Genomic DNA, 113,574 nt, shown 5'->3' on the forward strand with positions numbered 1-113,574 from the left:
CCCTCCCGCTTGCGGGAGGGGGACTCTGGCAGCGCCTGATCCATCGGAATAAACCACTGCGGCGTCGCGCGAAAAATGACCTTCGCCTTCGACCGCCACGAATGCGGATAGGAATGCGCGAAATCATCGCTCGCCGCGAGCAACGCACCCACTGCGCGCAGGTCCGAACAGATCGGCCCCTCGGCGGAGACGAACTTCTTGTTGATCACCGAGCCCTGCCCGCCGAGCCACGCCCAATCGTCGCGATACATCCCCGCGCCATCGACCGCGAAGACCGGCTCGATCCCGTATTGCTTGCACAGCAGGAAATCGTCCTCGCCGTGGTCGGGCGCCATATGGACGAGCCCGGTGCCCGCCTCAGTTGTGACGAACTCACCCGGCAGGAACGGCCGCGGCTTGGCAAAGAACCCGCCGAGCGCATGCATCGGATGGCGCGCGGTGGCGCCTTCGAGTTGCGAGCCCTTGAACACCGTGTCGCCGAACAAGTTGAGAATGTCGGGCGTCTCGCCACCAATGTCAGACCAATCGATCCGAGCTGCCATTCGCTTCAGTCGCGTGATGAACTCTTGCAAGAGCGGCTCAGCGACGAGCACCTTGCGGCCGATCGGGATGCCGTGTTCGGCCATCCGGTTATCGGCAATCGTGCTTTCTTCAGCGCCCATGCCCGGCTCGGTGAACAAAGTGACCAAGACATACTCGATCTCCGGCCCATAGCTCAGCGCCTGGTTCACCGGGATCGTCCACGGCGTCGTCGTCCAGATCACCGCATGCGCACCGACCAGCTCGGGCGCGTTCGGTGCGTCCATGATCTCGAACGCCACGTCGATCTGCGTCGACACGACGTCCTCATATTCGACCTCGGCCTCGGCGAGCGCGGTCTTTTCGACCGGCGACCACATCACCGGCTTGGCGCCGCGATAGAGCTGGCCGCTCTCCGCGAACTTCATCAGCTCGGTGACGATCGTCGCCTCGGCGGCGAAGTCCATCGTCAGATAGGGATGGTCCCAGTCGCCATTGATGCCGAGCCGCTTGAGCTGCTCGCGCTGCACGTCGACCCAATGCTGCGCATACGCGCGGCACTCGGCGCGGAATTCGCGCGGCGGGACCTCGTCCTTGTTGCGCTTCTTGGCGCGATACTGCTCTTCGACCTTCCACTCGATCGGCAGGCCGTGGCAGTCCCAGCCGGGCACATAGGGCGCGTCCTTGCCGAGCAGCCCCTGCGTGCGGCACACCGTGTCCTTGAGGATATGGTTGAGCGCATGGCCGATATGCATGTCGCCGTTCGCGTACGGCGGGCCATCATGCAGGATGAACTTCTCGCGGCCGCGGCGGGCTTCGCGGGTCTTCTCGTAGAGGTTCATCGCCTGCCAGCGCGCGAGGATGCCGGGCTCCTTGGCGGGGAGACCGGCTTTCATCGGAAAGTCGGTCTTCGGCAGGAAGACGGTGTCGCGATAATCGCGTTGGGCTTCGCTCGCGGCGGCTGCGGTGTTTGGCGTGTCGGTCATTTGAGTGCGGCCTTAGCCGAGCCGCCCTGCTGTATAAAGCCCTCCCCGCAGGGGAGCTTCCAATCACGATGATCCTGCGTTGCGCGATGGGGGCGTCTTCGTGGCTTCGCGTCTTTGTGTGAAACCAGCTTCTTTCTCACGCGAAGACGCGAAGACGCGAAGACGCGAAGCCACGAAGAAGAGAAGAAGCGTCGCCGCGAACGCATCACCTCCGCGTCCTCTGCGCCTCTGCCCGAACCGAAATCTTCTTTTTGCGCGCAGAGAGGGAAGCCGCTTCGCGGGTGCGCTCAACGAGCGCTCACCAATTCCACACCATCCCGGTCTCGCTGAACGGCTTGGGCTCCATCGGCGGGATCGTCGCGTCGTTGAGGTCGCAGTGCCAGTATCCGACGTCGATCCAGCGCCCGTCCTTGTAGCCCGCCTCGCGGAAGAACCCGGCGCGCTTGAAGCCGACCGATTCGTGCAGCCGGATCGAATGATCGTTGGGCAGCGCGATCACGCCGATCGCATGCGTAAACCCCTGCGCGCGCACCGTGTCGATCAGCGCATCGTACAGCTGCCGCCCGTTGCCGCGCCCCTGCGTGCCCGTCTCGAGATAGACCGTCGTCTCGATCGTGAAGCGATACGCCGGCCGATCGCGGAACGCCGAGGCATAGGCATAGCCGAGCACCGCCCCGCCCTCGCCTTCGGTCGCGACCAGCCACGGATACAGCCCGCCCGAAGACGCCATCCGCTGCGCGATCACCGTGGCATCGGGCGCCTCGGTCTCGAACGAGACCACGCCGCGCTCGACATAGGGGCGGTAGATCGCCGCGATCGCCGCGGCATCGTCGGGCGTCGCGGGGCGGATCGCGACGCGGGTGGGTGCGGGATCCATGCTCACAGCCCGAACCGCGCGAGCACGAAGTCCATCAGCCGCGCGTCCCCGGCGCGCGGCGCATTGCCGCCGACGCCCTCGCATTCGAGGCAACGCGCCTGGATCGCAGCACCCGTGCCGATCCGCGTCACGTCGCCCAGCGCGCGCGCGAACACCGCACGCCGCTCGGCCGCCATCCGCGTGAAGGCGTCGCCCGCCGACGCGTCGTCATCCTTGTTCGAATCGGCGAACTGCTGGATCATCTTGGCGAACGCGCTCGGCTTCTTCTCGAGATATTCGGCGTGATAACCGTCGGCCTTCAGCCCCGCGCGCCGCGCCGCCTCGGCGATCGCATCCTGCAACCCGCCGAACTTGTCGACCAGGTGGAGCTGCAACGCAGTCCCGCCATCCCAGACACGCCCCTGCCCGATCTCGTTGACCTGCTCGGGCGTCATTTTGCGCGCATTGGCGACCCGCGTGATGAACTGGCGATAGCCATTCTCGATCCCCGCCTGGAAGATCGCATCGGTCTCGGGGTTGGTGCCGCCATAGATATCCGGCTGTCCCGACAGCGGCGTGGTGCGCACACCATCGGTTGTCAGGCCGACCTTCTTGAGCGTGTTCTCGAAGGTCGGGATGATCCCGAAGATGCCGATCGACCCGGTGATCGTCGTCGGCTGCGCGAACACCATGTCGCCCGCGGTCGACACCCAATAGCCGCCCGATGCCGCGACCGAGCCCATCGACACGACGATCGGCAGCTTCTGCGCCTTCGCCTCCTGGATCGCACGGCGCATGTCTTCCGATGCGAGCGCCGAGCCGCCGGGCGAATCGACACGCACGACAAGCGCCTTGAGGTCCTTCTTGGCGAGCGCGTCGAGCAGCAGCTTCGACACCGTGTCCGACCCGACATTGCCGCCCTGCGACTTGCCGTCGACGATGTCGCCGGCGATCGTCAGCACGCCGACCTTGTCGCCGCCGGTCGGCAGCGGATTGGCGGCGACATAGGCGTCGTACTTGATCGTCTTGAACAGTCCGGCCGCCTTGCCGGCATCGGCGCCGGCGATCTCCGCCACGCGCTTGCCGAAATCGAGCCGCGTGCCGAGCTTGTCGACGAGGCCAGCATCGAGATTGGCCTTGGCGATGTCGCCCTGCGCCGCGGTGATCACCGCGCCCGGCGTCGCGAGGAACGGTGCGAACTTCGCCTTGGGACGCGCGGCCGCAACCGACTGTTGCCAGTTGGCGAACAGCACCTGGTCCAGCTTGACCACTTCTTCCTTCGCCTCGGGCGAGGCTTCGGTACGCGTGTACGGCTCGACGAACGACTTGTACTTGCCGACGCGGTAGACGTGCGCATTGACGCCGAGCTTGTCGATCAGGCCCTTGTAATAGAGTTGCGATCCGCCCGGTCCCATGAACAGCGTGCCGCCCATCGGGCTTTCCCAGATCTCGCTCGCATTGGCAGCAAGGCGGTACCCGGAATCGGTATAGGCTGTCGCGAACGCCAGCACAGGCTTGCCACCATCGCGCACGCGCTTCAGCGCCGCGCCGACTTCGTTCAGCGCCGCCGGATAGCCGCCGCCGAACGAGTCGAGATCGAGCACGACGACCTTGACGCTGGCGTCCTTGGCCGCCTTGTCGAGGCTGCGGACCACATCGCGCAGGCGATATTCGTGGTTGCCTCCGTCGCCGCTCAGGCTGGCGAAAGCGCCGACGTCCTGCGTCTGCTCGACGATCGGGCCATCGAGCTTGAGCACGAGCGCCCCGTCGCCGACCGCGCGCTTGTTCGGTTTTGCCGCGAGCGCTGCGAACAGCAGGCCGAAGAACAGCAGCATCGCGATGAGGACCAGCGCGTCCTTGATGCCGACGAGTATCTTCCACGCGCCCCGTACGAGTTTCATCTGGCCGATCCCTGCTTGGCGGAAATAGGGCCCTTCGCTACGGCAAGCCACGGCGCGAGTAAATGCGTGTTAGTTCGCCAACACGCGCAATCCCTCGCACCAGAAAATGCGGTGGTGGCGGTTGACGATGCGCGGTGTCGCTATCATATCCCGCCCTGCTGGCACTCACCAACGTCGAGTGCTAACACCTGTTCATCATAAAGGGACTTCGCCCATGACCTTTCGTCCGTTGCACGATCGCGTGCTCGTCCGCCGCGTAGAGGCAGAAGAAAAGACCGCCGGTGGGATCATCATCCCCGAGACCGCCAAGGAAAAGCCGCAGGAAGGCGAAGTCGTCTCCGTCGGCACCGGCGCTCGCAACGAAGCCGGTGAAATCCACCCGCTCGAAGTCAAGGCCGGCGACAAGATCCTGTTCGGCAAATGGTCGGGCACCGAGGTCAAGATCGACGGCGAAGACCTGCTGATCATGAAGGAATCGGACATCCTCGGCATCGTTGGCTGAGCTGCCCCCCGTCTGCGCGCAGGCGCGGATGGTGTGACTTTCGTGTGACTTTCCAGACTCAACAGACATAGAAAGGGTAGCCTCATCATGGCAGCCAAGGACGTAAAATTCGGCCGTGACGCGCGCGAGCGCATCCTCCGCGGCGTCGACATCCTCGCCGACGCGGTCAAGGTCACGCTGGGGCCAAAGGGCCGCAACGTCGTGATCGACAAGAGCTTCGGCGCACCGCGCATCACCAAGGACGGCGTCACCGTCGCCAAGGAAATCGAGCTCAAGGACAAGTTCGAGAACATGGGCGCGCAGATGCTGCGCGAAGTCGCCTCGAAGACCAACGACATCGCCGGCGACGGCACGACCACCGCAACGGTTCTGGCGCAGGCCATCGTTCGCGAGGGCATGAAGTCGGTTGCAGCGGGCATGAACCCGATGGACCTCAAGCGCGGTATCGATCTCGCGGTCATCAAGGTCGTCGAGGACGTCAAGTCGCGTTCGAAGCCGGTTTCGGGTTCGCACGAAGTCGCTCAGGTCGGCATCATCTCGGCCAATGGCGATCGTGAAGTCGGCGAGAAGATCGCCGAAGCGATGGAGAAGGTCGGCAAGGAAGGCGTGATCACCGTCGAGGAAGCCAAGGGTCTCGAGTTCGAGCTCGACGTCGTCGAAGGCATGCAGTTCGACCGTGGCTACCTCTCGCCTTACTTCATCACGAACCCCGAGAAGATGTCGGTCGAGCTTCAGGATCCCTACATCCTGATCCACGAGAAGAAGCTGTCGAACCTGCAGGCGATGCTCCCCATCCTGGAAGCCGTCGTTCAGTCGGGCCGTCCGCTCCTGATCATCGCCGAGGACATCGAGGGTGAGGCTCTGGCCACGCTCGTCGTCAACAAGCTGCGCGGCGGCCTCAAGGTCGCAGCGGTCAAGGCACCGGGCTTCGGCGATCGTCGCAAGGCGATGCTCGAAGACATCGCGATCCTGACCAAGGGCGAGATGATCTCGGAAGACCTCGGCATCAAGCTCGAGTCGGTCACGATCGGCATGCTCGGCACCGCCAAGCGCGTCACGATCGACAAGGACAACACCGTCATCGTCGACGGTGCTGGTGACTCGGACGCGATCAAGGGCCGCACCGATGCGATCCGTCAGCAGATCGAGAACACGACGAGCGACTACGACAAGGAGAAGCTCCAGGAGCGTCTCGCCAAGCTTGCTGGCGGCGTTGCCGTGATCAAGGTCGGCGGTTCTTCGGAAGTCGAAGTCAAGGAGCGCAAGGACCGCGTCGACGACGCGCTGCACGCAACCCGCGCAGCCGTTGAAGAAGGCATCGTCCCCGGCGGCGGCACGGCTCTCCTTTACGCCAGCAAGGTCCTCGACGGCCTGACCGGTGCGAACGAAGACCAGACGCGCGGTATCGACATCGTCCGCAAGTCGCTCACTGCACTGGTGCGTCAGATCGCTACCAATGCCGGCCATGACGGTGCGGTCGTTTCGGGCAAGCTGCTCGACGGCAACGATCCGACGATCGGCTTCAACGCAGCGACCGACACGTACGAGAACCTGGTCGAAGCCGGCGTGATCGATCCGACCAAGGTCGTCCGCACCGCGCTGCAGAACGCAGCATCGGTCGCCGGCCTGCTCATCACGACCGAAGCGGCCGTGAGCGAGCTGCCGGAAGACAAGCCCGCAATGCCGATGGGCGGCGGCGGCATGGGCGGCATGGGCGGTATGGATTTCTGAGCCAACGCGGCCTGAGCTAAGCCACGGCTTAGCTCAGGACTCGCGTGGCTCCGGCCGGCGGGTCGTCGAGTTCACTCGACGATCCCGTCCGACGGGCACCGGCTCTGCCGGTGCCGGAAGCCCGGACCACCCAGCCCCAGGCTGGACAAAACGAAGGGCCGGCGGAGCGATCCGCCGGCCCTTTGTTTGTCTGCCGATACGCGGTATATTTCACGCCATGCCCGCGATCGCTCTCGACCCAGCCTACCGTCGCATCAGCGTCGAGGAATTCCTCGCAATGGATTTCGGCGGCGCGAAGGCCGAACTCGAGGATGGCCTGATCTATATGATGGCCGGCGGCAGCGAGCAGCATGCGCGGATCGCGTTCAATATTTTGATGGCGCTTGGCCCACGTCTGCGCGGCTCAGGCTGTCGTCCCTACGGCTCTGATCTCGCCGCTCAGACTGAAGACCGAACGGTGCGCTTCCCTGACATCAGCGTCTATTGCAACAATCCCGCGGCCCCGGAGAACGCGCGCAAGAAATTGCTCGGCGATCCGCAGGTGATATTCGAGATCCTGTCGCCCTCGACCTTCGCTTACGACCAGAAGGTCAAGCTCGCAGAATATTGCGCGCTCGCCGGTACGCGCGAAGTCATCCTCGTCGATCCCGCCGAACAGCGCATCCACCTCGTACAACGCACCCCTACCGGCGGCTGGACCGCCGACTGGCTCGCGGCGAGCGACGATCTGACCATACCCTCGCTAAACCTCACCATCCCCCGCGCGGAAATCTTCGCGCGCGACTGACGGCTCAGTTCGACGTCGGCAGATCCGCCACCGCTGCGCGCGTCGGCGCTGCGGGCGCCTGGCATTTGCGGGCATAGCCCAGCCCTTTGAGATACGCCCGCCGCGTCTGCCCGGCATAGACCGCCGCCTCGGCGCGGCGCTGCTCCTTGTCGGCCCCCGTCAGCACGCGCACCAGCCCGAGCCCCGGGATCAACGTGCTGACCGCAGTCCGAGCCGCCACCGCGGCAACTTCCGCGCCCTCGCCCTTGGGCTTGCCGGGCACATCGGCATCGGGGCCGAGCGCACCATCGAGCCGACGCACCTCTGCGGCGATCGTCGCGCAGCTTCGCGTGTTTTGCGAGGAATAGGGTGCCGATGCGGCGAGTTGCAGGATCGGCGGGATTTTGGTCTTCGAGATGCGCGTGTCGCGCAACGGCTGCGTGATGACATGACCGAGATCGTCGCGCTGCTGCGCGTCAGCGCCCGACCAGGCCAGCGGTGCCGCCGCCAGCGCGATCATGCCCCATATCAGTGTCGTGCGATGCATCATCGTCCTCCGGGTGCGTGTGTCCGAAGGACGCGAATACCCTAAAGAAGTTCCGATGCCCCGCATCCATTCGAGAGACGTGGCGAAATCGTCACGCTCCCGTCATGGACAGCGCATAAGGACGCCCCAACGCGGCACGCTAGAACATTCCAGGCGGGCGCTGCGACCAAGGGGAATTCTGATGTTCGGACATATCCGGGCGCGTAGCTTCGCGTCCAAGGCAGGCCTGTGCGCGGCGTTGCTCGGCTCCACCGCACTGCCGGCTTACGCTGCCGACGTGTCGGGCCGCGTGCTCGATCCGACGACCGGCGCGGCCCTGCCCGGCGCGACGATCGCCGCCGCCGGCCGCACCGCGATCGCCGACCGCGACGGCGTGTTCGTGATCCGCGATCTTCCGGCGGGACCGATCGAGCTGACCTTCACCTATATCGGCTATCCGAGCGTTACGCGCAGCGCGACGTCGAGCGATAGCGCCGCGATCGTCGACTTCCGGCTCAATCCGCCATCGGGCGACGTCAGCGGCGGCGAGATCGTGGTCACCGGCCAGCGCGCCGCCGAACGCCGCGCGCTCCAGGCGAAGCGGTCGTCCAACTTCATCCAGGACACGCTCAACGCCAATGACGTCGGCAAGCTGCCCGACCAGAACGTTGCCGAGGCGGTCCGCCGCCTGCCGGGCATCTCGGTCGCCAACGATCAGGGCGAAGGGCGCTACGTCATCATCCGCGGCGTCAATCCCAACCTCGCCAATGTGACGATCAACGGCCAGACCGCCCCCGCGCCCGAGCCCGAGAGCCGACAGGTCAAGCTCGACGACATCCCCTCCTCGCTGATCGGTTCGGTCACCGTCGTAAAGTCGCTGACCCCGGACCGCGACGCCAATGCGATCGCCGGTCAGGTCGACATCAACACGCTCACCGCGTTTGACCGCACTAAGGCGTTCGCCAACGCGCGGCTTGTCAGCGGCTACAACACGCTCAACAGCCGCAGCCCGTATGAGGGCGATATCACCGCGGGGACGCGCTTCGGCCCCGACAAGACCTTCGGCGTCGTGCTCTCGGGCAACTATTCCAGCCGCCCGATCGAGTCCGAGAATCTGCAGGGTTCGTCGAACTGGGGCACGCCGACCGGCGCGAGCCGCGCGCTGCCCGACGATTACCGCATCCGCGATTACAATCTCAACCGCACCCGCTACGGCGTCGTCGGCAATTTCGACTGGCGGCCGAGCTCGGACGTCAACGTCTATCTCCGCACGCTCTATTCGACCTTCAAGGACCACGAGACGCGCGACCAATCGCGAATCGAGATCCCGGTCACCTATGCCACGACCAACGCCGCGGGCGTCACCACCCAGCCGACCGCGGCGCAGCAGGCGGTCAATGCCGCGATCTCGAACGGTGGCACGTTCAGCAGCCGCGGCACGCGCTTCCTGCGGCTGCGCAACGAGGATGACTCGACCTTCTCGGGCGAGCTGGGTGGCAAGTTCCGCTTCGGCGGATCCGAGCTGCAGGTCGAGGGCACCTACAGCAAGGCGCTCAAGAAGGATCCGCTGCGCTCGGAGTTCTCGTTCCGCACCGGCAGCACCGCGCTGACCGGCCTGTCGCTCGACCTCGCCGACACGCTGTTCAAGGTCAACACCGCCAACGGTACGCCGTATAACAGCGCGCTCTACAGCGGCTATCGCGTCAGCTACGACCGCCGCCGCGCCGAGGAGAATCTCTACCAGGCGCGCGCCGACCTGACGATCCCGATCGATTTCGGCAGCGACAGCACGATCAAGCTCGGCGGCAAGTTCCAACAGACCGACAAGTCCAACAATCGCGACTTCCAGCAATATTCGCTAAGCGGCACGCTCGCCGCAACGGGGGCGGCCTCGGACGATGGCAGCGCGATCTATGACGGGCGCTATCTCGTCGGTCCGCGGATCAACTACGACCAGGCACAGACCTATTACACCGTCACCAACCCGTCCGCCCGGACGCAGAGCGCGTCGGACTCCGCCACCTCGGTCGCCAACTCGCTCGTCAACGACTACGATTTGAGCGAGAAGGTGTTCGCCGGCTACATCATGGGCACCTTCAAGTTCGCCAAGTTCACCATCGTCCCCGGCGTCCGCGTCGAGCACACCGATGGCACCTATAAGGGCAAGGCCTTCACCGCGACCTCGCTGGTGACGCAGGGCTTCAACGTCTCGAACTCGCGCGCCTATACCGACGCCTTCCCCGACCTCAACGTGCGCTTCGACGTCAACGATCGGCTCGTCCTGCGCGCCGCTGCGACCACCGCGATCGGCCGCCCCGACTACAATCTGCTGGCACCCTATGTGAACGTCAGCGACACCACGCCCAACGCCGGGGTGGTCGCGCTCGGCAATCCCAAACTCAAGCCGTACAAGGCTGTCTCGGGCGATTTCTCGGCCGAATATTATCTCGCGGGCCAGGGCATCATCTCGATCGCCGGCTTCTACAAGCATCTCGACGATCCGATCTTCACCGTCGGCACGACGCAGGGCGGCACCTTCGGCGGCACGACCTTCACCCGCGCGCAGGTGACGCAGCCGGTCAATGGCGACAGCGCGAAGATCTACGGCGTCGAGGCCAACCTCCAGGCGCAGCTGACCTTCCTGCCGGGCGCGCTGTCGGGCTTCGGCGTCTCGGGCAACTTCACCTATACCGACGGGTCGTCGCGCGGCGTGATCGGTCGCGCAGGTTCGGTGCCCAATTTGCTCCAGTCGAAATATATCGGCACGGCGCAGCTCTATTACGAGAAATACGGCCTGACCGGGCGGCTCGCCTACACCTATCGCTCGGCCTATCTCGACACGCTCGGCACGACCGCGGCGACCGATCAATATACCGACGAGAACAATTCGCTCGACGCGCGGATCGGCTATTCGCCGGTCAAGCAGTTCACTGTCTTCGTCGAGGCGAGTAACCTGCTCGACTCACCGTGGCGGCGCTACCAGGCGGTCAAGACGCAGCTGATCGAAAGCGAGCGCTATCGCCAGACCTTCCGGATCGGCGTCCAGCTCGCTTATTGAGCGCGATCGAGCGGGTAGAGCATCGCGATATTGCAGCGTTCGTAACGCGCGCCGAACTCCGCCATGATCCCCGGATCATGGCGGAAGCCGGCTTTCTCATAGAGGCGGATCGCCGTCGCGCTCTTGGCATTGCTGAGCAGGTACAGCCGGCGCGCACCCATCGCCTTGGCACGCGCGATCATCGCATCGAGCAGGAACGCGCCCGCCCCGCGCCCACGCGCGGTGTCGAGCACGCCCATCTTCGTCAGCTCGTATTGATCCGGGCCGGTCCGCTGCAGCGCGCACGCACCAACGATCCCGAGCCCCGCCGCTTCGACGAACAGGATATCGCCGCCGGGCGCGATGATCCGTTCGAACGGATGCTCGAGCACATCGCGATCGGTCTGCTCGAGCCGATACATCGCGCCGATCCACTGCGCGTTGATATCGTGGAACGCCTGCGCCAGGTCGTCACGATACGCGTGGATCGTCAGCCCGGTCATCCGCGCTTCTTCATCGCCTCGATCAGCGCCTTGACCTCCTGGCTGCGGCCACGCGGCAGGATCAGGATATCGGTGCCGCTCGCGACGACGATAAGGTCCTCGACGCCGACCATCGCAATCCGCGCACCGTCGCTGCGCACCAGACAATGCGCGGTATCGATCGCAATCACTTCGCCCTGATGAGAATTTCCGCTCTCGTCGAGCTCGCTGATCTCGTGCAGCGCGTCCCAGCTGCCCAAGTCGCTCCAGCCCATCTTGACCGGCACCACCGCGACGCGCTCGGCCTTTTCCATCACGGCGTAGTCGATCGATTCGGCCGGCGATGCCGCAAAGGCCTCGGCTTCGGGGTAAATGCGCTTGCCCTCGTGGCGCGCGTTGTCCATCGATGCCTTGCACGCAGCGAGCGTCTCGGGATCATGCTGTGCCAGCGCTTCGAGATACGAATCGGCGCGGAACAGGAAAATCCCGCCGTTCCAGGCATGGTCGCCAGCGGCAAGCATCGCTTCGGCCGCGTCGCGCGGGGGCTTTTCGACAAACTTCGCGACGCGGTGGACGCCGGCCGCGATTTCTTCGCCCATGTGAATATAGCCATAGCCCGTTTCGGGCGCGTGCGGATTGATCCCGAAGGTCACCAGCCAGCCCTGCTCGACCATCGGCAGCGCTGCTTCGACCGCGGCATGGAACGCCGGTACGTCGAGAATCACGTGATCCGACGGCATGATCAGCAACGCCGCATCGCCCGACCCCGCCGCGATCGCCGCCAATGCGATCGCCGGTGCGGTATTGCGCCCGATCGGCTCGAGGATCAGCGCATCGGCGGTGGCGGATGCCGCCTCGAGCTGCGCTTCGACCATCGCTGCGTGCTTGGCATTGGCGACGACGATCGGCGCGCTGAACCGCTCGCCTTGCGCGCGGCGTGCGGTGAGCTGAAGCATCGTCTCTTCCGCGGTAAGCGCCAGCATCTGCTTGGGCATTGCGGGGGTGGACATCGGCCACAGTCGTGTGCCCGACCCGCCCGACAGGATTACAGGGACAATCGGCTGTAGCTGTGGCATAAAAATTCCTCCTAGGTCGCGGCGCTGTAGCGGCTCCCGCGCCGGAAGGTAATCCCTTTGCCCGATCCCGATCCGGACCTTTTAGCTTTTCTTTGTCAATTTCTGCGACAGCGGCTTGCCCGTGTCGGAATCGCTTACACCCCCCGTACGAGCACGGACGAGGTTCACCCCTGATGGTCAGGTTGTTCAAGCACTACATCCCCAATGCCGTGCTGCTGCTCGGGCTGATCGACTTCGTCCTGCTGATCGCTGCGGGCGAGGTCGGCTACACGCTGCGGATGGGCCAATTGCTCATGCCGATGACGCCGATGCAGGCGCGGATCCCGCAGCTGCTGACCTTTGCCGCCTCGCTCGAAACGGCGATGCTGGCGGTCGGCGTATATGGCGCCGGCGCATTGCAATCGCTGCGCTACGCGACCGCGCGGCTGCTGGTGGCGATCTCGCTCGGCGTGATCTTCCTGAGCGTCGTGTTCTTCATCCTCCCCTCGGCAAGCTTCTGGCGCTCGAACCTGCTTTACGCGATGGGCGTAGCCGCGGTGCTGCTGATCGCGTTGCGCGTGCTCGTCGGCAAGCTGATCGGTGGGCAGGCGTTCAAACGCCGCGTGGTTGTCCTCGGCGCCGGCGCGCGCGCGGCACGGCTGAAGGCGCTCGCGCAGACGCCGGGCGCCGGGTTCGTCGTCGTCGGCTACATTGCGATGAGCGAAGCCGCACGCGTCATCCCCGAGGCGATCGCGCGCGATGCGATCTACAATCTCGCCGATCACGTCGTACTGCTCAATGCGAGCGAAGTCGTGCTCGCGCTCGAGGAACGCCGCAACGCGCTGCCGCTCAAGGACCTGCTGCGGATCAAGACCACCGGCGTCCACGTCAACGAGATCTCGACCTTCCTCGAACGCGAGACCGGCCGGATCGACCTGCAGAGCGTCAACCCGAGCTGGCTGATCTTTTCCGACGGCTTTTCCTCGGGGCGGATGTTCTCGAGCCTGTTCAAGCGATTGTTCGATATCACCGCGAGTCTGCTCCTCCTCGCCTTGACGCTGCCGCTGATCCTGCTCACCGCGCTCGCGATCAAGCTCGAAAGCCGGGGGCCGGCTTTCTACCGCCAACGCCGCGTCGGGCTCTATAATGTCGGGTTCGATTGCGTGAAACTGCGCTCGATGCGGATCGATGCCGAGGTTGCCGGCCAAGCGGTGTGGGCCGAGAAGAACGACCCGCGCATTACCCGCGTCGGCCGCATCATCCGCAAGCTCCGGATCGACGAGCTGCCGCAGACCTGGTCGGTCCTCAAAGGCGAAATGAGCTTTGTCGGACCGCGCCCCGAGCGGCCGCAATTCGTCGAGGATCTCGAGCAGCAGCTGCCGTATTACGCCGAACGTCACATGGTGAAGCCCGGGATCACAGGCTGGGCGCAGATCAACTATCCCTATGGCGCGTCGATCGAGGACAGCCGGCAAAAGCTCGAATATGATCTCTATTACGCGAAGAACTATTCGCCCTTTCTCGACCTGCTGATCCTGCTCCAGACGGTCCGCGTCGTCTTGTGGCCGGAGGGCGCGCGGTGAACGGCGCCGCCACGCTGATCCTGTGGAGCCACGCGCTCGCCGCCTTCCTGTTCGCGGGGGTCGCCGTGTCGCGACTGCGCGAAAAGGGGAAAGGGCTGCCGCGCCTAACGTTGGTCAGCGCGCTTGGCCTGACGGCTTTGTGGGCGCTCGCGGTCGCGGGAATCGAGGGACTCGATGTCGTAACGCGCGTCGTCGAGGCGCTGCGCAACCTGGCCTGGCTCGGCTTCATGTACGCGCTGATGGCCCGCGACCGTACGGCGCGCGAGCATCGCGCGGTCAGCGTGATCTATGGCGTCGTCGCCCTTGTCCTGGTCGCCGGGATCGGGCTTGCGATCCTCGAGCAGGCGATCGGCACCGCGCTGATCCCGCAACTGACCGCCGTTCGCCTCCTGCTGCGCAGCATGGTCGCGATCGCCGCGCTGCTGCTGCTTCACCAGCTTTATGCCGCCGCGACGCCACGCGCGCGCGCCGGCTTGCGGCTCGTCGTATTCGCGCTGGGTGCGATGTGGGGCATCGATTTGCTGCTCTATCTCTCGGCCTATGTCAGCGGCAGCTGGCCGGTTACGCTGACGATCGGGCGCGGCTTCGTGATGGCACTGGTCGCGCCGGTGCTCGCGGTCGCGGTACAACGCAATGGCGAGTGGACGCTGCAAGTCTCGCGCACCGTTGCGTGGCAGACCGTGTCGTTCGCGGTCACCCTGCTCTACGCCGCGGTGATGCTCGTCGCGACCAGCGCGATCGCCTCGGTCGCCGGCAGCGACGCGCGGCTGTGGCAGACCGCATTCGTGTTCGGCTCGACTGCCGCCGGGGTGACGATCCTGTCTTCGCCCTGGGTGCGCGCCTGGGCCAAGGTCAAGGTGTCGAAGCATTTCTTCCGCCACCGCTACGATTATCGCGCCGAGTGGATCCGCTTCACCGATACGCTCGGCAAGCCCGACGACGCCGCACCGCTCGACGCGCGAATCGTCAAGGCGGTCGCCGATCTCACCGATTCACCCGCCGGTCTATTGCTCGTGCCCGATGGCGCAGGGCTCGGCGTCGGCGCGGGATGGAACTGGGAGGCGCCGAGCGCCGGTGCCGAGGCGTCTCTGGTCACGCACCTCGCCACCACCGGGCGGATCGTCGAACTCGACGCAGTGCGGGCCGATACGACCGACGCGACCGAAAGCGCGAGCGTACCCATCTGGATGCTCGATGCCGACGGCTGGGTCCTGCTCCCGCTCGTCCATCTCGACCGGCTGCAGGGCGCGATCCTGCTCGCCCGCCCGCCGATCGACCGCGCGCTCGACTGGGAGGATTTCGATCTGTTGCGCATCGCCGGGCGCCAGGTCGCGAGCTATCTGGCGGAAGAGCGCGCGCAATCCGCGCTCGCCGAGGCCAAGCGCTTCGACGAATTCAACCGCCGCTTCGCCTTCATCCTGCACGACATCAAGAATCTCGTCAGCCAGTTGAGCCTCGTCGCGCGCAATGCGGAACGCCATGCCGACAATCCCGCCTTCCGCGCCGACATGATCGCAACGCTGCAGGATTCGGCCGGGCGGATGAACGATCTGCTCGCTCGGCTGTCGCAACATCACCACGCTCGCGCCGAGGAACTGCGCCCAGTCGACCTCCTCGCGCTCGCCGAACAGGTTGCGGCGCGGCGGCGCGCGCAGCATCCGGTGGTGGTCAGCGGCATGCAGCAGTTCGCGCAGGCCGATCCGGTCCGGCTCGAGCAGGTGCTCGGCCACCTCCTGCAGAATGCGATCGAGGCGAGCGCCCCCAGCGAACCCGTCACGCTCGCCCTCTCGGGCGACGCCAAGCGCGTCTCGATCGCGATCATCGACCAGGGCTGCGGGATGAGTCCCGCTTTCCTGCGCGAACAGCTCTTCAAACCCTTCGCCTCGTCCAAATCGGGCGGCTTCGGCATCGGCGCGTTCGAGGCGCGGCAGTTGACCGAAGCGATGGGCGGCAGCGTCGCGGTCGAAAGCCGCGAGCGCACAGGCACCACTTTCCACGTCACGCTCGCCGCGGCGCGGACGATCTCGCTGGACGAAGCTGCATGACCGACAAGCCCAAACTGCTGATCATCGAGGACGATCTCGGCCTGCAGCGCCAGCTCCGCTGGGCGTATGAAGGCTATTCGGTCGTTACCGCGGTCGATCGCACCACCGCGCTCGACGCGATCCGCGCCGAGGAACCCGCGGTCGTCACGCTCGATCTCGGCCTGCCGCCAGATCCAGACGGCACCAGCGAGGGGTTCGCCACGCTTGCCGAGATCCTGCGGCTCAAGCCCGACACCAAGGTGATCGTCGCCTCGGGCCACGGCGCGCTCGAAAGCGCCCGCCAGGCGATCGCCGATGGCGCATGGGATTTCTACGCCAAGCCGATCGACATCGATGCGCTCGGCCTCATCGTCGCGCGCGCCTTCCACGTTCATGCGCTCGAAGCCGAGAACCGGCGGCTGGCCGCACGCGGGAGCAGCACTGGCCTCGGCGGGATGATCACCGCGAGCCCCGAAATGCTCAAGGTCACGCGCACGATCGAGCGCGTCGCGGGCGCCGACGTGTCGGTGATGCTGCTCGGCGCGAGCGGGACCGGCAAGGAACTGCTCGCGCGCGGCCTGCACGATGCGAGCCCACGTGCAAAGGGCGCGTTCGTCGCGATCAATTGCGCCGCGATCCCCGAGACCCTGCTCGAAAGCGAATTGTTCGGCCATGAGAAAGGCGCGTTCACCGGCGCGGTGAAGACGACCGAGGGCAAGATCGAACAGGCGCAAGGCGGCACCTTGTTCCTCGACGAGATCGGCGACGTCCCGCTCCCGCTCCAGGTCAAATTGCTCCGCTTCCTGCAGGAGCGCACGATCGAGCGGATCGGCGGTCGCAAGGCGATATCGGTCGATACGCGGATCGTCTGCGCAACGCACCAGGACGTCGATGCGATGGTCGCCGCCGGCTCGTTCCGCGAGGATCTCTATTACCGCCTAGCCGAGATAGTCGTGCGCATTCCATCGCTCGCCGAGCGCAGCGGCGACGCGGCGTTGCTCGCGCAGCATTTTCTCAAAGTCTACGCCGCGTCGATGCGCTCGGGCGTCACCGGTCTTGCGCCCGACGCACGCGCCGCGATCGCGTCCTGGCCGTGGCCGGGCAATGTCCGCGAGCTCGAGAACCGCATGAAGCGCGCGGTGATCATGGCCGAGGGCAAGCTCGTCACCGCGGCCGACCTCGATCTTGCCGAGGGCCATGAGGAGCCACCGCTCAATCTGCGTGCAGCGCGCGAGGGCGCCGACCGCGCGACGATCACCCAGGCGCTCGCGCGGGCCGAGGGCAACATCTCGAACACCGCCAAATTGTTGGGCGTCAGCCGCCCGACGCTGTACGATCTGCTCAAGAGCTATGACCTCCATGCGTAACACCCTATCCAGCCGCTTGGCATCGCTCGCCGCGATCGGTGCCGCGGGTCTGCTCGTGGCCGGCTGCCACGCCCCGGTGCGGGTCGATCCCGCGGCCGCGCGGACCGAGCTCGCGCTCAGCGTCAAGGCGCTCGGCATCGGCAATTACAGCGCGGCACGCAACCATGCGCAGTCCGCGATCAAGGCAGATCCGCGCTCGGGGCTCGCGCACGCGCTGCTCGCGCGCAGCTATTTGTCGCTCGGTGACGGCATCGCTGCCGAAGGCGAACTCGGCCGCGCCAGCGCGGTGGGGTTCGATCCGGCGCGCACGCATCATCTGCTCGCGCAGGCCTGGCTACTGCAGGGGAAAGCCGACCGTGCGCTCGCGGAGGCCGCCAAGGCGTCACCCCGCTACACAGGCTATGCGATCCGCGTCGGCGCGCGCGCGCTGGCGGCACAGGGCGATCCCGCCCGCGCGCAGGCGGTGCTCGCGACGCTGCTCGCCTCGGCGCCGAACGACAGCTTCGCCTGGTCCGATCTCGGCCGCATTCAATATCAGACCGGCAATATCGCTGGCGCGATCACCGCCGCGACGCGTGCGACCGCCGCGAACGCCAACAATGTCGAGGCGCTGACACTGCGCGGCGAGCTCGTCCGTACGCAATACGGCCTCGTCGCAGCGCTCCCGTGGTTCGAGGCGGCGCTCTCGCACGATGCCTATTACGTCCCCGTTTTGATCGAATATGCCGCGACGCTCGGCGAGGTCGGGCGCTATCAGGACATGCTCGCCGCGACGCGCAAGGCGCTCGCCGCGCGGCCGGGCAACGCGCAGGCGCTGTATCTGCAGGCGGTGCTCGCCGCGCGCGCCGGCAAGGACGATCTCGCCCGCCAGTTGATGGCGCGCACAAAGACCCAGCTCGATGCCCTGCCCGGCGCGCTGCTGCTCAACGGCGCGCTCGCCTATCGCGCCGGCGTGTACCAGCAGGCGATCGATGCCTGGTCGCTGCTCGTCGGCCAGCAACCGACCAACATCGAGGCGCGGCGCCTGCTGGGAGCCGCGCTGCTGCGCTCGGGCGACGCGCGCGGCGCGCTCGACATTCTGAAGCCCGTCGCGCTGCGCGCCGATGCCGACAGCTACACGCTCTCGCTCGTCGGGCGCGCCTTCGAGCAAGCGGGCGAGCGCGACTGGGCCGCCAAATATCTCGACCGCTCGGCGATCCCCGTGGTGGCGGGATCGGCACCGCTCGGCACCGACGATGGGCTCGCCGGACTGAGCCTTGCCGCACGCGACGCGCCCAACGAACCCGTCGCGCAACTCGGTCTGGTGCGCGGCCTGCTCGAAGCGGGCGACTCCGCCGCCGCGCTCGCCAGAGCGCAGGGTCTCGTAGCGCTCACCCCCGGCGCGCCCGACGCCTATCTCGCGCTCGGCGATACGCTGATGGCGCTCAATCGCTACGGCGATGCTGCCGCAGCCTATCGCCATGCGATCGACATCCGCTTCGACGAGCCGACGATGTTGCGCACCGTCGATGCGCTCGACCGCGCCCGGCGGGCGGGCGAGGCGGCGAATGTGCTCGCGCTGTTCGTCTCGCAGAATCCGCAGAACATCGCGGGCCAGCGGCTCGCGGCGCATTGGCAGATCGCGGGCGGCGACTGGGAGGCGGCGATCGAGACGCTCGAACACCTGCGACTGCGGATCGGCGATCGCGATGCGGCGCTGCTCGCCGAGCTGTCTTATGCCTATACCGGCGCGGGCGATGCCGATGCCGGTTTTGTGTTCGGCAAGGCGGCCTATGCGCTCGCGCCGATGAACCCGGCGACCACCGACGCCTATGGCTGGGCGCTCTACCAGCAGGGCAAGAGCGCCCCCGCGCTGCAATTGCTCGAAAAGGCTGCGTCGATCGCTCCCGATCGCGCGGCGCTCCGCTGGCATCTCGGCCAGGCCTATGCCGATCTCGACCGCAGCGCCGAAGCGAAGGCGCAGATCCGCGCGGCGCTCGCCGATCCGCGCTTCGACGATCGTGCGGCGGCGCTGGCGGCGCTCAAGGTGCTGGGCTGACCGCTGCACGGTCCGGCCAGGCACGCCTAGCGAAGCGTCCGTCCGGCGTGTAGCAGGCGCGACATGACCGAGCCCAGCACCGATCCCCTCGCCCGCATCGCCGCCGCGCTCGAACGCCTCGCACCGCCGCGGCCGGTTGGCGCCGATCCGCTCGCGCACTCGGCCTATGTCTGGCGCGGCGCGGTGCTCGAGCCCGTGCGCGACTTCCGGCCGCTGCCGCTCGATCGGCTGCACGGCATCGACGCGCAACGCAACGCGATGCTGGCCAACGCGCGGCACCTTGCGGCGAGCGCCGCGGCGCATGACGCGCTGCTGTGGGGCGCGCGCGGGACGGGCAAGTCGGCCTTGGTCAAGGCGGTGACGGGCGCGGTGCAGGCCGAGGGTGGCGCGCTGGCGCTGGTCGAGATCGTGACCGCGCAGCTCGATACGCTGCCGGCGCTGTTCGCGCAGATCGCCGACCTGCCGCGCGCCTTCCTGCTGTTCCTCGACGATCTCGGCTTCGACGCTGCCGCCGATGGGCGCGCTTTGCGCTCGATGCTCGACGGCGGGGCGGAGGCGCGACCGGTCAATGCGCGGCTCGTCGTCACCTCGAACCGCCGCCATCTGGTGCCGCGCGAGATGATCGACCAGCCGCCAATGGGGAGTGGGGGCGCGGTCAATCCGCGCGACGCGGCCGACGATGCGCTCGCGCTCGCCGACCGCTTCGGGCTGAGCCTCGGCTTCCACGTCGTCGATCAGGACGGCTATCTCGCGATCGTCGCGAGCTATGCGAAGGCCTACGACCTGCCGTTCGATGCGATGGATGCCGTCGGCTTCGCAACCCGCCGCGGCGCGCGCTCGGGGCGTGTGGCGTGGCATTATGTCGTCGAGCTGGCCGGGCGGCACGGACGCGCGCTGGGGTGAGCGAGCCCCCGCCCTCTCCCGCATGCGGGAGAGGCTACGAAGACTTGGTCCGCCTTCTTCAGGCGGGCCTAGTCGTAGTCGGTGACGGTGTTCTTCTTCCTCATTTGGCGAAGAAGAAGAAGAAGAAGACCCTCACCCAACCCTCTCCCGCGAAGGCGGGAGAGGGCTAAGAGGCTAGAAAGCCTACAAACTCACGCCTGCCCTTCGACCATCTCGGCCAGTTCGAGCCAGCGCAGTTCGGCCATGGTCTTGTCTTCCTGCGCCTGGCCGATCGCCTCCATCAGCCGCTCGAAGGCATCGGGGTCGCGCGTGTAGAGATCGGGGTCCTCGAGCAGCGTCTGGTCGCGCGCGATCGCCGCGTCGAGTGCCTCGATCCGCTTGGGCAGCAGCTCGTAATCGCGCTGATCCTTGTAGGTCAGCTTGACCTTCGCGCCCGGCGCCGTCGGAGCAGCCGCCGAAACCGCATTCTTGGCGATCGCGCCGCGCTTGGTCGGCGCCTTGGCCTTGCGGCGACGCTCCCAATCCTCGTACCCGCCCGCGACAACATCGACCGTGCCCGAACCGTCGAGCCCGAGCGTGATCGTCACCGTGCGATCGAGGAAGTCGCGGTCGTGGCTGACGATCAGCACGGTGCCTTCGTAATCGCCGATCACGTCCTGCAGCAGGTCTAGCGTCTCGAGGTCGAGATCGTTGGTCGGCTCGTCGAGGATGAGCAGGTTCGACGGCTTGGCGAACTCGCGCGCCAGCAGCAGGCGCGAGCGCTCGCCGCCCGACAGCGTACCGATCTTGGCGTCGAGCACGCCGGGTTCGAACAGGAAGTCCTTAAGGTACCCAACGACGTGCTTGCGCGAGCCCTGGACCTCGACCCAGTCGCCGCCATCGGCGAGCACGTCGCGAATCGTCTTGTCGGGCTCCATCTTCGAGCGCTGCTGGTCGATGACGATGCGCTCCAGCCCCTGCGCCATCCTGATCGTGCCGTGGTCGGGCGCGAGCTCGCCGGTCAGCAGTTTGAGCAGCGTCGACTTGCCAGCGCCGTTCGCGCCGACGATGCCGATGCGATCTTTCCGCGTCACGCGCAGCGTCAGATCGTCGATGATCGTGCGGTCGCCGAACGCCTTGGTGATGTGCTTGGCGTCGATCACCACCTTCGACTTGGCGTCGCCGGTGCCGATCGAGAGGTTGGCGGCGCCCGCGGGGCCGACCATCGACGCGCGTTCGGCGCGCATCTCGACCAGCTTGGTGAGGCGGCCCTGGTTGCGCTTGCGGCGCCCGGTGACGCCCCGCAGCAGCCAATGCTCCTCGAGCTTGAGCTTGGCGTCGAGCTTCTCGGCGTTGCGCGCCTCGTCGGCATAGACCGCCTCGGTCCAGGCGTCGAAGCCGCCGAAGCCGATCTCGGCACGGCGTAAGTTACCGCGGTCCATCCACAGCGTCTGCTTGGTCAGCTTGGTAAGGAAGGTGCGGTCATGGCTGATCACGACGAACGCGCCGCGGAAGCGCTGGAGCCATTCCTCGATCCATTCGATCGCGCCGATGTCGAGATGGTTGGTCGGCTCGTCGAGCAGCAGCACGTCGGGGTTCTGCGCAAAGGCGCGCACGATCGCGGCGCGGCGGCGCTCACCACCCGAGGCCTTGGCGGCCTCGCGCGTGAGATCGATGCCGAGCTGGTCGGCGATCGCCTCGGCCTCGTGCTGCCGCGGCGCGTCGTCGCCGCCCAGCACATAATCGGCAAGCGTCGCACAACCGGTCATCGCCGGTTCCTGTTCGAGCAGGATCACGCGCGTGCCGGGGACGATCGTGCGGCGGCCTTCGTCGCTGTCGATCTTGTTGCCGAGCAGCTTCATCAGCGTGGTCTTGCCAGCGCCGTTGCGGCCGATCAGCGCGAGCCGATCGCGTGGGCCGATGTGGATGTCGAGGTTGCGGAAGAGCCATCCGGACCCCTGGATGACGCCGAGATTTTCGTATGCGAGGATTGGTGCTAATGCCATGGCCGCGCGGCCTAGCGATTTAGCGCGGGTAAATCGAGGCTAAAGCGCGGCGCGGCCGGCCTCGCCTCGAGCGAGGTGCGCTTTCCAACTTAAAAGCCCCTCCCCTTCAGGGGAGGGGTTGGGGTGGGGAAGTACAAGGCGCGGACCTCTCTGCGAGGCCCGCCCCACCCCCAACCCCTCCCCTGAAGGGGAGGGGCTATCCTCTCCTTAGGCCCCGCCGCGGCAAAGCCGCGTCGTCGGACGGGTTCGCTTGCGCGACCCGCCGGCCGGCCTGGCGCGAGTCAGCCGGGCGTAGCCGGCTGCCGCGCTGCGGCTCATTCACAGGCTGTTCAATCCTTCGTCCCTATGCGAAGCCGATGTCGATGCTCGTAACCGTATTGTTGGGACTGGCCACTGCCACCGCCCCGCCCCCACTGGCGGGCGTATGGCTGCAACATGTCGACCAGCGCGAAGCCTGGCGCGCACGCCGCGAAGGCCGCATCCTGCCGATCCGCGAGATCGAGGGGCGCGTCCTGCCGACGATGCGTGGCAGCCAGTATCTCGGCTTCGACTTCGACGCAGAGCGCGGGATTTACACGCTCAAGTTCCTGCGCGATGGAACCGTCATCTGGGTCGAGGTCGACGGCCGTTCGGGCGCGATCATCGGCCGCACCGGCAATTGAGCGCGTCCGCGCTCGTAAAGGGAACACAGACATGCGCGTATTGATCGTCGAGGATGAACCGAGCCTGGGCCAGCAGCTCAAGGCCACGCTGGAAGGTGCCGGCTATGCGATCGACCTCGCCACCGATGGCGAGGAAGGGCATTTCATGGGCTCGACCGAGAATTACGACGCGATCATTCTCGACCTCGGCCTGCCCGAGATCGACGGGCTGACCGTGCTCGACCGCTGGCGCAAGGAAGGCCGCACCGCCCCGGTGCTCGTGCTCACCGCGCGCGACAGCTGGTCGGACAAGGTTGCCGGGCTCGATGCCGGCGCCGACGATTATGTCGCCAAGCCGTTCCAGTCGGAGGAACTGATCGCCCGCCTGCGCGCGCTGATCCGCCGCGCCTCGGGCAATGCCTCGTCCGAACTGACCGCGGGCGGCGTCCGCCTCGACACGCGCAGCGGCAAGGTCACGCTCAACGGCGACCCGGTCAAGATGACCGCGCAGGAGTATAAGCTCCTCAGCTACCTGCTCCACCACAAGGGCAAGGTGGTCAGCCGCACCGAGCTGATCGAGCATATCTACGACCAGGATTTCGATCGCGATTCGAACACGATCGAAGTGTTCGTTACGCGCATCCGCAAGAAGCTCGGCCAGGACGTGATCACCACGATCCGGGGTCTCGGCTACAGCCTTGAAGATCCGGACGCGTAAACGTGGCCGAAGCCGACGCGACCGATTTTGTAGCGCCGCCCCTGCCCCCGCTCGAGGGCGATGCGCATCCGGCGATCCCGGTGCGCACCACGGGGTCGCTGTCGCGCCGCATGATCCTGATTGCGGCGGCGTGGATCCTGCTGCTGCTCACCGGCGGCGGCTATGCGCTTGACCGCGTGCTGACCGACGCGATCACGCGCAATGCCGACGCGCAGCTCGAAGACGTGCTGACCGCTTTGATCGTCTCGGGCGAGATCGGCCCGCAGGGCGAGGTCATTTCGAGCCGCGAGCCCGCCGACCAGCGTTTCCTCGAACCCAATTCGGGGCTGTATTGGCAGATCAGCGCGCCCGGCCAGGACTGGCTCGCGTCGCGCTCGCTCTGGGATCGCCGGCTCGCTTACGGCACCAAGCATAACGACCTCGGCGTCCATTCGTACGACAGCAACCAGTTCTTCGACCCCAAGGCGGAAAATCCCGAACGCCTTCGCATCGTCGAGCGCGACGCGACGCTGCCGGGGTCGAAGGTCCGCTGGCGCTTCCAGGTCGCGCAGACCCGCGACGGGCTCGACGCGCAGATCAAGGTCTTGCGCAAGACGCTGGTGCGCAGCTTCGCGCTGCTCGGCTTCGGGCTGATCGTGATGGCGGCGTTGCAGACCTTCTATGGCCTGTGGCCGCTCCGCAAAGTGCGCGAGGAGATCGCCCGGATGCGCGCCGGCAAGGCGCGGCAGATCGAACGGCCGATGCCGATCGAGGTCGCGCCGATGGTCGAGGAACTCAACGCGCTGATCGCGCATAACGAGCGCCAGGCCGAGGAAGCGCGCCGCCACGCGGGCAACCTCGCGCATGCGCTCAAGACGCCGCTCACCGTCATCATGAACGCCGCCACCGCCGAAGCCGTCGATCTTGGCGAGACGGTGGTGCGCGAGGCGCGGACGATGCGGCGACAGGTCGACCATCACCTTGCGCGGGCGCGCGCGGTCGGGCGGCGCGGGTCGGCGCACAGCCGAGCGGATGTGTGGCCGAGCCTCGAATCGGTCGAGCGCGCGGTCGGCATCCTCTATCGCCATGTGCGGATCGACACCGATGGGCCGAAGGATCTGCAGGTTCACGTCGAACGGCAGGATTTGGACGAGATGCTCGGCAATCTGATCGAGAATGCCGCGAAGTACGGCGGTGGATCGGTGTTCGTCACCGTCTCGAAGCATTCGGGCTTCGTCGAATTCCTGATCGAGGATGACGGCGTCGGCATCCCCGAGGAACAGCGGCTGCGGATCTTCGACCGCGGCGTGCGACTCGATTCGGGCAAGCCGGGCACCGGCCTGGGCATGGCAATCGTGCGCGATGTTGCGGAGATTTACGAAGGCACGGTGTCGCTGGAGGAGAGCGAAGATCTGGGCGGGTTGCTCGTGCGCTTGCGATTGCCGGCGGCGAATTGAGCGGCACGTGGCGGAAGCTCCGCGGCGGTAGCCCGCGGCGGCTTCCGACGACTGTACGCCATTGCCCGGCGTCGACTCGCGTCGGGAAAGCAGTCGCTCGCGTGGGGTTATCATCGATCGGTTGGTTCGCTAGCATGCACCGATGAAGCTTGCGGTTATCTCTGACATCCACGGAAATGTCGCCGCGCTCGATGCCGTCCTGGCCGATGCCGCTACTCGGCAGGTTGAGCAGATCGTCAACCTTGGGGACATCTGTTCCGGCGGATTGTTCCCTCGCGAAACGGCCGAGCGGCTGATGCCGCTCGGTTTTCCGACGATACGCGGCAACCACGAACGCCAGCTTTCGGACCAGACCCTTGAGCAGATGGGCCTGTCGGACCGGCACGCTGCCACGACGATGCTTCCCGAGCAGCTTGCCTGGCTCGCAGCGCTGCCGGCGACACGTCGCGTGTCCGATGATGTGCTTCTTGTTCATGGCACGCCCGACAGCGACCTGACCTATCTCCTTGAAACCGTGACGGAGCGGGGCATCCGCCCGGCCACCGCCGACGAAGTCGAACAGCGCCTCGGGAGCGTCGATGCGTCGGTGATCCTGTGTGGACACACCCACCTGCAACGCGCAATGGCGCTCGATGATGGACGTTTGATCGTCAATCCAGGAAGCGTCGGCCTGCCTGCCTATGAGGATGACCGGCCTTATCCGCATCTGGTGGAGAGTGGATCGCCGCATGCACGATACGCGGTCTTGTCCAACGAGGGCAGCGGCTGGGCGGTGAGCCTGCTTTCCGTTGCGTATGACTGGGAGCAGGCCGCGCGTGACGCCGAAGCCAATGGTCGCGCTGACTGGTCGAGAGCGTTGCGGAGTGGTCGCGTCTAGCACGGCAAGCTATCGACCGGTTGCCGCGATCGCGAAAGCAGACCTGGACCTGTGCGCCAGAAGCAGACCGGCCCGTCGCCCCGGCGGAGGCCGGGGCCGCTCGGTGGCTTGGCGGACGGTTTGTCCCAAACGGAGCGACCCCGGCTTCCGCCGGGGCGACGGTCGGGTTGACGGCAGCTATCCCCTAAACGCGGATATACCCCCGGCCAAAGGGGGGGCGGGTGCGCGGAGACCAGCGTTGGCCATCGGCCGACAGCTGCGACTCCCCCCGCGCAATTAGCGCCAGCTACGGCCGTCCGCCCCGGCGCAGCCATACGGCGGCAATTGCCCTGGGAAACGCTGCTGCAGCTTGTGGCAGCCCCAATTGCGCAGCGGCCCGGGCATATAGCCGTTGAGCGCGATGCCGACCTCGTCATACGGGCTCTGCGCCTGCGCGACGTACATGTACCAGCGTCCGCCGAACATCACCGCGGCCGCGATGAGGACGACACATACGACTTGAAAGATTTTCTGCATTACGGCCCTTTTTGAAACGGGGGCCGCCCTTGGCAGACAAAGCCGATGGCATTCAACCGCTAACGGGCGAAGCGTTCCGACCGTCCGCCCGCCTTCGACCCGCCGCTCATTCGTTCCCGATCAACCCGCCGAGCAGCCCGCCGACCACCGCGCCCGCAGCACCGCCGCCGACTAGGCGGCCGATCCCCGCGCCCGCTGCCGCACCGCGCTCCTCATTCCCCGGCAGATGACGCGCGACCTCTTCCGCAAGATTCATGATCGGCATCGATTGCAGCCAGACCTTGCCCGGCCCGGTGAGCGTAGCGAGGAACAGCCCCTCGCCGCCGAACAATATGTTGCGGAAGCCGCGCACCATCTGGATGTCGGTCGAGACGGTCGGCTCCTGGATGCCGATATGCCCGGCATGGACGCGCAGCCGCTCGCCGGGGGCGAGGTCCTTCTCGATCACCTCGCCCGACAGGTCGAGGAACACCGTGCCCGGCCCGGTGACGCGCTGGAGGATAAAGCCCTCGCCCGCGAACACGCCGGCGCCCAACCGCTGCTGGAAGGCGATGTCGAGCGACACCGAATATTCGGCGCAGAGGAAGGTCTCCTTGCGGCAGAGCAGCGATTCGCCGGCACGCAGCGTGCGCGCGATGATCTTGCCGGGGAAGCGTGGCGCGAAGGCGACGTGCGCGGGATCATCGGCGATATATTCGGTGATGAAGATGCTGCCGCCCGACATCGCGCGCTTGAGGCCGGCGAAGAGGCCGCCGCCGGTGTGCGTGTCCATCCGGATGCCGTCGCTCATCCACGCCATCGCATGCGTCTGGCTGACGATCCGCTCGCCGCGATCGAGATCGATCGAGACGGTCTGCATTACGGTGCCTGCGATGTCGTAGCGCATGGTTGGAGCGCCCCTGGCTGTGGTGCACTGACGTAACACAGCTCGGGCAACGATGGAATATGCGCGCCTCCCCTCGTCACTCCGGGCTTGTCCCGGGGGCCACCGTGCCGCGCGTTCTACGGTACCAGCGTGCGCGCCGCGGTGAGCCCCGGGACAAGGCCGGGGTGACGGCGGGCATTACGCCGCGATGGCGACGTCTTGCATGACCTGCGCGGTGATCGTCAGACTGCGCTTGCGCGCCTCGTGATCGTAGATCGAACTCGCGATCATCAGCTCATCGACGCCGGTGCGCGCGACGAACGCGGCGATCTCGCGCGCGACCTTGGCCGGGCCGCCGACCGCCGAGCACGACAGCACATGGTCGAGGATCGCGGCACCTTGCGCACCGAGGCTGTCGCGATAGCCCGCGACGGGCGGCGGGAGTCGGCGCGGGTTGCCGGTGCGCAAAGCGACGAACGCCTGCTGCTGCGAGCTCGCGAGCAATTCGCCTTCAGCATCGGTATCGGCAGCGAAGACGTTGAAGCCCGCCATCACATGCGGCCGGGCGAGCGCAGCCGAGGGGCGGAACGTCCGGCGATAGATGTCGATCGCCGCCATCAGCGAATCGGGCGCGAAGTGCGAGGCGAAGGCATAGGGCAGCCCGAGCATCGCGGCGAGCTGCGCGCCGAAGGTGCTCGACCCGAGGATCCACAGCGACACGTCGGCGCCCGCGCCGGGCGTCGCGACGATGCCGGTCTGGCCGTCGTTCGCGAAATAGCTCTGCAGCTCGACAACGTCGCGCGGGAAGGCGTTGGCGTCGGTCTCCAAGTTGCGACGCATCGCGCGCGCGACAATCTGGTCAGAACCAGGCGCGCGGCCGAGGCCGAGGTCGATCCGGCCGGGGAAGAGCGCGTCGAGCGTGCCGAACTGCTCGGCGATCGCGAGCGGGGCGTGGTTGGGGAGCATGATCCCACCGGCACCGACGCGGATCGTCGAGGTGGCGGCGGCGATATGGCCGAGCACGACCGAGGTGGCGGCGCTGGCGATGCCGGTCATGCCGTGATGCTCGGCGGTCCAGTAGCGGTTGAAGCCTTGCGCCTCGGCGTGCTGTGCGAGGTCGGCGGCGTTGGCGAGCGCCTGCGCCACGGTGCCGCCTTCGACGACGGGGACGAGATCGAGCAGGGAGTATTGGGTCATGTAAGGGATGTGGGGAGGATTTGTGGTTGCGCTAGGGGTGTGTCCGGCCCTCGCCCCGAATCTCCTCCCCTCCCTGGAAGGGTGGGGGTGGGCGTGGGTTGCTCTCAATGGGAACGTCACGGCCGCCACGGGCCGACCCACCCCCAGCCCCTCCCTTTCAGGGAGGGGAGGAACTTGCCGCAGCGGCGCTCGCCGCTTAGAGCCACCCCATGGACCCACGCCTCGCCCATATCCGCACCTGGATCTTTGATCTCGACAACACGCTCTACCCGTCGAGCGCACGGCTGTTCGACCAGATCGACGCACGGATGACGGGCTATATCGCCGACAAGTTCCAGGTCGATCTGGTCGAAGCGCGCCGTATCCAGAAGGGCTATTTCCACGCCCACGGCACCACGCTCGCCGGCTTGATGGCCGAGCACGACGTCGACCCCCACGCCTTTCTCGACCATGTCCACGACATCGAGATGGACGTGCTCGAGGAAAACGCGCCGCTCGCCGCCGCAATCGCCAAACTGCCGGGGCGGAAACTCGTCTTCACCAATGCCGACGTGCCGTATGCCAGCAAGGTGCTCGCCAAGCTCGGGCTCGGCGAGAGCTTCGAGGCGATCCACGACGTCCATGCGATGGACCTGATCCCCAAGCCGCAGGCGTCTGCGTACGCCGGGCTGTGCGCGGCGTTCGATCTCGACCCTGCGACCTGCCTGTTCGCCGAGGACATGGCGCGCAACCTCGCGCCCGCCAAGGCGATCGGCATGACGACCCTGTGGGTCGACAATGGCTCCGAGCAGACGCCGGGCGGCGACGACCGTTCTTTCATCGACTTCACCTGCGCCGACATCACGGCGTGGCTCCACGACCATACGGGGGATTCATGAGCGACCTGCAACAGACCATCGAAGGCGCGTGGGACGCGCGCGACACGATCAGCTTCGAGACCAAGGGCGATGTCCGCGACGCGGTCGAGCAGGCGCTGCTCCAGCTCGATTCGGGCGCGATGCGCGTCGCCGAGCCGACCGGCGACGGCAGCTGGCAGGTCAACCAGTGGCTCAAGAAAGCAGTGCTGCTGTCGTTCCGGCTGAACGACAACAGCCTGGTCGAGGGCGGCGCAGGCGGCGCGCCCGCATTCGACAAGGTGCCCTCGAAGTTCGCCGGCTGGGGCGAGGCCGAGTTCCGCGCGGGTGGCTTCCGTGTCGTTCCAGGCGCGGTCGCGCGGCGTGGCGCATTCATCGGCAAGGGCGCGATCCTGATGCCGAGCTTCGTCAACATCGGCGCATATGTCGGTGAAAGCACGATGGTCGACACTTGGGCGACGGTCGGCAGCTGCGCGCAGATCGGCAAGGGCGTGCATCTCTCGGGCGGCGCGGGGATCGGCGGCGTACTCGAACCGCTCCAGGCCGACCCGGTGATCATCGGCGACGGCGCGTTCATCGGCGCGCGCGCCGAGGTCGCCGAGGGCGTTCGCGTCGGTGAAGGCGCGGTGCTGTCGATGGGCGTGTATCTCGGCGCGTCGACCAAGATCATCGATCGCGCGACGGGCGAAGTGTTCCGCGGTGAGGTGCCGCCGTATTCGGTGGTCGTGCCAGGCTCGACCGGTGGCGGCGACGGCAAGCCGGCGCTGTATTGCGCGGTGATCGTCAAGCGCGTCGATGCGCAGACGCGCTCGAAGACCAGCATCAACGAACTGCTGCGCGACTGACGGCTCCTCTCCTCCCTGGAGGGGAGGGGATCGAGGGGTGGGTTGCTCTCAATGGGAACGTTACGCCCGCCACGGGCCGACCCACCCCAACCCCTCCCTTCCAGGGAGGGGGAGAAGGTCAGTCTCGACAACGTAACGAACGCCGCCTAGTCCCTCCGCAAACTAAGAGGATGCTTCACCGATGACCGCTACCGCTTCCAAGACGCTCGACCGTGTTCTCGTGCTCGAAATGGTCCGCGTGACCGAGGCGGCGGCGATCGCCGCTTCGACGCTCACCGGGCGCGGCGACGAGAAGGCGGCGGATGCGGCGGCGGTCGATGCGATGCGCACCGCGCTCAACTCGCTCTACATGGACGGCACCGTCGTCATCGGCGAGGGCGAGCGCGACGAGGCGCCGATGCTGTTCATCGGCGAAAAGGTGGGCTCGGCGATCGGCAAGGGCCCGAAGATCGACATCGCGCTCGATCCGCTCGAAGGCACGACGATCTGCGCCACCGCCGGCCCGAACGCGCTCGCGGTGCTCGCAATCGCCGAAGAAGGCGGGCTGCTCAACGCGCCGGACGTGTACATGGACAAGATCGCGGTCGGTCCGGGATATCCCGAGGGGATCATCGATCTCGACAAGTCGCCGACCGAGAACGTCACAGCGCTCGCCGCTGCCAAGGGCGTCAAGCCGTCGGACATCATCGCCTGCGTGCTCGACCGCCCGCGTCATGCCAAGATCATCGCCGAGCTGCGCGCGATCGGCTGCGGGATCATGCTGATCGGCGACGGCGACGTCGCTGGCGTGATCGCGACGACCAACCCCGACACGACGATCGACATCTATATGGGCTCGGGCGGCGCGCCTGAGGGCGTGCTCGCGTGCGCGGCTCTCCGCTGCGTCGGTGGCCAGTTCAAGGGCCGCCTGCTGTTCCGCAACGACGACGAGCGCGCGCGTGCGGCAAAGTGGGGCGTGACCGATCTCGACAAGCAGTACGATCTGACCGAGCTGGCGCGCGGCGACTGCATCTTCGCGGCAACCGGCGTGACCGACGGCTCGCTGCTCGCCGGCGTCAAGCGCAAGGGCACGATCATGACGACCGAGAGCGTCGTGATGCGTGCGAGCTCGGGCACGGTGCGCTGGGTCAAGGGCGAACACCGGATCTGAGGCGATCGAAGCCCCTCCCCTTTAGGGGAGGGGTTTGGGTGGGGAAGTGCCGGGCGCTGGTCTCTGCGAGGCACGCCCCACCCCCAACCCCTCCCCTGAAGGGGAAGGGCTTATAGACAATCGTCACCCCGGGCTTGTCCCGGGGTCCACCGTGCAGCACACTTGCGGTGTGAACGTTCGCGGCACGGTGGACCCCGGCACGAGGCCGGGGTGACGTTTAGGGGTTCGGTATGCGGAAAGTTGTGGCGGCGCTGGCTGCAGGTGTAGCGCTGGCCGGCCCGATCGCCGCGCGACCGCAAGCGGCGCCCGTAGCGGCCCCTGCCCCCGCGCTCTCCCCCTACACCTACGAAGAAGTGATGATCCCGATGCGCGACGGCGCTCGGTTGCAGACGGTCATCCTGCGCCCGCGGAACCAGACCGGGCCGCTGCCGATCCTCTTCTCGCGCACGCCCTACGGCGTCCCCGATTCCGCCCCGAAAAAGACTCCCGGCAACCAGGTCGCGCTCGACCGCGACGGCTATATCTATGTTGATCAATCGATGCGCGGGCGCTTCAAGTCCGATGGCGTCTTCACGCTGTCGACCGCGGTGCATCCCGGCGACCCCAAGCTGGTCGACGAATCGACCGACGCCTATGACAGCATCGACTGGCTGGTGAAGAATGTTGCGCAGAACAATGGCAAGGTCGGGATGTGGGGCGTCTCCTACCCCGGCTTCGCCGCCGCGATCGCGCTGATCGGCCCGCACCCCGCGCTGAAGGCGGTGAGCCCGCAGGCGGCGTGGGTCGATTACTGGCAGTCGGACGATCTCCACCGCAACGGCGCGCTCCGTCTCTCCTATGCGACCGATTGGCTGGCGATGCTCCAGCTCGACAAGACGCAGGACACGACCTTTCAGTACGATCGCTACGATACCTACGACTGGTTCCTCGCCAAGGGCCCGGTCGAGCAGATCGACAAGACCGAATTCAAGGGCAAGGTGCCGATGTTCACCGCCTTGCTCGACCATCCCAATCACGACGCCTTCTACACCGACCAGCGCTGGAGCGATCGGCTCGGCAAGACGACCGTGCCGACGCTCAACGTCGCGGGCTATTGGGATCAGGAAGACCCTTCGGGCTCGTGGCAGATCTATCTCAAGCAGGCGCAGAACGATCCCGACCATCTCGCCACGATGGTCGCGGGCCCCTGGGCGCATGGCTGGTGGCAGCGCCCGACCGATGCGCTCGGGCCGATCCCCTATGGCGTGCCGAGCGGGTCGCAGTTCCAGGAACAGATCCAGGCGCCGTTCTTCGCCTATTGGCTCCATGGCACGGGCGCGAAACCGACGACCGGCGTGAAGAGCTTCCAGAGCGGCAGCTGGACGTGGAAGAGCTACACGGCGTGGCCGGCGGCGGACGCCAAGCCGACCGACCTGTATCTCCATGCCGACGGCTCGCTGTCCTTCACCGCCCCCGCCGCGGGCGAGGTGTGCCGCGACTATGTCTCGGACCCGGCCAACCCCGTGCCGTTCCGCGCGCGGCCGATGTCGGGGACGTATCTCTCGCCCGACTGGTCGTGGTGGGAAGCGGCCGATCAGCGCTTCCTCGGCGGGCGGCCCGACGTGCTGAGCTATACCAGCGCGCCACTGGAAAAGGATCTGACCGTAACCGGGCATGTGCTGGCGCAGCTCGCCGCGTCGACCAGCGGGACCGACAGCGATTTCGTCGTCAAGCTGGTCGACGTCTATCCCGACACCCAGGTGCAGAACGCCGAATCGCCCAAGCCGGGCGATTATGCGAAATCGCTCAACGGCTACCAGCTCCCGATCGCGATGGACGTCCGCCGCGGGCGCTTCCTGGCGAGCGACACCGCGCCGCAGCCGCTGGTGCCGGGCAAGGTGACACGCTGGGAGGTCCCCTTGCGCGAGCACGACCATGTCTTCCTGAAAGGCCACCGGCTGATGGTGCAGGTCCAGTCGAGCTGGTTCCCGGTGATCGACCGCAACCCGCAGCGCTTCGTACCCAATATCGCGCGCGCGAAGCCGGCGGATTTCGTCAAGGCGACGCAGAAGGTGTGTGCCGGCTCGAAGATCGTATTGCCGGTGATGCCATGAAATCCTCCCCCGGGAACCGGGGGAGGTGGCAGCCGAAGGCTGACGGAGGGGGCCGACACGGGCGGTGTCCTTGCGGAGAGGTCGTCCCCCTCCACCCTTCGCTGAAGGCTCAGGGTCCCCCTCCCCCGCTGCGCGGGGAAGGATTTTTGCTTAGTTCTTCATGCGCCAGCCGGTCTTGAAGATCCACGAGATCACCCCGAGGCACGCCACCAGGAACAGCGCCGTTACCCCGAGGCTCAACCCCACCGACACGTCGCCCTTGTCGAAGAACGCCCAGCGGAAGCCGCTCACCAGATAGACCACCGGGTTGAACAGGCTGACCGTCCGCCACGGCTGCGGCAGCATGTCGATCGAATAGAAAGCGCCGCCGAGGAAGGTCAGCGGCGTGATCAGCAGCGCGGGGATGAAGTTCAATTGCTCGAACCCCTTGGCCCAGACGCCGATGATGAAGCCGAACAGGCTGAACGCCACGCTTGTCAGCACGAGGAAGGCGAGCATCGCGAACGGATGGACGATGCTGAGCGGCACGAACAGCGACGCGGTGGCGAGGATGATGAGGCCGAGCACGATCGACTTGGTCGCAGCCGCGCCGACATAACCGACCACCATTTCCATCGCCGAGACGGGCGCCGAGAGCAGTTCGAACACGGTGCCGGTGAATTTGGGGAAATAGATGCCGATCGACGCATTCGAGATGCTCTGCGTCAGCAGCGACAGCATGATGAGGCCCGGCACGATGAAGCTGCCGTAGCCGACCCCGCCGACGGTGCTGATCTTCGACCCGATCGCCCCGCCGAACACGACGAAATAGAGCGAGGTGGTGATGACGGGGGTGACGAGGCTCTGCCACAGCGTGCGCAGCGCGCGCGCCATCTCGAAGCGGTAGATCGCCCAGATGCCGTGATAGTTGACCGCGGGGGCTTTCGTGGCGCTGCTCATGCCGCGTCCTTCTGTTCGACCAGGTCGACGAAAATGTCCTCGAGCGAGCTCTTGTGCGTCTCGAGGTCCTTGTAGCCGATGCCCTGCGCGCCGAGCGCGGCGAGGAGATCGGGGATGCGCTCGTCCTCAGCGTCGAAGGCATAGATCAACCGCCCGTCCTCGGCGATCTTGAGCGGCCACGCGGCAAGCGCCGCGGGAACCGCCGACAACGGCTCGGACAGCGTGATCCGCAACTCGCGCTTGCCGAGCTTGCGCATCAAGGCGGCCTTCTGCTCGACCAGGATGATCCGGCCCTTGTCGATCACACCGACGCGGTCGGCCATTTCCTCGGCCTCCTCGATGTAATGCGTCGTCAGGATGATCGTCGTGCCGCCAGCGCGCAGCTTGTGGACGAGCCGCCACATATCGCGGCGCAAAGCCACGTCGACACCCGCAGTCGGTTCGTCGAGGAAGAGGATCTCGGGTTCGTGGCTCAGCGCCTTGGCGATCAGCACGCGGCGCTTCATCCCGCCCGACAGCTCGCGGATCTTGGCGTCGCGCTTGTCCCATAGCGACAGGTCGCGCAGCACCTGCTCGATATGCGCATCGTCGGGGGCCTTGCCGAACAGGCGGCGGCTGAACTTGACCGTGGCGAGCACCGTCTCGAACATGTCGACCGACAGTTCCTGCGGCACGAGGCCGATCGCGCGGCGCGCACTGCGGAAATCCTTCTGCGCGTCATGCCCGAGCACAGTTACGGTCCCCGTACTTGGCGTCACGATGCCGCAGATGATCGAGATCAGCGTCGTCTTGCCCGCGCCGTTGGGCCCGAGCAACGCGAAGATCTCGCCCCGCGCAATGTCGAGATCGACCGGTTCGAGCGCGCGATGTCCCGAGGCGTATGTCTTCGACACGCCCGCGACCGATAGAATGGTGTCCATGCTGCCCCCGTTTCTGCTGGCGCAGATAGGGCGGCGGCGGAGAGATAACAACCGCTCGGTACACAACGTCGCCCCGGCGTAGGCCGGGGCCGCTGCATTTTGTGCGAACTGGCTGCCACCACCGCAGCGGCCCCGGCCTTCGCCGGGGCGACGGTTACTTTTTCGCGCGCACTTCGGCGATCGCCTTTTGCAACTCCTCGAGCGGGAGCGCCGACGACACGATCTTGTTGCCGATCACCCAGCTCGGCGTGCCCGTCATGCCGAGCGCACGCGCGATCGTCTCGTTCGAGGTGATCTCCTGCTCGGCACGCGGCGCATAGGCCGCGGCGCGCGCAGCATCGACACCGGCGGTCTTGGCCGCCGCCGCGATGCTCTGCGCGGTCACCGGGCCGCCGGCATAGAGCGCATCGTGGAACGCCTGGAACTTGCCCTGCTCGGCCGCCGCCAGACTCATCCGCGCGGCATCGACGCTGCTCTGCGCGAGGATCGGGAAGTCGCGATAGACGATGCGGATCTTCGGGTCGCTCTTCAGCAACGCCGCGATCGTCGGCAGGCTCGCGCGGCAATAGCCGCAATTGTAATCGAAATATTCGACCAGCGTGACGTCGGGGTTGGCGCTCCCCGCCCAGGCGCTGCCGACGGGCGTGTAGATCGCGCTGCGGTTCGCAGCGATCGTCTCGGCATGGCCGCGGTCGCGCAGCGCGTCCATCGCCGCAGGCAGAATCTCGGGATGCGCCATCAGATAATCATGCACCACGCCCTCGACGCGTGTGCGTTCACCCCCGCTCGCCGGGATCAGCCGCTCGAGGCTGGCAAAACCCGCCGCGCCGATCAACCCCGAGACCAGCGCGAGGGTTATGGAAGTCCAGGCCGGGCGCATCAGCGTTTCTTCTTATATTTCTTGGGATTGTCGTCGATCTCGTTCTGCGAGGCGAGCGCGATGTCCTGCGCACGGATCCAGTCGACGCCGTTGGGCGGCAGCCCCTGCATCGCACCCCGCGCGCTGTACGCCGCGAGCCGGACGTTGCCCGTCAGGCTCGCTTGCTCCGCGCTGGCGAGCAAGGCGCGCGGCTGGTCGCCCATCGCCTCGTAAACGGTGCCCAATTGATACCAGGCGAAGGGATTTTCATCGTCGCGCGCCACCGCCTGGCGGAGCACCTTGACCGCCTCGGGGTAGTTCGCCTTGTCCTCGGTCGCGATCAGCGCGTGGCCGAAGGTCGTCGCGATCAGCGGCGCGTTGCGCGACAGGTCGGTCGCCTCGCGCAAGGGGGGAAGCGCCTGGAGCGGCTTGCCCGCCTCGAGCAGGATCTGGCCCTGGATCTCGAGGAAATACGGATCGTGCGGCGCGGCCTTGATCAGCGCGGCGGCCTCGGCATCGGCTTTCTCGGGGTAAGCCGATTTGTGCCAGGCATAAGCGCGCGCATAATGCGCGTAGAGGCTCTGGTCGGAGTCGGGATAGGTGTTGAGCGTGGTCTTGGGGTCGGCGACATAGCCGAGCAGCTTGGCCTTCACGCGCTTGAACTGTTCCTCGAGCCCCTGGTCAGGCGTCTTCCCGTATGCCGGCGATGCGATGACGTCGGCGGTCAGGCTGGCGATGCGCTCGCCCGAGAGCGGGTGGCTCTGCGCGAACGGGTCGATGTTCTTCAGGCCGTAGGCATATTCTTCGTTCTGCAGTTTCTTGAAGAAGGTCAGCATGCCCTTGCCGGTGACGCCGGCCTCGCGCAGGAATTTGGCGCCGGTGGCGTCGGCGGTCGATTCCTGGACGCGGCTGAAAGCGAGGAACTTGCCCTGCGCCGCGGTCGTGCCGGCCGAAAGGATCCCCGCCCCCGCCTCGGGTGCCCCCGCCGCGATCGCCGCGACGCCGAGCACCATGCTGAGGATCGAGATGCCGAGCGCGGGCTTGATCCCGGCATCCATCAGCACGACGTGCCCGTCGGCGACGTGGCCGAGCTCGTGCGCGATCACGCCCTGCACCTGATTGGCATTGTCGGCGGCCTGGATCAGCCCCGAATGGACATAGATCGTCTGCCCGCCGGCGGTGAAGGCGTTGATCGAATCGTCGTTGATCAGGACGACCTTGACGTTATTGGGCGAGAGGCCGGCCGCCAGGATCAGCGGGCGCGACATCTCGTTGAACATCGCCTCGGTCTCGGCATCGCGCAGGATCGACTGCGCCGCCGCCGGTTGCGCCCAGACAAGGAGGGAGGCCGCGCAGACCGCGAAGAACCGCTTCATACAGCCCGTATCGCCGAGATCGGTGATCGGGGCAACGGGATTGCGGCGCTACGCCATGCCGAACGGGACGACGTGATTGCCCGCATCGTGGCCGATCTCGGCGCGCCCGAGATAGCGCACCCCCATCTCGCCGCACCAGCGCGCGATCATCGTCTCGAGGCTTTCGCCCCACGGCGGCGTATTGGGCTGGACGTCGGTGACATGGCCGAGCCGGACGCCGGCGATCCCCTTCAGCTGCGTCGCCTGCGCCATGGTGAAGAGCATCCGGTCGATGCGGTAGAGCGGTTCGGACACTTCCTCGATCAGCAGCACGTGATCGGTGAGATCGGGCAGCCACGGCGTGCCGATCAGCGCGGTCAGGATGGCGAGGTTGAACGCGGCGGCGGGGTGGCCGTCGAGCCCGGGTTCAAGCACCGCGCGGTCCTTGTTGGCGAGCCAACGAAGCCCGCGCGCGAAGGCGAAGCCGCCATCGCTGCGCTGCGCGTCGGATACCATCGGGCCGTGCACCGGCCGCCCGATCTTGGCGGCATAGAGCGCGCCGAGCAGGAACCCCATGTCCGAGAAGCCGAGATAGGTCTTCCGCCGCGCGGCCTCACCGAGCTGCGGCATGACGGTGTGGAGGATGCGGTTCGAGCCATAGCCGCCGCGCGCGAACCAGATCGCATCGAAGGCGGGGTCGTTGGCGAATTCGAGGAACGCGGCCGCACGCGCCGCGTCGGGGCCGGCGAAGTGGCCGTCGGAGAGAAAGCATTGCGGGTGGAAGACGAGATCGACCGCCGGCATCGCCACCGCGGCCAGCCCGAGCGCACGCGCCGCCAGCGCTTCGTCGATCCCCTTGGCGGGTGCCACGATCCCAATTCGCATGCTCAGCTCCGTTGCACTCGGTCGCCGCCCGCGATAGCCCGCTGCGATGAGCAACGGCAAACCCTACTTTTTCGTCGGCATAGGTGGCAGCGGCATGATGCCGCTCGCGATGATCCTCGCGGGGCGCGGGGCGACCGTCGCGGGATCGGACCGCACGCTTGATCGCGGCGCGCTCCCCGCCAAGTTCGCCGACCTCGCCGCCAAGGGCGTGACGCTGTGTCCGCAAGACGGGTCGGGCGTGACGTCGGCCGAGCAGATCGTCGTCGCCTCGGCGGCGGTCGAGGCAACCGTCGCGGACATCGTCGCGGCGGAGCGCGTCGGCGCGCAGCGGCTGAGCCGGCCCGAACTGCTGGCCTCGCTGTTCAATGCGAGCGTGCTGCCGATCGGCGTTGCGGGGACGAGCGGCAAATCGACCGTGACGGGGATGATCGGCTGGATCCTCTACGCCTGTGGCCGAGACCCGACCGTGATGAACGGCGCGGTGATGAAGAATTTCGTCGCGCCCGACGCGCCGTTCGCCAGCGCACTGGTGGGCGCGGGCGAAGCGTTCGTCAGCGAAGTCGATGAGAGCGACGGCTCGATCGCGCTCTATGCGCCGCGGATCGCGGTGCTCAACAATGTCAGCCTCGACCATAAATCCCTCGAGGAACTGCGGGAGCTGTTCAGCGATTTCGCAGCCAAGGCGCAGACGACGGTGCTCAACATCGGCGACGCCGAGACCGCCGCGCTGGCTTCGACGCTCGATCGGGCGAAGCTCGTGACGTTCGCCGTCGATGCGGACGCAGACCTGAGCGCGCGCAATCTCGCGCCCGCGCCGTTCGCGATCGGGTTCGACCTGGTCGCAGATGGCGAAACCCACGCGGTCCGGCTCGCCGTGCCGGGTCGGCACAACGTCTCCAACGCACTCGCTGCGCTCGGTGCGGCACGCGCGGCAGGCGTGCCGCTTCCTGAGGCGATCGCCGCGATCGCTGGCTTCACCGGCCTCAAACGCCGCTTCGAGCTGGTCGGCGAGGCCGCCGGTGTCAGCGTGCTCGACGATTTCGGGCACAATCCCGACAAGATCGCCGCGACGCTCGCCACGCTTCACGCCTTCCCCGGACGATTGCTGCTGCTGTTCCAGCCGCACGGCTATGGGCCCTTGAAGGTGATGCGGTCGGAGCTGGTCGCAATGTTCAACGCGTCGCTCGGCGCCGACGACCAGCTCGTCCTGCCCGACCCGGTCTATCAGGGCGGCACCGTCGCGCGCGAGGTGACCAGCGCCGACATCGTCGCCGAGATCGGCCCGCAAGCCCACCACATCGCCGATCGCGCCGCCGCCGCAGCCTGGATCGTCGAGCAGGCGCGACCCGGCGACCGGATCGTGGTAATGGGGGCGCGAGACGATACGCTGAGCCAGCTTGCTGCCGACATGTTGCCACAGATCGCCGCTAGACTCAGCTGAACTACAAGGAGCCGCCTTATGTTTCGCCGCCTGTTCCTCGATCACCCCGCCTCGGTCGGCGAGACCTTTGGCGAGCATTTCCTCGTTGCCTCGCGCTTCGGCCTGACGATGATCGGCGGCGGGCTCGCCGGCGTGGTGCATGCGTTCCTGCCCTTCGCGTTCAAGACCACCGGCAGCCGCACGGTGATGCGGCTCAACGCGCAGATCGTCGCGAAGCGCGCGGCCGCGAGTGCGGATGAATTGCAGCGGCGCACCGTCGAATATGTGATCTGATCCTAAATCCTCCCCCGGAAACCGGGGGAGGGGGACCGCCAGCCTTCTTCAGGCTGGTGGTGGAGGGGGCCCCCACAAGCGTAACGCCTGCGGAGACGCCCCCTCCACCCTTCGCTGAATGCTCAGGGTCCCCCTCCCCCGCTTCGCGAGGGAGGATTTAGGAGTGCAGTTCCCGAACGCCCCCTTCCCCGCTACAGCACCGCGATGCTCCGCATCACCGAACTCAAGCTCCCGCTCCACCACGCCGACGAGGAACTGACCGCCGCGATCCGCAACCGTCTGCGGATCACGCCACGCGATCTCGTCCGGTTCTCGATCGCCCGCCGCGCGCACGATGCGCGGATCAAGAGCGACATCCAGCTCGTCTATTCGGTCGACGTGACGCTGCGCAACGAAGCCCCCGTGCTCGCGCGCTTCAAGAAGGACCGCCACGTCCAGCCGACGCCGAACACGAGCTACAAGTTCGTCGCCCAGGCCCCCGCCGACTATAAGGGCCCCCGCCCGGTCGTCATCGGCACCGGCCCGTGCGGCCTGTTCGCCGGGCTGATCCTCGCGCAGATGGGCTACAAGCCGATCATCGTCGATCGCGGCAAGGTCGTGCGCGAACGCACCAAGGACACGTGGGGCCTGTGGCGCAAGAGCGTGCTCAACCCCGAATCGAACGTCCAGTTCGGCGAGGGCGGCGCGGGCACCTTCTCCGACGGCAAGCTCTACAGCCGGATCAAGGACGCGCGGCATCTCGACCGCAAGGTACTGATCGAGTTCGTCAAGGCGGGCGCGCCGCCCGAGATCCTGACCGAGGCGCACCCGCACATCGGCACCTTCCGCCTCGTCACGATGGTCGAGAGCATGCGCGCAACGATCGAGGCGCTCGGCGGCGAATATCGCTTCGAGACGCGCGTCGACGGGATCGACGTCGCGACCGCCGCCGACGGCACGCGCAAGGTCCGCGGGCTGCACCTCCACACCGGAGACTATCTCGAGGCCGAACAGGTCGTGCTCGCGGTCGGCCACAGCGCGCGCGATACCTTCGCGATGCTCCACGCCGAGGGCGTGTACCTGGAAGCCAAGCCCTTCTCGATCGGCGTCCGCATCGAGCATCCGCAATCGTGGATCGACGATGCGCGCTTCGGTCCCAACGCCGGCAACCCGATCCTCGGCGCGGCCGATTACGCGCTGTCGCACCACGCCAAGAACGGCCGCACGGCGTACAGCTTCTGCATGTGCCCCGGCGGCACGGTGGTCGCGGCGACCTCGGAGGAAGGCCGCGTCGCGACCAACGGGATGAGCCAATATTCGCGCAACGAGCGCAACGCCAATTCGGGGCTCGTCGTCGGGATCGACCCGGCGCGCGATTATCCCGGCGATCCGCTCGCCGGCATCGCGTTGCAGCGCCATTGGGAATCGCGCGCCTTCGTCGCGGGCGGATCGACCTATGCCGCGCCGGCGCAATTGCTCGGCGATTTCCTCGCCGGGCGCGCATCGACCAAGCTCGCCAGCGTCGTGCCGTCGTACAAGCCCGGCGTGTACATGACCGACCTCGCGGAATGCCTGCCCGAGTTCGCGGTGACCGCGATGCGCGAGGCGCTCGTCCAGTTCGGCCGCGAGATCCCCGGCTACGACCATCCCGACGCGGTGCTGACCGGCGTCGAGACGCGCACCTCCTCGCCGGTCCGCATCACGCGCGGCGACGATTTCCAGAGCCTCAACACAGCGGGGCTGTTCCCGGCGGGCGAAGGTGCGGGATACGCTGGGGGCATTTTGTCGGCGGCGGTCGATGGGATCAAGGTGGCGGAGGCGGTCGCGCGGGCGATGACCGCGTAAGTCGGGCTGGTTCACCCCCCCATTCGTCACCCCGGGCTCGTCCCGGGGTCCACCGTGCCGCGAATACTCCATGGGCAGCATGCGTATCCCGGTGGACCCCGGCACAGGGCCGGGGTGACGGAGAGGCACACGCGCCCCACAAAGCCGATGGAAAGCTCGCTTGACAGACAAGCAACCTTGACTGTAAAGCTTCCTTCACAAACGTGAAAGGGAGCTTTCCATGCAGCGCACCGTTGCCGCCCGCCGCTATCAAGTCCGGACGATCTGGCTGGCGCTGCTGTACGCCGCCGCGTTGCTTGGCGCGGTCTATGCGTTCAAACATCAAATCGTCGCTGGCCCCGCCGCCTGGATCGTCGCGGTGCTGCCCGCGCTGCCGATCATCGGCGTGTTCGTCGCGATCGGGCGCTATCTCGTCGAGGAGCGGGACGAATATCTGCGCATGCTGATGGTCCGCCAGACGCTGTGGGCGAGCGGCTTCGCGCTCAGCGCCGCGACCTTGTGGGGGTTCCTCGAGGCGTTCGATCTCGTCGGCCATGTCGAGCCCTATTATGTCGCGGTGCTGTGGTTCGGCGGATTGGGCCTGGGCAATTGCGCCGATCGCCTGTCGGGCGCGGACGCCGCGCTGTGAGCCGCCGCATCGACCCGGCCGACCGCGCCTATCTGCGCCGCTTCGTCCCCGCGATGGCGCTCTATGTCGTGCTGGTCTGGGTATCGCCCTTCCTGATCCGCGCGCTGCACGCCGACGGGCCGCTGCTGTGGCTGATCGCTTTGCTCCCCGCCTTCCCGCTCAGCGCAGTGTTCTGGATCATCGGCCGCTATCTGATCGATCTGCGCGACGAATATCGGCGGATGCTCGAAGTGCGCAAAGCATTGGTCGCGACGGGCTTTGCGATGACGCTGGCGACCGGCTGGGGGTTCCTCGAAGTCTATGCGCATACCCCGCACATCCCCCTGTTCTTCGTACCGATCGCATGGTTCGCCGGGCTGGGCCTCGGCTCGGCGGTCAACGCCGTGATCGAGCGGCGCGGCGGGGACGCGGCATGATCAACCGCCTGCGCGTGCTGCGTGCCGAGCGCAACTGGAGCCAGGGCGATCTCGCCGAGCGGCTCGACGTATCGCGCCAGAGCGTCAACGCGATCGAGACCGGGCGCTACGATCCCTCGCTGCCGCTCGCCTTCCGCATCGCCGAACTGTTCGAGCTTCCGATCGAAGCGATTTTCGTCAGCCCCTCCAAAGGAGATGCATCGTGAAGCCTGCCTTCAAAGCCTGCCTCGTTGCCGCGCTTGCACTGCTCCCCGCCGGGCCCACGCTCGCTGTGCCGGCCGTGCCGACGCCCGAGGTGCGGTTGCCGCACATCTCGATCGTGACGATCGGTACGGGCAGCCCGGTGATCCTGATCCCTGGCCTCGCCTCCCCGCGCGCGGTGTGGGACGGCGTCGCACCCGCACTTGCGGCGAAGCACCGTGTGATCCTGGTTCAGGTCAATGGCTTTGGCGGCGATGATCCGGGGGCCAATCTGCAGCCCGGCGTGCTCGACGGGATCGTCGCCGATCTCGACGGCTATATCGCGGCGGAGAAGCTGCAGAATGCGCTGGTCGTCGGGCATTCGATGGGCGGGCTGGTCGGCCTGATGCTCGCCAAAGCCCATCCGAGCGACCTGTCGCGGTTGATGATCGTCGATTCGCTGCCATTCTTCGCGGTGATCATGGCCCCGCCCGGGGTCGATCCGACCCCGGCGATGGTCGCGCCCTACGCCGCCAAGATGCGCGACGGGATCGTCGCGACCTACGGCAAGCCGCTGAGCGACGAAATGGTCGCGGCGCAGACGCGCGGACTCGCGCTCAAGCCCAGCAGCGTCGTCACGATGTCAGCCTGGGCGAAGGCCGCCGATCCCCGCGTCACCGGCGAGGCGATGTACGAGGACCTGACGACCGACCTGCGCCCGTCGCTCGCGACGATCGCGACGCCGATCACGATGCTGTATCCGTGGAATGCGGCGTCGTTGCCCAAGGCGAAGGCCGACGCCTTCTATCGCAAGCAATATGCCGCCGCGCCGCATATCGCCTTCGTCGACATCGCCGAGAGCGCGCACATGGTGATGCTCGACCAGCCCGAGGCGTTCAAGGCGGCGGTGGTCGCGTTCGTCGAAGCGAAGTAGCGACCCGCCGAGGCATGCGGGAAGGGAAAGCGCGATTTCCCCTCCCGTAATCTTCCGCTAAGCCTCCGCGCCATGACCGACACGCTCTCCCCCACCCCCGCCCGCCCCGCGCTCGCCTATCATCTGACCGAGGGCACCGGCCCGACGATCGTCTTCCTACCGGGCTATGGCTCCGACATGGAGGGCAGCAAGGCGCTCGCGCTCGAGGCGTGGGCGAAGCGCACCGGCCGCGCCTATCTGCGCTTCGATTATGGCGGCTGCGGCAGCAGCGAGGGCGAGTTCGAGGAGCAGACGCTCGCCGGCTGGCGCGACGACGTCGTCGCGATGCTCGACGCAGCGGCGGGCGGCCCCGCGGTGCTGGTCGGATCGTCGATGGGCGGCTGGCTGATGCTGCTCGTCGCGCGCGATCATCCCGAGAAGGTGGCGGCTTTGGTCGGGATCGCCGCGGCGCCCGATTTCACCGACTGGGGCTTCACCGTCGACCAGAAGCTCGCGATCCTGTCCGAGGGACGGCTCGAGAAAGTCGGACGCTATGCCGACCTGCCGATGGTCTATACCCGCGCCTTCTGGCAGTCGGGCGAGGCCAATCGCGTGCTGTTCGCCGGGCTCGCGATCGACGTGCCGGTGCGATTGCTCCACGGCATGGCCGATACCGAAGTGCCCGCCAACCGCTCGATCCATCTGGTCGAGCAGCTCCGTTCAGCCGATGTGCAGCTTACTTTGGTGAAGGGGGGCGACCACCGCCTGTCGCGCGACGCCGACCTCGCGTTGCTCGAGGCGACGCTCGAAAGTGTGATGGCCGATCTATGACCCTGTTGCTGCTCGCTCCCCTGCTGCTCGCGCAAGCCACCGCACCGATCGGTCCGCCCGCGCCGCCGCCGTCGCAGCGCTACGAAAAGTGCCTCGATCTCGCCAACAACAACCCGACTTTGGCCGAGGCCGAAGCCGGGCAATGGCAGCTCGCCGGCGGCGGGTTCCTCGCGGGGCAATGCCTCGGCATGGCCTATGCCAATGAGCAGCGCTGGCCCGCCGCCGCGACCGCATTCGATGCCGCCGCACGTGCGGCCGAGAAAGCCGGCGATGGCCGCTCGGTCAATTACTGGGCGCAAGCCGGAAACGCCTGGCTCGCCGCAGGCGATGCGCCCAAGGCGCGCGCCGCGCTCGATGCAGCACTCGCGGGCGGGTCGCTGACCGGCCTGCCGCTGGGCGAGGCGCATCTCGACCGCGCGCGCGCGATGGTTGCGGGCGACGATCTCGACGGCGCGCGCGACGATCTCGACCGTGCGCTCGCCGAGGCGCCGGAGGACCCGCTCGCCTGGCTGCTCTCGGCGACGCTCGCGCGGCGCCAGCGCCAGATCGTCCGCGCGCAGCACGATATCGCCGAGGCGTTGCGGCTCGGCAGCGACGATCCCGCGGTGCAGCTCGAGGCGGGCAATATCGCCGCCTTCGCCAAGGACGAGGCGGGAGCCCGCGCCGCCTGGCAGCAAGCGGTGAACCTGCGCCCCGACAGCGCGGCGGGCAAGTCCGCCGCCGCCGCGTTGCTGCAGTTCACCGCCAAGCCCTGACGCTTTTCGGCGCGCGACAGGGTGGCATCGCCCCTCGCGCGCCCCTATCTCGGCGCAAAGCATAACGGAGCGCGTCGATGAAATATCTCCACACCATGATCCGCGTCAGCGATCCCGACGCGACGATCGCGTTCTTCAACCTGCTCGGGCTCGAGGAAGTGCGGCGCATGGACAGCGAGAAGGGCCGCTTCACGCTGATCTTCCTCGCCGCCCCCGGCGACCATGACGCGCAGGTCGAGCTGACGCACAATTGGGATCCCGAACCCTATACCGGCGGTCGCAATTTCGGGCATCTCGCCTACCGCGTCGAGAATATCTACGAGACGTGCCAGCGGCTTCACGACGGCGGCGTGACGATCAACCGCCCGCCGCGCGACGGCCACATGGCGTTCGTCCGCACGCCCGACAACATCTCGATCGAACTGCTCCAGGAAGGCGGCGCGCTCGCCCCGGCCGAGCCGTGGGCGTCGATGTCCAACACTGGCGAATGGTAATGGCGGGCGCGCTCGAGATCGTCCGCATCCCGGCACTCAGCGACAATTATGTCTGGCTGGTGCACGATCCCGTTTCCGACGAGACCGTGGCGATCGATCCGAGCGATGCCGCCCCCGTGCTGGCAGCCGCCAAGGCGCGCGGCTGGACGATCTCGCAGATCTGGAACACCCACTGGCATCCCGATCACACCGGCGGCAATGCCGCGATCAAGGCGCTCGGCGCGGTGGTCAGCGGCCCGGCGGCCGAGGCCGGCAAGATCCCGACGCTCGATTACGGCCTGCGCGAGGGCGATTCGGTGCGGATCGGCGCGCATGTCGCGCGCGTGATCGAGACGCCGGGGCATACCGCCGGGCACATCGTGTTCTACATGGCGGACGACGCTGCGCTGTTCAGCGGCGACACGCTGTTCGCGATGGGCTGCGGTCGCCTGTTCGAAGGCGATGCCGCGCAGATGTACGGCAATATGCAACGCCTCGCCGCGCTGCCGCCCGAGACGGTCGTCTATTGCGCGCACGAATATACGCAGTCGAACGGCCGCTACGCCGCCGCCGCCGAGCCCGACAACCAGGCCGTCACCGCGCGGATGGTCACGGTCGATGCGCAGCGCGCGGCAGGCGAGCCGACCGTCCCGACGACGATCGCGCTCGAGCTGGCGACCAACCCGTTCCTTCGCGCGACATCGGCCGATCAGCTTGCGCAACGGCGTGCAGCCAAGGATGCTTTCTAGCCGTATTTGCGGTATGAAGCGGATGGGGGCGTCGCGTTTTGAAAAGGACCAATGGCATGTTCCGCTTCATTCTTCCGCTTATCGTGCTGGTCGGCGCGAGCGCCGCGCTGTCCGCCGACTCCAAGGAATATCGCGCACGCGAGGCCGCGCGCGATCAGGTCGAGCTCGACAAGCAGCTGACCGGGCTTGTGCCCGGCAAGCCGCAAAGCTGCATCGACACCTTCCGGTACCGCGATTCGACCCGCGTCGGCGACAAGATCCTCTACAAGAACGGCCGTAACGACGTTATGGTCAACGATACCGGCGGCGGCTGCTTCGGGCTGCGGCGTGGCGACGCGATCATCACCAAGACCTTCGGCAGCCAGTTCTGCCGCGGCGATATCGTGCGGACGGCCGATCTCGTGACGAGCATGCCGAGCGGCAGCTGCAGCTTCGGCGATTTCGTCCCCTATCGCAAACCGTGATCCGCGCGCTGCTGCTGGTCGCCGTGCTCGGCGGCGCGACCGCCGCGGACGATGCGAAGGACCTCGCCAAGGCACTGGCCGGACGCGTGCCGGGCAAGGCGGAAACCTGCGTATCGCTCAGCCGCGTCGGCAGCCCGCAGATTTTTGGCGATCGCGTCCTACTGTACCGCGACGGCGCGCGCGTGTGGCGTAACGACTTGCCCGAGTCCTGCCCCGGCCTCGACGCCGACCCCGTCGTCGTCACCGAAGTGTATGGCGGGCAGGTGTGCCGCAACGATCAATTCTACACGCTGCAGCGCGGTGGCGGCAGTATCCCGGGCCCGCGGTGCCGGTTGGGTAATTTCGTGCCGTGGGACAAGGCGCGGTAGCCGACCGCAAACGCGTGTGGAGACTTACCCGTCACCCCGGCCCTGTGCCGGGGTCCACCGGCCCTCAGATACTGCCGTCGTAGCACACGCGGCCCGGTGGACCCCGGGACGAGCCCGGGGTGACGCCGAAGAGGAGCCGAAAGCGTCTCTTCCCTTCCCGCTACAATACGAACCGGCTGAGATCGGTATTGCGCGCAATGCTCGCCAGATGCGTCTCGACATAGGCGGCATCGACCACCACCGTCTCGCCACCGCGATCCTCGGCGTTGAAGCTGACATCCTCGAGCAGCTTTTCCATCACCGTCTGCAAGCGCCGGGCCCCGATATTCTCGATCTCGCCATTCACTTCGGCCGCGATCCGCGCGACCGCACGAATACCGTCCTCGGTGAACTCGACACCGACGCCCTCGGTCGCGATCAGCGCGACATATTGCTGCGTCAGCGACGCCTTGGTGTCGCTCAGGATCGCGACGAAATCGTCCTCGGTCAGCGCCTTCAATTCGACGCGGATCGGCAAGCGGCCCTGCAGCTCGGGCAACAGATCGGACGGCTTGGCGACGTGGAACGCGCCGCTCGCGATGAACAGCACATGGTCGGTCTTCATCGGCCCATATTTGGTCGCGACCGTCGTCCCCTCGATCAGCGGCAGCAGATCGCGCTGGACGCCTTCGCGGCTGACCGAACCGCCACGCCCATCGCTCACCGCGATCTTGTCGATCTCGTCGAGAAAGACGATCCCGTTCGCCTCTGCGTCGGCAATCGCCGCGCGGCTGAGCTCATCCTGGTCGAGGCGCTTGTCCGCCTCTTCCTCGACGAGCTTGTCCCAGGCCGCAGGCACGCTCAGCTTGCGGCGCTTGAGCTGGCCGCCGCCGAACGCCTTGCCCATCATCTCGGACAGGTTGATCATCTGCGCGCCGCCGCCGGGCACATCGAACGGCATCGCGGGCGCCGCCTCGAGTTCGATCTCGATCTCGGTGTCGCGCAAGTGTCCATCATGGAGCCGCTGGCGGAACGCCTCGCGCGTCGCCTCGCTTGCGCCCTTGCCGGTCAGCGCGTCGAGCAGCCGCGCCATCGCGGCTTCCTCGGCCTTGTCCTTCACTGCACCACGCCGGCGTTCCTTCTCGAGCCGGATCGCTTCCTCAACCAGGTCGCGCGCGATCTGCTCGACGTCGCGGCCGACATAGCCGACTTCGGTGAACTTGGTCGCCTCGACCTTGATGAACGGCGCGTCGGCGAGCTTGGCCAGACGGCGGCTGATCTCGGTCTTGCCGCAGCCGGTCGGCCCGATCATCAGGATGTTCTTGGGGCTGACCTCGTCGCGGAGGTCAGGCGCGAGCTGCTGGCGGCGCCAGCGGTTGCGCATCGCGACCGCGACCGCACGCTTGGCGTCGGCCTGGCCGATGATGTGCGCGTCGAGCGCGGCGACGATGGCTTTGGGGGTGAGGTCCTGGTTCATCTTGCTCTCACTCCCCTCCCTGGAAGGGAGGGGTTGGGGGTGGGTTGGTCTGGGGGAAGGGCCGACGCCGCCACGGGCCGACCCACCCCCGGCCCCTCCCTTCCAGGGAGGGGAGGAGGATCACGCGCTCGCGTCGAGTCCTTCGACGGTCAGCCGGTCGTTGGTATAGACGCACAGCTCGCCGGCGATCGCCATCGCCTTGCGGGCGATCTTCTCGGCATCGGCTTCGTAATCGGCCAGCGCACGCGCCGCGGCGAGCGCGAAATTGCCGCCCGAACCAATCGCGGCGATCCCCGCCTCGGGCTCGAGCACGTCGCCATTGCCGGTCAGGATCAGCGTCACGTCCTTGTCCGCGACGATCATCATCGCCTCGAGGTTGCGCAGATATTTGTCGGTCCGCCAGTCCTTGGCGAGCTCGACCGCGCTGCGCAGCAACTGGCCGTGATGCTGTTCGAGCTTGCGCTCGAGCCGCTCGAACAGCGTGAAGGCATCGGCGGTCGCGCCGGCGAAGCCGCCGATCACCGATCCGTCGCCGAGCCGCCGCACCTTCTTGGCATTGGGTTTCATCACCGTCTGGCCCTGCGTCACCTGGCCGTCCCCGGCGACGATAACGCGCCCATTCTTGCGCACGGAAAGGATCGTGGTGCCGTGCCACACAACTTTGTTCTCGCTCATGCTGGGCGATATGGGATGCAGGGTGGCGCTGTGCAATCCGGCTTGCGTGCGTGCGGCGTACTCGGCGATACGGGTGCCAGGGGGAATGTACGCGTATGAGTGACCAGCACGGCCATGCAGGGCCCGATCACCCGCTCGAGCGGCTGATCTTCTTTTCCGACGCGGTGTTCGCGATCGCGATCACGCTGCTGATCATCGAGGTTCATCCGCCGCACCTGCCGCACAGCGCGCCGTGGCAGGCCTATACCACCGCGTTGCTCGACCTCACGCCGAACTTTTTCGGCTTCTTCGTCAGCTTCTTCGTGATCGGCGCCTTCTGGTCGGGACACCACCGCGCGTTCGGGCTCGCCGGGCACTATTCCGACAGGCTCGTCGCACCCAATCTGCAAATGCTGTGCGCGATCGTGTTCATGCCGTTCGCCACCGCCTTCATGAGCGCGAACCTCGGGACGCTGGTCCCGTCGCTGCTCTACGCGCTGACGCTGATCGTGACGGGGTTCCTGAGCATGCGGCTGACCCGCCTGACCACCAGCCCCGGCATCGTGCGCGCCGACGCGCCGGCGGCCGACATCGCGCTTGCCCGCGCGCGCGGCGGCGGCGTGGTGCTCGGCGCGCTCGTCGCGCTGGGGATGGCCTTCATCATCGCGCCGCTGAGCCAGGTCGGGCTGATCACCATCCCGCTGTGGCAATGGCTGCTGCGGCAGCGGGTCCTGCGGCGCCTCGCCCGCACGTCGGCCTGAACCGACCTGCGGGCGAGCTGCCGCGCGACGGTCAGTTCGCCGGCGCGGTCATCGCATTCATCGAGCCGTTCGACGCGGTCATCGACGGCTTGCCGACCGGCGGGCGCAGCGCCTCGCGCTCGGCGGCGGTCATCACCGCATCCATGTCGGGGCGGAAATCGGCGACCGCGCGGTCATCGGCGTTGCGGGTGGGATCGAGCAGGTCGGTCGGGACATGCCCCTCGGCCGTCCCCGATGCCTTGGCGAGCGCACTCGCAATCCGCCCGCGCGTCAGGAACGCAGCGAGCCCGGCGCCAGCTGCGACCACGACCGCACCGATCGACCAGGCAGCGTTGCTGCTGATCGCGAGCTTGGAACTCGCGGCCGTCTGGGCGGGCGCGCGCTTTGCCGGCGGACGCTTGGCGGGGGCTTTGGGGGTTGGGGTCTTGGCCATGTCGAATCTCATTCTTCAAAATCGGGCGCGCGACGACCGGGGCCGCCGCGCGCGAGGAGTTTAGCGGCAGCGCGCGTCGCGCGTGCTGTCCTTGTCGATCGCCCGACCGGCCAGCGCACCGCCCGCCGCACCGAGCAGCGCACCGAGCACGCCCGAGCCACCCGGCGCAATCGCCGCGCCGAGCGCACCGCCGGCGATTCCCCCGACGACGAGGCCGGTCGTCCCGTCATTGTGGCGGCAATAATAGCGCCCGTCGCTGCCACGATAGACGCGGTCGTTGTTGCTCAGGCGGCGCTCCTGATAGCGGCGGTTGTCGTCGCGATAGTAACGCGACGCGTCATAGCCGTTATACGCCGGATCGGGCCGATCGTAATCGTATTGCGAATAGCCGCCACCATAGCCGCGACGCGGGCCGCCGCCATAATCGTCACAGCCAGCGACGAGCGTCGTCGCGGCGAGCAGGCCGAGCGTGAGTGCGCGCATGAGGATCCTCCTGTTATCGTATCCTTGGGAAATGCACGGGCAGCGATAAGGTTGCTGTCGAGCCCCCTGCCGTCCCCGCCCGCGTAGTTTCCGAAGGCCCCGCTCGGCAGAGCCGCGCCATCGCGATCGCCCCTCCCCCGCCCCCACCCCACCGGAAGCGCCGCCAGCGGGACAGGCTCGCCCCGGCCGCGATCATCGTGCAGCGACCGCGATCCGGACGTTGCATCGCCGGGCACAATGCGGCGATAGTGGCGTTGCGCCGTCGGAACCGGGGGCGCCGGACACGGGACGCGGCGGGGGCCGCGAGCCCCGCGTCGGCACGGCAAGCCGGGGGGCCACAGCCATGAGTCCATTCGAGTTGGTGTTCGCGATGTTCGGCCTGCTGCTAGGCCTCGCGCTGGCCGAGGTGCTCGGCGGCTTCTCGCGCGCGCTGAAGCTGAAGCGCGGCGCGCGGCCGGTGCGGGTCGGCTGGCTGACGCCGTTGCTCGGGCTGGTGGTGATGCTCGACCTGACGACCTTCTGGCTGCTCGCCTTCGATGCGCGGACGCAGATCGGCGCGAATTACATCACGCTGATCTGCGTGCTGGCGACGGTCGGCGTCTATTATCTGGCGGCGACGCTGATCTTTCCCGACGCGCCCGAGGACTGGCCCGATTTCGACGAATGGTACGACAAGCAGAACCGGCTGGTGATCGGCGGGCTGTTCGCCGCCAATGTGGCGAGCACGACCGGATCGATGGTGCTCGACGCGATGCACCCGTTGCGCGAGGTGGCGGAGACGGTGGGGAATGGGTGGTTCGTGCTGGTGTATGTGCTGAGCGGGTTCGGGGTGCTGGCGCTGCTGATCGCGCTGCTGCTGGTGACGGGGCGGCGGGCGAATGTGGCGATGCTGGCGGGGGTTTGTGCGTTGTTGCTGGTGAGCGGGGCGGTGGAGCCATGGGTGTAGCCGCGCGGACAAGGCTTTAGCGAAGCTAAAGCCGAGCGCTCAAGCGCGGCTCGGCCGGCGGCGCTACAGCGCCGACCGACGGCCGGGTCCCCACAAAGTATTACTTTGTGGGGTGCCCGACGCGGCTTTGCCGCGGCGCCCCTCGCATAGTCCGCGCTTGACGCAACCGCACCGCTCAAACACTCTCGCGACCAATGGCACAAAACTTCATAGAGCCCAGAGGCTTGCGACACACGGTCGAGACGATCGACGGGGTCGAGCGCTTGCGCATCCCGATCCGACGGCAATGGTTCATGGTCCTCTTCCTGCCGTTATGGCTGGTCGGCTGGGGCTTCGGCTGGTTTTCGGCGGCTATGCAGATTTCGCAGCATTTCGACACCTTCCTTGCCGTGTGGCTGTGCGCCTGGACCGTCGGCGGAATTTTCGCAGGCGGGATCCTGTTCGGCCAGCTTTTCGGCGCCGAACTGGTCAGCGTCGTCGGTCGCGACCTGCAGGTGCAGGTTGGCGTGGGCCCGCTGAAACGCATCTGGCGCTATCGCGGCGACCGGATCGAACATCTGATCGGCTGGACCGCGGTCGAAGACATGTTCGGGATGCGATCGATGCAGCGCCCATTCTGGCTGCGGCCCAAGTCAGGCGCGGTGAAATTCGATTATGGCGCCGACAGCGTGTTCCTCGCGCCCGGGGTGGACGAACCCGAAGGGCGCGTGATCGCGGCGTGGCTGGCCAAGCGTCTGCCGCGGAGCGCGAGTGCGATGCCGGAGTGAGGGGCGATCTCGGCATCCTCACCCGCGACCGCCGCCGCTGCCGAATGCGGCGTGGCGAAGCGGCAAGCGACGCTGCGGCTCGACCCCGACGTGATCGACCGCTTCCGCGCCGGGGGGCCTGGGTGGCAGAGGCGGATGAGTGCGGCGTTGCGGAAGGCGGCGGGGTCATAGATTCGACTCACCGCGGCGCAGTTATAATACTCTTCTGCTCTCGAAATTAGGGCAAGACTCAGGCACCTTTATCGTTAGTGCTACGATATACAAAAAACCGAGTGGTCTGAGGGGAGTAACGTTGGCAGATTTAATCGACGTACGTGTTCGTTACCGATTAGCAAAATTTGTTACGGCGACAGACCCAGACCTCGCAGTCCCTGATGCCGCAACGCTAGAGTCGATGGTAAGGGGACTCTTGGCCGGACAACTCGGGAATGACGTGAACGAGCGCGTAATCCCAACGGTTGAGGATGTCCGTCACAGTATTTGCCTCCATTTTTCGCAACTAAACGAGGGCGCACTAGCGTTCGATTTGCTCCATCTTGACGATCGGAAGGTGGTTCCCACTTGGAAACGGCCTACTAAGCCGGTCCCAGTCTCTACTTTGGGCGGCACAGCGATCGCGAAGGACGAAGTAAATCTAAACGAACCAGCATACCTAATGATAAGCGGAAATCACGTAGCCGTAATCGAAAGAGTTGGCCTAAGAACGCCAACGATCGAAAATTACTTAAATGACATTTTGTCCAAGGCATCTACGTTCGACAAAGAAAATCAGTACTGGAAATTAGTTCCGATAGTCGAGGCCATTGGAGTTTCTGCGTTGAAAGGCGGCGTGGAGAAAATTGTTCTAAAACCGCACGCTGCGCTTATTGGCGAAGCGATCTCGCAGGTTTCACATGACCACAAACCAAGAAGATATACTCGAAAGATAGATGAGTTTATCGGTTATGGACAACGGATTATCGACATGTTGGAGATATTTGGCGCAAAAGAAGGAGACATAGAAAATCTTCGAAAGAAAATGAGTAGCGATCTGGTACTTAAAGCAAGAGTCGAGATTAGCGTGTCTAGAGCGGAGCGCTCCTCAGAAGCCAAGGTCTCGGCAGACGATATACAAAAGGCATTCGCAAGCATAACGGATGGTGCGGATATCAACGTCATCGATAAAGATGGAAATACCAACGGAAAAATCACACAACTGTATCACCGAGTCGAAGTTGCGCATGAGAACGGCATAATCGACATGAAGCATGCCGTTAACGCCTTAAGCGCTGCAATGGCGGCATGGGCGGCGAAAGGCGTAATAGAGTTGCAATGAAACTCGCGGACTTCCTTAAAATGGCTCTAGGAGGTGCTATAGCACTCATCCTTCCAAGAGAGGGCATCTTGGAAGGATCTACTAGAATAATACCATTTTTTGCTCTGATGATGGCGGGCGTTTTTCCAGCCATGATGCAAACGGTGACAGTTATCAAAGGCGACGATCTAAGCCCAAAGGCCGTCAAAGAATATGGTGACGCGCTAAACGAACAGCTAGCATTTTGGGCAGCCTTGATTGCCACTGCACTTACAACTGTTGGCTGCCTGACTCTCGCTGTTATCCTAAGCAAATCGTCCGAGCTTTGGACGCTACCTTACAATTACTACATTAGTAGAAATTTCGCAGTAGATGTCTGTATATTCCTGTTTGGGTTCACAGCCACTTCCGTAATAACAAGATTTACAACGGCTTATGGAGGACTCAAGTCGCTTCTGCGGCTGAATCTTTCACTAGCCGAAAAGAAAAGTCAAAAAGGGCTCTCCGAAAAGGTAAAGAGACTTTCAAAGCCCGAAGGCCAACCCTCGGTAAAAACGTTTGAGTGACGGCAGAAGAATTTGGATTTTATTCAATCCATCTGCCGTATTTCGATATAATGCGGGTCATCAAGCCCCAATTTTACGCCCCCCCCACATCGGCCGCAATTGCGTGTCGCTAAGCAGCGGAGCCAAGTAACTTGCGAGCCGCCGCAACTTTCAGCGACAGCTCGCTTCGCCACTACCATTACTTCCCCAACAACGGCGCCAAATACTTCCCAGTAAACGACCCCTTCGCCTTCGCCACAACCTCAGGCGTCCCCTGCGCAACGATCTCGCCGCCCTTCACACCCCCCTCGGGCCCAAGGTCGAGCACCCAGTCGGACGTCTTGATGACGTCGAGGTTATGCTCGATCACCACCACCGTATTCCCCTGCTCGACCAGCTGGTGGAGCACTTCGAGCAGCTTGCGCACGTCCTCGAAATGCAGCCCCGTCGTCGGCTCATCCAGAATATACAGCGTCTGCCCGGTGGCGCGGCGCGACAGTTCCTTGGCGAGCTTGACGCGCTGCGCCTCGCCGCCCGACAGCGTCGTCGCCTGCTGGCCGACCTTGACGTAGCCCAGGCCCACTTCCTGCAGCATCGCCATCTTGTCGCGGATCGGCGGGACCGCCTTGAAGAATTCGACCGCGTCCTCGACCGTCATGTCGAGCACGTCGGCGATGCTCTTGCCCTTGAACTTCACCTCGAGCGTCTCGCGATTGTAGCGCTCGCCGTGGCAGACGTCGCACGTCACATAGACGTCGGGGAGGAAGTGCATCTCGATCTTGAGCAGCCCGTCGCCCTGGCACGCCTCGCAGCGGCCGCCCTTGACGTTGAAGCTGAAGCGCCCGGGCTTGTAGCCGCGGGCTAAGCTTTCGGGGAGGCCGGCGAACCAGTCGCGAATCTGGGTGAAGCTGCCGGTATAGGTCGCCGGGTTCGAGCGCGGGGTGCGGCCGATCGGCGACTGGTCGATGTCGATGACCTTGTCGAGATATTGCAGGCCGGTGATCTTGTCGTGCTTGCCCTGGACGATCCGCGCGCCGTTGAGCGTGCGCGAGGCGGCGGCGAAGAGCGTGTCGATCGTGAAGCTCGACTTGCCCGACCCCGAGACGCCGGTGATGCAGGTGAAGGTGCCGAGCGGGAGGCTCGCGGTCACGCCTTTGAGGTTGTTGGCAGTCGCGTTGTGGACGGTGATCTTCTTGCCGTTGCCCTTGCGGCGGGTCTTGGGGACGGCGACTTCGCGGCGGCCCGAGAGGTAATCGGCGGTGATGCTGTTCTCGTTGGCGAGGACTTCCTCGAAGGTGCCTTGCGCGACGATGTGGCCGCCATGGACGCCGGCGCCCGGGCCCATGTCGATGACATAGTCGGCGGTGCGGATCGCGTCCTCGTCATGCTCGACGACGAGCACGGTGTTGCCGAGATCGCGCAGCCGGCGCAGCGTCTTGAGCAGCATGTCGTTGTCGCGCTGGTGCAGGCCGATCGAGGGCTCGTCGAGCACGTAGAGCACGCCCGACAGGCCGCTGCCGATCTGCGACGCAAGACGGATGCGCTGCGATTCGCCGCCCGACAGCGTGCCGGAGGTGCGGTCGAGGTTGAGGTAATCGAGCCCGACATTGTTGAGGAAGCCGATCCGCTCGAGGATCTCCTTGAGGATGCGCTCGGCGATCGCGTTCTGCTGGTCGCCGAGCTGGCTCGGGACCTGCTCGAACCAGGCGAGCGCGTCGACCACCGACAGGCGCGTGACGCTCGAGATGTCGCGCATGCCGATCTTGACCGCGAGCGCCTCGGGCTTGAGGCGCGCGCCCTTGCAGACTTCGCACGCGGCGGAGGACTGGTACTTGCTCAGCTCCTCGCGCATCCACGCGCTCTCGGTCGAGAGCATGCGGCGGTTGAGGTTGCCGATCACGCCCTCGAACGGTTTCTTGACGTCGTACGACTTCTTGCCGTCGATGAAGGTCAGCGTGACCGCCTTGCCCTTGGTGCCGTAGAGGATCGTGTCGCGGGCGGTTTCGGGCAGGTCTTCCCACGGCGTGTCGAGCTCGAACTTGAACTCGCGCGCGAGGCTGCCGAGCACCTGCATGTAATAGGGCGACGGCGGGTTGGACTTGGCCCAGGGCACGACCGCGCCCTTCTTGATGCTGAGCGCGTGGTTGGGGACGACGAGCTCCTCGTCGAACAGCATCTTCTCGCCGAGGCCGTCGCACGCCGGGCACGCGCCCTGCGGCGCGTTGAACGAGAAGAGCCGCGGCTCGATCTCGGCGATGGTGAAGCCCGAGACGGGGCAGGCGAACTTTTCGCTGAACACGATGCGGCCCGGAGGCGCGTTGTCGCCGAGCACTTCGTTCTTGGGGGTGTGCGGTTCGACAGGATCGGCCGGGTCGACATAGGCGAGCCCGTCGGCGAGTTTCAGCGCGGCCTCGAAGCTTTCGGCGAGGCGCGTCGCGATGTCGGGGCCGATGACGAGGCGGTCGACCACGACTTCCAGGTCATGCTTGTACTTTTTGTCGATCGCGGGGGCTTCGTCGATCTCGTGGATCTCGCCGTCGATGCGGACGCGGGTGAAGCCGGCCTTCTGCCACTCGAGCAGTTCCTTCTTATACTCGCCCTTGCGGCCGCGCACGACGGGGGCAAGCAGATAGAGGCGCGTGCCCTCGGGCAGCGCCATCACGCGGTCGACCATCTGGCTGACGGTCTGCGCGGCGATCGGCTCGCCGGTCGCGGGGGAATAGGGGATGCCGACGCGCGCCCACAGCAGGCGCATGTAATCGTAGATTTCGGTGACGGTCGCGACCGTCGAGCGCGGGTTGCGGCTGGTGGTCTTCTGCTCGATCGAGATCGCGGGGCTGAGGCCCTCGATGTGATCGACGTCGGGCTTCTGCATCAGCTCGAGGAACTGGCGGGCATAGGCGCTGAGCGACTCTACGTAGCGCCGCTGGCCTTCGGCGTAGATCGTGTCGAACGCGAGGCTCGACTTGCCCGATCCCGACAGGCCGGTGATGACCGTCAGCGTATCGCGCGGGATATCGACCGACACGTCCTTGAGGTTGTGCTCGCGCGCGCCGCGCACGGAAATATGAGTCAGCATGGAGCGGTTTGTTCCAGATTTGTTCGGATGGCGCAAGCGACCGGTTGCAGGAGCGAGATGGGGTTTGCAGGCGGATGCGGCAAGGTCGCGACGGTGATGTCGCGGCGCCGCGCGTGGCGCCCCCTCCCCCGGTTTCCGCTGCTGTCACGCCCGAGGATACGCCGCCCGGCGCGGCAAGTTCCGCAAATTACATATCAGTCGCGGCAATCAGGATCGAAAATGTGCGGACGTCCTCCTAAAAATACGCTATAAATCCGCGCAGTATCGCGATCGTACCATCGCCTGTCGCGTCGATCCTGTGCCGATCCGACGCCGGTTGAGATGTAGCGCGTATCACCACATCATAGCGGGGGAGCAGCAATGTCCTTTGGTAAACGCATGCGGTCGTCGATCCTTGGCGGGTCCGGCCTACCGATCCTTGTTTTCGTCACGCTCGCCACACCGGCGTATGCGCAATCGGGCGCGCTGCAGGGATCGGGTTCGCTCGTCCAGCCGGACTTTTCGGAGTGCGGCAACACCAGTGTCGCGGCGTCGGATCCGGCGCGCGGCGGGGGCACCGTGGCGGTCGGCCAGACCACCGCCGGTGCGGCCAACACCGCGAACGATCTGGGCACGAAATGCCATACCGGCCTCGGCGTCGTGCCGAGCGGCGTAACGGTCGCGTTCCAGAGCCAGCCGGGCACCCCGCAGACGCTCGAGAGCGATTCCGCCGCCCCAGCGCTGCTCGCGAGCGAACGCCCGTCGGTGCTGAGCCTCACCGCAGCGCAGCTGGCGAGCCTGCGCCGCGGCGTCGCGCAGATGAAGGCGTGGAACAGCGAGCCGCACGGCAGCGCCAATTTCCGACGAAGCTGGATCTATTGGGCAAACATGCACTCCTATTTCGGCACCGGCTGCGCGGCCGTATCGGGATTGAGCGCTGCAGGCATGAGCGGCCTGACCGCGCAGTCGAAGAGCAATGCCGACGAACAGGCAACCTGGTGCACCTGCCAGCACGGCACGATCCAGTTCCTGACCTGGCATCGCATGTACCTCTATTATTTCGAGAAGGTGCTCCAGGCCGCGGCCGGCGACGCCAATCTGCGGCTGCCCTTCTGGGATTATGAGAGCAATGCGCAGATGCCCGCGGCGTATCGCGACCAGACCTATGTCAACAGCATGGGCCAGACCGTCGCCAACCCGCTCTATATCCCCAACCGCCAGCCGCAGCTCAATGCGGGCACGAGCAGCCTGAGCGCCTCGGTCGTCTCGACCTCGAACGCGATGGCGCAGACGAGCTATTCGCCGTTCAACAGCGCACTCGAGGGGACGCCGCACGGCGCGGTGCATTGCGCGGTCGGCGTCGCCAACTGCCCGACCGGCTATATGGGCGCCGTCCCGGCGGCGGGGAACGACCCGATCTTCTATACGCATCACACCAATATCGATCGACTCTACGAATGTTGGCTGCGGGTCAGCCCGACGACGCGGCTGCCGACAAATGCGGCGCAGCTCGCAACGATCTTCAACTTCATCGACGGCAGCGGGGCGCTGGTGCAGAGCAAGGTCGCCGACATGCTGACCGTCGCGCAGCTCGGCTATCACTACGCCGCGGGCGGCGGGTGCCCGGTGACGCGCAGCGCGGGGTTCACCGCTGCGCTCGAACGGGAGACGCCGGTGCGCACGATCCCACTGCTCGGCCCGACCGCGCTGAAACGCGGCACGACCGTCGTCCCGCTGACGACCGCGCCGCAGACGCGCTCGCTGCTGCTCGGCGCGGTGTCCGATGGCGGCAGTGCGGCGACGCGGTTGCGGCTGGTGATCGACGGGCTGACCTATGACGAGGCGCCGCAGGTGCTCTACGAGGTCTATCTACAGGACAGCGCGGGCAAACGGGCGCTGCTCGGCGTGATCAACTTCTTCAACCAGTCGGCGCCGCATATGGAGCATGACGGGATGGCGATGGCGGCGCCCGCCAACGAGACCGTGTTCGATGCGACCGCGGCACTCGCCGCGCTCGGCACGGGCGCGACCGCGCTGGTGCTCGAACCGTCGAGCGGGGTGAGCGGCGGGACCGTGGCCGCGGCGAGCCAGCGGATCAGCGCCCGCGCGAACGTCCGATTCAGCGCGGCGCGGATCGAGGAGCGCTGACCGGGCGCGGTGCCGACGGGCCGGGTTATCCCCGGCCCGGTCCGTCGTTCGCCGCTCCATCGCGATACGCCGGCAGCGCGAGCCGCCAGCGGATCGCCGCCGCACGCAGCGCGAACCCGCACACGGCAGCGATCGGCGCGGCAAGGCTCGGCGACACGCCTGCGACGACAAGCACCACATACGACCCCGACGCCAGCGCCGCCGCGGTCACATACAGTTCGGGCCGCATCAGGATCGACGGCTCGCCCGCGAGCACGTCGCGGATGACGCCGCCGATGCACGCCGTCACCACGCCCATCAGCGCAGCCGGTACAGGCGGGATCCCGAACGCCAGCGCCTTGGCCGCGCCGAATACGGCATAAGCGGCAAGGCCGACCGCATCGAGCCAGTCGAGCGCAGTGCCCTTCCACCACCGCTCGGGCGTCGTCCACACCAGCACCGCGACCGCGAGGCATGTGCCCGCGACGAAGCGGTCATGCACCCAGAATACCGGCGCGCCGATCAGCAGATCGCGCACCGATCCACCGCCGACCCCGGTGATCAGCGCGAAGAAGGTAGCGGTGACGAGCGTCTGGCGGTGGCGGATCGCAGCGAGCGCGCCGGTGATCGCGAACACGGCGATCCCGAACAGATCGAGCCAGGGCAGCGCGGAGCCGAATTGCCAGGGGAATTGCGAGGGCATGCGCGCCCCCTACCCGCGCAAAGCGCGCGAGGGAATGCGGCGCGCGACCAAGAGCCGCGCGCCGTAGCGATCAGCGAACGGCTGCCGCGTCGTTGGCGACGACTTCGCCGCGCTGTTCGGGCGTCATCGCTGCCGCGTTGACATCGGCGGCGCGGATCGCGTCGGCGCGGTCTTCGCCGGTCTTGCGCTCGGCTTTGGCCTGCGCCTCGAGGTCCTTGGCATTGGCCTCCATCGCGTCGGCGCGGTTGTCGGCGGCCTTCTCGACCTGCTTGGCGAGCTTGCCATCGCCATTGCCGCCGCATGCGGTGAGCGGGAGTGCAACCAGCGCCAGCGCCGCGATCATCGTCTTCTTCATCGGTAACCCCTGTTGGACACGTACCGAGATGGTACGCGCGGGAAAACCGCCGTGCGGCCCGATCGTTCCGCCTGCGCAGCGAGCGCGACGCTGGCATCGCCGCAGCGCATCGGGCATGATCGCGGCCATGCGACGGTATCAGCGCTCCACCCTCCTCTTCGCGGCGTGCCTCACCGGACTGGCAGGGTTCGTCGATGCGCTGGCCTATTCGAGCATGGGCGGCTTCTTCGCCTCGTTCATGAGCGGCAACACGACGCGGCTCGGCGTTTCGCTTGCGACGGATGCGACGCATGACGCCCGGATCGGCGCCGGATTGATTTTGAGCTTCGTCAGCGGGGTGGTGGCGGCGACAATCGTCGGCCGCGCACGCCCGCGCCAGCAGCGCGTCGCGGTGATGGGGCTGGTCACGCTGCTACTCGGCGGGGCGGCGCTCTTCGCGCCCTATCACCCCGCGATCGTCCCGCTGCTGCTGCTGGCGACCGCGATGGGGGCAGAAAACGGCGTGTTCACCCGCGACGGCGAGGTCAGCATCGGGCTGACCTATATGACCGGCGCGCTGGTGCGGATCGGCCAGGGGCTGGCGGCCGCGTTGATGGGCGATGGACCGCGCTGGGAATGGGCGCGGCATCTGCTGCTATGGCTGGGGTTCGGTGGCGGGGTGATTGTCGGCGCGCGGTGTTACGGCACGTACGGGATTGGCGCGCTGTGGATCGCTGCTGGGGCGGCGGCGGTGCTGACGATTGCGGCGCGCGCGACGCAGCGGGATCCGGCGTAGGGGGGACATGGCCTCCGCTGAGCAGATTTACCTGAGCCGTTCCCCGGCGAAGGCCGGGGCCCAGGAGCTACGGCCGTGGAGATCGAGCGGTACCGCTCGCTTACCTCCACCTTCGCACCTGGGCCCCGGCCTTCTCCGAGGAACGGAGGTGTGGTCGGTCGGCTTCCTTGCGGGCAGCGGCGTGGCGAAGCCACGCCGTCGGTCGGCGCTTTGGGCGCCGCCGGCCGGACGCGGCTCGAGCGGGCGCTTAGCTTTCGCTAAGCGCCTCGCCGCCGCGTCTCAAACGTGGATCGCCTTCCCACGCACAGCCATCGCAGCCTCCTTGATCGCCTCGCTATGCGTCGGATGCGCATGGCAGGTGTAGGCGATGTCCTCGCTGGTCGCGCCCATCTCCATACCCAAAGCGGCCTCGGCGATCATCGTGCCCGCGGGCACCGCGATCGCCCAGACGCCGAGCACGCGATCGGACTTGGCATCGGCGATGATCTTCACGAAGCCGTCGGGCTCGTGATTGGTCTTAGCGCGGCTGTTGCCCGCCATCGGGAACTTGCCGACCTTGATCTCGCCGCCGTTCTTCGTCGCCTGCTCGCGGGCAACCTCTTCCGTGAGGCCGACACCGGCGATTTCGGGCCAGGTGTAGACGACGCTCGGGATCACCGCATGGTTCACGATGCCGGTCTGGCCGGCGATGTTCTCGGCGACCGCGATACCCTCGTCCTCGGCCTTGTGCGCGAGCATCGGGCCGGGGATGACGTCGCCGATCGCCCAGACGCCGGGGACGGTCGTCTGGAAGCGGTGATCGGTGTCGATCTGCCCGCGGGCGTTGACCGTGAGACCTGCCTTTTCGAGCGCCAGGCCATCGGTGTTAGGACGACGGCCGATCGACACGAGGACGCAATCCGCCTCGATCGTCTCGGCTGGGCCACCTGCCGACGGCTCGACGGTGAGCGTCGCCTTGTCGCCGTTGACCGTCACGCCGGTGACCTTGGTCGAGAGCTTGAACGCGATGCCCTGCTTCTTGAAGATCTTGTTCGATTCCTTGCGGATATCGCCATCGAAGCCGGGGAGGATCTGGTCGAGATATTCGACGCAGGTGACCTTGGCGCCAAGCCGGCGCCACACGCTGCCGAGCTCGAGCCCGATCACGCCGCCGCCGATCACGACCATATGCTCGGGCACCTTGTCGAGCTCGAGCGCACCGGTCGAATCGACCACGACCTTCTGGTCGACGGTGACGCCGGGGAGCGGGGTGACCGACGAGCCTGTGGCGATCACGATGTCCTTGGCGGTGACGGTCTGCTCGCCGACCTGGACGGTGTGCGCATCAACGAACGCGCCGCGGCCCTTGAGCCAGGTGACCTTGTTCTTCTTGAATAAGAAAGCGATGCCGCCGGTCAGCTGGTTGATCGCGTCGATCCGCTGGGCGTGCATCTGCAGCAAGTCGAGCTCGGGCGTGACCTTGATGCCCATCTTGGCCATCGTGCCGTTGGCGGCCGCGTCGAAATATTCCGACGCGTGCAGCAACGCCTTGGACGGGATGCAGCCAACGTTGAGGCAGGTGCCGCCCAGCGTCTCGCGCGATTCGACGCAGGCGGTGCGCAGGCCCAGCTGGGCGGCGCGGATCGCGGCGACGTACCCGCCGGGACCCGAGCCGATGATGAGGACGTCGTAATCGTAATCAGCCATGTGTCACTCCGTTCGCCCCGAGCTTGCCGAGGGGCTGCCTTCTCTTCCGTCCGACAGACAAGGACAGTGCTTCGACAAGCTCAGCACGAACGGAATATGGGTAGATGCAATCCGATATTACAGGTCGATCAGGATCCGCGTCGGATCTTCGATCGCGTTCTTGAGCGCGACGAGGAACGTCACCGCTTCGCGACCGTCGATCAGGCGGTGATCGTAGCTGAGCGCGAGATACATCATCGGGCGGATCACGATCTGGCCGTTCACGACGACCGCGCGGTCCTCGATGCGGTGCAGGCCGAGCACGGCGGCCTGCGGCGGGTTGATGATCGGGGTCGACATCAGCGAGCCGAACACGCCGCCGTTCGAGATGGTGAAGGTACCGCCCTTCATCTCGTCCATCTTGAGCGTGCCGTCCTTGGCGCGCTTGCCGAAATCGCCGATCGTCTTCTCGACCTGCGCGACCGACATCTGGTCGGCATCGCGCACCACCGGCACGACGAGCCCGCCCGGCGACGACACTGCCACCGAGATATCGGCATAGTCGTGATAGACGATCTCATCGCCCTCGATCGAAGCGTTGACGCTCGGGATGTCCTTGAGCGCAAGGCACGCGGCCTTCACGAAGAAGCCCATGAAGCCGAGGCGGACGCCATGCTTCTTCTCGAACAGGTCCTTGTACTTCGCACGCGCCTCGATGACCGCGGTCATGTCGACGTCGTTGAAGGTCGTCAGCAGGGCTGCCGTGTTCTGCGCTTCCTTGAGGCGCTTGGCGATCGTCTGGCGCAGGCGCGTCATGCGGACGCGCTCTTCCTTGCGACCAGTGGAGGCGGCGACCGAAGCCGAGACCGGCGGCGCTGCGGCAGGTGCCGGTGCGGGCGCGGGCGTCGAAGCGGCAGCGGCGGCGACGTCGTCCTTAGTCAGGCGGCCGTCCTTGCCGGTGCCCTTGACGGTCGCCGGGTCGACACCGTGCTCGAGCACCGCGCGGCGCACCGACGGCGACAGGGCAGCAGGCGTGTCGCGCGGGTCGGAGGCGGGTGCCTGCTGGCCGGCGGTCGCGGCGGGCGATGCCTGCGCCTCAGCGGCGGGCGACTGGAGCACGGCGGGCTGCGGCGCGGCAGCGGCGGCGGGGGCGCCGTCACCGGCATCGATCGTCGCGATCATCGCGCCGACGAGAACGGTGTCACCGACCTGCACCGCATGCTGGCCCATCACGCCGGCGACCGGCGAAGGGACTTCGACCGAGACCTTGTCGGTCTCCAGGCTGGCGATCGGCTCGTCGACCGCGACCGCGTCGCCGGGCTGCTTGAGCCATTCGCCGAGCGTCGCTTCGGTGATCGATTCACCGAGTACCGGTACTGTGACTTCGGTTGCCATATCAGCCTCTTTTCTCTTCCCCGGCGAAGGCCGGGGGCCCAGGTGCGGAGCGCTTGCCGATCAAGCGCTACGCGAAATTACGAAGGCCCGGCTGCTCGCGCAGCCGGGGTAACGATCAAACCTTGCGCGTCCGGCGAATTTCTTCGCGAACGCTGTGGCCGAGCGCGTCGGCGACGAGCGCCGCCTGCTCGGTCTGGTGGCGCTTCATCAGGCCCGTTGCCGGCGATGCCGACGCCGCACGCCCGGCATAGCGCGCACGCTGCACCGTGCCGCCCGCCTCGATCAGGCATTCCTCGATGAACGGATCGACGAAGCTCCACGCGCCGTTGTTCTTCGGCTCTTCCTGCGCCCACACCACCGTCTCGAGGTTGGGCATGCGCTTGAGACGCTCGACCAAAGGCTCGCCCGGGAAGGGATAGAGCTGCTCGACACGGACGATCGACGTGTTCTGGTCGCCCGCGGCGTCGCGCGCTTCCATCAGGTCGTAGGCGACCTTGCCGGTGCACAGCACGAGGCGCTTCACGTCCACATCGGCCGGGGCCGAAGGATCGCTCAGCATCCGCTGGAAGTGGCTGTCGCCGGTGAAGTCGGCGGTCTTCGACACGGCCAGCTTGTGGCGCAGCAGCGACTTGGGCGTGAAGATCACCAAGGGCTTGCGGAACGAGCGGTGCATCTGCCGGCGCAGCAGGTGGAAATAGTTGGCCGGAGTCGTGCAGTTGGCGACCTGGATATTATCCTGCGCGCAGAGCTGAAGGAAACGCTCGACGCGGGCGGACGAATGCTCCGGCCCCTGCCCTTCATAGCCGTGCGGCAGCAGCATCACGAGGCCGTTGGCGCGGAGCCACTTGGCCTCGCCCGATGCGATGAACTGGTCGATCATGATCTGCGCGCCGTTCATGAAGTCGCCGAACTGCGCCTCCCACAGCACCAGCGTCTTCGGATCGGCAAGCGCATAACCGTACTCGAAGCCGAGCACGCCATATTCGCTGAGCGGCGAGTCGAGCACTTCGAAACGGCCATGCTCGACGGTCGAGAGCGGGCGATACTTGTGCTCGTCGGTCTGATCGACCCACACCGCGTGGCGCTGCGAGAAGGTGCCGCGCCCGGAATCCTGGCCCGACAGACGGACGCCATAGCCTTCCGAAAGCAGCGAGCCGAACGCCAGCGCTTCACCGGTCGCCCAGTCGAAATTCTCGCCGGTCTTGAACATCGCCCGCTTGGCGTCGAGCACGCGGTTGAGCGTCTTGTGGACGGTCAGCCCCTCCGGGATCGTCGTCAGCGTGCGGCCGAGCGAGTCGAACAGCTTTTGCTCGATGCTCGTCTCGACGTTGCGGCGCGCGCTCTCCGAATCGGCAGGCGAATGCAGCCCCGACCAGCGCCCGGCGAACCAGTCGGCCTTGTTGGGCTTGTAGGTCGCGCCAGCCTCGAACTCGCCCTCGAGCAAGGTCGTGAACTGCGTGATGTTGGCGTCGATCCAGGCGCGGTCGATCACCTTCTGCTCGATCAGCTTCTGGCCGTAGACCTCGCTGACGGGCGGATGCTTCCGGATGATGTCGTACATCAGCGGCTGCGTGAAGGACGGCTCGTCGCCTTCGTTGTGACCGTTGCGGCGATAGCACCACATGTCGATCACCACGTCGCGGTGGAACTTCTGGCGATATTCGATCGCCATCTTGGTGGCGAAGGTCACCGCCTCGGGGTCATCGCCGTTGACGTGGAAGATCGGCGCCTGGACGCCCTTGGCGACGTCCGACGGGTACGGCGACGAGCGAGCGAACTGCGGCGACGTCGTGAAGCCGACCTGGTTGTTGATGATGAAGTGGACGCAGCCGCCGGTGTTGTAGCCGCGGATGCCCGAGAAGCCGAGGCACTCCCAGACGATCCCCTGCCCCGCGAACGCCGCGTCGCCATGGATCAGCACGGGGAGCGACGCCTTATGCTCGTCGAGATCGCCCGCGATCGTCTGGATCGCGCGGGTCTTGCCGAGCACGACCGGATCTTCCGCCTCGAGGTGCGACGGGTTGGCGACCAGCGACATGTGGACGCTGATTCCGTCGAATTCGCGGTCGGTCGAGGTGCCGAGGTGATACTTCACGTCGCCCGAACCCGCGACGTCGTCGGGGTTATCCGACCCGCCGCCGAACTCGTGGAAGATGATGCGGAAGGGCTTGGCCATCACGTTGGTGAGGACGTTCAAACGGCCGCGATGCGCCATGCCGAAGACGATCTCGTTGACGCCGAGCGAACCGCCATATTTGATCACGCTCTCAAGCGCCGGGATCATGCTCTCGCCGCCGTCGAGGCCGAAGCGCTTGGTGCCGACGTACTTCTTGCCGCAGAACCGCTCCCACTGCTCGGCTTCGATCACCTTGTTGAGGATCGCCTTCTTGCCGAGGTCGGTGAACTCGATCGCCTTGTCCTTGCCTTCCATGCGCTCCTGCAGGAATCGACGCTCTTCGACGTCGGCGATGTGCATATATTCGAGGCCGACATTGCCGCAATAATTGGCACGCAGGATGTCGACGACTTCGCGGATCGTCGCCCATTGCAGGCCCATCGTGCCGCCGAGGTACACCTTGCGGTCGATGTCGGCGTCGGAGAAGCCGTGATATTCGGTCTTGAGATCGTCGGGCATCTCGCGCTGCGACAGGCCGAGCGGATCGAGATTGGCCGCGAGATGGCCGCGGACGCGATAGGTGCGGATCAGCAGCATCGCGCGGATCGAGTCGCTCGCGGCGCGGAGGATCTCGTCCTGCGAGGGGGCTGGAGCAGCCGGCGCTGCGGGAGCAGGCTTGGCGCCGCCACGTGCCGGCTTGGGCGCGGGCTCCATCTGGGTCGGGTCGAGCGCCGACGTCAGGTCGTCGGTCGAGGAGAGCGGCCAGTTCGCCTGCTGCCACGAAGCGCCTTCGGTCGAGCCTTCAAGGCCTTCGAACCAGGAGCGCCACGACGGCTCGACGCTGTCGGGCGACGCCTTGAAGCGTGCGTAGAGCGACTCGATGAAGGCGGGGCTTACGCTACCCGCAACATCCGCGAAATCCTGGCCTTCAATGCCCATAATCGTCGTCCTCTTTTCCCTCTCCCCTTGTGGGAGAGGGAGGGGCCCACCCGCTCTTGCGGGTGGGAGGGTGAGGGGGACCACAGCAGCGGCCCCCTACTCCCCCTCATCCGGCCCTTCGGGCCACCTTCTCCCACAAGGGGAGAAGGGTTAGATTCAACCGTTAAGCACTGCCAGCAAGGTCGTGCCCAGTTCCGAGGGGCTATCCGCAACGCGGATACCCGCAGCTTCCATCGCCGCGATCTTGTCCTCGGCGCCGCCCTGGCCGCCCGAGACGATCGCGCCGGCATGGCCCATGCGACGACCCGGAGGCGCCGTGCGGCCCGCGATGAAGCCGGCCATCGGCTTCGAGCGACCACGCTTGGCTTCGTCACGCAGGAACTGCGCAGCTTCCTCTTCGGCCGAGCCGCCGATTTCGCCGATCATGATGATCGACTTGGTCTCGTCGTCGGCGAGGAACAGCTCGAGCACGTCGATGAAGTTCGTGCCGTTGACCGGATCGCCACCGATGCCGACCGCGGTCGTCTGACCAAGGCCTGCGTTCGACGTCTGGAACACCGCCTCATAGGTGAGCGTGCCTGAACGGCTGACAACGCCGACCGAACCCTTGCGGAAGATGCTGCCGGGCATGATGCCGATCTTGCACTCGCCCGGCGTCAGCACGCCCGGGCAGTTCGGGCCGATCAGGCGCGACTTCGAACCCGACAGCGCGCGCTTGACGCGGACCATGTCGAGCACCGGAATGCCCTCGGTGATCGCGACGATCAGCGGAACCTGCGCGTCGATCGCCTCGAGGATTGAGTCGGCCGCGAAGGGGGGCGGAACGTAGATCACGGACGCGGTCGCGCCGGTCTTGGCGACGGCCTCGGCGACGGTGTTGTACACCGGCAGATCAAGGTGGGTGGTACCGCCCTTGCCGGGCGTCACGCCGCCAACCATCTGCGTGCCGTATTCCAGCGCCGCCTTGGTATGGAAGCTGCCGGTCTCACCGGTCATGCCCTGGGTGATGACCTTGGTGTTCTTGTCGACGAGAATGCTCATGCAGCGTTCTTCCTGTTGGGAGAAAGCGGTGGTGCGATCAGCGCACCACCGGCAGAAAAATCAGTTGAGCGACCCGTCGATCGCCTTGCACGCGACCAGCAGTTCCTTGACCGCGTCGACCGAGACCGAGAGATTGCCCTTGGCTTCGTCGTCGAGTGCGATCTCGACGATCTGCTCGACGCCGCCCCCACCGATCACCACCGGCACGCCGACATAGAGATTGTCGATGCCATACTGTCCGGTGAGGTGCGCTGCGGCCGGAAGCACGCGCTTCTGGTCGTAGAGATAGGCTTCGGCCATCGCGATGCCGCTGGTGGCGGGCGCATAGTAAGCCGAGCCGGTCTTGAGCAGAGCAACGATCTCGCCGCCGCCGCCGCGCGTGCGCTTGACGATCGCGTCGATCTTCTCCTGGCTCGAACGGCCCATCGCGATCAGATCAGGGACCGGGATGCCCGAGACGGTCGAATACTGGATGACCGGGACCATCGTGTCGCCATGGCCGCCGAGCACGAAGCTCGTGACGTCCTTGACCGAAACCTGGAATTCCTCGGCGAGGAAGTGGCTGAAGCGCGCCGAATCGAGCACGCCGGCCATGCCGACGACCATGTGATGCGGCAGGCCCGAGAATTCGCGCAGCGCCCACACCATCGCGTCGAGCGGGTTGGTGATGCAGATGACGAACGCGTCGGGGGCGTTGGCGGCGATGCCCTCGCCGACGGCCTTCATGACCTTGAGATTGATGCCGAGCAGATCGTCGCGGCTCATGCCGGGCTTGCGCGCGACCCCTGCCGTGACGATGATCACGTCGGCGCCGGCGATGTCCTTGTAATCGTTGGTGCCGGTGACCTTGGCGTCGAAGCCCTCGACCGGCGAGCACTGGCTCAGATCGAGCGCCTTGCCCTGCGGCACGCCTTCGACGACATCGAACAACACCACGTCGCCCAGACCCTTGAGCGCTGCGAGGTGCGCGAGCGTGCCACCGATGTTACCGGCGCCGATCAGCGCGATCTTCTTGCGAGCCATCTGGGATCCTTCCGACTATCGCCCGTTCGCGGGCGTTGTGATTGGGGCCGCGTACGCGCGGCGGGGCAGATGGCGCGCGGCTTAGGCCGGTTTGCGAGTCGGGGCAACCGTAAAGGCGACGACGTTAACAACCAGTATTGCGACTAATTCGCAAGTGCAATTAGGGCGGGCGACTGTCGTATCCAAGCTGAACGCCGCAGCGCTCAGTCTGTGCCATGTCCCTGCGCAAGATACTCTTCCGAGCGCATTTCTTCGAGACGGCTGATCGTCCGCTCGAACTCGAAGCGGCCATCACCCGCCTCATAAAGCTGCGCGGGCTCGGCATCCGCGGCGGCGAGCAGTTTGACCTTATGCTCGTACAGCGCGTCGATCAAAGCGACGAATCGCGCCGCCTCGTTGCGCATGTCGGGGCCGAGCTTGGGGATGCCGACCAGGATGATCGTGTGGAAGCGCCGCGCGATCGCGATGTAATCGGCCGCGCCCCTCGCCTCGCCACAGAGCCGCTTGAAGCTGAACACCGCGACGCCCTTGATCGCCTTGGGCACCTGGAGCGTGCGCCCCTGGACGATCATCTCCTCGGACGGCACGTGCGCGCGGTCCTCGACCGGGAAATCGGTGAGACGGAAGAAGTCGCCCGACAGCGTCGCGGTCGCCTCGGGGCCGTTGGGGACGAGCCAGGTGTCGACCTGCCCGAGCCGATCGCGGCGGTAATCGGTCGGGCCGTTGAGCGTGATGATGTCGAGCTTTTCCTCGACCAGCGCGATGAACGGCAGGAAATGCTCGCGGTTGAGCCCGTTCTTGTAGAGATCGGCGGGCGGGCGGTTCGAGGTGGTGACCACCGTCACACCTTCGTCGAGCAGATGCGTGAACAGCCGTGACAGGATCATCGCGTCGGGGCTGTTGGTGACCATCATCTCGTCGAACGCGAGCAGGCGGGTTTCCTCGGCGAAGGCCTTGGCAAGCGGCGGGATCGGATCGCCGAGTTCCTTGGCACGCTCGGCGGCGAGGCGCTGGTGCACTTCGAGCATGAATTCGGCGAAATGGACGCGACGCTTGCGGCGGATGTCGACCGAGTCGAAGAACAGGTCCATCAGCATCGACTTGCCGCGACCCACACCGCCCCAGATGTAGAGCCCGCGTGGCGGCTCAGGCTTGCGGCCGAGCACGCGCCACAGCGTGGAGCCGCGTTTGGGTGTGGCCTGGAGTGCGGTCGCGAGATGCGCGAGGCGCTGGGCGGCGGCGGCTTGCTCTGGGTCGGGTTTCAGCTCTCCCGAGGAGAGCAAAGCGGCGTAGCGCTTAAGGATGTCGGTCATTCTTTTCCCTCTCCCCGCTCGCGGGGAGAGGGCAAGCGAGGCGTAGCCGAAGCGCGGGAGAGGGGCTGTACTGCATTACGGAGCGCCGCGTTCGCGGCACGCCCCCTCTCCCCGACCCTCTCCCCGCAAGCGGGGAGAGGGAGAGAAATCAAACGACGCGTTCGACTTCCATCTTCTTGATCTCGGCGATCGCCTTGGCGGGGTTGAGACCCTTCGGGCAGACGTTGGCGCAGTTCATGATCGTGTGGCAGCGATACAGGCGGAACGGATCCTCAAGCTCGTCCAACCGCTCGCCGGTCATCTCGTCGCGGCTGTCGGCGAGCCAGCGATAGGCTTGCAACAGGATCGCCGGGCCGAGGAACTTGTCGCTGTTCCACCAATAGCTGGGGCACGCCGTCGAGCAGCAGGCGCACAGAATGCACTCGTACAGCCCATCGAGCTTCTCGCGCTCGGCCGGCGACTGCAGCCGCTCCTTGCCCGAGGGCGGCGGCGTCACGGTCTGCAGCCACGGCTTGATCGAGCTGTACTGCGCGTAGAAGTGCGTGAAATCGGGGACGAGGTCCTTGATCACTTCCATGTGCGGCAGCGGCGTGATGCGCACTTCGCCCTTCACGTCCTCGATCGCCTTGGTGCAGGCGAGCGTGTTGGTGCCGTCGATGTTCATCGCGCACGACCCGCAAATGCCCTCGCGGCACGAGCGGCGGAAGGTCAGCGACGAATCCTGCTCGGACTTCATCTTGATCAGCGCGTCGAGCACCATCGGGCCGCACGAGTCGAGATCGACCTCGAACGTGTCGTAATGCGGGTTCTGGCCGGCATCGGGATCGTAGCGATAGATCTTGAAGTTCTTGATCCGCGTGGCGTCTGGCGCCGCTTTGTGGACCGTGCCGCTCTTCTTGATCTTCGAATTGGCGGGAAGGGAGAATTCGGCCATCGCTGTCTCGTTTCCGTGATGCGTAGCGCCCAAGAGCGCCGGGTTTGCGACCGCTCGTACACAGACTGAGCGCGCCCCGCAAACCCTAGCTCTGCATTGCAGCATGCGATTCAAAGGGGTGGGCAATTTGTCCAGCGCATGGCGTCGCGCTTCCCCTCCCTGGAAGGGAGGGGTCGGGGGTGGGTCGGCCCGTTGTCGCAGGTAGCGCCCGCCCTAGGCCGACCCACCCCCAGCCCCTCCCTTTCAGGGAGGGGAGCCGACTAGATCACGTCCAGCACAAGCCCCAAATCGCGCGCTTCCTCAGCCTCGATATACCAATTGGCCGGCGCCTTCTCGCGCAGCTCCTCGAAATCGACCTGGCTGTCCTTGACGATCGCGCGGAAGCCCTCTTCCTCGATTTCGATCGAATGCTCGACCTCGTGCAGCGCTGCCTTGATCGACGCGACCACCATCCGCAGCGGACCGTCGAGGCTGATCTCCTTCGAGATCTTGCGCTCGTGGATCATCAGCCGCGTGTGCCGCGTGAGGAAGCGGCGATCGACCGGAAACCCCGCCATGAAGGTCGCGCCGGCCGAATAGACCGCGACCTTGCCGAGGAACAGGATCTCGCGCTGGTCATACTCGCCGAGCAGCCGGATGTCGTCGGCCATCGTTCGCGCGACCTCGGGATCGCCGCCGAGCGTCGTCAGCGCGATGACGATCGTGCCCTCGCTCGGGCAGGCATCGAGCTGCTGGCGGAAATTGGTGTACATCAGCTGGTCGACCGGACCCGACAGGCGGATGTGCGGATTGGCGAGCAAGGGATAGCGGGTGGCGTTCATGCCCGCCCAAACCGGCGAGACCCGGCTGAGTTCCGGCCCTTTCGGTCCGATCGCGAATTTACTGCGCGCAGGCCCGATCGGTCACTTCGCGTCGAACAGCGTCGTCGCGGGTCGCCCGACCGGCGCGGTCTCCGCCGCGGGTATGCGCGCGTCGAGCGGCGCCAGCCAGCGCTTGGCATCGACCCCGATCTCGATCTGCGGCGCCGACGGAGCGAGTCCGCTCGCGCCTTCCCATGTCGCGATCAGCGACACCGCCTCGGAATTGGCGTCGCTCAGCGACTGGCGCTTGCGCAGCGCATGGTTGATCAGCGCATCGCCGAAAAAGGTCCAGTCGCTGTCGGCGTGACAGCCGAACGAGGTGCGATCGGCCGCGGCGGCGGTGATCACGACGCTGTCGTCGCTCGCCAGCATCGGCACGAACACCCCGGCATAACAGGCGCCGACCATCACCAGCCGCCGCGCGATGCCGAGCGATTCGAGCATGTCGGCAAGCCGCACCGGCGAGATCGCGCCATAGCCCTGGTCGCCGTCATTATAGACGATGCCGAGCGGTACGCCGTGGCTCGTGACGTAGAGGATCAGCACATCCTCCTTGCGGTCCATCACTTCGGCAACGCGCGCGAGCACCGCCGCCAGCGCCTCGGGCGAACCACGCGGCAGGTCGCTCGGTGCATGACCGTCGCTGCTGGCGAGTACGATCGTCCGCCCCGCCGCGCCATAGCGCCGCGACAGCACCCGCCCCGCCTCGCGCGCTTCGCGCCCGAACACCGGATCGCTGTCGAGCCCGACCGCGACGACATAGGCGTCGATCACCCCCGGCCGCTGCGGCGCGAGACCGGCGAGCGCGCGGTCGAGCCGGCGATGCTCGGCGAGGATCGCTTGCGGGGTGCGATCGCGCTCGATCGTGATGCCGGCATTGGCCTGGACGACCACGTCCTCGTCACTCTGTCCGATCAGCGGGGGCGGCAGCGTATGGCGCGGGGGATCATAGGGTTGCGCACAGGCGATCGGGCTGACTGAGGCAAGCCAAGCGAGGACGATCGCCCACGTGATCCGTAGCATGTTCGTTCCTCGAGTGCCCACAAGGCCAGTCTGTGCGATGTGATCGGCCTGTCAAGCTGGCGCAAAAGCCCACCGATTGCGAGATCAAGAGGCATGTTCGAGTTCGACCCCCGCCAAGAGCGAAGCGAACAAGATCAAACACCTTCTCGATTGTGTTGAGGCTTAAGCGCTATGGGGGTGATGAACACCTGACCACTCTGGGCGTGGTGGACTATCGCGGATAAGCGCGACATCTTTCCCTCGGAACCATTGACCATCGCCGCTGGACGGCAACCGCGAGGATATCGATCATCTGATCGCTTGGGCGGCAGCACAGCGGGCCGCTCCACCGAAGCCGTAACCGACCACCCTACAAAACTATCGCGCGTGGACCCGACAGCGCGCCCGCACCGTATCCACCAGCGTATCGAAATCATATTCGCTCGGTAGCATCGAGCAGGCAATGGTGAACTTGCCACGCGGGTGCCGGAGTTCGAGAAAGCGATGCGACCGGATCTGCGTCAGCCGCAGGCCGCTAATCTCGGCATAGCGGACGGTCTCGACGGTACGGCTGAACCCGCTCTTGGGCGCAGAAATGGCATGCCGGTCGAGGACGACTTGCACAGCCGGGCCGAACGACCGTGCGAGCCCTGCCAAGGCGATGAACAGTCCGACGGCAAAAGTGCCGGCAACTGCCCATTGAAACACCGTCGCCGCGCCGCGGTCGAGCCGGATCAGGCCATCGATGATCATCCCGCGATCGTTATCGAGCGCGAACTTCGCCATCAGCACCGCCGACCCGGCGCAGAAGGCGGCGGCGAGCGCGAACCGCAGCGTATTCGGTTGGTAGTCGTACCGAATCGTGTCCACGGCGCGCGCCCGCTTTTCGCTCAGTAAACCCGCTTCTTCGGCTTGATATACTCGGCCTCTTCGGTGAGCGTGTAATCGTGGACCGGGCGATAGCCGATCTCGACCTTGCCGCCGACGCCGCCCCAGCCCGTGAAGGTCGCGGTGGTGTGCTTCATCCAGTTCGCGTCGTCGCGGTCGGGATGATCCTCGTTGACGTGCGCGCCGCGCGATTCCTTGCGGTTCTCGGCCGACTGCATCGTCACCATCGCCTGCGCGAGCAGATTGTCGAGCTCGAGCGTCTCGACCAGATCGGTGTTCCAGATCAGCGAGCGATCCTTGACCGCGACGTCCGCCAGCTTGGCATAGGTCGCCTTGATCTGCGCGACGCCCTCGGTCAGCAGCTCGTTGTCGCGGAACACCGCGCAATTCTTCTGCATCGTGCGCTGCATCTCGACGCGGATCTCCGCGGTCGGGATCGTGCCGGTCGCATTGCGGAACCGGTCGAGCCGGGCGAGCGACAGCTCTTCCGAACCCTTGGGCAGCGGCTGGTGCGGCGTGTTGGGCTTCAACGTGTCCTTGATCCGCAAGCCCGTCGCGCGGCCGAACACCACGAGATCGATCAGCGAGTTCGAGCCCAGGCGGTTTGCGCCATGGACCGAGACGCATGCCGCCTCACCCACCGCGAACAGGCCGGGGACGACCGCATCCGGGTTGCCGTCCTTCAGATGGACGACCTCGCCGTGATAGTTGGTCGGGATACCGCCCATGTTGTAATGCACAGTCGGCGTGACAGGCAGCGGCTGGCGCGTCAGGTCGACGCCGGCGAAGATCTTGCCGGTCTCGGTGATGCCCGGCAGGCGCTCGGCGAGCACCTTGGGGTCGATATGGTCGAGATGGAGCCAGATATGGTCGCCATTCTTGCCGACGCCGCGGCCCTCGCGCATTTCAAGCGCCATCGAGCGCGACACGACGTCACGCGACGCCAGGTCCTTCGCGCTAGGAGCATAGCGCTCCATGAAGCGCTCGCCCTCGGAGTTGGTGAGATAGCCGCCCTCGCCGCGCGCGCCCTCGGTGATGAGCACGCCCGCACCGTAGATGCCGGTCGGGTGGAACTGCACGAACTCCATGTCCTGCAACGGGAGCCCTGCGCGCAGCACCATCGCATTGCCGTCGCCGGTGCAGGTATGCGCCGAGGTTGCCGAATAATAGGTCCGGCCATAGCCGCCCGTCGCGAGCACGACGTTGTGCGCGCGGAAGCGGTGGATCGAGCCGTCGTCCATGCACAGCGCGATCACGCCGCGGCACACGCCGTCTTCCATGATCAGGTCGAGCGCGAAATATTCGATGTAGAAGTCGGCGTCATACTTCAGGCTCTGCTGGTAGAGCGCGTGGAGCATGGCGTGGCCGGTACGATCGGCGGCAGCGGCGGTGCGCTGGACCGGAGGCCCCTCGCCCATGTTCTGCATGTGGCCGCCGAACGGACGCTGGTAGATCGTGCCATTCTCGTTGCGGCTGAACGGCACGCCGGCATGCTCGAGCTCGTAAACGGCCGCCGGTGCTTCGCGCACCATATACTCGATCGCGTCCTGGTCGCCGAGCCAGTCCGAACCCTTGACGGTGTCGAACATGTGCCACGTCCAATGGTCGGGCGAATTGTTGCCGAGCGACGCGGCGATGCCGCCCTGCGCAGCGACGGTGTGCGAGCGCGTCGGGAACACCTTGGTGATGCACGCGGTCTTGAGACCCGTCTCGGCGATGCCCATCGTGGCGCGAAGCCCCGAGCCGCCGGCACCCACGACGACAGCGTCATAGGTATGGTCGATGATCTTATATGCCTCAGACATGCGGCACTCCGGTGGTGGCGGTGAAGGCGACCTTGAGGATCGCGAAAAGGGCGATGGCGCCGCTGCCGAAGGTGAAGAAGTTGAGCAGCAGCATCAAAGCGACCCGGCTGGCGCCGTGCTGATAATCCTCGATCAGCACCTGCAGCCCGAGCCGGAAGTGATAGAAGACCGAAAGGACCAGCAGCACGAGCGGGATCGCCGCCCAGGGCGAACCGAGCCAGGTGTGGACCGTGTCGAAATCATAGGCCGGCAGGCGGACGAGCGCGACGAAGAACCAGAGCGTGAGGAACAGGTTCGATCCGGCGGTGACGCGCTGCGCCCACCAATGGTGCGCGCCTTCCTTGGCGCTGCCGAGACCGCGGACGCGGCCGAGTTCGGTTCCGTTACCCATCTTACTTGACCCCCAGGATATAGGCCCAGACGAGCACCGTCGCCACCACCGCGAAGACCATCGTCGCGATCGAACCCGCGCGGTTGACCTTCAGCTCGTAGCCGGCGCCGGCATCGAGGAAGAAGTGGCGGATGCCCGTTGCCATATGCTGAAAGAAGCACAGCGTCATGCCGATCCCGAACAGATAGCCGAGCGCGCCGCCGGCGACTTCGCCGAACACGTGGTAGAAGGTGTGATAGCTCTCGCGCCCGGCCGCGATCGCGGCGAGCCACCAGACGAGCACGACCGTACCGACGGTCGCCATGCCGTCGCCGGTGATGCGGTGCAGGATCGAGACCACCATGTGCGGACCGGGTTTCCAGATCGACAGATGCGGACTGAGCGGTCGGGCGCGGGGTGTTGGGCTGGCCAAGGCTAGGACGTCCTCGTCATATTGGGTTGTCGCTCTCTTAGTCGGCAAGTCGCGCGATGCAAGGTTTCTGGCATGCCACGCAGCTGCAGCAATTGCAGCTGGGCACTTTGCCCCAGGGGCTACCTAGGGCTTACTGGGCGTTAACCAAATGGCGGTAAGCCATCCGATGACCGCCGGCCTGTAGCGTACAGCCCTTGGCCGCGGCAGATTCGGAGCTTCGCCTTGAACGCCACTGTTATGCCTGCCCCCGGAACGGTCGCCGCGACCATCGATATCCGGGCGCGCCTGCGCGCCTTCGATTTCGACAATACGCTGGAAGCCGCCGCCCGCACGGTCTGGAGCGTGCTCGAACCCGACGCCGCCGAGATCGCGCTCGCCTTCTGGGCGCAATGGCGCCGCGCGAGCCCGGGCGAGAAGAGCTGGCAGCCGCATGAGGAGGCCAAGATGATCGAGCTCGGCGTCACCTACCTGCGCAACCGTTTCTGCGATGTGTCCGGCCGCGCCTGGATCGAGTCGATGGAGCGCTCGGTCGCCTCGGGCTATAAAGAAGGCGTATCGACGATGGCATTGCTGTCGATGACCTGCGCCAGCGACCGCGCGGCGCTCGACATCCTGTTCAAGCGCGTCAAGGGCGACGATCCGCGCCTGCCGGTGTTCATCGACACGCTGATGCGCCTCACCGGGCTCGAGGCCGAGATCACCGTCGAAATCTACAACGCCTTCCGCCTCAACAGCGCGCAGGGCGAGCGCGACCGACTCGCCACCGAATTCCGCGAGCGCATCGCCGCGACGGTCGAGGAAGCAACGCAGGAATCCGAAGTGCTGCGCGGCCAGTCGGTCCGAACCTCGACGTCCGCGCGCGGCATGCTCGGCAAGACGAGCGAAGTCGCTGCCGCCGCCGAACAGTCGGCGATGGCGATGCGCGAGGCCGCGCAGACCGCCGCGGGCCTGATCCGCGCGATCGAGGATGCGCGCAGCGAAGTCGAAGCCGCCGCCGAAATCGCCACGCGCGCCTCGACCCAGGCGAGCACCGCGGTCGGCATGTCGGAAACGCTCAGCGACCACGCGAAATCGATCGAATCGATCCTCGGCCTGATCCGCGACATCGCCGGCCAGACCAACCTGCTCGCGCTCAACGCCACGATCGAGGCGGCGCGCGCCGGCGATTCGGGGCGTGGCTTCGCCGTCGTCGCGCAGGAGGTGAAGAGCCTCGCCAACCAGACCGCGCGCGCGACCGACGACATCGCCGCCAAGATCGCCGCGATCCAGTCGGCAACGCGCTCGACCGTCGCGACCAATGCCTCGATCAAATCGACCGTCGCCGAGGTCCAGGAAAGCGCCAACCGCATCCGCTATGCGATGGAGGCGCAGGCGCACACCGTCACCGCGATCACCGCCGCGGTCGACGAGACCGCGCTCGCCGCCGATTCGATGTCGAACACCATCACCGCGATCCGCGAGGACACCGAATCGGTCGCCTCCGAGATCGACAGCGTCGGGCGCGGCTTCGATTCGCTCGACCACAAACTGGGTACACTAAAGAACCGTGCGAGCGACTTTGTCGCAAAAGTCGCGGCGTAAAACCGGGAATGAGGATATGAGATGGCAGTAAGCGAGGCGCCTGCGCGCGCGATTCCGGGTGGGTGGAGCGGCGAAAACCGCACCGCCGCCGCCCGCGTCGCGGATTACGACTGGGACGGCAGTGTGCATGCGTGCGCCGACGAGATCACCCAGGCGATCGCGGGCTACGAGGCCGAGATATCGCGCGCCTTCTGGGAGCATTATCTGTCGCTGCCGGTGACCGCGCATATCCGGGGGCATTTCACCGCGGACTATCTCGAGACCCGGATCGCCAACAGCGCGCGCTATACCCACATCAAATATGCCGCGCCCTATGCCGACGATTGGATGCGAATGGCGACGCGCCATGCCGCCGCCTCGCAAAAGGCCGGCGTGCCGTTGCAGGCGCTGCTCTCGTCGCTGAGCTTTGCGCATAGCCGCACGCTGATCGCGATCGAGGCGAAGCTCGGCAGCGGCTCGGCGCGCCTGTGTGCGCTCGCTGATTGCGTCCAGCGGCTCGGTCTGGTCGAGGCCGACGTGATGGCGTCGTATCTCGGCACGTACGATGCCGAACGCGCGCGCGCCGAACGCCGCACGCGCTCGGCCGATTTCAGCGCGACGATCGCCAGTTCGATCGAGGGCGCCGCCACGCTCGGCAACCGCATCCGCGTCCAGGCGCAAGGCGCGTCGCGCGCGGCGCGCGGGATGCTCGGCCAGACGAGCGAAGTCGCCGCCGCCGCCGAACAATCGGCGATGGCGATGCGCGAGGCGGCGCAGACCGCCGCCGGGCTGATCCGCGCGATCGAGGGCGCGCGCGGCGAAGTCGAAGCCGCCGCGGAAATCGCGACGCGCGCCTCGACCCAGGCAAGCACCGCGGTCTGCATGTCCGAGACGCTCAGCGACCATGCCAAGTCGATCGAATCGATCCTCGGGCTGATCCGCGACATTGCCGGGCAGACCAACCTGCTCGCACTCAATGCGACGATCGAGGCGGCACGCGCGGGCGATGCCGGCCGCGGTTTCGCGGTGGTCGCGCAGGAAGTGAAGTCGCTCGCGAACCAGACCGCCCGCGCGACCGACGACATCGCCGCCAAGATCGCCGCGATCCAGTCGGCGACGCGCTCGACCGTTGAGACCAACGCCTCGATCAAGGCGACCGTCGCCGAGGTCCAGGAAAGCGCCAACCGCATCCGCTATGCGATGCAGGCGCAGGCACAGACCGTCACCGCGATCACCGCGGCGGTCGACGAGACCGCGCTCGCCGCCGATTCGATGTCGGGCACGATCACCGCGATCCGCGCCGGCACCGAACATGTTGCGGGCGAGATCGACACGCTCGAACGCAATTTCGGCGATGTCGACGATCAGTTGAACGAACTCAAAGGCGCCGCCGACACCTTCTCGGCCAGCGTCGCGGCCTGACTCCCTCCCCCTTCTTCTCCCCTCCCTGGAAGGGAGGGGCCGGGGGTGGGTCGGCCCGTGGCGGCGTCAGCCCTCTCCCTAGGCCGACCCACCCCTCAATCCCCTCCCTTTCAGGGAGGGGAGGCAGGTAGCGCGTGCGGACACGTCCCGCTAAGCTAAGCCATGACCAACATCCTCATCACCGGTTCCTCACGCGGGATAGGTGCCGCCACGCTCACGGCGCTCGAAGCCGCCGGCGCCACCGTCATCGGCCACGGCACCCGCTCGGGCATCCCCGCCGACTTCGCCGACCCGGCCGCGCCGCGCGCCCTGTGGGACGCAGCGCTCGAGCGCTGCGACGGGCGGATCGACGTGCTGATCAACAATGCCGGCGTGTTCGAGGCCAATCCGATCGATTCCGACGATGCCGCCTGGCTCGAGCAATGGGAGCGCACGCTGCGGATCAACCTGACCGCCTCGGCCGAACTGTGCCGCTTCGCCGTGCGCCACTGGCAGGAGCGCGCATCCGGCGGACGGATCGTCAACATCGCCAGCCGCGCCGCCTATCGCGGCGATTCGCCGGCGCACTGGCACTATGCCGCGTCCAAGGCGGGGATGGTGGCGATGACCAAGTCGATCGCGCGCGGCTACGCCCGCGACGGGATTCTGGCGTTCGCGATCTGCCCCGGCTTCACGATGACCGGAATGGCCGAGGACTATCTCGAAAGCCGCGGCGGCGACGCGCTGCTCGCCGACATCCCGCTCGGCCGCGTCGCCGCGCCAGAAGAAGTGGCGGAGGCCGCACGCTTCCTCGCGCTCACTGCCCCGCCCTCGATGACCGGCGCGGTGCTCGACATCAACGGCGCGAGCTACGTGCGCTAGCCGAGCAGCCGGCGCACAGCGGCTTCGAGGGAATGGCATGAAAGTGACGGGCACGATCGCCGCCGGGGAAAGCACGAGTGCCCTCGCCCATATCAAGGGCCGCCGCGGGATCTCCCCGCGGCAGACCAAACTCGTCCTGCTGGTCTGCATGGCGGCGGTCGGTATCCCCGTCGGCGCATGGACCGGAGGCGCCTGGACCGCGGGGACGATCACGGCGGCCGCGATCACGGTCGAGTTCGCCTTCCTCGGCCTCGCTCTGGGCGCGTTCATCATCGGCCGGCTGGCGGGGCCTTCACTGCGCAACGCGCTCGCCAGGCGCGGTCAGGCGTACGAGCAGCCCCTTACCTTCGAGCTCACGCCGGAAAGCCTGGTCTACAATCTCGCCGACGTCACGATGGCGGCGCGCTGGTCTTGCGTCACGGATCTCTATCAAACCCGCAGATACTGGGTCTTTCTCGTCCAAAGCAGCGCGATGGTCCTCCCGCGCCGCTTCTTTGCCGATCGCGCGGCCGAGCAGGATTTCATCGCAGCCGTCACGGCGCGCATGACGGCGGCAGCGCTGGCGAGAAGCCCGGACGCATCGCGGTTCGTCGCCGGAGCCTAGCGCAACGCGCGCAGCCGTTCGAGATCCTCGGGCCGGTCGATGTCGAGCAATTCCGCCTCGGGCGCGATGACATGGCGCCCGGCGCGGACCATCGCGCGCGCGCCTTCGTCGCCCGCCAATTCGAGCAGCGCCGGAAGCCGCCCCGCACCGAACAGCGCTGGCGGGCTCGTCTGGACGCCGTTGCTCGAGGCGATCACGGCATTCTCGCCAGCGCCATCGACCGCCTCGGCCAGGCGATAGATGTGCGACGCCGTGACGCGCGGCATGTCGGCAAGCACGATCACCGCGCCCGCGCAGCCGAGTTCGATCGCCGCGCGAACCCCCAGCTTGACCGACCCCGCCATCCCGTCGCCCGGGTCGTCATTCTGCAGCACGGTATAACCGCGGCTGGCGAAATCGAGCGCAGTGTTCGAACAGATCGCAAAGCGCGCCTTGAACGGCACATCCTCGAGCGCGGTGACGACATGGAAGGCGAGCGGCTTGCCGAGAAACGGCGCCTGCAACTTGTCGGCATCGCCGAACCGCTCGGACCGCCCCGCCGCCAGCAGGATCAGCACACACTCCTCGATCGCGATCATCTCGGGTCTCCGGCTCGGCAAGATGGGCATGGTCAGCGCTCAACGCACGCGCGCACCGCTATGCTCCGCAACGCGCTGCGCTTTCCAGGCTTTTCATGTGGCGCGCTATCGTCAAACTGTCATCGTCTTGCCCCATGCCGGCCGAGAGACGCTGCCAAGAGGATTTTCCGAAGATGACGCATTCGAGCACCGCCAAGGCGGCCCAGACAGTCGCGGCGCTGTGGCTGGCGCTGGCGTCGAGCGCGGCGATCGCGCAGACTGGCGCGATGCCCCATCCCGTGACCGTGCAGCCGCTCTCCCCGCCGATCGTCATCGCGCATCGCGGCGCGAGCGGGCTGCGGCCCGAGCATACGATCGCCTCCTACACGCTCGCGATCGAGCAGGGCGCCGATTTCATCGAGCCCGATCTCGTGCTGACCAAGGACGACGTCTTCGTCGCGCGCCACGAGAATGACATCATCGGCACCACCGATGTCGCCAAGCACCCCGAATTCGCCGCGCGCAAGACCACCAAGCTGATCGACGGCGAAAGCCATACCGGCTGGTTCACCGAGGATTTCACGCTCGCCGAGTTGAAGACGCTGCGCGCGGTCGAGCGGCTGCCCAAGCTGCGCCCCGACAACACCAAATATGACGGCCAGTTCGAAGTTCCCACGCTCGCCGAGGTGATTGCGCTCGCAAAACAGCATTCGGTCGGCGGGCGCGTCGTCGGCATCTATCCCGAGACCAAGCATCCGAGCTATTTCGCGAGCATCGGCCATCCGATGGAAGCGCGGCTCGTCGCGCAGCTCAAGGCCGCAGGCTGGGACAAGCCAAGCGACCCGGTGTTCATCCAGTCGTTCGAGGTCGATAATCTCAAACGCATCCATGCGATGACCGGATTGCGGCTGATCCAGCTAATGGATGCGAATGGCGGCCCCGCCGACCATGCCGCGCCGAGCTATGCCGCGATGGTGACGCCCGAGGGGCTCAAGGCGGTCGCAAAATACGCATATGGCATCGGCCCCGGCCTCGCGATGATCGAGAATGGCGATGCACCGCCGACCACCCTGGTCGCCGATGCGCATACCGCAGGGCTGCGGCTCCACCCCTGGACCTTCCGCGCCGAGAACATCTTCCTGCCGCCGAGCCTGCAGAACGGCACAGATCCCGCCGCGCACGGCAGGATCGAAGATGCCATGCGGCGCTATCTCGCGCTCGGAATCGACGGCTTCTTTACCGATTTTCCAGGGATTGGCGTAAAGGTGCGCAACGCCCTAAAGGAAAAATGATGAAGTACCGCCCCCTGATCGCTGCCGCCTTGCTCCCGCTGCTGATGGGCGGCTGCGTCCGAACCGCCGCCAGCATCGTCACCTTCCCGGTCAAGGCCGCGAGCAAGACGGTCGACTGGACGACGACCAGCCAGTCCGAATCGGACCGCAATTACGGCCGCAAGATGCGCAAGCAGGAGGCGCGCGAAGGCGCCGAGCGCAAGCGCTGGGCGCAGGAATGCCGCAAGCAGCAGCGCCCAGACTGCAATCGCTACGACGGGTATCAGGCGGGGCGCTGAGCCCCTTTCGTCACCCCGGCCGTGTGCCGGGGTCCACCGGCCCGCACATCCTGCCCGCGTAGCACGCGCGGCACGGTAGGCCCCGGCACCAGGCCGGGGTGACGGTCGGCAAGACCCTTCGCTCAGGCCTCAGTGCCGCCCAGCACCTGCGCCACCGCGAGCAACACCGCCGGCCGCACCTGCACGCCGACATGGCTGCTGCGCACCTCGACCGATCGCCCGTCGGCGTCGTGGCAGATCATCCCGTTGACCAATCCATCACTGCGGCTCCAGATCGCGGTGCTCGGCACCGGCGGAGCCTGCGCGACGAGCGCGCTGTGCGCGACGATCTCGGGCGCATCGATCCGGTCGCCGGTGAAGAATTCGAACGCGCGCCAGACATTGGTCGCGCGCGGGCTGCCAGCATAAGGCGAGCTGATCGTCACCACTTCGCGCACCAGCTCAGGCCAGCGATGCGCCGCAAAGCGCGCCATGATCCCGCCGAGACTGACGCCGACCAACGTCACCGGCTCGCCACTCGCCGCAGCCAGCGCCGCGATCCGGTCATGCAGCCGCTCGCCATCCACGCCGATCGTCCGCGCACCGAGGTTACGCCCGAGCCCCCAGCCCTCGGCGCGATAGCCGAGCGAGACGAGATAGCGCTGCAGGAACACCCCCGACAGATCGCTGTTGAACAGCCCCGGCAGCAGCAGCACCGGCCGCCCATCGCCGCGCGGCCCCGTGGCGAGCAACGCACGCGCGCCGAGCAAAGACGCCAGCCCCCACGCCCCGCGCGGCACTTCGAGCGCGAGCAGCGCCTTCGACGGCGCCTTCATGTCGCGTCTCGCGGGGGCGCGAACCAGCCGAGCACGGTCACCGGAAACGGCGTCCACGCCCCGATCCGCACCCCGGCGGCGCGCAGAGCGTCCCCCGTCCAGGCGTTACACGTTTCGATCGCGCTGTAGCGCCCGCGCGCCTGGTAGAAGGCGTCATTGCCGCCATAGCCGGTGCGGTGCCACGCCTGCCGCCCCGCAAAGCTCGCGCGGATGAATGCCGCGAGCCGGCGATATTCGTCGGGCCGCAGCACCACCTCGCGCGCATCGGCGGCCGCGGCGGGCGGCGCGATATGCTCGACATGCAGCACGGTGCGATCGCTGCCGAACGCGGCACGCAGCACTGTCAGCGGCTTCACGTCGCTCCAGCGCGGCGTCTCGAGATAGAAGGTCCGCTCGCCCCAGCCAATCGCGACGTGATCGAAACCCGCATAGCGCGGATCGGCAAGATCACTGCCGGGCAACAGATCGCGCCAATCGACCCCGGCCGCGACCTTGGGCAGCACCAGGTCGGTATGCACGCCATTGCTCTCGACCAGGATCCGCACGCCATCGCGCGGCTGGCTCCAGCCGGCATTGCTCGGCACCGCACCGCCCGCCATCCCCGCCGCACCATAAGCGACGAGCCCTACGGCGACCCCGCCAAGCACGCTCCCTGCCCGCCCAAGAATTCGTTTCATCCGTAAGCATTCCAGACCCGCGGTGGCTGTGATACCCTGTCGCGATGACCGATGATACGCACGTTCTCGACCGCCCCCCGCCCGGAGCGTCCGCCGATTGGACGATCCCGCAGGACTGGGCGCATTTCAGCCAGGAAGAACACCACGTCTGGGACACCTTGTTCGCGCGCCAGGCAAAACTGCTGCCCGGTCGCGCATCGGACGCCTATTTGCGCGGGCTAGATGTACTCAAGCTGTCTAAACCGGGGATTCCCGATTTCGAGGAATTGTCCGACCGGCTGATGAAGCTCACCGGCTGGCAGGTCGTCGCGGTACCCGGGCTCGTTCCCGACGACGTGTTCTTCGACCATATGGCCAACCGCCGCTTCGTCGCGGGCAATTTCATCCGCCGCGCGGACCAGCTCGACTATCTCCAGGAACCCGACGTGTTCCACGACGTGTTCGGGCATGTCCCGATGCTCGCCGACCCGGTGTTCGCGGATTATCTCGCGGCATACGGCCGCGGCGGGCAGCGCGCGCAAGGGCTGGATGCGCTGAAATATCTCGGGCGGCTGTATTGGTACACGGTCGAATTCGGCCTCGTCGCCGAGCCCGAAGGCTTGCGGCTGTATGGCGCGGGGATCGTGTCGAGCTTCGCCGAGAGCCGGTTCGCGCTCGACGATCCGAGCCCCAACCGGATCGCGTTCGATCTCGAGCGTGTAATGCGCACCGAATACCGGATCGACGATTTCCAGCAGAATTACTTCGTCATCCCGAGCTTCGAGGAATTGCTGCGCGTGACAGTCGAGACCGATTTCGCGCCGCTCTACGCCAAGCTCGCCGAAATGCCTGACGTGCCGGTCGCCAAAATCCTGCCCGACGACACGCTGCTGACGCGCGGGTCGCAGGCCTATGCACTGGAGAAGGCACAGTGAGCCGCGCCGAACGCGAGCGCTGGGCGATGGCTGAGGAACAGTGGCCGACGCTGCAGGCCTTCATGACCGAGCGGCTCCATGTCTTCGGCCATTTGAAGGCGCTGCATGCCGAGATCGCCGAGGCCCTGCAACAGCTGAGCTTCGACGAGCGCGCGACGATGGCGAGCGAATGCCGCGATTTCCTCCAGACTTTCAAGACGCGCTACGACGACCGCGAATTCCTGCGCGACGGCTTCGGCGTGCGCGGCGAGCTGCCGATCGACGATCGCGGGCGCAGCCAGGCCGGGCTGACGCGCGCCAAAGTCGTCTACGATTCGCTGCTCGCCTCGCTCCGGCGCGAAAAGGCCGAGTGGCAGCCGACCTGACGGGTCGCTAGAGATCGAGCGCCCAGCCGTCGCGTCCCTTCGGATCGATCGGCTTGGTCGGCACATAGCGCACCGCGCCTGCCGTCAGCTGCAGGATCGTCCAGTCGCCGCGCCGGTCGGTTTCCGCCAGCGTGCAACCGCAACCGGCGAACGCCGCGACGACGTCGGCGCGCTGCGTTTCGAGCAGCCCCGCGAGCACGATCGTCGCACCGGGCGCGGCGATCGCGGCGAGCTCGGGCGCCATCGAGACGAGCGGTCCGGCGAGGATGTTGGCGATCACCAGATCATACGGCGCACGCGCGGTGATCGTGTCGTCGAGCGCACCATCGGCGACGATCAGCGCGATCCCGTCGAGCGCGTTCAGTTCGGCATTCTCGCGCGTGACGATGATCGCGCGCGGGTCGATATCGGTCGCGACGATCTCGGCCGCCGGCCACAAATGCTGCGCAGCAAAGGCGAGCAGCCCGGTCCCGGTGCCAATGTCGATGATCCGCGTAAACGACTGGTCGGCGAGCCGATCGAGCATCGCGAGGCAGCCCGAGGTGGTCGCGTGATGCCCGGTCCCGAACGCCTGCCCCGCCTCGATCAGGAAGGCGCGCCCGCCTTCTGGCGCGGCGACGGGATGCGCGCTGGTATGGACGACGAAGCGCCCCTCGGCGATCGGCTCGAGCCCGTCCTGGCTGAGCGTCACCCAATCCTCGTCGGGGAGTTCTTCGACCACCGGCGCCACGTCGCCCGCACTCGGCGCGAGCAGGCGGATCGCGGCGATCGCCTCGGGCGTCGGCGCAACCTCGAGATAGGCGTCGAGCCGCCAATGCTCGCGATCGTCCTCTTCGAGTTCGGTCGTCATCAACACCATGCCCTCGGCGGCATCATCGGCGGCATCGATCGCCTCGGCCTCGGCGCGGGTGCAGGGGAGCGTCACTTTCCAGCTGGTCATAGCCACCTCCTGCCCGCCGCCCTCTTTGGGCGCAAGCCGGCATAACACCGTCTGCCGATTGTCGCGCGCGCCGCACGCAACCCGACTCCCCTCCCTGGAAGAGCGTCGGGTGAACAGCGCCCCGCGCTGTTCAGGTCACGCCGGGGGCGTGAGCGACCCGACGCTGGGCTGGGGGTGGGTCGGCCCGTGGCGAGGTCAGCGGCAGCGTTAGGCCAACCCACCCCCGGCCCCTCCCTTCCAGGGAGGGGAGAATGCCTCGAACCTACATCCCGAGCCGCTATTCGTGGCGGAGCGCGTCGATCGGGTTGAGCGCGGCGGCGCGGCGCGCGGGGAAGTAGCCGAAGACGACGCCGATCAGCGCGGAAATGCCGAACGCGATCAAATTGATCCGCGGCACGAACAGGAAATCGACCTTCATCACCGGCGCGATCCCGAGGATCGCGAGCTGCGCGACGACCAGACCGATCAGCCCGCCGAGCATCGACAGCGCGATCGCCTCGACCAGGAACTGCATCAGCACCTCGCTCGCCACCGCGCCGATTGCCAGCCGGATACCGATCTCGCGCGTCCGCTCGGTCACCGACACCAGCATGATGTTCATGATCCCGATCCCGCCGACGATCAGGCTGATCGCCGCGACCGCGGTCACGATCCCGGTCAGCAGCGTCGTCGATTGCGTCAGCGTCGCCGAGATCTGGGCGGTATCGAAGATGTTGAAATCGTCGTCCTTGCCGCCGTTGATGTTGCGGCGTTCGCGTAAGAGATCCTCGATCGAGGATTGCACCGCCGCGCTCGAATAGGCCTGATCGACGCCGACCAGCATCAGCTTGAGGTCGGTCGTGCCGGTAAAGCGGCGCTGCACGGTCTTGAGCGGCATCAGGATGACGTCGTCCTGGTCGCCGCCGAAGCCGGCCTGGCCGCGCTTCGACAACAAGCCGATCACGTCGCACGAAATCCCCGCGATCCGCAGCCGCGTGCCGAGCGGCGAGGCGCCGCGATAGAGATTGGTGTTGACGGTATTGCCGATGATGCACACCGACTTGCCCGCCGCCTCCTCGGCCTCGGTGAAATAGCGCCCTTCGGCGAGCGGCCAGGGCTGGACCTGGAAATAGGCGTTGGTCGTGCCATTGACCGTGGTCGACCAGTTCGCGCCCTCATAGATCGCGGTGCCGCTGGTGGTCGCCTGTGCGGCGACCGCGGTGACGCCGGCGATCTGGTCGCGGACCGCGATCGCGTCGGCCGGCTTGAAGTCGGGCGGCCGCGGACCGCCGCCGCCGCGGCCGAAGCCCTGGCCGGGGCGCACCTGCAGGATGTTGGTGCCGAGCGCGGCGATCGATTTCTGCACCGCGGCGGTGGTCGCCTGGCCGAGCGTCACCATCGTCACCACCGCCGCGACACCGATGATGATGCCGAGCGTGGTGAGGAACGAGCGCAGCTTGTGGCGGGCGATCGAGCGCAGCGCGAGGAGGAGGGTTGTTCCGAACATCTACTTCTCCCCTCCCGCTTGCGAGTTCGGGGTCGACAGCGCCCCGCGCTGTCGAGGATGTGCCGGGGGCACATCCGACCCCGAACTGGGTGGGGGGAGGGCCTGTCCGGAAGGGCCGTCGCTTGCTGACAGCCCCTCCCCTAGCCCCTCCCGCAAGCGGGAGGGGGATTCTTCGGGAACTTCGCCCGCCCGATGCTGCGCCTCAACGCGCTCGACCAGCCCGTCCTTGAAATGCACGATCGTCCGCGCGAACGCCGCCATGTCGGGCTCGTGCGTCACCATGATCACCGTGATCCCGCTGTCGCGATTTAGCCCGGCGAGCAATTCCATGATCTCAACCGAACGCTCCGAATCCAGATTCCCCGTCGGCTCGTCCGCGAGCAACACCGCCGGCGACGTCACGATCGCCCGCGCGATCGCGACACGCTGCTGCTGTCCGCCCGACAGCTCGGCCGGGGTGTGGTCCCACCAATCGGCAAGCCCGACCTTGTCGAGCGCCGCCATCGCCGAAGCGCGCCGCTCCTTCTTGGCATCGCCGCGATACAGCAACGGCAGCTCGACATTCTCGAGCGCGGTCGTCCGCGCGAGCAGGTTGAACCCCTGGAACACGAAGCCCAGATACTTCCGCCGCAACAACGCCCGCTGGTCGCGGTCGAGCGTCTCGACATGGACGCCCTTGAACAGGAAGGTCCCGCTGGTCGGCACGTCGAGACAGCCGAGGATGTTCATCGTCGTCGATTTGCCCGAGCCCGACGCCCCCATCACCGCGACGAAATCACCCTGCGCGATGTCGAGGTCGATGCCCTTCAGCGCCTGGAATGCGGTCGCACCCTCGCCATAGGTCTTGACGACGTCGCGCAGCGAGATGATCGGCCCGCCCGCGGCGGGCACATATTGCCCCGCGGCGGGCGCGGCGAGCGCGTTACTGGCCACCGGCCTGCCCGCCCGACCGCTTGCGCTTGCCGGCGTCAGACGCGCTCGCGCCCGCCGCCAGCTGCCCGGTGATGACCTGATCGCCCGGCTTGAGATCGCCGCCGATCACTTCGGTCATCGATCCATTGCTCTCGCCGGTGGTGATCTGCACCGGCTGCGGAACACCCGCCGCATCGGCTACGTACACCGTCTGCGACCCGCCGCGCTTGACCGTCTCGCCCTTGCCCGTGCCCGCGCCGCCGCGCCGCGGCCGGCCCGGCATCAGCGCGCCGGCGATGCCCTTGTTCGCGCTCGCGCCCGAAGTGTCGGTCGGCTTGAAGCGCAACGCCGCGTTGGGGACGAGCAAGACGTTGGTCTTGGCCGTCGTCGTGATGTCGGCGGTTGCGGTCATGCCGGGGCGCAACTGCAGATTGGCGTTCCCGACGCTCAGCGTCGCGCTGTACGACACGACCTGCCCGGTCGTGCTGGTTGTGGTGGTCGTCGTCGAGCTCGATTGCGCCGACAGGTTCGATCCAAGATCGACGCGCGTGATCGTCGCGGGGAAGGTCTTGCCCGGGAAGGCGTCGACCGTGAACACCGCCTGCTGGCCTTCCTTGACCGAGCCGACATCGGCCTCGTCGATCGCGACCTCGAGCTTCATCCGGCTGAGATCCTCGGCGATGACGAACAAGGTCGGCGTGCTGAACGACGCGGCGACGGTCTGCCCCGGTTCGATCTGGCGCGCGAGCACGACGCCGTTGACCGGCGAGCGCACCACGGTCTTCACCAGCTGCGTCGCGTTCGACGACAGCGTCGCGCGTGCCGAGGCGACGTTCGCCTGCGCCGCCTTCAGATTGGCGATCGCGCGGTTCTTGTCGGCGATCGCCTGGTCCATCTCGGTCTTGGCGGGAACGCGCCCGCCCGAGAGGCGGCTGACCTCCTGATAGCGCGCGAGGGTCGCGTTCGATTGCCCGAGCGTCGCCTGGTTCTGCGCGACCGTCGCGACGGCTGCGTCGAGCGCAGCCTGGCTCTGGTTGACCGCATCCTGGAAGCGCGACGGATCGACCAAAGCGAGCGGCTGGTTCTTGGTCACGCGGTCGTTGACGTCGACGACGACCTTGGTGACGAGCCCCGACAGTTCAGAGCCGACATCGACCTGGTTGGTCGGCGCGAGCTTGCCCGTCGCCGAGACGCTGACCGCGAGCTCGCCGCGGGCGACGGGCTCAGTCGCATATTCGGCCTTGGCGGTGCCGCCGAAGCAGCTCTTGAGCAGGAGCAGCAGCAACAGGATGCCGACCGCGACCACAGCCCATTTCGCCCAGCGGCGCCAGGCCGGGACCGTCTTGGCGCCGAGAAAGTCGTTGAGGTCGGTGCGCGCGGGATCGGCCATCTATCGTACCTGTGCGGGAGAGATTGGGAGGACGGTCGGATCGGCGGCACTGTCCCAGCCACCGCCGAGCGCGAGATACAGTTGGACGAGTGCGGTCGCCTGGTCGGACTGCGCCTGGCTCAGGCCATTGCGCGCGGTGAGCAGGCTCGCCTCCGAGGTGTTGAGCGTGGTGAAATCGGTCAACCCGGCGCGGTACTGCGTGCGCGCGAGCAGCGCGCTGTTGTTCGCGGCATCGAGCGCGATCGCGAACTCGGCCGCGCGGCGCTTGGCGCTGTCGAGCGCGACGACGGCATTCTCTACATCCTCGAGGCCCGTCAGCACGGTCGATTTGTACGCCGCGAACGATCCCTCGGCCGCCGCCTCGCTCGCGCGGACCTGCGAGCGCAGCCGGCCGCCGTTGAAGATCGCCTGCGTCAGTCCGGCGAACACCTGGCCCGCGACGCTCTGGAACAGGTCGCCGATATGCGATGCATCGGTCGAGACGCTGCCGCTGATCGCCAGCGCGGGATAGAGCGCCGCCTTCGATACGCCGATCTGCGCGGTGGCCGCGGCAAGCGACCGTTCGGCCGAGCGCACGTCGGGGCGCTGGCGCAGCGTGTCGATCGGAATGCCGATCGCTACGCTCGCGGCCCCGGTCGGGATCGGTCGGACCGCCGCCAGCTCGGCCTTGAGCGCACCGGGCGCCTGGCCCGTCAGCACGCCGAGCCGCGAGACCGCGGCATTGTAATTCTGCTCGATCGTCGGGATCGTCGCCGCGGTCGAGGCGCGTTGCGACCGCGCCTGCTCGGCATCGAGCGAAGAAACCAGCCCCGCCTGGACGCGGAAGCCCGCGATCTGGAGATTGTCGTCCTGCAGACGCAGCGAATCGCGCGCATTGGCCAGCTGCGCCTGATACAGCCGCGCGAGCATGTAGTTGCGCGCAGTCTCGGCCTGGGTCGAGAGCACGACGGTCGCAAAATCATAGCCCGACGCTTGGAACTGCGCGCGGCTCGCCTCGACCGTGCGGCGGATCTCGCCGAACAGCCCGACCTGATATTGCACGTCGAGCCCGAGCGACAGCGTGTCGCCCGATCCGCGCCCGGTTATCACGGTCGCGCCGCCCGGCAGCGTCGTCGTGCCGCCAGCGATGCTCTGCGAGCGGGTATAACCGGCCGATCCGCTCAACGTCGGCAGCAGTTGCGCGCGCGATTGGACCAGTGATTCGCGCGCCTGGCGTAACCGCGCGACGGCTTGTGCGATGTCGAGATTGTTGGTGCGTGCGCGCTCGACGATGCTCGCCAGCAGCGGATCGTTGAACTTTGTCCACCACGCGGTGAGGTCTGCAGCGGGGCGCCCGTCGCTCGGCACCGAATACAGATCGGGCATGCCGAGCGTCGCCGGTGTGGCGGGGTGGTAATTGGGGCCAACGGTACACGCCGCCAGCGGTACGGTGACGGCAAGCAGCAGAGAGAGGCGATGGCGCATGGTGTTCGTGTGGACTAGCACACCGCGCGAGGTCCACCGATTTATTGTCGCAAACTGTCGCGGATCGGCCCTAACGCGCATCTTATGAAGTGCGTGCAGGCCCGGCCCCGCAACGCTCATTCCATCTCGAGGATCACCGCATCGACCGCGAGGCTGTCGCCCGGTGCGGCGTTGACCGATTTGACCGTACCGGCCTTCTCGGCGCGCAGGATGTTCTCCATCTTCATCGCCTCGACCACCGCAAGCGGCTGGCCTGCCTCGACCTTGTCGCCGGCGGCGACGTCGAGCCGCATCAGCAGACCGGGCATCGGGCAGAGCAGGAACTTAGACAGATCGGGCGGGATCTTGGTGATCATGTGCTGCGCGTAGGGCGCGACATGCGCGGGGAGCACGCGCGCGACATGGCTTGCGCCGCGCGTGGTGAGCTTGAAGCCGGTGCGGGTGCGCGAAATCTTGACGGTCAGCGGGGCGTCGTCGAGCTCGGCTTCGACGGTGCGGTCGCCCGGCGTGTATTCGAGCGCGATGTCGAGATCGGCATCGTCGACGGTGATCCCGTCGGTCGAGATCGCGACAAGGTGATCGGTCTCGCCGATCCGCACCGACCAGTCCGACGGCGGGCGCAGCCGCTTGCCGAGCTGCCCGTCGATGCGCCGCGCGCGGTCGGCCTCGGCAGTCGCGGCGAAGGCGGCGATCGCGGCGAGCGCCTCGATCAATTCGGGCTCGGCGGGGGCGCCGTGGAAGCCGTCGGGATATTCCTCGGCGATGAACCCCGTCGTGATGTTGCCCGAGCGGAAGCGCGGGTGCTGCATCAAGGCCGAGAGGAAATCCAGATTGTTGCCGGGGCCTTCGATCTCGAACGCATCGAGCGCGGCGATCTGCTCGTCGATCGCCTCTTCGCGGGTGGGGGCCCAGGTGATCAGCTTGGCGATCATCGGGTCGTAGAACATGCTGACCTCGCCCCCCTCCCGCACGCCGTCATCGACGCGGGTATAGGCTTCTTGAAGCCCCTCCCCTTTAGGGGAGGGGTTGGGGGTGGGGGGCGTCTCACCGAGCCCGGCACCTGCGTCCGCGGCACGGCCCCACCCCAACCCCTCCCCTGAAGGGGAGGGGCTTAGTTTCACGTAGGGCGTCTCGCTGCTTTCCGGCGGATTATACCGCACCAGCCGCCCAATGCTCGGCAGGAACCCACGATACGGGTCCTCGGCATAGACGCGATTCTCGATCGCCCAGCCATTGAGCGTCACATCGTCCTGCCCGAACCCGAGCGGCTCGCCCGCCGCGACGCGAATCATCAGCTCGACCAGATCGAGCCCGGTCACCGCCTCGGTCACCGGATGCTCGACCTGCAGCCGGGTGTTCATCTCGAGAAAGTAGAACCCCTCGCCCGTCGTGTCGGCGCCCGACACGATCAGCTCGACCGTCCCCGCCGAGAAATACCCGACCGCCCGCGCCAGTGCGACCGCCTGCTCGCCCATCGCCTTGCGCATCTTGGGCGTAACGAACGGCGACGGGGCTTCCTCGACCACCTTCTGATGGCGCCGCTGGATCGAGCATTCGCGCTCGCCGAGATAGACGATGTTGCCGTGCTGATCGCCCATAACCTGGATCTCGATGTGGCGCGGGCTTTCGATGAACTTCTCGATGAACACCCGGTCGTCGCCGAACGACGCGAGCCCCTCGCGCTTGGTCGCCTCGAAGCCCTCGCGCACGTCCTGCTCGCTATAGGCCAGCCGCATCCCCTTGCCGCCACCGCCAGCCGAGGCCTTCATCATCACCGGATAGCCGATGTCGCTGGCGATCCGCGCCGCCTCCTCGGTATCGGCGATCTCGCCCAGGAAACCGGGGACGACGTTGACGCCCGCGGCCTTGGCGAGCTTCTTGGACTCGATCTTGTCGCCCATCGCGGCGATCGCTTTGGGCGGCGGGCCGACAAACGCGATCCCGGCATCGGCACAGGCGCGCGCGAAGCTCTCGCGCTCGGACAGGAAGCCGTAGCCCGGATGGATGCAGTCCGCGCCGGTTTCCTTGGCCGCGAGCAGGATCAAATCGGCGAGCAGATAGCTCTCACCCGCCGGCGGCGGCCCGAGCCGGACGCTCTCGTCGGCCATCAGCACGTGCGGGGAGCGCGCGTCGGCGTCGGAATAGACCGCGACCGTCGCGATCCCCATCTTCTTGGCGGTGCGCATCACGCGGCACGCGATTTCACCGCGGTTCGCGACCAGGATTTTCTTGAACATCAATCGCCCTTTGTCGAAGTCACATCGCGGACGATACGCCGCGCGAGCCAGTGGCAGAAAAACAATGTGATGACGGCGTAGAGGGCGGCGGGGAGGCAATTCGCCATCGCAACCATCCAGAAGGGTGCTACATTATGCCCCGCCAAAGGGTTCATCATGCTGAGGAACGCGGCAACGCTTTCCCAATAGATCGCCGATCCGATAGCGAACAGAATAGCAGGCCTGCGAACCCGCATCCTCATCAGCCGCCCCACACCAACGACTTCAGTTGCGCCGTGCGTGCACGGGTCAAACCCGTCCGGCACGCCGCCGTTGTCATGCCCTGCGCCGATCCGCCGGCATATTGCCCGCCCTCGATCACGCACTGCGTATCGCGATACTTGAGCCACGCACGCTGGCTCTCGAGCAAGGAGCCCGCATAACCGAAACCGCCGCCGCGCGACGTGTCCTGCGCATCGCGGCCCTTCATATAGGCATAGGTCCGCTTCCACTGCGCGGTCATCGCGGCATCGGCCTGCGCGTAACTCGCGCCGCTCGAGCGGTTCATCGCCGCCTGCGTCTGGACCGGCGCGGCAACGGTGAGGAGCAGCGCGATCAGCAGCACGTCTTTTCCTTTCGCATCGGTTCCTCGCCCAGCATCGGGACGAGGCCGAGCTTGGCCAGCAGCGCGGCATCCTTGTCGTCGCCGGCATTGCCCGTGGTAAGCAGCTTGTCGCCGGTGAAGATCGAGTTGGCGCCCGCCATGAAGCACAGAGCCTGCGTCGCCTCGGACATGCTCTCACGCCCCGCCGACAACCGCACCATGCTCAGCGGCATCGTGACACGCGCGACCGCGACGGTGCGGACGAATTCGATATCGTCGATCGCGGCAAGCGGCGTGTCGGCGAGCATGTTGCCGAGCACTGTGCCCTTGACCGGCACCAGCGCATTGACCGGCACGCTCTCGGGATGGCGCGGCAGCGTGGCGAGCGCATGGACGAAGCCGACGCGATCGCCGCGCGTCTCGCCCATACCGACGATCCCGCCGCAGCACACGTTGATCCCCGCCTCGCGGACGTTCTCGAGCGTGTCGAGCCGGTCCTGGAAGGTGCGCGTGGTGATGACCTCGGCATACTTTTCCGGCGAGGTGTCGATATTGTGGTTGTAATAATCGAGCCCCGCCGCGGCGAGCTGCTCGGCCTGGCCGGGCGTCAGCATGCCGAGCGTCATGCAGGTCTCCATCCCCATCTGGCGGACGCCCTGCACCATCTCGATGATCGCCGGCATGTCCTTGTCCTTGGGGTTGCGCCAGGCGGCGCCCATGCAGAAGCGCTGGCTGCCCGCATCGCGCGCCTGGGCGGCGGATTGCAGGACGGCGCGCACGTCCATCAGCTTGCTGGCCTTGAGCTCGGTCTCGGCCGAGGCGGACTGGTTGCAATAGCCGCAATCCTCGGGGCAGCCGCCGGTCTTGATCGACAGCAATGTGCACAGCTGCACTTCGCCCGCGGCGTGATGCGCGCGGTGCGTGGTCTGCGCGCGGAACATCAGTTCGTCGAACGGGAGATCGAACAAAGCGGCGATCTCGGCGCGGGTCCAGTCGGTGCGCACCTGCTCCCCTCCCGCTTGCGGAAGGGGTTGGGGGAGGGGCGTGCCAATGGCGCCATCGCTCGTTGACAGGCCCTCCCCTAGCCCCTCCCGCAAGCGGGAGGGGGACTCGCGTACATCACTCATTCCGAAACTTCCTCAACCGGGGGCATATTATGCCCCAGCAATCGCAACACTTCGCCCGCAGCCTCGACCAGGTTCGTCCCAGGCCCGAAAATCCCCTGCACGCCGGCATCGCGCAACACCTGATAATCCTGCGCCGGGATCACCCCGCCCGCGATCACCTTGATATCGCCGCGGCCGGCCTCGCGCAGATGGCCGATCAGCTCGGGGATCAACGTCTTGTGCCCCGCAGCGAGCGACGACGCGCCGACCACATCGACATCGCTTTCGATCGCGAGCTTGGCGGCTTCGGACGGCGTCTGGAACAACGGCCCCGGCACCACGTCGAACCCGAGATCACCGAACGCCGACGACACGAGGTTGGCGCCGCGGTCATGCCCGTCCTGCCCCATCTTGGCGACGAGCATCCGCGGTTTGCGACCGTTGCGCGTCTCGAGCGAGACCACGCCTTCCTTCAGCCCCTGCCACGCGGCGTCGAATTCGTGCGCGCCGCCGTAAATGCCCGAGACTGGCGTCGGCACGGTATCGTAGCGCCCGAACACATCCTCCATCGCCGAGGAAATCTCGCCGAGCGTCGCCCGCTGGCGGGCACATTCCACCGCGAGCGCGAGCACGTTGGTCGTACCGCGCGCCCCCTCGCGCAACGCGTCGAGCGCCGCCGTACATTTCGCCTCGTCGCGCCCGGCCTTCGAGCGCGCAATCCGCGCGATCTGCGACTCCCGCACCGCGACGTTATCGACATCCAAAATGTCGATCGGGTCCTGCTCGGCGAGCTTGTACTTGTTGACGCCGACGATGACGTCCTCGCCCTTATCGACGCGCGCGGCACGCCCGGCAGACGCCTCCTCGATCATCGCCTTGGGCCAGCCCGCCGCGACCGCCTGTGCCATGCCGCCCTCGGCCTCGACGCGCTGGATGATCTCCCACGCCTTGTCGACCAGCTCCTCGGTCAGGGCCTCGATATAATAGCTGCCGCCGAGCGGATCGACGACCTTGGTCATCCCCGTCTCTTCCTGCAGCACGATCTGCGTGTTGCGTGCGATCCGCGCCGAGAAATCGGTCGGCAGCGCGATCGCCTCGTCGAGTGCATTGGTGTGGAGGCTCTGCGTCCCCCCCAGCATCGCCGCCATCGCCTCGACCGTGGTGCGGATCACGTTGTTATACGGATCCTGCTCGGTCAGCGACACGCCGCTCGTCTGGCAATGCGTGCGCAGCATCTTGCTCCGCTCGTCCTTGGCACCGAGATCGGTCATCACGCGATGCCACAATTTCCGCGCCGCGCGCAGCTTGGCGACCTCCATGAAGAAGTTCATGCCGATCGCGAAGAAGAACGACAGCCGCCCGGCAAACGCATCGAGATCGAGCCCCGACGCCATCGCCGCCTTGGCATATTCGCGCCCATCAGCGATCGTGAACGCCAACTCCTGCAGCTGCGTCGCGCCCGCTTCCTGCATGTGATAGCCGGAAATCGAGATCGAATTGAACTTGGGCATGTGCGTCGAAGTGTAGGCGATGATGTCCGAGATGATCCGCATGCTCGGCGCCGGCGGGTAGATATAGGTGTTGCGGACCATGAACTCCTTGAGGATGTCGTTCTGGATGGTCCCGTCCAGAAGCGCCTGAGGAACGCCCTGCTCCTCGCCCGCGACGATGAAGAAGGCGAGGATCGGGATAACCGCGCCGTTCATCGTCATCGACACCGACATCTTGTCGAGCGGAATCCCGTCGAACAGGATCTTCATGTCGTCGATCGTGTCGATCGCGACGCCCGCCTTGCCGACATCGCCGGTCACGCGCGGATGGTCCGAGTCATACCCGCGATGCGTCGCCAGATCGAACGCGACCGACAGCCCCTTCTGCCCGGCGGCCAGGTTGCGCCGATAGAACGCATTGGAGGCCTCCGCGGTCGAGAAGCCCGCATATTGCCGGATCGTCCAAGGCCGCCCCGCATACATCGACGCACGCACCCCGCGCGTGAACGGCGCGAAGCCCGGCAGACCGGGGTCGATGCCCTCGACATCGGCCGCAGTATAGAGCGGCTTGACCGCGATCCCCTCGGGGGTCTGCCAGGTCAGGTCACGCCCCTTGACCTCCTTGGCAGCGGCGGCCTGCCAGGCATCGAGCGTCGGTTTTTCGGTCATAGCGGGATGTTGTCGTGCTTCTTCCAGGGGTTCTCAAGGCTCTTCCCGCGCAGCTTGCGCAAGCCGAGCGCGATCCGGCGGCGCGTCGAGTGCGGCTGGATCACCTCGTCGATAAAGCCCTTGCTCGCCGCGACGAACGGGTTGGCGAAGCGCGCCTCGTACTGCGCGGTCTGCTCGGCGATCTCGGCGGGCGAGCGGCCGCGGAAGATGATCTCGACCGCGCCCTTCGCGCCCATCACCGCGATCTCGGCGGTCGGCCAGGCGTAATTGAGGTCGCCGCGCAGATGCTTCGACGCCATCACGTCATACGCGCCGCCATAGGCCTTGCGCGTGATCACGGTGATCTTGGGCACGGTCGCCTCGGCATAGGCAAAGAGCAGCTTGGCGCCATGCTTGATGATGCCGTTCAGCTCCTGCGCGGTGCCCGGCAGGAAGCCCGGCACGTCGACGAAGGTGACGATCGGAATCTCGAACGCGTCGCAGAAGCGCACGAACCGCGCCGCCTTCTTCGACGAATTGATGTCGAGGCACCCGGCGAGCACCATCGGCTGGTTGGCGACGAAGCCGACGGTGCGCCCCTCGATCCGCCCGAAACCGATGATGATGTTGCCGGCATGCGTCGGCTGGACCTCGAAGAAATCGCCCTCGTCGACCGTCTTCCGGATCAGCTCGTGCATGTCGTACGGCTGGTTGGCGCTCGCCGGCACCAACTGGTCGAGGCTGTGCTCGATCCGGTCCCACGGGTCCGACGACGGCCGTTCGGGCGAAGCCTCGCGGTTCGAGGCGGGAAGGAAGTCCACGAAGTCGCGGGCCGCAAGCAGCGCCTCGATATCGTTTTCGAAGGCCACATCGGCGACCCCCGACTTCGTGGTATGCGTCACCGCTCCACCCAGTTCCTCCTGCGTGACGATCTCGTTTGTAACGGTCTTCACTACATCTGGGCCAGTGACGAACATGTAGGAGCTATCCTTCACCATGAAGATGAAGTCGGTCATCGCCGGGGAATAGACGGCACCCCCGGCGCATGGCCCCATGATGAGAGAAATCTGTGGCACGACACCACTTGCCAAAACGTTGCGCTGGAACACTTCGGCATAACCGCCGAGCGAGGCGACGCCCTCCTGGATGCGCGCGCCGCCGCTGTCGTTGAGCCCGATCACCGGCGCGCCGACTTTCAACGCCATGTCCATGATCTTGCAGATCTTCTGCGCATGGCGCTCGCTGAGCGAGCCGCCGAACACGGTGAAATCCTGGCTGAAGACGAACACCAGCCGGCCGTTGATCGTACCCGATCCCGTGACGACGCCGTCGCCGGGGATGATCTGGTCCTGCATTCCGAAATCGACGCAATTGTGCTCGACGTACATGTCGAGCTCCTCGAACGATCCTTCGTCGAGCAGCACGGTGAGCCGCTCACGGGCGGTCAGCTTGCCCTTGGCGTGTTGCGCGGCGATGCGCTTTTCACCGCCACCCATGCGGGCGGCTTCGCGCTTGCGTTCCAGTTCGGCGAGGGTCGAAGACATGCGCACTCCCTTAGGTCGCGCTCGTCTTGCCGCTCTGCGCGCACTATGCAAATGTGGTTTTGCAAATATGCGTGTGGAAACTTCACAATGCCCGTCCCCCAATCGCGCCGATCGTTCGACGGCTACCGCGTCCGCGCGGTGCGCAAGCAGCTCGGCCTGAGCCAGGCCGAGATGGCGAAGTCGCTCGCCATCTCGGTGTCGTATCTCTCGCAGATCGAAAGCGGCGACCGGCCGATCACCGGCAACGTGCTGGCAGCGCTGGCGACGCATTATCCGCACGACTGGTCGGCGATCGACCCGAGCGAGACTGAGACGCTGCTGTCGGACGTGATCGACGCCTGCTCCGACCCGAGCGTCGCCGACGTCGTCTCCGACCTCAGCGATATCGAGCGCGTGATCCGGCAGCATCCGCTGATCGCCCGCCGGCTCGCCGCGCTTTATGCGACGCAGCGCGCCAATCTCGCACAATTGCGCGCGCTCGACGATCAGGTCGGCGCCGAGGGCAGCGCGCGCCGCCTGCCATGGGAGGAAGTGCGCGACTGGTTTCACGCGCAGCAGAATTACATCGACGAAATCGACCGCGCCGCCGAACGGATCGCCGCCGAATTCGCCGACGGCCCGGCGCTCCGGCGGATCGAGGCCCGGCTGCGCGACCGCTTCGGCGTGCGCGTCGCGCCGATCGCGAAGGGCGACAGCGCGATCCGCGCGTTCGATCCGGCAGGCGTGCTGCATATCGACCCGTCGCAGCCCGCCGAAAGCACCCTTTTTTCCGTCGCCTATCAGCTCGCCCGCCTCGAATTCGGCGAGCTGATCGAGACCATCGCCGCACGCGGATCGCAGAGCAGCGTCGGGCGCCAGCTCCTTGGCGCCGGCATCACCAATTATGCCGCCGGGGCATTGCTGATGCCCTACCTCGCCTTCCGCCAGGCGGCGCGCGAGTGCCGCCACGATGTCGACCAGCTCCGGCTCCAGTTCGGCACGAGCTTCGAACAGACCTGCCACCGCCTCTCGACGCTCCAGCGCCCCGGCGCGCTCGGCATTCCGGTATTTTTCTGCCGCGTCGACATGGCGGGCAACATCACCAAGCGGCATTCGGCGACCCGCCTCGAATTCGCGCGTTTCGGCGGGGCGTGTCCGCTCTGGGTGGTGCACGAAGCGGTGGCGATCCCCGATCGCATCCTCGTCCAGCTCGCCGAGACGCCCGACAGCGTGCGCTACGTCTCGATGGCGAAGGGCCTCGTCAAACCGTCGAACAGCTACACGCGAGCCCCGCGCCGCTACGCCGTCGCGCTCGGCTGCGAGGAGCGCTACGCCCCCGCCTTCGTCTATGCCGACGGCCTGCGCACCGACAGCAGCGCAACGCCGATCGGCAGCTCGTGCCGCGTCTGCCCGCGCGCCGACTGCGACCAGCGCGCCTTCCCGCCCGCGGCAAGCGATCTGCACATCGACCCCGACCGGCGCGGGCGGATCCCCTACGAGCTCCGCACCACGCCGTAGCGCAGCGGCTACGCCATGCTCTCGAGCACGCCGTCGCGGCGGATCCAGCCATGGAACAGCGCGGCACCGAGATGCGCGAGGAAGGTCGCGAACAGCAAGACCGCGAACACCGTGTGCAGCGTCCGCAACACCGCGAACAGCGCGACATCGTGCGGCAGGATCGCGGGCAGATGCACCACGCCGAAAACCAGGATCGGATAGCCGCCCGCCGACAACATCGCCCAGCCGATGATCGGCAACACGATCATCAAGCCATAGAGCAGCCAGTGCGACACGCTCGCCAGCGCCTTCTGCCAGCCCGGCAGATCGCGCGGCAGCGGCGGCGGCGGGTTGATCGCGCGGTTGATCAGCCGGATCGCGACCAGCACGAGGATCGCGATGCCGATCGAGCGGTGCACCGACAGAAAGCGATAATAGTCGGGCCCGGTGGTGCTCACCATGCCGATGCCGATCAGCAGCATCGCCAGCACGAGCACCGCCATCCCCCAATGCAGGATGCGCGAGGCGAGCGGAAAGCGTTGCGTCGAAGCGCTCATGGCCGGGTCCCCGCGGATTGGTTGGCGACCGCGCTCGGCGGTGTGTGCTCGCGCGTGCGGCGGCGGAACGAGGTCGCATAGACCGCCGATCGCGCGAACGGGATCGGATCGTCCGACGGCAGCATGCCCGCTGGCAGCACGAGCGGATCGAAATTGATGTCGCGGCAATTGCCCATCGCTTCGCTCTCGACATGGTCGATCACCAATTCGCCGAGATCGACCTTGGGCCGGTCGGCGGGCCAGACCTCGGCGGCGCGATTGGGATCGCCCGGTTGCGCGAGCGTCGCGACCAGCCGCCACTTGAGCGGCCCGGTCGTGGCGCGCGCGAGCAGATCCTCGAACATGTAATTGGCCGATCGTCCTGCGCGCGCCGCGGGCGTCAGCGTGGCGAACGGCGCCTCGGCCTGCATCGTCCAGCGCACCAGCCGCTGCGTCCCGTCGGGCGCGACGAAGAGGAAGCCGTCGATGCTGTTATAGCTGTCATTGGCGAAGCCCGAAGCCAGCGGCTTGGCCTTCATCCGCGCGAGGAACGCCGCCGATTCGGGATGCTTGGCGAGATACGCCGCGACCTTGGCCGGGTCGGGCTTGCCGGTCTTGGGATCGGGGACAGAGGCGAGCGCGTTTTCGTAAAAGGCCTCGGGCGTCGAGACGTGCAAGCCCGGCGTGTCGTTGATCGCCATCCGCCATTCGTCGCCACCGACGGGCTGCAGCCGCAGCGCCATGCTGCGCACGCCGACCATCGGGTCCTTGGCATACGGGTCGGGCGTCGCCTCGGCGAAGCGGCCCGTGACCGGAACGGGCCGGCCATCGAACACGCCAGCGCTCGACAGGCCACGCGCCGCCGCGGCGGTGCCGGTGAAAGTCCCGGCGATGCAGATGCCCTTGGCGTGCGCGCGGCGGAAACCCGCATGCGCACCGCCGCCGGTCGCCTCGAGCGCATTGGCGATCTTGTCGGCGCCGAGCCGGTCGGGGGTCAGGAACCCGCCGACATAGGCAAAGCCGCCGACCGTCGCGGCGAGCACGACCGCGATCCCCACCGCCGCACCCGAATGCCGCCGCAGCAATGCGAGCGTGCTTTCGCCAGGCGGGTGATCCTCCGGGGGAACGGGCGCAGCGGGGGGATCTTCGACGTACGGCATGACACTCTCCGTACCACCCCGCCGCCAATGGCCGATACGCGCCACGGACCGAACCGGTGATAATAAACTCGGTTAGCAGACTATGGTCGAGCGCGCATAGCGCCGCCTATTCGAAGGTGCGCGCCAGATCGGCAGGAACGTCCGCCTTGGGATCGTTGCCGAAGCGGTTGGGGCCCGGCGTGCCGGCGGTGCAATACCAGACGAACACCAGGATGCTGCAGATCAGCGCGGCAAGCCCTGCGACGCCCGCCACGATCATCACGCCCATATTGCCCGACGCCGCGCTGCCCGCCATCGCGAAGATCGCGACGAACACCGGGACCATCGGCAGCAGGATGTACCAGCCGCTGCGGTTGATGTCGTGCATCCGCCGCACCGCGACCGCGATGTTGGGCAGCAACACGGCGAGCGAGAAGATATTGCTGAGGATCCCGCCGCGCAGATTGCCCGCCGCGGCGACGCTGCCCGGCACCGAACTCGTCGCGCCCGTCGCCTGGCCTCCAAGCCCGAGGGCTGCATCGACGAAGCTGAGCACGATGCCGACGATCACCTGGAACAGGATCCACATCCAATATTCCTTGCGGCGCGAGCGGCCATTGAACTGCGCATAGCGCTTCAACGGCAAGATCATCCATTCCATCGTCGGTCCCCCTATTCGGCGCGTCGTGCGTGCCTGAGTGTCGCTGGCAAACGTTTCGCTAGCAAGTCACTGTGCAACAACGCGCTCAACCGCGTGGTGGTTGCCGACGATAGCTCAGCGCCTCGGCGATATGCAGCCGCGCGATCTGCTCGACCCCCGCAAGATCGGCGATCGTCCGCGCGACGCGTAGCACGCGCGTATAGCCACGCGCCGACAGCCCCATCGCCGCCGATGCCTGCGCCAGCAATGCCCGGCCGGGATCGTCGGGCGTCGCCACCGCGTCGAGCAGGTCGCCATCGACCTCGGCATTGGTGCGCACCGGATGATCGGCATAACGCAGCGTCTGCACCGCGCGCGCCGCCGCGACGCGCGCCGCGACCTCGGCCGATCCTTCGGCGGGCGGCGGCAGCACGAGATCGGCGGCGCTCACCGCCTGGACCTCGACGTGGAGGTCGATCCGGTCGAGCAGCGGCCCCGACACTTTGGCCTGATAATCCGCCGCACACCTCGGCGCGCGCGAACACGCGAGCGCCGCATCGCCGAGATGCCCGCAGCGGCACGGGTTCATCGCCGCGATCAGCTGGACGCGCGCCGGAAAGGTGACATGCGCATTGGCGCGCGCGACGCTGACCGATCCGGTCTCGAGCGGCTGGCGCAGCGAATCGAGCACCGCGCGCTGGAATTCGGGCAATTCGTCGAGGAACAGCACGCCGAGATGCGCGAGGCTCACCTCGCCCGGCTTGACCTTCAATCCCCCGCCGACCAGCGCCGCCATCGACGCCGAATGGTGCGGCGCACGGTACGGCCGCGCCCGCGTCAGCCGCCCACCGCTCAACGTTCCCGCGACGCTCGCCACCATCGACACTTCCAACGCCTCGGCCGCGTCGAGCGGCGGCAGGATGCCCGGCAGGCACGACGCCATCAGCGATTTGCCCGATCCCGGCGGCCCGACCATCAACAGATTGTGCGCCCCCGCTGCCGCAACCTCGAGCGCGCGCTTGGCGGTCTCCTGCCCCTTGACCTGGCGCAGATCAGGTCCCGCCGCCGCGCTCTCGATCGCGCCCGGCTGCGGCGTGGCGAGCAGGCCGTGGCCCTTGAAATGGTTGATCAGCGACAGGATGTCGGGCGCGGCGATCACCCCCTGCCCCGCCCAGGCCGCCTCCGCACCCTGCGCCGCCGGGCACACCAGCCCGAGCCCGCGTTCGGCCGCGTGGAGCGCGGCGAGCAGCACGCCAGGCGATGGCGCGATCCGCGAGTCGAGACTCAGTTCGCCAACGACGAGATAGTCGCTCAGCGTTTCGGCATCGACCACCCCCATCGCCGCGAGCAGCCCGAGCGCGATCGGCAGATCGAAATGCGATCCTTCCTTCGGCAAATCGGCGGGCGACAGATTGACCACGATTCGCTTGGGCGGCAGCGCTAGCCCCATCGCCGCGATCGCGCCGCGAACGCGCTCGCGGCTTTCGCCGACCGCCTTGTCACCGAGTCCCACGACGTAGAAACCGGGCAAACCGGGGATCAGTTGCACCTGGACCTCGACCGCACGCGCCTCGAGCCCGAGATACGCCACCGTGGATACGCTCGCGACCATCCCCTCACCCCCCAGCAAGTCCCCACGGTATAACGGAATTAGGACCGTTACGAATACGTGATCCAGACGCGCGACTTGTCTTAGTGATCGTCGTTGCCCACATCGGTGGTCGATGAAGCCGCAACGCCACCCCATGCTCCGGACCTTGTGGTTCTCGACCGGCGTCGTGCTGGTGATTCTCTCGCCGCTGGTCGGCGCGATTCCGGGGCCGGGCGGGATCTTCGTGTTCGCCGCGGGGCTCGCGCTGATGCTGCAGAACTCGCAGCGCACCAAGCGGTTGTTCGTCGATGCCAAGCGCCGCTGGCCGAAATTCGGCCATTACGCCGATATGGGTCTCCGCCGCCAAAGTGCCGCGCGCCGCCGCGCACGCGACAAGGAGTTGGCGCCCGATGGTCCGCCGCTGACCTTCCGCCAGCGCCTCGCCGAAATTCTCGCACCGCCGTCGAACGATCGTCCGCGTTGACTTTGCCGCCCCTCGCATTTATGCGCAGCCCACCAAGGCCGTCCTCGTGGCGGCCCTTTTCTATTTAGACGTGCCCCGGGCAGAATTTTAGGGAATGAACGATGAAGCGGACCTTTCAGCCGAGCAATCTGGTGCGCGCACGCCGCCACGGGTTCCGCTCGCGCATGGCGACGCCGGGCGGCCGCAACGTGATTCGCGCACGCCGCAATCGCGGTCGCAAGAAGCTGTCGGCCTAACCAACCTCCAGATTCGCCGCGATTTTCTCGCGGCGAATTCGGGCAAGCGTGCGCCGATGCCGGGCTTCGTCCTGCAAGTGCGCGCACGCGGCGACGGGTCGAGCGACATGCGTGTCGGCTTCACCGTTACCAAGAAAATCGGCAATGCCGTGGTGCGGAACCGGATGAAACGCCGGTTGCGCGCTTTGGCGCGTGACGTGCTCCCCGATTCGGGCGTGCGCGGCGCGGACCATGTGCTGATCGGCCGCAATGGCGGGATCGAGCGCGACTATGCCGTGCTCCGCGCGGAACTGGTCAAGGCGCTGGCGAAGGTGGCGCGGTGAGCCGTCCCCACCCTACCGTCACCCCGGCCTTGTGCCGGGGCCCACTTCGCACCCCGCGCAACGCCCGGATTGCAAGGGATGCGCGAGCCGCCAGCTGGACCCCGGCACACGCCCGGGGTGACGGATGGGCGATTCGCGCCGGAGCGCTGCCATGCTGACCCGCCTCCTCGTCCTGCTCGTCCGCGCCTGGCAAGTCGGACCCTCGGCGATCCTCCCGCCCTCCTGCCGCTATCAACCAAGCTGTTCCGCCTATGCAATCACCGCCTTACGCCGCTATGGCGCGGTGAAAGGTGGGTGGTTGGCGGCCAAGCGAATCGCGCGATGCCATCCCTGGGGCGGGTTCGGACCCGATCCTGTGCCCTGAGGACTCCTGCGAGTGACGAACGGATACCGCTAGCGTGAAACAAGATACCCGCAATTTCATCCTGTTCGCGGTGCTCGCCGCGATCATCCTGTTCGGCGGGAATTTCCTGTCGGCGCGCTTTTTCCCGCGCGCGGCGAATCCGCCGGCCACGAAGATGGTCGATGGCAAGAGCCAGGTCGTCAACACGCCGACCGGCCCTGCCGCGACCGGGGCCGCCGCGGTGCGCGATCTCAAGATCGTCCAGGCCGAGAGCCCGCGCGTGCCGATCCGCACCGCCGACCTCCAGGGTTCGATCAACCTCAAGGGCGCGCGGATCGACGATCTGACGCTGACCAACTACAAGCAGACGATCGACAAGAACTCGCCGCCGATCCGCTTGCTCTCGCCGCGCGGCACCAAGGATGCCTATTTTGCCGGCTTCGGCTGGAACGGCGACGGCGTCACCGTCCCCAACGGCGACACGGTCTTCACCGCGAGCGGCGGGGCGCTCACCCCGACCACGCCGGTCACGCTGCGCTGGGCGAACGGCAAGGGCCAGGTCTTCGCGCTGACCTTCGCGATCGATGCGAAATATATGTTCACCGTGCGCCAGAGCGTCGGCAATGCCGGCCCCGCGCCGATTGCGCTCCGCCCCTACGCGCTCGTCTCGCGCTCGGGCGTCGGCACCGAGGCCGATACCTGGACCAACCATATCGGCCCGATCGGTGTGTTCGACAAAGGCGCGACCTACGACATCACCTTCGACAATCTGAAGGGCAAGGACGCGACCTTCATGGGCCGCATCTGGGGGAGCAACGCCAAGGCCGGCGACAACTTCTTCGACGCAAAGGGCGGCTGGCTCGGCTTCGGCGACAAATATTTCCTCGCCGCGGTCATCCCCGATCCCAAGGCGCAGGTCCATGCCGGCTTCCACGCCGCCAATGGCGACACCTTCCAGGGCGACTTCACGCTCGCCCCGCGCGTCATCGCGCCGGGCAAGGCGCTCGTCTCGACCGCGAAGTTCTTCGCGGGCGCCAAGGAAACCAACACGCTCGACCGCTACGAGGATCGCCTCGGCATCCAGCATTTCGGCAAGGCGATCGACTGGGGCTGGTTCGAGATCGTCGAGAAGCCGATCTTCAAGTACCTCGACTGGCTGTTCCGCATGATCGGCAATTTCGGTGTCGCGATCATCCTGCTCACCGTCACGATCCGCACGCTGATCTTCCCGGTCGCGCAGCGTCAGTTCGCCTCGATGGCCGCGATGAAGGCGATCCAGCCGAAGATGAAGGCGATCCAGGAGAAATATAAGGACGACAAGGCACGCGCGCAGCAGGAAGTGATGGCGCTGTACAAGGCCGAGAAGGTCAACCCGCTCGCGGGCTGCCTGCCGACCTTGATCCAGATCCCGATCATGTACTCGCTGTACAAGGTGCTGCTGCTGACGATCGAAATGCGCCATCAGCCGTTCGTCGGCTGGATCCACGATCTGTCGGCGCCCGATCCCGCGACGATCCTCAACCTGTTCGGCTATCTGCCGTACCATCTGCCGTCGTTCCTCGCGATCGGCGTGGTGCCGGTGCTGCTCGGCGTGTCGATGTACTTCCAGTTCAAGCTGAACCCGGCGCCGATGGACGATGCGCAGAAGCAGGTGTTCGCGATCATGCCGTGGGTGCTGATGTTCGTGATGGCGCCGTTCGCAGTCGGCCTGCAGGTCTACTGGATCACCTCGAACCTGTGGACCGTCGCGCAGCAGCGCCTGCTGTACGCGCGGCACCCGGGCCTCAAAGAGCCGGCGGTGACGAAGTGAGCATTTCCCTGAAAATCCTCCCCCGGGAACCGGGGGAGGGGGACCGCTCGGCTCCTTCAGCCGAGGGGTGGAGGGGGGCAACGGCTATTGTTGCGTCCAGCCCCCGCCCCCTCCGTCTCGCTGCGCTCGCCACCTCCCCCGCTGCGCGAGGGAGGATTTAAGATGGCATTCGAACCAGAAGACGTCGAGATCGCGCGCAAGCTCTTCGCCGGGCCGATCGCGTTCCTGAAATCGGCCCCGACGCTCGAGTTCATTCCCGAGCCGACGGTCAACGAAGTGGCCTTCGCCGGCCGCTCGAACGTCGGCAAATCGTCGCTGCTCAACGCGCTGACCAACCGCAACTCGCTTGCGCGCACGTCGAACACGCCGGGCCGCACGCAGGAGCTGAACTTCTTCGACGTCGGCAATCCGCTGGCGTTCCGGCTGGTCGACATGCCGGGCTATGGCTATGCCAAGGCGCCGAAGGATCTGGTCAAGAAGTGGCGCTTCATGGTCAACGATTTCCTGCGCGGGCGCGACGTGCTCAAGCGTGCGCTGGTGCTGATCGACGCGCGCCACGGCATCAAGGAGGTCGATCGCGACATTCTCGAGATGCTCGACAAGGCAGCGGTGAGCTATCGCATGGTCATCACCAAGGCCGACAAGATCAAGGCGTCGGAGCTGGTCGAGGTAACCGAGGCGACCGCTGTCGAGGCGCGCAAGCGCCCGGCGGCACATCCGGAGATCCTGGTGACGTCGAGCGAGACTGGCCTCGGCATCCCCGAACTGCGCGCGGCGGTGATCGAGGCGGTGCGCTGAGCCTGGACGCCGTATCGGTCCGCCCTTAACTTCCAATCCTCCCCCGCCAGGGGGAGGTGGCACGCGCAGCGTGACGGAGGGGGCGGTCGGGGATGCGGCTCGAAGGATCGCCAAGCGGCAAGCAAAACGCCAAGCGACTGCGGCAGGAAATGACCCCGCCCGAGATCGCGCTCTGGCTGGCATTGCGCCGAAACGAGGCCAACCAGCGCTTCCGCGGACAGCACGCCGTCAACGATTACGTTCTGGATTTCTACTGTACCCCGGCTCGTCTCGTCATCGAGATCGATGGCGAGGCGCACACCCGCGGCGATCGGCCGGCGCGAGACGTCGTGCGCGACGCATGGCTCGCTGCGCGGGGATTACGGGTGCTGCGCTATCCGACGTTCGATGTGCTGGCGAATTTGAACGATGTCGTACGCCAGATCATCGCCACTGCGCTCCAGCGACGCGATCGATTTGAGAGCTGACCGCCGACCGCCCCCTCCGTCGCCTTCGGCGCCACCTCCCCCTGGCGGGGGAGGATTGTGCGTGCCGCGTCGATAAAACGCTGTCCTACATCGCTGGTTTTTGAGACTATCGCCAACAAACACGCTCTTTCTCACCGTCGAGTCCATGCCAACACGCCGACCTGATCGGCGCGACCCCGCGATGGTGCGACTTTCGTGTGACTTTCCAGCAAGACCCAGCTCAAACCTCGACGTAGCTCGCCGCAATCTCCACCGGGAAATTCACCGATCGCGCGATAAAACAATGCGCATGAATCCGCGCATGGATCGCATCCGCCACCGTCAGGTCGCTCCCCGCAGCTACCTCGATCCGCGGCCGCAGCACTGCCTTCACGAACCGCCCGGTCCCATCGGGCGCGCTCTCGCCCACCCCAAGCGGATCGTCGGCGTACCCCGTCACCACCACGCCCGCGACGCTCGCCAGATGCAGATACCAGAGCATATGGCACCCCGCTAAGCTCGCCAGCAGCAGGTCCTCGGGGTTGGGCAGCGCCGGATCGCCGCCAAGCCGCGGGTCGTTCGAGCACGCCACCACCGCCCCGCCGGGCGTCGCGATATCCCACGTCCGGTCGTAACCGCTATAGCTCGACGTCCCCGCCCCGCGGTTGCCCGTCCAGGCGATCCGCGCGGTAAAATCGTGTCTCTGCGTCATGCCTTGCCCTCCACCAGTGCCACGAACGGCTTGGCGAGCCCGTGATACAGCCGCTCGCGGCACACCAGCGTGCTCGCCGCATCGGCGATCAGCGCGGTCGCGAACAAGGACAGGATCAGCCCGCGCGCCGCGGTCGCCTCCATCACGATGATCACCGCGGTCAGCGGCGCCCGCACCACGCCGACGAAATAGGCGGTCATGCCGAGCAAAACGACCGCGCCCGCCGGCTGACCCGCAAACAGCCCGGTCAGCAGATTGCCGAACCCCGCCCCCACCGCGAGCGACGGCGCGAAGATGCCGCCCGGCGCTCCGCTCAGCGTCGTGGCGAGCGCTGCGAGGAACTTGGCCGGCCCGAACCAGTCCGATTGCCCCTGCCCCTCGACCAAGGCACGCGTCGCGCCATAGCCCGTCCCCCAGGTCGCCCCGCCCGTCACGATCCCAAGCACCGCCACGACGAGCCCGCACCCGGCGGCAAACGCGATCGGATGCGCCCGCGCCGCCGCGATCGGACGCCACTGCGCCCCGGCAAAGCCCAGCACCAACCGCGAGAACAACCCGCCCGCAGCCCCGCCGAGCACGCCCGCCACCGGCGTGATGAGCAAGACCGCCGACACCCCAAGCGTATCGCGCATCACGCCGAAATAGACATAGTCGCCCGCGATCCCGAGGCTCACCAAGCCGGCGATCATCACCGCGCCCATCACCAGCACCGCGACGCGCTGCTCATACGCGGCGGCGAGCTCCTCGATCGCGAAGGCGACACCGGCAAGCGGCGTGTTGAACGCCGCCGCAACGCCGGCCGCGCCACCGGCGATCAGCACGCCCGAGGTGATCGGCACGCGGAAATAGCGGTGGACCTTGACCATGATCGCCGCGCTGATCTGCACCGTCGGCCCCTCGCGCCCGACCGACGCGCCGCCGAGCAGCATCACGATCGTCAGCACCAGCTTCACGCACGCCGTCCACAGCGAGACGAGCGCATTGCTCGGCGGCGTATCGGGCGCGCGACTCGCGGCGATGACCTGCGGGATGCCCGACCCGCGCGCAAAGGGCGCGGCGCGGCGCGTCACCCACACGACCAGCGCGAACAATGCCGGGGTCAACGCAAGCGGCGCATAAGGGAAACGCGCGACGAACCCGCCGAACAGCGCCTGCGCGCGGTCGCTCGCCCCCGCAAAGACCAGCGCGACCAACCCGAGCAGCACTGCACCAACACCCGTCGCGAGCCGCCGCCGCAATCGACCGAGTTGCATCCCGGCCTGCCGCGCACCGCGACGCCGCCACACGATCGAGACCAGCCGAAGGGCATAAGGCGCGTTGCGATTCATGGCTCGGCTCATGCGCGATTGTGCCGCCGCGCGCCACCGCGGATGCGGTTGCGTGGGCTGGCCTGCTCGCTTAGGCAGGGCCCATGAAACTCATTATCGGCAACAAGGCCTATTCCTCCTGGTCGCTGCGCGGCTGGCTCGCGTGCAAGCAATCGGGCCTGCTGTTCGAGGAAGCGGTCGTCCCGCTCTACGACGCCGAGTGGGACAAGCGCCGCGAAGGCGACGAATTCGCCCCCTCCTCGGGCAAGGTGCCGATCCTGTGGGACGGCGATGCGGTCGTGTGGGACAGCCTCGCGATCGTCGAATATCTCGCCGAGAAGACGTCGCGCGACCTCTTCTGGCCGGCCGATGACGCCGCCCGTGCGATGGCGCGCTCAATGGCGGCGGAGATGCATTCGAGCTTCACCGCCTTGCGCCGCAAGCACAGCATGAACGTCCGCCAGATCTTCCCGCCCGTCGCGCCCGACGCCGACGTGCTCGCCGATCTCGAGCGGATCATGGAGCTCTGGGCGCAGGCACGCGCGCGCTTCGGCGGCGAGGGCGATTTCCTGTTCGGCGCGTTCGGCGCGGCCGACATCATGTACGCACCGGTCGTGACGCGGATCGTCACCTACAGCCTGCCGATCGCGCGCTTCGCCGCGCCCTATATGGACGCGGTGCTCCACCACCCCTTCATGCAGGACTGGATCGCCTCGGCACA

General features: G+C 66.7%; 108 protein-coding genes and 1 pseudogene (1 of these 109 only partly in view). 55 read left to right on the top strand and 54 right to left on the bottom strand.

Translation table 11 applies throughout. From position 1 onward, the window contains the following. From EAH76_RS00005 to sppA, 3 genes are all read right to left on the bottom strand, one after another. On the bottom strand, positions 1-1,505 hold a 1,505-nt coding region (locus tag EAH76_RS00005), incomplete at its 3' end, for a class I tRNA ligase family protein (protein WP_140846526.1). A gap of 298 nt (positions 1,506-1,803) precedes the next feature. Further along, on the bottom strand, positions 1,804-2,382 hold the full coding sequence (locus EAH76_RS00010) for a GNAT family N-acetyltransferase (protein ID WP_140846529.1): 579 nt from the start codon (positions 2,380-2,382) through the stop codon (positions 1,804-1,806). Between the two features lie 2 nt (positions 2,383-2,384). After that, complete coding sequence (sppA, locus tag EAH76_RS00015; protein ID WP_140846531.1) at positions 2,385-4,262, bottom strand: signal peptide peptidase SppA; 1,878 nt, start codon at positions 4,260-4,262, stop codon at positions 2,385-2,387. Positions 4,263-4,476: 214 nt separating this feature from the next. Between sppA and groES the strand changes: the two genes are divergently transcribed. The 3 genes from groES to EAH76_RS00030 all read left to right on the top strand — a co-directional run bounded on the left by groES (position 4,477) and on the right by EAH76_RS00030 (position 7,282). Next, complete coding sequence (groES, locus tag EAH76_RS00020; RefSeq protein ID WP_010183565.1) at positions 4,477-4,764, top strand: co-chaperone GroES; 288 nt, start codon at positions 4,477-4,479, stop codon at positions 4,762-4,764. A gap of 87 nt (positions 4,765-4,851) precedes the next feature. Further along, positions 4,852-6,495, top strand: coding sequence for a chaperonin GroEL (groL, locus tag EAH76_RS00025; protein WP_140846533.1), 1,644 nt, complete (start codon positions 4,852-4,854; stop codon positions 6,493-6,495). Positions 6,496-6,712: 217 nt separating this feature from the next. Beyond that, positions 6,713-7,282 carry a Uma2 family endonuclease gene (locus tag EAH76_RS00030; RefSeq protein WP_140846535.1) on the top strand — a complete coding sequence of 190 codons (570 nt, stop codon included), beginning with the start codon at positions 6,713-6,715 and terminating at the stop codon, positions 7,280-7,282. A gap of 4 nt (positions 7,283-7,286) precedes the next feature. On the opposite strand, the gene EAH76_RS00035 is transcribed toward EAH76_RS00030, so the two are convergent. Next, positions 7,287-7,808, bottom strand: coding sequence for a hypothetical protein (locus EAH76_RS00035; RefSeq protein ID WP_241659475.1), 522 nt, complete (start codon positions 7,806-7,808; stop codon positions 7,287-7,289). 181 nt (positions 7,809-7,989) lie between these two features. On the opposite strand from EAH76_RS00035, the gene EAH76_RS00040 reads away from it, so the two are divergent. Continuing rightward, a complete protein-coding gene (locus tag EAH76_RS00040) occupies positions 7,990-10,845 on the top strand; it encodes a TonB-dependent receptor (RefSeq protein ID WP_140846538.1) in 2,856 nt (951 codons plus the stop codon). Here EAH76_RS00040 and EAH76_RS00045 read toward each other — a convergent pair. Further along, positions 10,839-11,327, bottom strand: a complete 489-nt coding sequence (locus tag EAH76_RS00045) for a GNAT family N-acetyltransferase (RefSeq protein ID WP_140846540.1) — start codon at positions 11,325-11,327, stop codon at positions 10,839-10,841. The genes EAH76_RS00040 and EAH76_RS00045 overlap by 7 nt on opposite strands. Further along, the gene (locus EAH76_RS00050) at positions 11,324-12,382 is read right to left on the bottom strand and encodes a mannose-1-phosphate guanylyltransferase/mannose-6-phosphate isomerase (RefSeq protein WP_140846542.1); all 1,059 of its coding nucleotides are present in this window, start codon (positions 12,380-12,382) and stop codon (positions 11,324-11,326) included. Before EAH76_RS00050 ends, EAH76_RS00045 begins: the two co-directional genes overlap by 4 nt. Positions 12,383-12,555: 173 nt before the next feature. Between EAH76_RS00050 and EAH76_RS00055 the strand changes: the two genes are divergently transcribed. From EAH76_RS00055 to EAH76_RS00075, 5 genes are all read left to right on the top strand, one after another. After that, positions 12,556-13,944, top strand: a complete 1,389-nt coding sequence (locus tag EAH76_RS00055; protein ID WP_140846545.1) for a TIGR03013 family XrtA/PEP-CTERM system glycosyltransferase — start codon at positions 12,556-12,558, stop codon at positions 13,942-13,944. Continuing rightward, positions 13,941-15,989, top strand: coding sequence for an XrtA/PEP-CTERM system histidine kinase PrsK (gene prsK, locus EAH76_RS00060; RefSeq protein WP_194150912.1), 2,049 nt, complete (start codon positions 13,941-13,943; stop codon positions 15,987-15,989). Before EAH76_RS00055 ends, prsK begins: the two co-directional genes overlap by 4 nt. After that, positions 15,986-17,335: a PEP-CTERM-box response regulator transcription factor gene (prsR, locus tag EAH76_RS00065; RefSeq protein ID WP_140846548.1), complete on the top strand. Its 1,350-nt coding sequence runs from the start codon at positions 15,986-15,988 to the stop codon at positions 17,333-17,335. The genes prsK and prsR overlap by 4 nt, the downstream gene beginning before the upstream one ends. Further along, positions 17,328-19,373 carry a tetratricopeptide repeat protein gene (locus EAH76_RS00070; RefSeq protein WP_140846550.1) on the top strand — a complete coding sequence of 682 codons (2,046 nt, stop codon included), beginning with the start codon at positions 17,328-17,330 and terminating at the stop codon, positions 19,371-19,373. Before prsR ends, EAH76_RS00070 begins: the two co-directional genes overlap by 8 nt. Before the next feature lie 63 nt (positions 19,374-19,436). Then, positions 19,437-20,276 carry a DUF815 domain-containing protein gene (locus EAH76_RS00075; RefSeq protein WP_140846552.1) on the top strand — a complete coding sequence of 280 codons (840 nt, stop codon included), beginning with the start codon at positions 19,437-19,439 and terminating at the stop codon, positions 20,274-20,276. Positions 20,277-20,467: 191 nt separating this feature from the next. On the opposite strand, the gene EAH76_RS00080 is transcribed toward EAH76_RS00075, so the two are convergent. Next, positions 20,468-22,261: an ABC-F family ATP-binding cassette domain-containing protein gene (locus EAH76_RS00080; RefSeq protein ID WP_140846555.1), complete on the bottom strand. Its 1,794-nt coding sequence runs from the start codon at positions 22,259-22,261 to the stop codon at positions 20,468-20,470. Between the two features lie 356 nt (positions 22,262-22,617). Between EAH76_RS00080 and EAH76_RS00085 the strand changes: the two genes are divergently transcribed. The 4 genes from EAH76_RS00085 to EAH76_RS00100 all read left to right on the top strand — a co-directional run bounded on the left by EAH76_RS00085 (position 22,618) and on the right by EAH76_RS00100 (position 25,933). Continuing rightward, on the top strand, positions 22,618-22,923 hold the full coding sequence (locus EAH76_RS00085) for a hypothetical protein (protein ID WP_140846557.1): 306 nt from the start codon (positions 22,618-22,620) through the stop codon (positions 22,921-22,923). A gap of 31 nt (positions 22,924-22,954) precedes the next feature. Then, positions 22,955-23,620 (top strand): response regulator transcription factor, encoded by a 666-nt coding sequence (locus EAH76_RS00090; protein WP_140846559.1) that lies wholly within the window; start codon positions 22,955-22,957, stop codon positions 23,618-23,620. A gap of 2 nt (positions 23,621-23,622) precedes the next feature. Beyond that, on the top strand, positions 23,623-25,056 hold the full coding sequence (locus EAH76_RS00095; RefSeq protein ID WP_140846561.1) for a sensor histidine kinase: 1,434 nt from the start codon (positions 23,623-23,625) through the stop codon (positions 25,054-25,056). A 142-nt stretch (positions 25,057-25,198) separates the two neighbouring features. Next, on the top strand, positions 25,199-25,933 hold the full coding sequence (locus EAH76_RS00100) for a metallophosphoesterase family protein (RefSeq protein ID WP_140846563.1): 735 nt from the start codon (positions 25,199-25,201) through the stop codon (positions 25,931-25,933). A gap of 276 nt (positions 25,934-26,209) precedes the next feature. Here EAH76_RS00100 and EAH76_RS00105 read toward each other — a convergent pair whose 3' ends face one another. The 3 genes from EAH76_RS00105 to EAH76_RS00115 all read right to left on the bottom strand — a co-directional run bounded on the left by EAH76_RS00105 (position 26,210) and on the right by EAH76_RS00115 (position 28,511). Next, the gene (locus EAH76_RS00105; protein ID WP_140846564.1) at positions 26,210-26,449 is read right to left on the bottom strand and encodes a hypothetical protein; all 240 of its coding nucleotides are present in this window, start codon (positions 26,447-26,449) and stop codon (positions 26,210-26,212) included. A 106-nt stretch (positions 26,450-26,555) separates the two neighbouring features. Further along, positions 26,556-27,335 carry a TIGR00266 family protein gene (locus EAH76_RS00110; protein WP_140846566.1) on the bottom strand — a complete coding sequence of 260 codons (780 nt, stop codon included), beginning with the start codon at positions 27,333-27,335 and terminating at the stop codon, positions 26,556-26,558. A 177-nt stretch (positions 27,336-27,512) separates the two neighbouring features. Beyond that, positions 27,513-28,511, bottom strand: a complete 999-nt coding sequence (locus tag EAH76_RS00115) for an LLM class flavin-dependent oxidoreductase (RefSeq protein ID WP_140846568.1) — start codon at positions 28,509-28,511, stop codon at positions 27,513-27,515. Between the two features lie 209 nt (positions 28,512-28,720). Between EAH76_RS00115 and EAH76_RS00120 the strand changes: the two genes are divergently transcribed. From EAH76_RS00120 to EAH76_RS00135, 4 genes are all read left to right on the top strand, one after another. After that, on the top strand, positions 28,721-29,389 hold the full coding sequence (locus tag EAH76_RS00120; protein ID WP_140846569.1) for a pyrimidine 5'-nucleotidase: 669 nt from the start codon (positions 28,721-28,723) through the stop codon (positions 29,387-29,389). After that, positions 29,386-30,210: a 2,3,4,5-tetrahydropyridine-2,6-dicarboxylate N-succinyltransferase gene (dapD, locus tag EAH76_RS00125; RefSeq protein ID WP_140846571.1), complete on the top strand. Its 825-nt coding sequence runs from the start codon at positions 29,386-29,388 to the stop codon at positions 30,208-30,210. The genes EAH76_RS00120 and dapD overlap by 4 nt, the downstream gene beginning before the upstream one ends. 181 nt (positions 30,211-30,391) lie before the next feature. Next, positions 30,392-31,360, top strand: a complete 969-nt coding sequence (gene glpX / locus EAH76_RS00130) for a class II fructose-bisphosphatase (RefSeq protein ID WP_140846573.1) — start codon at positions 30,392-30,394, stop codon at positions 31,358-31,360. A gap of 230 nt (positions 31,361-31,590) precedes the next feature. Beyond that, a complete protein-coding gene (locus EAH76_RS00135; RefSeq protein ID WP_140846574.1) occupies positions 31,591-33,453 on the top strand; it encodes a CocE/NonD family hydrolase in 1,863 nt (620 codons plus the stop codon). 150 nt (positions 33,454-33,603) lie between these two features. Here the strand turns inward: EAH76_RS00135 and EAH76_RS00140 are convergent, their stop codons facing one another. From EAH76_RS00140 to EAH76_RS00160, 5 genes are all read right to left on the bottom strand, one after another. Continuing rightward, positions 33,604-34,392 (bottom strand): ABC transporter permease, encoded by a 789-nt coding sequence (locus EAH76_RS00140; protein ID WP_140846576.1) that lies wholly within the window; start codon positions 34,390-34,392, stop codon positions 33,604-33,606. Continuing rightward, positions 34,389-35,312, bottom strand: a complete 924-nt coding sequence (locus tag EAH76_RS00145; RefSeq protein WP_140846579.1) for an ABC transporter ATP-binding protein — start codon at positions 35,310-35,312, stop codon at positions 34,389-34,391. Before EAH76_RS00145 ends, EAH76_RS00140 begins: the two co-directional genes overlap by 4 nt. Before the next feature lie 154 nt (positions 35,313-35,466). Beyond that, complete coding sequence (locus EAH76_RS00150; protein ID WP_140846581.1) at positions 35,467-36,192, bottom strand: DsbA family protein; 726 nt, start codon at positions 36,190-36,192, stop codon at positions 35,467-35,469. Next, positions 36,192-37,547: a M48 family metalloprotease gene (locus EAH76_RS00155; RefSeq protein ID WP_140846583.1), complete on the bottom strand. Its 1,356-nt coding sequence runs from the start codon at positions 37,545-37,547 to the stop codon at positions 36,192-36,194. The genes EAH76_RS00150 and EAH76_RS00155 overlap by 1 nt, the downstream gene beginning before the upstream one ends. 48 nt (positions 37,548-37,595) lie before the next feature. Then, positions 37,596-38,411 carry an LD-carboxypeptidase gene (locus EAH76_RS00160; RefSeq protein ID WP_140846584.1) on the bottom strand — a complete coding sequence of 272 codons (816 nt, stop codon included), beginning with the start codon at positions 38,409-38,411 and terminating at the stop codon, positions 37,596-37,598. Positions 38,412-38,457: 46 nt separating this feature from the next. Here EAH76_RS00160 and EAH76_RS00165 point away from each other — a divergent pair, with 46 nt between their 5' ends. The 13 genes from EAH76_RS00165 (at position 38,458) to EAH76_RS00225 (ending at position 47,726) form a co-directional block, all read left to right on the top strand. Beyond that, positions 38,458-39,852, top strand: a complete 1,395-nt coding sequence (locus EAH76_RS00165; protein WP_140846586.1) for a glutamate ligase domain-containing protein — start codon at positions 38,458-38,460, stop codon at positions 39,850-39,852. Between the two features lie 18 nt (positions 39,853-39,870). Further along, positions 39,871-40,125: a DUF6356 family protein gene (locus tag EAH76_RS00170; protein ID WP_010183532.1), complete on the top strand. Its 255-nt coding sequence runs from the start codon at positions 39,871-39,873 to the stop codon at positions 40,123-40,125. 204 nt (positions 40,126-40,329) lie between these two features. Beyond that, positions 40,330-41,949 (top strand): NAD(P)/FAD-dependent oxidoreductase, encoded by a 1,620-nt coding sequence (locus EAH76_RS00175; RefSeq protein WP_140846588.1) that lies wholly within the window; start codon positions 40,330-40,332, stop codon positions 41,947-41,949. 220 nt (positions 41,950-42,169) lie between these two features. Continuing rightward, complete coding sequence (locus tag EAH76_RS00180; RefSeq protein WP_140846591.1) at positions 42,170-42,577, top strand: hypothetical protein; 408 nt, start codon at positions 42,170-42,172, stop codon at positions 42,575-42,577. Then, on the top strand, positions 42,574-42,993 hold the full coding sequence (locus EAH76_RS00185; protein ID WP_140846593.1) for a hypothetical protein: 420 nt from the start codon (positions 42,574-42,576) through the stop codon (positions 42,991-42,993). The genes EAH76_RS00180 and EAH76_RS00185 overlap by 4 nt, the downstream gene beginning before the upstream one ends. Continuing rightward, positions 42,990-43,199: a helix-turn-helix transcriptional regulator gene (locus EAH76_RS00190; protein WP_140846595.1), complete on the top strand. Its 210-nt coding sequence runs from the start codon at positions 42,990-42,992 to the stop codon at positions 43,197-43,199. Before EAH76_RS00185 ends, EAH76_RS00190 begins: the two co-directional genes overlap by 4 nt. Continuing rightward, a complete protein-coding gene (locus EAH76_RS00195) occupies positions 43,196-44,107 on the top strand; it encodes an alpha/beta fold hydrolase (RefSeq protein ID WP_241659476.1) in 912 nt (303 codons plus the stop codon). Before EAH76_RS00190 ends, EAH76_RS00195 begins: the two co-directional genes overlap by 4 nt. Positions 44,108-44,179: 72 nt before the next feature. After that, entirely contained in the window at positions 44,180-44,917 is a 738-nt protein-coding gene (locus EAH76_RS00200; protein ID WP_140846597.1) for an alpha/beta hydrolase family protein, read from the top strand. Next, positions 44,914-45,672, top strand: coding sequence for a tetratricopeptide repeat protein (locus tag EAH76_RS00205; RefSeq protein WP_140846598.1), 759 nt, complete (start codon positions 44,914-44,916; stop codon positions 45,670-45,672). Before EAH76_RS00200 ends, EAH76_RS00205 begins: the two co-directional genes overlap by 4 nt. A 77-nt stretch (positions 45,673-45,749) precedes the next feature. Continuing rightward, positions 45,750-46,166, top strand: coding sequence for a VOC family protein (locus EAH76_RS00210; protein ID WP_140846599.1), 417 nt, complete (start codon positions 45,750-45,752; stop codon positions 46,164-46,166). Beyond that, positions 46,166-46,894, top strand: a complete 729-nt coding sequence (gene gloB, locus EAH76_RS00215; protein ID WP_140848253.1) for a hydroxyacylglutathione hydrolase — start codon at positions 46,166-46,168, stop codon at positions 46,892-46,894. The genes EAH76_RS00210 and gloB overlap by 1 nt, the downstream gene beginning before the upstream one ends. A 56-nt stretch (positions 46,895-46,950) precedes the next feature. Next, on the top strand, positions 46,951-47,358 hold the full coding sequence (locus tag EAH76_RS00220; RefSeq protein ID WP_140846601.1) for a hypothetical protein: 408 nt from the start codon (positions 46,951-46,953) through the stop codon (positions 47,356-47,358). Continuing rightward, entirely contained in the window at positions 47,355-47,726 is a 372-nt protein-coding gene (locus EAH76_RS00225) for a hypothetical protein (RefSeq protein WP_140846603.1), read from the top strand. The genes EAH76_RS00220 and EAH76_RS00225 overlap by 4 nt, the downstream gene beginning before the upstream one ends. Positions 47,727-47,886: 160 nt before the next feature. Here the strand turns inward: EAH76_RS00225 and hslU are convergent, their stop codons facing one another. Then, complete coding sequence (hslU, locus tag EAH76_RS00230; protein WP_140846604.1) at positions 47,887-49,182, bottom strand: ATP-dependent protease ATPase subunit HslU; 1,296 nt, start codon at positions 49,180-49,182, stop codon at positions 47,887-47,889. A gap of 120 nt (positions 49,183-49,302) precedes the next feature. After that, a complete protein-coding gene (gene hslV / locus EAH76_RS00235; RefSeq protein ID WP_140846606.1) occupies positions 49,303-49,857 on the bottom strand; it encodes an ATP-dependent protease subunit HslV in 555 nt (184 codons plus the stop codon). A 95-nt stretch (positions 49,858-49,952) separates the two neighbouring features. Here hslV and EAH76_RS00240 point away from each other — a divergent pair, with 95 nt between their 5' ends. Further along, positions 49,953-50,597, top strand: a complete 645-nt coding sequence (locus EAH76_RS00240) for a TMEM175 family protein (RefSeq protein WP_140846607.1) — start codon at positions 49,953-49,955, stop codon at positions 50,595-50,597. Positions 50,598-50,628: 31 nt separating this feature from the next. Here EAH76_RS00240 and EAH76_RS00245 read toward each other — a convergent pair whose 3' ends face one another. Both EAH76_RS00245 and EAH76_RS00250 read right to left on the bottom strand, forming a co-directional pair. Next, positions 50,629-51,030: a hypothetical protein gene (locus EAH76_RS00245; protein WP_140846608.1), complete on the bottom strand. Its 402-nt coding sequence runs from the start codon at positions 51,028-51,030 to the stop codon at positions 50,629-50,631. 60 nt (positions 51,031-51,090) lie between these two features. Then, complete coding sequence (locus tag EAH76_RS00250) at positions 51,091-51,513, bottom strand: hypothetical protein (RefSeq protein WP_140846610.1); 423 nt, start codon at positions 51,511-51,513, stop codon at positions 51,091-51,093. Between the two features lie 343 nt (positions 51,514-51,856). Between EAH76_RS00250 and EAH76_RS00255 the strand changes: the two genes are divergently transcribed. The 5 genes from EAH76_RS00255 to EAH76_RS00275 all read left to right on the top strand — a co-directional run bounded on the left by EAH76_RS00255 (position 51,857) and on the right by EAH76_RS00275 (position 55,086). Beyond that, positions 51,857-52,459 carry a hypothetical protein gene (locus EAH76_RS00255; protein ID WP_140846611.1) on the top strand — a complete coding sequence of 201 codons (603 nt, stop codon included), beginning with the start codon at positions 51,857-51,859 and terminating at the stop codon, positions 52,457-52,459. Between the two features lie 224 nt (positions 52,460-52,683). Continuing rightward, a complete protein-coding gene (locus EAH76_RS00260) occupies positions 52,684-53,226 on the top strand; it encodes a hypothetical protein (RefSeq protein ID WP_140846612.1) in 543 nt (180 codons plus the stop codon). A 51-nt stretch (positions 53,227-53,277) separates the two neighbouring features. After that, positions 53,278-53,397, top strand: coding sequence for a BrnA antitoxin family protein (locus tag EAH76_RS00265; RefSeq protein WP_431357958.1), 120 nt, complete (start codon positions 53,278-53,280; stop codon positions 53,395-53,397). Positions 53,398-53,518: 121 nt separating this feature from the next. Continuing rightward, positions 53,519-54,541 carry a hypothetical protein gene (locus tag EAH76_RS00270; RefSeq protein ID WP_140846614.1) on the top strand — a complete coding sequence of 341 codons (1,023 nt, stop codon included), beginning with the start codon at positions 53,519-53,521 and terminating at the stop codon, positions 54,539-54,541. After that, on the top strand, positions 54,538-55,086 hold the full coding sequence (locus tag EAH76_RS00275; protein WP_140846615.1) for a hypothetical protein: 549 nt from the start codon (positions 54,538-54,540) through the stop codon (positions 55,084-55,086). Before EAH76_RS00270 ends, EAH76_RS00275 begins: the two co-directional genes overlap by 4 nt. 178 nt (positions 55,087-55,264) lie before the next feature. Here the strand turns inward: EAH76_RS00275 and uvrA are convergent, their stop codons facing one another. Continuing rightward, positions 55,265-58,144 carry an excinuclease ABC subunit UvrA gene (gene uvrA / locus EAH76_RS00280; RefSeq protein WP_140846616.1) on the bottom strand — a complete coding sequence of 960 codons (2,880 nt, stop codon included), beginning with the start codon at positions 58,142-58,144 and terminating at the stop codon, positions 55,265-55,267. A gap of 360 nt (positions 58,145-58,504) precedes the next feature. Between uvrA and EAH76_RS00285 the strand changes: the two genes are divergently transcribed. Further along, the gene (locus EAH76_RS00285) at positions 58,505-60,271 is read left to right on the top strand and encodes a tyrosinase family protein (RefSeq protein ID WP_140846618.1); all 1,767 of its coding nucleotides are present in this window, start codon (positions 58,505-58,507) and stop codon (positions 60,269-60,271) included. Between the two features lie 25 nt (positions 60,272-60,296). Here the strand turns inward: EAH76_RS00285 and EAH76_RS00290 are convergent, their stop codons facing one another. Both EAH76_RS00290 and EAH76_RS00295 read right to left on the bottom strand, forming a co-directional pair. After that, a complete protein-coding gene (locus tag EAH76_RS00290; protein ID WP_140846619.1) occupies positions 60,297-60,953 on the bottom strand; it encodes a trimeric intracellular cation channel family protein in 657 nt (218 codons plus the stop codon). A 70-nt stretch (positions 60,954-61,023) separates the two neighbouring features. Further along, complete coding sequence (locus EAH76_RS00295; RefSeq protein ID WP_140846620.1) at positions 61,024-61,308, bottom strand: hypothetical protein; 285 nt, start codon at positions 61,306-61,308, stop codon at positions 61,024-61,026. 115 nt (positions 61,309-61,423) lie between these two features. On the opposite strand from EAH76_RS00295, the gene EAH76_RS00300 reads away from it, so the two are divergent. Continuing rightward, positions 61,424-62,083 carry a YoaK family protein gene (locus EAH76_RS00300; RefSeq protein ID WP_140846622.1) on the top strand — a complete coding sequence of 220 codons (660 nt, stop codon included), beginning with the start codon at positions 61,424-61,426 and terminating at the stop codon, positions 62,081-62,083. A 279-nt stretch (positions 62,084-62,362) separates the two neighbouring features. On the opposite strand, the gene lpdA is transcribed toward EAH76_RS00300, so the two are convergent. The 13 genes from lpdA to sdhC all read right to left on the bottom strand — a co-directional run bounded on the left by lpdA (position 62,363) and on the right by sdhC (position 77,867). Further along, entirely contained in the window at positions 62,363-63,769 is a 1,407-nt protein-coding gene (gene lpdA, locus EAH76_RS00305; protein ID WP_140846623.1) for a dihydrolipoyl dehydrogenase, read from the bottom strand. A gap of 117 nt (positions 63,770-63,886) precedes the next feature. Next, on the bottom strand, positions 63,887-65,143 hold the full coding sequence (gene odhB / locus EAH76_RS00310) for a 2-oxoglutarate dehydrogenase complex dihydrolipoyllysine-residue succinyltransferase (protein WP_140846625.1): 1,257 nt from the start codon (positions 65,141-65,143) through the stop codon (positions 63,887-63,889). Positions 65,144-65,258: 115 nt separating this feature from the next. Further along, a complete protein-coding gene (locus EAH76_RS00315) occupies positions 65,259-68,198 on the bottom strand; it encodes a 2-oxoglutarate dehydrogenase E1 component (RefSeq protein ID WP_140846627.1) in 2,940 nt (979 codons plus the stop codon). Between the two features lie 156 nt (positions 68,199-68,354). Next, positions 68,355-69,239, bottom strand: a complete 885-nt coding sequence (sucD, locus tag EAH76_RS00320; RefSeq protein ID WP_140846630.1) for a succinate--CoA ligase subunit alpha — start codon at positions 69,237-69,239, stop codon at positions 68,355-68,357. Positions 69,240-69,299: 60 nt separating this feature from the next. Beyond that, complete coding sequence (gene mdh, locus EAH76_RS00325; RefSeq protein WP_140846631.1) at positions 69,300-70,262, bottom strand: malate dehydrogenase; 963 nt, start codon at positions 70,260-70,262, stop codon at positions 69,300-69,302. A gap of 203 nt (positions 70,263-70,465) precedes the next feature. Next, positions 70,466-71,575 carry a cell division protein ZapE gene (gene zapE / locus EAH76_RS00330; protein WP_140846633.1) on the bottom strand — a complete coding sequence of 370 codons (1,110 nt, stop codon included), beginning with the start codon at positions 71,573-71,575 and terminating at the stop codon, positions 70,466-70,468. 148 nt (positions 71,576-71,723) lie between these two features. Further along, positions 71,724-72,509, bottom strand: a complete 786-nt coding sequence (locus EAH76_RS00335) for a succinate dehydrogenase iron-sulfur subunit (RefSeq protein WP_140846635.1) — start codon at positions 72,507-72,509, stop codon at positions 71,724-71,726. Positions 72,510-72,769: 260 nt separating this feature from the next. After that, a complete protein-coding gene (locus EAH76_RS00340) occupies positions 72,770-73,330 on the bottom strand; it encodes an ATP-dependent Clp protease proteolytic subunit (RefSeq protein WP_140846637.1) in 561 nt (186 codons plus the stop codon). A gap of 81 nt (positions 73,331-73,411) precedes the next feature. Continuing rightward, the gene (locus EAH76_RS00345; protein ID WP_140846639.1) at positions 73,412-74,392 is read right to left on the bottom strand and encodes a C13 family peptidase; all 981 of its coding nucleotides are present in this window, start codon (positions 74,390-74,392) and stop codon (positions 73,412-73,414) included. Between the two features lie 357 nt (positions 74,393-74,749). Continuing rightward, positions 74,750-75,241 (bottom strand): hypothetical protein, encoded by a 492-nt coding sequence (locus EAH76_RS00350; protein ID WP_140846641.1) that lies wholly within the window; start codon positions 75,239-75,241, stop codon positions 74,750-74,752. A 20-nt stretch (positions 75,242-75,261) separates the two neighbouring features. Beyond that, on the bottom strand, positions 75,262-77,064 hold the full coding sequence (gene sdhA, locus EAH76_RS00355) for a succinate dehydrogenase flavoprotein subunit (protein WP_140846643.1): 1,803 nt from the start codon (positions 77,062-77,064) through the stop codon (positions 75,262-75,264). Further along, the gene (gene sdhD, locus EAH76_RS00360; RefSeq protein ID WP_140846645.1) at positions 77,057-77,455 is read right to left on the bottom strand and encodes a succinate dehydrogenase, hydrophobic membrane anchor protein; all 399 of its coding nucleotides are present in this window, start codon (positions 77,453-77,455) and stop codon (positions 77,057-77,059) included. Before sdhD ends, sdhA begins: the two co-directional genes overlap by 8 nt. Before the next feature lies 1 nt (position 77,456). Beyond that, positions 77,457-77,867, bottom strand: coding sequence for a succinate dehydrogenase, cytochrome b556 subunit (gene sdhC / locus EAH76_RS00365; protein WP_140846646.1), 411 nt, complete (start codon positions 77,865-77,867; stop codon positions 77,457-77,459). A gap of 237 nt (positions 77,868-78,104) precedes the next feature. Here sdhC and EAH76_RS00370 point away from each other — a divergent pair, with 237 nt between their 5' ends. The 4 genes from EAH76_RS00370 (at position 78,105) to EAH76_RS00385 (ending at position 82,314) form a co-directional block, all read left to right on the top strand. Continuing rightward, positions 78,105-79,448: a methyl-accepting chemotaxis protein gene (locus EAH76_RS00370; RefSeq protein ID WP_140848257.1), complete on the top strand. Its 1,344-nt coding sequence runs from the start codon at positions 78,105-78,107 to the stop codon at positions 79,446-79,448. A 21-nt stretch (positions 79,449-79,469) separates the two neighbouring features. Further along, positions 79,470-80,849 (top strand): methyl-accepting chemotaxis protein, encoded by a 1,380-nt coding sequence (locus EAH76_RS00375; protein WP_140846648.1) that lies wholly within the window; start codon positions 79,470-79,472, stop codon positions 80,847-80,849. Positions 80,850-81,011: 162 nt separating this feature from the next. Further along, positions 81,012-81,710 (top strand): SDR family NAD(P)-dependent oxidoreductase, encoded by a 699-nt coding sequence (locus EAH76_RS00380; protein WP_140846650.1) that lies wholly within the window; start codon positions 81,012-81,014, stop codon positions 81,708-81,710. Between the two features lie 37 nt (positions 81,711-81,747). Continuing rightward, entirely contained in the window at positions 81,748-82,314 is a 567-nt protein-coding gene (locus EAH76_RS00385) for a YcxB family protein (RefSeq protein ID WP_140846652.1), read from the top strand. Here EAH76_RS00385 and EAH76_RS00390 read toward each other — a convergent pair. Next, a complete protein-coding gene (locus tag EAH76_RS00390) occupies positions 82,311-82,892 on the bottom strand; it encodes a nucleotidyltransferase family protein (RefSeq protein WP_140846655.1) in 582 nt (193 codons plus the stop codon). The genes EAH76_RS00385 and EAH76_RS00390 overlap by 4 nt on opposite strands. A 266-nt stretch (positions 82,893-83,158) precedes the next feature. On the opposite strand from EAH76_RS00390, the gene EAH76_RS00395 reads away from it, so the two are divergent. Beyond that, positions 83,159-84,163 carry a glycerophosphodiester phosphodiesterase gene (locus EAH76_RS00395; RefSeq protein ID WP_140848259.1) on the top strand — a complete coding sequence of 335 codons (1,005 nt, stop codon included), beginning with the start codon at positions 83,159-83,161 and terminating at the stop codon, positions 84,161-84,163. Continuing rightward, complete coding sequence (locus EAH76_RS00400; protein WP_140846657.1) at positions 84,163-84,441, top strand: hypothetical protein; 279 nt, start codon at positions 84,163-84,165, stop codon at positions 84,439-84,441. Before EAH76_RS00395 ends, EAH76_RS00400 begins: the two co-directional genes overlap by 1 nt. 122 nt (positions 84,442-84,563) lie before the next feature. Here EAH76_RS00400 and EAH76_RS00405 read toward each other — a convergent pair whose 3' ends face one another. Then, positions 84,564-85,256: an esterase/lipase family protein gene (locus EAH76_RS00405; RefSeq protein WP_140846659.1), complete on the bottom strand. Its 693-nt coding sequence runs from the start codon at positions 85,254-85,256 to the stop codon at positions 84,564-84,566. Continuing rightward, positions 85,253-85,933 carry a TIGR02117 family protein gene (locus EAH76_RS00410; protein ID WP_140846661.1) on the bottom strand — a complete coding sequence of 227 codons (681 nt, stop codon included), beginning with the start codon at positions 85,931-85,933 and terminating at the stop codon, positions 85,253-85,255. The genes EAH76_RS00405 and EAH76_RS00410 overlap by 4 nt, the downstream gene beginning before the upstream one ends. 44 nt (positions 85,934-85,977) lie before the next feature. On the opposite strand from EAH76_RS00410, the gene phhA reads away from it, so the two are divergent. After that, entirely contained in the window at positions 85,978-86,847 is an 870-nt protein-coding gene (gene phhA / locus EAH76_RS00415) for a phenylalanine 4-monooxygenase (protein WP_140846663.1), read from the top strand. Then, positions 86,844-87,212: a hypothetical protein gene (locus tag EAH76_RS00420; RefSeq protein ID WP_140846665.1), complete on the top strand. Its 369-nt coding sequence runs from the start codon at positions 86,844-86,846 to the stop codon at positions 87,210-87,212. The genes phhA and EAH76_RS00420 overlap by 4 nt, the downstream gene beginning before the upstream one ends. Positions 87,213-87,219: 7 nt before the next feature. On the opposite strand, the gene EAH76_RS00425 is transcribed toward EAH76_RS00420, so the two are convergent. The 10 genes and pseudogenes from EAH76_RS00425 to EAH76_RS00470 form a co-directional block, all read right to left on the bottom strand. Beyond that, a complete protein-coding gene (locus EAH76_RS00425; RefSeq protein ID WP_140846666.1) occupies positions 87,220-88,152 on the bottom strand; it encodes a 50S ribosomal protein L11 methyltransferase in 933 nt (310 codons plus the stop codon). 277 nt (positions 88,153-88,429) lie between these two features. After that, positions 88,430-89,638 carry an ABC transporter permease gene (locus EAH76_RS00430; protein WP_140846669.1) on the bottom strand — a complete coding sequence of 403 codons (1,209 nt, stop codon included), beginning with the start codon at positions 89,636-89,638 and terminating at the stop codon, positions 88,430-88,432. 180 nt (positions 89,639-89,818) lie between these two features. After that, positions 89,819-90,571, bottom strand: a pseudogene (locus tag EAH76_RS00435) (ABC transporter ATP-binding protein); the annotation flags it as partial. Beyond that, positions 90,561-91,940 carry an efflux RND transporter periplasmic adaptor subunit gene (locus tag EAH76_RS00440; RefSeq protein ID WP_140846671.1) on the bottom strand — a complete coding sequence of 460 codons (1,380 nt, stop codon included), beginning with the start codon at positions 91,938-91,940 and terminating at the stop codon, positions 90,561-90,563. The pseudogene EAH76_RS00435 and the gene EAH76_RS00440, both read right to left, overlap by 11 nt. After that, positions 91,941-93,404 carry an efflux transporter outer membrane subunit gene (locus tag EAH76_RS00445; RefSeq protein ID WP_140846673.1) on the bottom strand — a complete coding sequence of 488 codons (1,464 nt, stop codon included), beginning with the start codon at positions 93,402-93,404 and terminating at the stop codon, positions 91,941-91,943. A 116-nt stretch (positions 93,405-93,520) separates the two neighbouring features. Continuing rightward, positions 93,521-95,644, bottom strand: a complete 2,124-nt coding sequence (locus EAH76_RS00450) for an acetyl-CoA carboxylase biotin carboxylase subunit (protein WP_241659477.1) — start codon at positions 95,642-95,644, stop codon at positions 93,521-93,523. 238 nt (positions 95,645-95,882) lie between these two features. Then, positions 95,883-96,245 carry a lysozyme inhibitor LprI family protein gene (locus EAH76_RS00455; protein WP_140846677.1) on the bottom strand — a complete coding sequence of 121 codons (363 nt, stop codon included), beginning with the start codon at positions 96,243-96,245 and terminating at the stop codon, positions 95,883-95,885. Next, entirely contained in the window at positions 96,236-97,228 is a 993-nt protein-coding gene (bioB, locus tag EAH76_RS00460) for a biotin synthase BioB (RefSeq protein ID WP_194150913.1), read from the bottom strand. Before bioB ends, EAH76_RS00455 begins: the two co-directional genes overlap by 10 nt. Positions 97,229-97,347: 119 nt before the next feature. Further along, a complete protein-coding gene (gene scpA, locus EAH76_RS00465) occupies positions 97,348-99,489 on the bottom strand; it encodes a methylmalonyl-CoA mutase (protein ID WP_140846679.1) in 2,142 nt (713 codons plus the stop codon). Continuing rightward, positions 99,486-101,012, bottom strand: coding sequence for an acyl-CoA carboxylase subunit beta (locus EAH76_RS00470; protein ID WP_140846682.1), 1,527 nt, complete (start codon positions 101,010-101,012; stop codon positions 99,486-99,488). Before EAH76_RS00470 ends, scpA begins: the two co-directional genes overlap by 4 nt. A gap of 87 nt (positions 101,013-101,099) precedes the next feature. On the opposite strand from EAH76_RS00470, the gene EAH76_RS00475 reads away from it, so the two are divergent. Further along, the gene (locus EAH76_RS00475; RefSeq protein WP_140846685.1) at positions 101,100-102,509 is read left to right on the top strand and encodes a helix-turn-helix domain-containing protein; all 1,410 of its coding nucleotides are present in this window, start codon (positions 101,100-101,102) and stop codon (positions 102,507-102,509) included. A gap of 8 nt (positions 102,510-102,517) precedes the next feature. Here EAH76_RS00475 and EAH76_RS00480 read toward each other — a convergent pair whose 3' ends face one another. From EAH76_RS00480 to EAH76_RS00495, 4 genes are all read right to left on the bottom strand, one after another. After that, a complete protein-coding gene (locus tag EAH76_RS00480) occupies positions 102,518-103,045 on the bottom strand; it encodes a cytochrome b (RefSeq protein ID WP_140846688.1) in 528 nt (175 codons plus the stop codon). Continuing rightward, a complete protein-coding gene (locus EAH76_RS00485; protein WP_140846690.1) occupies positions 103,042-104,184 on the bottom strand; it encodes a catalase family peroxidase in 1,143 nt (380 codons plus the stop codon). Before EAH76_RS00485 ends, EAH76_RS00480 begins: the two co-directional genes overlap by 4 nt. A gap of 106 nt (positions 104,185-104,290) precedes the next feature. Beyond that, positions 104,291-104,824 carry a DUF805 domain-containing protein gene (locus EAH76_RS00490; RefSeq protein ID WP_140846692.1) on the bottom strand — a complete coding sequence of 178 codons (534 nt, stop codon included), beginning with the start codon at positions 104,822-104,824 and terminating at the stop codon, positions 104,291-104,293. An 85-nt stretch (positions 104,825-104,909) separates the two neighbouring features. Further along, positions 104,910-106,415, bottom strand: coding sequence for a YifB family Mg chelatase-like AAA ATPase (locus EAH76_RS00495; RefSeq protein WP_140846694.1), 1,506 nt, complete (start codon positions 106,413-106,415; stop codon positions 104,910-104,912). Between the two features lie 133 nt (positions 106,416-106,548). Between EAH76_RS00495 and EAH76_RS00500 the strand changes: the two genes are divergently transcribed. From EAH76_RS00500 to EAH76_RS00530, 7 genes are all read left to right on the top strand, one after another. Beyond that, entirely contained in the window at positions 106,549-106,878 is a 330-nt protein-coding gene (locus EAH76_RS00500; protein ID WP_140846696.1) for a hypothetical protein, read from the top strand. A gap of 101 nt (positions 106,879-106,979) precedes the next feature. Further along, positions 106,980-107,114: a 50S ribosomal protein L34 gene (gene rpmH, locus EAH76_RS00505; RefSeq protein ID WP_010162954.1), complete on the top strand. Its 135-nt coding sequence runs from the start codon at positions 106,980-106,982 to the stop codon at positions 107,112-107,114. Between the two features lie 11 nt (positions 107,115-107,125). Beyond that, a complete protein-coding gene (rnpA, locus tag EAH76_RS00510; protein WP_140848263.1) occupies positions 107,126-107,437 on the top strand; it encodes a ribonuclease P protein component in 312 nt (103 codons plus the stop codon). Between the two features lie 151 nt (positions 107,438-107,588). Continuing rightward, the gene (gene yidD, locus EAH76_RS00515) at positions 107,589-107,801 is read left to right on the top strand and encodes a membrane protein insertion efficiency factor YidD (RefSeq protein WP_140846697.1); all 213 of its coding nucleotides are present in this window, start codon (positions 107,589-107,591) and stop codon (positions 107,799-107,801) included. 34 nt (positions 107,802-107,835) lie between these two features. Further along, positions 107,836-109,590, top strand: coding sequence for a membrane protein insertase YidC (gene yidC, locus EAH76_RS00520; protein WP_140846699.1), 1,755 nt, complete (start codon positions 107,836-107,838; stop codon positions 109,588-109,590). Positions 109,591-109,752: 162 nt separating this feature from the next. Further along, positions 109,753-110,388 carry a ribosome biogenesis GTP-binding protein YihA/YsxC gene (gene yihA / locus EAH76_RS00525; RefSeq protein ID WP_140846701.1) on the top strand — a complete coding sequence of 212 codons (636 nt, stop codon included), beginning with the start codon at positions 109,753-109,755 and terminating at the stop codon, positions 110,386-110,388. Between the two features lie 92 nt (positions 110,389-110,480). Further along, positions 110,481-110,855, top strand: coding sequence for an endonuclease domain-containing protein (locus EAH76_RS00530; protein ID WP_140846703.1), 375 nt, complete (start codon positions 110,481-110,483; stop codon positions 110,853-110,855). Positions 110,856-111,075: 220 nt separating this feature from the next. On the opposite strand, the gene EAH76_RS00535 is transcribed toward EAH76_RS00530, so the two are convergent. Then, entirely contained in the window at positions 111,076-111,546 is a 471-nt protein-coding gene (locus tag EAH76_RS00535; protein ID WP_140846705.1) for an OsmC family protein, read from the bottom strand. Next, on the bottom strand, positions 111,543-112,886 hold the full coding sequence (locus tag EAH76_RS00540; protein ID WP_140846707.1) for a chloride channel protein: 1,344 nt from the start codon (positions 112,884-112,886) through the stop codon (positions 111,543-111,545). Before EAH76_RS00540 ends, EAH76_RS00535 begins: the two co-directional genes overlap by 4 nt. Before the next feature lie 71 nt (positions 112,887-112,957). Between EAH76_RS00540 and EAH76_RS00545 the strand changes: the two genes are divergently transcribed. After that, positions 112,958-113,574: the 5' portion of a glutathione S-transferase family protein gene (locus EAH76_RS00545; protein ID WP_140846709.1), read on the top strand. The gene runs 49 nt beyond the window's last position; the window shows 617 of its 666 coding nt (coding positions 1-617); the start codon lies at positions 112,958-112,960; its stop codon lies off the right edge, out of view.

The organism is Sphingomonas glacialis (assembly GCF_006439055.1).
Lineage (GTDB): Bacteria > Pseudomonadota > Alphaproteobacteria > Sphingomonadales > Sphingomonadaceae > Sphingomonas > Sphingomonas glacialis_A.

Coding starts and splice junctions, on each gene's coding strand:
- EAH76_RS00300 (WP_140846622.1), top strand. CDS start 61,424: ATGATCGCGGCCATGCGACGGTATCAGCGCTCCACCCTCCTCTTCGCG.
- EAH76_RS00070 (WP_140846550.1), top strand. CDS start 17,328: ATGCGTAACACCCTATCCAGCCGCTTGGCATCGCTCGCCGCGATCGGT.
- EAH76_RS00425 (WP_140846666.1), bottom strand. CDS start 88,152: ATGACCAGCTGGAAAGTGACGCTCCCCTGCACCCGCGCCGAGGCCGAG.
- EAH76_RS00535 (WP_140846705.1), bottom strand. CDS start 111,546: ATGACGCAGAGACACGATTTTACCGCGCGGATCGCCTGGACGGGCAAC.
- EAH76_RS00040 (WP_140846538.1), top strand. CDS start 7,990: ATGTTCGGACATATCCGGGCGCGTAGCTTCGCGTCCAAGGCAGGCCTG.
- dapD (WP_140846571.1), top strand. CDS start 29,386: ATGAGCGACCTGCAACAGACCATCGAAGGCGCGTGGGACGCGCGCGAC.
- EAH76_RS00370 (WP_140848257.1), top strand. CDS start 78,105: ATGCCTGCCCCCGGAACGGTCGCCGCGACCATCGATATCCGGGCGCGC.
- EAH76_RS00255 (WP_140846611.1), top strand. CDS start 51,857: ATGAGTCCATTCGAGTTGGTGTTCGCGATGTTCGGCCTGCTGCTAGGC.
- EAH76_RS00540 (WP_140846707.1), bottom strand. CDS start 112,886: ATGAGCCGAGCCATGAATCGCAACGCGCCTTATGCCCTTCGGCTGGTC.
- yidD (WP_140846697.1), top strand. CDS start 107,589: ATGCTGACCCGCCTCCTCGTCCTGCTCGTCCGCGCCTGGCAAGTCGGA.
- EAH76_RS00500 (WP_140846696.1), top strand. CDS start 106,549: ATGCTCCGGACCTTGTGGTTCTCGACCGGCGTCGTGCTGGTGATTCTC.
- hslU (WP_140846604.1), bottom strand. CDS start 49,182: ATGAACCAGGACCTCACCCCCAAAGCCATCGTCGCCGCGCTCGACGCG.
- rpmH (WP_010162954.1), top strand. CDS start 106,980: ATGAAGCGGACCTTTCAGCCGAGCAATCTGGTGCGCGCACGCCGCCAC.
- EAH76_RS00475 (WP_140846685.1), top strand. CDS start 101,100: ATGCCCGTCCCCCAATCGCGCCGATCGTTCGACGGCTACCGCGTCCGC.
- EAH76_RS00495 (WP_140846694.1), bottom strand. CDS start 106,415: ATGGTCGCGAGCGTATCCACGGTGGCGTATCTCGGGCTCGAGGCGCGT.
- EAH76_RS00080 (WP_140846555.1), bottom strand. CDS start 22,261: ATGGCATTAGCACCAATCCTCGCATACGAAAATCTCGGCGTCATCCAG.
- EAH76_RS00345 (WP_140846639.1), bottom strand. CDS start 74,392: ATGCTACGGATCACGTGGGCGATCGTCCTCGCTTGGCTTGCCTCAGTC.
- glpX (WP_140846573.1), top strand. CDS start 30,392: ATGACCGCTACCGCTTCCAAGACGCTCGACCGTGTTCTCGTGCTCGAA.
- EAH76_RS00295 (WP_140846620.1), bottom strand. CDS start 61,308: ATGAAGAAGACGATGATCGCGGCGCTGGCGCTGGTTGCACTCCCGCTC.
- EAH76_RS00480 (WP_140846688.1), bottom strand. CDS start 103,045: ATGAGCGCTTCGACGCAACGCTTTCCGCTCGCCTCGCGCATCCTGCAT.
- sppA (WP_140846531.1), bottom strand. CDS start 4,262: ATGAAACTCGTACGGGGCGCGTGGAAGATACTCGTCGGCATCAAGGAC.
- groES (WP_010183565.1), top strand. CDS start 4,477: ATGACCTTTCGTCCGTTGCACGATCGCGTGCTCGTCCGCCGCGTAGAG.
- yihA (WP_140846701.1), top strand. CDS start 109,753: ATGGCATTCGAACCAGAAGACGTCGAGATCGCGCGCAAGCTCTTCGCC.
- EAH76_RS00150 (WP_140846581.1), bottom strand. CDS start 36,192: ATGCGCCCGGCCTGGACTTCCATAACCCTCGCGCTGGTCTCGGGGTTG.
- EAH76_RS00120 (WP_140846569.1), top strand. CDS start 28,721: ATGGACCCACGCCTCGCCCATATCCGCACCTGGATCTTTGATCTCGAC.
- EAH76_RS00050 (WP_140846542.1), bottom strand. CDS start 12,382: ATGCCACAGCTACAGCCGATTGTCCCTGTAATCCTGTCGGGCGGGTCG.
- EAH76_RS00430 (WP_140846669.1), bottom strand. CDS start 89,638: ATGTTCGGAACAACCCTCCTCCTCGCGCTGCGCTCGATCGCCCGCCAC.
- EAH76_RS00200 (WP_140846597.1), top strand. CDS start 44,180: ATGACCGACACGCTCTCCCCCACCCCCGCCCGCCCCGCGCTCGCCTAT.
- EAH76_RS00190 (WP_140846595.1), top strand. CDS start 42,990: ATGATCAACCGCCTGCGCGTGCTGCGTGCCGAGCGCAACTGGAGCCAG.
- EAH76_RS00490 (WP_140846692.1), bottom strand. CDS start 104,824: ATGGAATGGATGATCTTGCCGTTGAAGCGCTATGCGCAGTTCAATGGC.
- EAH76_RS00175 (WP_140846588.1), top strand. CDS start 40,330: ATGCTCCGCATCACCGAACTCAAGCTCCCGCTCCACCACGCCGACGAG.
- EAH76_RS00385 (WP_140846652.1), top strand. CDS start 81,748: ATGAAAGTGACGGGCACGATCGCCGCCGGGGAAAGCACGAGTGCCCTC.
- EAH76_RS00090 (WP_140846559.1), top strand. CDS start 22,955: ATGCGCGTATTGATCGTCGAGGATGAACCGAGCCTGGGCCAGCAGCTC.
- sucD (WP_140846630.1), bottom strand. CDS start 69,239: ATGAGCATTCTCGTCGACAAGAACACCAAGGTCATCACCCAGGGCATG.
- gloB (WP_140848253.1), top strand. CDS start 46,166: ATGGCGGGCGCGCTCGAGATCGTCCGCATCCCGGCACTCAGCGACAAT.
- EAH76_RS00035 (WP_241659475.1), bottom strand. CDS start 7,808: ATGCATCGCACGACACTGATATGGGGCATGATCGCGCTGGCGGCGGCA.
- EAH76_RS00290 (WP_140846619.1), bottom strand. CDS start 60,953: ATGCCCTCGCAATTCCCCTGGCAATTCGGCTCCGCGCTGCCCTGGCTC.
- EAH76_RS00340 (WP_140846637.1), bottom strand. CDS start 73,330: ATGAACGCCACCCGCTATCCCTTGCTCGCCAATCCGCACATCCGCCTG.
- odhB (WP_140846625.1), bottom strand. CDS start 65,143: ATGGCAACCGAAGTCACAGTACCGGTACTCGGTGAATCGATCACCGAA.
- lpdA (WP_140846623.1), bottom strand. CDS start 63,769: ATGGCTGATTACGATTACGACGTCCTCATCATCGGCTCGGGTCCCGGC.
- sdhD (WP_140846645.1), bottom strand. CDS start 77,455: ATGGGTAACGGAACCGAACTCGGCCGCGTCCGCGGTCTCGGCAGCGCC.
- EAH76_RS00010 (WP_140846529.1), bottom strand. CDS start 2,382: ATGGATCCCGCACCCACCCGCGTCGCGATCCGCCCCGCGACGCCCGAC.
- EAH76_RS00530 (WP_140846703.1), top strand. CDS start 110,481: ATGCGGCTCGAAGGATCGCCAAGCGGCAAGCAAAACGCCAAGCGACTG.
- mdh (WP_140846631.1), bottom strand. CDS start 70,262: ATGGCTCGCAAGAAGATCGCGCTGATCGGCGCCGGTAACATCGGTGGC.
- EAH76_RS00485 (WP_140846690.1), bottom strand. CDS start 104,184: ATGCCGTACGTCGAAGATCCCCCCGCTGCGCCCGTTCCCCCGGAGGAT.
- EAH76_RS00085 (WP_140846557.1), top strand. CDS start 22,618: ATGTCGATGCTCGTAACCGTATTGTTGGGACTGGCCACTGCCACCGCC.
- hslV (WP_140846606.1), bottom strand. CDS start 49,857: ATGAGCGAGAACAAAGTTGTGTGGCACGGCACCACGATCCTTTCCGTG.
- EAH76_RS00030 (WP_140846535.1), top strand. CDS start 6,713: ATGCCCGCGATCGCTCTCGACCCAGCCTACCGTCGCATCAGCGTCGAG.
- EAH76_RS00250 (WP_140846610.1), bottom strand. CDS start 51,513: ATGCGCGCACTCACGCTCGGCCTGCTCGCCGCGACGACGCTCGTCGCT.
- EAH76_RS00335 (WP_140846635.1), bottom strand. CDS start 72,509: ATGGCCGAATTCTCCCTTCCCGCCAATTCGAAGATCAAGAAGAGCGGC.
- EAH76_RS00240 (WP_140846607.1), top strand. CDS start 49,953: ATGAGTGACCAGCACGGCCATGCAGGGCCCGATCACCCGCTCGAGCGG.
- EAH76_RS00275 (WP_140846615.1), top strand. CDS start 54,538: ATGAAACTCGCGGACTTCCTTAAAATGGCTCTAGGAGGTGCTATAGCA.
- EAH76_RS00105 (WP_140846564.1), bottom strand. CDS start 26,449: ATGCAGAAAATCTTTCAAGTCGTATGTGTCGTCCTCATCGCGGCCGCG.
- EAH76_RS00155 (WP_140846583.1), bottom strand. CDS start 37,547: ATGAAGCGGTTCTTCGCGGTCTGCGCGGCCTCCCTCCTTGTCTGGGCG.
- EAH76_RS00135 (WP_140846574.1), top strand. CDS start 31,591: ATGCGGAAAGTTGTGGCGGCGCTGGCTGCAGGTGTAGCGCTGGCCGGC.
- scpA (WP_140846679.1), bottom strand. CDS start 99,489: ATGACCGAAAAACCGACGCTCGATGCCTGGCAGGCCGCCGCTGCCAAG.
- EAH76_RS00390 (WP_140846655.1), bottom strand. CDS start 82,892: ATGATCGCGATCGAGGAGTGTGTGCTGATCCTGCTGGCGGCGGGGCGG.
- EAH76_RS00165 (WP_140846586.1), top strand. CDS start 38,458: ATGAGCAACGGCAAACCCTACTTTTTCGTCGGCATAGGTGGCAGCGGC.
- EAH76_RS00410 (WP_140846661.1), bottom strand. CDS start 85,933: ATGAAACGAATTCTTGGGCGGGCAGGGAGCGTGCTTGGCGGGGTCGCC.
- EAH76_RS00115 (WP_140846568.1), bottom strand. CDS start 28,511: ATGACCCAATACTCCCTGCTCGATCTCGTCCCCGTCGTCGAAGGCGGC.
- EAH76_RS00110 (WP_140846566.1), bottom strand. CDS start 27,335: ATGCGCTACGACATCGCAGGCACCGTAATGCAGACCGTCTCGATCGAT.
- EAH76_RS00405 (WP_140846659.1), bottom strand. CDS start 85,256: ATGAAGGCGCCGTCGAAGGCGCTGCTCGCGCTCGAAGTGCCGCGCGGG.
- EAH76_RS00045 (WP_140846540.1), bottom strand. CDS start 11,327: ATGACCGGGCTGACGATCCACGCGTATCGTGACGACCTGGCGCAGGCG.
- EAH76_RS00170 (WP_010183532.1), top strand. CDS start 39,871: ATGTTTCGCCGCCTGTTCCTCGATCACCCCGCCTCGGTCGGCGAGACC.
- EAH76_RS00470 (WP_140846682.1), bottom strand. CDS start 101,012: ATGTCTTCGACCCTCGCCGAACTGGAACGCAAGCGCGAAGCCGCCCGC.
- phhA (WP_140846663.1), top strand. CDS start 85,978: ATGACCGATGATACGCACGTTCTCGACCGCCCCCCGCCCGGAGCGTCC.
- sdhA (WP_140846643.1), bottom strand. CDS start 77,064: ATGTCTGAGGCATATAAGATCATCGACCATACCTATGACGCTGTCGTC.
- EAH76_RS00315 (WP_140846627.1), bottom strand. CDS start 68,198: ATGGGCATTGAAGGCCAGGATTTCGCGGATGTTGCGGGTAGCGTAAGC.
- EAH76_RS00100 (WP_140846563.1), top strand. CDS start 25,199: ATGAAGCTTGCGGTTATCTCTGACATCCACGGAAATGTCGCCGCGCTC.
- EAH76_RS00380 (WP_140846650.1), top strand. CDS start 81,012: ATGACCAACATCCTCATCACCGGTTCCTCACGCGGGATAGGTGCCGCC.
- EAH76_RS00210 (WP_140846599.1), top strand. CDS start 45,750: ATGAAATATCTCCACACCATGATCCGCGTCAGCGATCCCGACGCGACG.
- zapE (WP_140846633.1), bottom strand. CDS start 71,575: ATGACCGACATCCTTAAGCGCTACGCCGCTTTGCTCTCCTCGGGAGAG.
- EAH76_RS00075 (WP_140846552.1), top strand. CDS start 19,437: ATGACCGAGCCCAGCACCGATCCCCTCGCCCGCATCGCCGCCGCGCTC.
- EAH76_RS00180 (WP_140846591.1), top strand. CDS start 42,170: ATGCAGCGCACCGTTGCCGCCCGCCGCTATCAAGTCCGGACGATCTGG.
- EAH76_RS00285 (WP_140846618.1), top strand. CDS start 58,505: ATGTCCTTTGGTAAACGCATGCGGTCGTCGATCCTTGGCGGGTCCGGC.
- EAH76_RS00205 (WP_140846598.1), top strand. CDS start 44,914: ATGACCCTGTTGCTGCTCGCTCCCCTGCTGCTCGCGCAAGCCACCGCA.
- EAH76_RS00445 (WP_140846673.1), bottom strand. CDS start 93,404: ATGCGCCATCGCCTCTCTCTGCTGCTTGCCGTCACCGTACCGCTGGCG.
- EAH76_RS00160 (WP_140846584.1), bottom strand. CDS start 38,411: ATGCGAATTGGGATCGTGGCACCCGCCAAGGGGATCGACGAAGCGCTG.
- EAH76_RS00395 (WP_140848259.1), top strand. CDS start 83,159: ATGCCCCATCCCGTGACCGTGCAGCCGCTCTCCCCGCCGATCGTCATC.
- groL (WP_140846533.1), top strand. CDS start 4,852: ATGGCAGCCAAGGACGTAAAATTCGGCCGTGACGCGCGCGAGCGCATC.
- EAH76_RS00055 (WP_140846545.1), top strand. CDS start 12,556: ATGGTCAGGTTGTTCAAGCACTACATCCCCAATGCCGTGCTGCTGCTC.
- EAH76_RS00400 (WP_140846657.1), top strand. CDS start 84,163: ATGAAGTACCGCCCCCTGATCGCTGCCGCCTTGCTCCCGCTGCTGATG.
- uvrA (WP_140846616.1), bottom strand. CDS start 58,144: ATGCTGACTCATATTTCCGTGCGCGGCGCGCGCGAGCACAACCTCAAG.
- EAH76_RS00145 (WP_140846579.1), bottom strand. CDS start 35,312: ATGGACACCATTCTATCGGTCGCGGGCGTGTCGAAGACATACGCCTCG.
- EAH76_RS00245 (WP_140846608.1), bottom strand. CDS start 51,030: ATGGCCAAGACCCCAACCCCCAAAGCCCCCGCCAAGCGTCCGCCGGCA.
- prsR (WP_140846548.1), top strand. CDS start 15,986: ATGACCGACAAGCCCAAACTGCTGATCATCGAGGACGATCTCGGCCTG.
- EAH76_RS00375 (WP_140846648.1), top strand. CDS start 79,470: ATGGCAGTAAGCGAGGCGCCTGCGCGCGCGATTCCGGGTGGGTGGAGC.
- EAH76_RS00440 (WP_140846671.1), bottom strand. CDS start 91,940: ATGGCCGATCCCGCGCGCACCGACCTCAACGACTTTCTCGGCGCCAAG.
- EAH76_RS00140 (WP_140846576.1), bottom strand. CDS start 34,392: ATGAGCAGCGCCACGAAAGCCCCCGCGGTCAACTATCACGGCATCTGG.
- EAH76_RS00220 (WP_140846601.1), top strand. CDS start 46,951: ATGTTCCGCTTCATTCTTCCGCTTATCGTGCTGGTCGGCGCGAGCGCC.